Source organism: Pseudomonas sp. EggHat1 (genome assembly GCF_014892995.1).
GTDB classification, from domain to species: domain Bacteria; phylum Pseudomonadota; class Gammaproteobacteria; order Pseudomonadales; family Pseudomonadaceae; genus Aquipseudomonas; species Aquipseudomonas chaetocerotis.
The window spans coordinates 224,003-334,540 of sequence record NZ_JACKQK010000003.1 but is presented as its reverse complement, the minus strand read 5'-3'; the positions used below and the strand labels follow the sequence as shown (position 1 = coordinate 334,540).

112 protein-coding genes and 3 tRNA genes (1 of these 115 running past the window's edge) are annotated in these 110,538 nt (G+C 61.8%); 43 read left to right on the top strand and 72 right to left on the bottom strand.

Going from position 1 to position 110,538, the window contains the following annotated elements:
* Positions 1-654 carry the 3' portion of a PilT/PilU family type 4a pilus ATPase gene (locus tag INS93_RS08005; protein ID WP_192980953.1) on the top strand. The gene continues 567 nt to the left of window position 1, outside the view, so 654 of the gene's 1,221 nt are visible here — the last part of the coding sequence; its start codon lies beyond the left edge, outside the window; it ends in the stop codon at positions 652-654.
* On the opposite strand, the gene INS93_RS08000 is transcribed toward INS93_RS08005, so the two are convergent.
* The 10 genes from INS93_RS08000 to INS93_RS07955 all read right to left on the bottom strand — a co-directional run bounded on the left by INS93_RS08000 (position 651) and on the right by INS93_RS07955 (position 12,899).
* Positions 651-1,400: a substrate-binding periplasmic protein gene (locus INS93_RS08000; protein ID WP_192980952.1), complete on the bottom strand. Its 750-nt coding sequence runs from the start codon at positions 1,398-1,400 to the stop codon at positions 651-653. The genes INS93_RS08005 and INS93_RS08000 overlap by 4 nt on opposite strands.
* Positions 1,401-1,468: 68 nt before the next feature.
* Entirely contained in the window at positions 1,469-2,422 is a 954-nt protein-coding gene (locus INS93_RS07995; protein ID WP_192980951.1) for a sensor domain-containing diguanylate cyclase, read from the bottom strand.
* Positions 2,409-3,236 carry an alpha/beta fold hydrolase gene (locus INS93_RS07990; protein WP_192980950.1) on the bottom strand — a complete coding sequence of 276 codons (828 nt, stop codon included), beginning with the start codon at positions 3,234-3,236 and terminating at the stop codon, positions 2,409-2,411. Before INS93_RS07990 ends, INS93_RS07995 begins: the two co-directional genes overlap by 14 nt.
* A 106-nt stretch (positions 3,237-3,342) precedes the next feature.
* Positions 3,343-5,304: an acetoacetate--CoA ligase gene (locus INS93_RS07985; protein WP_192980949.1), complete on the bottom strand. Its 1,962-nt coding sequence runs from the start codon at positions 5,302-5,304 to the stop codon at positions 3,343-3,345.
* A gap of 289 nt (positions 5,305-5,593) precedes the next feature.
* Positions 5,594-6,493 carry a hydroxymethylglutaryl-CoA lyase gene (locus tag INS93_RS07980; protein ID WP_192980948.1) on the bottom strand — a complete coding sequence of 300 codons (900 nt, stop codon included), beginning with the start codon at positions 6,491-6,493 and terminating at the stop codon, positions 5,594-5,596.
* 212 nt (positions 6,494-6,705) lie between these two features.
* Positions 6,706-8,634 carry an acetyl-CoA carboxylase biotin carboxylase subunit gene (locus INS93_RS07975; protein ID WP_192980947.1) on the bottom strand — a complete coding sequence of 643 codons (1,929 nt, stop codon included), beginning with the start codon at positions 8,632-8,634 and terminating at the stop codon, positions 6,706-6,708.
* Entirely contained in the window at positions 8,631-9,431 is an 801-nt protein-coding gene (locus INS93_RS07970) for a gamma-carboxygeranoyl-CoA hydratase (protein WP_192980946.1), read from the bottom strand. The genes INS93_RS07975 and INS93_RS07970 overlap by 4 nt, the downstream gene beginning before the upstream one ends.
* Positions 9,432-9,524: 93 nt before the next feature.
* Positions 9,525-11,132 (bottom strand): carboxyl transferase domain-containing protein, encoded by a 1,608-nt coding sequence (locus INS93_RS07965; RefSeq protein ID WP_192980945.1) that lies wholly within the window; start codon positions 11,130-11,132, stop codon positions 9,525-9,527.
* Positions 11,133-11,281: 149 nt separating this feature from the next.
* Positions 11,282-12,445, bottom strand: coding sequence for an isovaleryl-CoA dehydrogenase (locus tag INS93_RS07960; protein WP_192980944.1), 1,164 nt, complete (start codon positions 12,443-12,445; stop codon positions 11,282-11,284).
* 73 nt (positions 12,446-12,518) lie between these two features.
* Positions 12,519-12,899, bottom strand: coding sequence for a MerR family transcriptional regulator (locus INS93_RS07955; RefSeq protein ID WP_192980943.1), 381 nt, complete (start codon positions 12,897-12,899; stop codon positions 12,519-12,521).
* 145 nt (positions 12,900-13,044) lie between these two features.
* Between INS93_RS07955 and INS93_RS07950 the strand changes: the two genes are divergently transcribed.
* From INS93_RS07950 to INS93_RS07930, 5 genes are all read left to right on the top strand, one after another.
* Complete coding sequence (locus INS93_RS07950; RefSeq protein ID WP_192980942.1) at positions 13,045-14,073, top strand: AraC family transcriptional regulator; 1,029 nt, start codon at positions 13,045-13,047, stop codon at positions 14,071-14,073.
* Positions 14,074-14,189: 116 nt separating this feature from the next.
* A complete protein-coding gene (locus INS93_RS07945) occupies positions 14,190-15,809 on the top strand; it encodes an acyl-CoA synthetase (protein ID WP_192980941.1) in 1,620 nt (539 codons plus the stop codon).
* 17 nt (positions 15,810-15,826) lie between these two features.
* Positions 15,827-16,594, top strand: coding sequence for a 3-hydroxyacyl-CoA dehydrogenase (locus INS93_RS07940; protein WP_192980940.1), 768 nt, complete (start codon positions 15,827-15,829; stop codon positions 16,592-16,594).
* Positions 16,595-16,676: 82 nt separating this feature from the next.
* Positions 16,677-17,867 (top strand): acetyl-CoA C-acyltransferase, encoded by a 1,191-nt coding sequence (locus tag INS93_RS07935; protein WP_192980939.1) that lies wholly within the window; start codon positions 16,677-16,679, stop codon positions 17,865-17,867.
* 84 nt (positions 17,868-17,951) lie between these two features.
* Positions 17,952-19,079, top strand: coding sequence for an acyl-CoA dehydrogenase family protein (locus INS93_RS07930; RefSeq protein ID WP_192980938.1), 1,128 nt, complete (start codon positions 17,952-17,954; stop codon positions 19,077-19,079).
* A 128-nt stretch (positions 19,080-19,207) separates the two neighbouring features.
* On the opposite strand, the gene blaPRC is transcribed toward INS93_RS07930, so the two are convergent.
* Both blaPRC and INS93_RS07920 read right to left on the bottom strand, forming a co-directional pair.
* The gene (blaPRC, locus tag INS93_RS07925) at positions 19,208-20,347 is read right to left on the bottom strand and encodes a PRC family class C beta-lactamase (RefSeq protein ID WP_192980937.1); all 1,140 of its coding nucleotides are present in this window, start codon (positions 20,345-20,347) and stop codon (positions 19,208-19,210) included.
* Between the two features lie 95 nt (positions 20,348-20,442).
* The gene (locus tag INS93_RS07920) at positions 20,443-22,272 is read right to left on the bottom strand and encodes a sigma-54-dependent Fis family transcriptional regulator (protein ID WP_192980936.1); all 1,830 of its coding nucleotides are present in this window, start codon (positions 22,270-22,272) and stop codon (positions 20,443-20,445) included.
* Between the two features lie 259 nt (positions 22,273-22,531).
* Between INS93_RS07920 and INS93_RS07915 the strand changes: the two genes are divergently transcribed.
* From INS93_RS07915 to INS93_RS07890, 6 genes are read left to right on the top strand one after another with little or no spacing between them, the layout of a single operon-like run.
* Positions 22,532-23,626, top strand: a complete 1,095-nt coding sequence (locus INS93_RS07915) for an ABC transporter ATP-binding protein (RefSeq protein ID WP_192980935.1) — start codon at positions 22,532-22,534, stop codon at positions 23,624-23,626.
* Positions 23,626-24,723: an ABC transporter ATP-binding protein gene (locus INS93_RS07910; protein ID WP_192980934.1), complete on the top strand. Its 1,098-nt coding sequence runs from the start codon at positions 23,626-23,628 to the stop codon at positions 24,721-24,723. Before INS93_RS07915 ends, INS93_RS07910 begins: the two co-directional genes overlap by 1 nt.
* On the top strand, positions 24,720-25,583 hold the full coding sequence (locus INS93_RS07905; protein WP_192980933.1) for a carbohydrate ABC transporter permease: 864 nt from the start codon (positions 24,720-24,722) through the stop codon (positions 25,581-25,583). The genes INS93_RS07910 and INS93_RS07905 overlap by 4 nt, the downstream gene beginning before the upstream one ends.
* An 8-nt stretch (positions 25,584-25,591) precedes the next feature.
* Positions 25,592-26,392 carry a carbohydrate ABC transporter permease gene (locus tag INS93_RS07900; RefSeq protein ID WP_160017905.1) on the top strand — a complete coding sequence of 267 codons (801 nt, stop codon included), beginning with the start codon at positions 25,592-25,594 and terminating at the stop codon, positions 26,390-26,392.
* A gap of 12 nt (positions 26,393-26,404) precedes the next feature.
* Positions 26,405-26,677 (top strand): DUF2160 domain-containing protein, encoded by a 273-nt coding sequence (locus INS93_RS07895; RefSeq protein ID WP_003239937.1) that lies wholly within the window; start codon positions 26,405-26,407, stop codon positions 26,675-26,677.
* A gap of 51 nt (positions 26,678-26,728) precedes the next feature.
* On the top strand, positions 26,729-28,471 hold the full coding sequence (locus INS93_RS07890; RefSeq protein WP_192980932.1) for an ABC transporter substrate-binding protein: 1,743 nt from the start codon (positions 26,729-26,731) through the stop codon (positions 28,469-28,471).
* Between the two features lie 119 nt (positions 28,472-28,590).
* Here the strand turns inward: INS93_RS07890 and folD are convergent, their stop codons facing one another.
* Positions 28,591-29,445, bottom strand: a complete 855-nt coding sequence (gene folD, locus INS93_RS07885; RefSeq protein ID WP_074678090.1) for a bifunctional methylenetetrahydrofolate dehydrogenase/methenyltetrahydrofolate cyclohydrolase FolD — start codon at positions 29,443-29,445, stop codon at positions 28,591-28,593.
* A gap of 269 nt (positions 29,446-29,714) precedes the next feature.
* Between folD and INS93_RS07880 the strand changes: the two genes are divergently transcribed.
* From INS93_RS07880 to INS93_RS07870, 3 genes are all read left to right on the top strand, one after another.
* Positions 29,715-29,791: transfer RNA gene (locus INS93_RS07880), tRNA-Arg, on the top strand.
* Between the two features lie 39 nt (positions 29,792-29,830).
* Positions 29,831-29,906, top strand: a tRNA-His gene (locus INS93_RS07875).
* A 56-nt stretch (positions 29,907-29,962) separates the two neighbouring features.
* Positions 29,963-30,047, top strand: a tRNA-Leu gene (locus INS93_RS07870).
* Positions 30,048-30,181: 134 nt separating this feature from the next.
* Here the strand turns inward: INS93_RS07870 and INS93_RS07865 are convergent.
* Positions 30,182-31,348 carry an Arm DNA-binding domain-containing protein gene (locus INS93_RS07865; RefSeq protein ID WP_192980931.1) on the bottom strand — a complete coding sequence of 389 codons (1,167 nt, stop codon included), beginning with the start codon at positions 31,346-31,348 and terminating at the stop codon, positions 30,182-30,184.
* Between the two features lie 166 nt (positions 31,349-31,514).
* Here INS93_RS07865 and INS93_RS07860 point away from each other — a divergent pair, with 166 nt between their 5' ends.
* Complete coding sequence (locus INS93_RS07860) at positions 31,515-32,141, top strand: hypothetical protein (RefSeq protein ID WP_192980930.1); 627 nt, start codon at positions 31,515-31,517, stop codon at positions 32,139-32,141.
* Between the two features lie 129 nt (positions 32,142-32,270).
* On the opposite strand, the gene INS93_RS07855 is transcribed toward INS93_RS07860, so the two are convergent.
* The 8 genes from INS93_RS07855 to INS93_RS07825 all read right to left on the bottom strand — a co-directional run bounded on the left by INS93_RS07855 (position 32,271) and on the right by INS93_RS07825 (position 37,725).
* Positions 32,271-33,230 (bottom strand): hypothetical protein, encoded by a 960-nt coding sequence (locus INS93_RS07855; RefSeq protein WP_192980929.1) that lies wholly within the window; start codon positions 33,228-33,230, stop codon positions 32,271-32,273.
* A gap of 56 nt (positions 33,231-33,286) precedes the next feature.
* A complete protein-coding gene (locus INS93_RS24790) occupies positions 33,287-33,409 on the bottom strand; it encodes a hypothetical protein (RefSeq protein ID WP_264294419.1) in 123 nt (40 codons plus the stop codon).
* A gap of 47 nt (positions 33,410-33,456) precedes the next feature.
* Positions 33,457-36,168, bottom strand: coding sequence for a toprim domain-containing protein (locus INS93_RS07850; RefSeq protein ID WP_192981002.1), 2,712 nt, complete (start codon positions 36,166-36,168; stop codon positions 33,457-33,459).
* A 5-nt stretch (positions 36,169-36,173) separates the two neighbouring features.
* Positions 36,174-36,407, bottom strand: coding sequence for a hypothetical protein (locus tag INS93_RS07845; RefSeq protein WP_037053039.1), 234 nt, complete (start codon positions 36,405-36,407; stop codon positions 36,174-36,176).
* A gap of 67 nt (positions 36,408-36,474) precedes the next feature.
* Positions 36,475-36,714, bottom strand: a complete 240-nt coding sequence (locus INS93_RS07840; protein ID WP_192980928.1) for a hypothetical protein — start codon at positions 36,712-36,714, stop codon at positions 36,475-36,477.
* A complete protein-coding gene (locus INS93_RS07835; RefSeq protein ID WP_192980927.1) occupies positions 36,711-37,016 on the bottom strand; it encodes an ogr/Delta-like zinc finger family protein in 306 nt (101 codons plus the stop codon). Before INS93_RS07835 ends, INS93_RS07840 begins: the two co-directional genes overlap by 4 nt.
* Positions 37,013-37,483 (bottom strand): YmfL family putative regulatory protein, encoded by a 471-nt coding sequence (locus INS93_RS07830; protein WP_192980926.1) that lies wholly within the window; start codon positions 37,481-37,483, stop codon positions 37,013-37,015. The genes INS93_RS07835 and INS93_RS07830 overlap by 4 nt, the downstream gene beginning before the upstream one ends.
* Positions 37,484-37,512: 29 nt before the next feature.
* Positions 37,513-37,725 (bottom strand): DNA-binding protein, encoded by a 213-nt coding sequence (locus INS93_RS07825; protein ID WP_192980925.1) that lies wholly within the window; start codon positions 37,723-37,725, stop codon positions 37,513-37,515.
* Between the two features lie 85 nt (positions 37,726-37,810).
* Here INS93_RS07825 and INS93_RS07820 point away from each other — a divergent pair, with 85 nt between their 5' ends.
* The 3 genes from INS93_RS07820 (at position 37,811) to INS93_RS07810 (ending at position 41,700) form a co-directional block, all read left to right on the top strand.
* A complete protein-coding gene (locus INS93_RS07820) occupies positions 37,811-38,146 on the top strand; it encodes a helix-turn-helix domain-containing protein (RefSeq protein WP_192980924.1) in 336 nt (111 codons plus the stop codon).
* Positions 38,147-38,230: 84 nt separating this feature from the next.
* On the top strand, positions 38,231-40,345 hold the full coding sequence (locus INS93_RS07815) for an ATP-binding protein (RefSeq protein ID WP_192980923.1): 2,115 nt from the start codon (positions 38,231-38,233) through the stop codon (positions 40,343-40,345).
* The gene (locus INS93_RS07810; RefSeq protein ID WP_192980922.1) at positions 40,342-41,700 is read left to right on the top strand and encodes a hypothetical protein; all 1,359 of its coding nucleotides are present in this window, start codon (positions 40,342-40,344) and stop codon (positions 41,698-41,700) included. The genes INS93_RS07815 and INS93_RS07810 overlap by 4 nt, the downstream gene beginning before the upstream one ends.
* Here the strand turns inward: INS93_RS07810 and INS93_RS07805 are convergent.
* Complete coding sequence (locus tag INS93_RS07805; RefSeq protein WP_192980921.1) at positions 41,603-42,652, bottom strand: DNA cytosine methyltransferase; 1,050 nt, start codon at positions 42,650-42,652, stop codon at positions 41,603-41,605. The genes INS93_RS07810 and INS93_RS07805 overlap by 98 nt on opposite strands.
* Before the next feature lie 141 nt (positions 42,653-42,793).
* Here INS93_RS07805 and INS93_RS07800 point away from each other — a divergent pair, with 141 nt between their 5' ends.
* The gene (locus INS93_RS07800; protein WP_226945377.1) at positions 42,794-43,285 is read left to right on the top strand and encodes a hypothetical protein; all 492 of its coding nucleotides are present in this window, start codon (positions 42,794-42,796) and stop codon (positions 43,283-43,285) included.
* Here INS93_RS07800 and INS93_RS07795 read toward each other — a convergent pair.
* Positions 43,282-43,914 (bottom strand): hypothetical protein, encoded by a 633-nt coding sequence (locus INS93_RS07795; protein WP_192980920.1) that lies wholly within the window; start codon positions 43,912-43,914, stop codon positions 43,282-43,284. The two genes, INS93_RS07800 and INS93_RS07795, sit on opposite strands and share 4 nt — an antisense overlap.
* Positions 43,915-44,044: 130 nt before the next feature.
* Here INS93_RS07795 and INS93_RS07790 point away from each other — a divergent pair, with 130 nt between their 5' ends.
* Positions 44,045-44,230, top strand: a complete 186-nt coding sequence (locus INS93_RS07790) for a hypothetical protein (RefSeq protein WP_192980919.1) — start codon at positions 44,045-44,047, stop codon at positions 44,228-44,230.
* Positions 44,231-44,244: 14 nt separating this feature from the next.
* On the opposite strand, the gene INS93_RS07785 is transcribed toward INS93_RS07790, so the two are convergent.
* The 28 genes from INS93_RS07785 to INS93_RS07655 form a co-directional block, all read right to left on the bottom strand.
* Entirely contained in the window at positions 44,245-45,369 is a 1,125-nt protein-coding gene (locus INS93_RS07785) for a hypothetical protein (RefSeq protein WP_192980918.1), read from the bottom strand.
* Between the two features lie 68 nt (positions 45,370-45,437).
* Complete coding sequence (locus INS93_RS07780) at positions 45,438-46,703, bottom strand: phage late control D family protein (protein WP_192980917.1); 1,266 nt, start codon at positions 46,701-46,703, stop codon at positions 45,438-45,440.
* Positions 46,700-47,152: a phage tail protein gene (locus INS93_RS07775; protein ID WP_037053021.1), complete on the bottom strand. Its 453-nt coding sequence runs from the start codon at positions 47,150-47,152 to the stop codon at positions 46,700-46,702. The genes INS93_RS07780 and INS93_RS07775 overlap by 4 nt, the downstream gene beginning before the upstream one ends.
* Positions 47,153-47,157: 5 nt before the next feature.
* Positions 47,158-49,692 (bottom strand): phage tail tape measure protein, encoded by a 2,535-nt coding sequence (locus INS93_RS07770; RefSeq protein ID WP_192980916.1) that lies wholly within the window; start codon positions 49,690-49,692, stop codon positions 47,158-47,160.
* Positions 49,682-49,804: a GpE family phage tail protein gene (locus tag INS93_RS07765; RefSeq protein ID WP_037053016.1), complete on the bottom strand. Its 123-nt coding sequence runs from the start codon at positions 49,802-49,804 to the stop codon at positions 49,682-49,684. Before INS93_RS07765 ends, INS93_RS07770 begins: the two co-directional genes overlap by 11 nt.
* Before the next feature lie 8 nt (positions 49,805-49,812).
* On the bottom strand, positions 49,813-50,163 hold the full coding sequence (locus INS93_RS07760) for a phage tail assembly protein (protein WP_192980915.1): 351 nt from the start codon (positions 50,161-50,163) through the stop codon (positions 49,813-49,815).
* 78 nt (positions 50,164-50,241) lie between these two features.
* Entirely contained in the window at positions 50,242-50,757 is a 516-nt protein-coding gene (locus INS93_RS07755; RefSeq protein WP_192980914.1) for a phage major tail tube protein, read from the bottom strand.
* 45 nt (positions 50,758-50,802) lie between these two features.
* Complete coding sequence (locus INS93_RS07750; RefSeq protein WP_192980913.1) at positions 50,803-51,996, bottom strand: phage tail sheath protein; 1,194 nt, start codon at positions 51,994-51,996, stop codon at positions 50,803-50,805.
* 160 nt (positions 51,997-52,156) lie between these two features.
* Entirely contained in the window at positions 52,157-52,732 is a 576-nt protein-coding gene (locus INS93_RS07745; RefSeq protein WP_192980912.1) for a phage tail protein, read from the bottom strand.
* A 7-nt stretch (positions 52,733-52,739) separates the two neighbouring features.
* The gene (locus INS93_RS07740) at positions 52,740-54,284 is read right to left on the bottom strand and encodes a phage tail protein (protein WP_192980911.1); all 1,545 of its coding nucleotides are present in this window, start codon (positions 54,282-54,284) and stop codon (positions 52,740-52,742) included.
* Positions 54,281-54,898 carry a phage tail protein I gene (locus tag INS93_RS07735; RefSeq protein ID WP_192980910.1) on the bottom strand — a complete coding sequence of 206 codons (618 nt, stop codon included), beginning with the start codon at positions 54,896-54,898 and terminating at the stop codon, positions 54,281-54,283. Before INS93_RS07735 ends, INS93_RS07740 begins: the two co-directional genes overlap by 4 nt.
* Positions 54,898-55,809: a baseplate J/gp47 family protein gene (locus tag INS93_RS07730; protein ID WP_192980909.1), complete on the bottom strand. Its 912-nt coding sequence runs from the start codon at positions 55,807-55,809 to the stop codon at positions 54,898-54,900. Before INS93_RS07730 ends, INS93_RS07735 begins: the two co-directional genes overlap by 1 nt.
* Positions 55,806-56,159 carry a GPW/gp25 family protein gene (locus tag INS93_RS07725; protein ID WP_179527776.1) on the bottom strand — a complete coding sequence of 118 codons (354 nt, stop codon included), beginning with the start codon at positions 56,157-56,159 and terminating at the stop codon, positions 55,806-55,808. Before INS93_RS07725 ends, INS93_RS07730 begins: the two co-directional genes overlap by 4 nt.
* Positions 56,160-56,161: 2 nt before the next feature.
* Positions 56,162-56,455 (bottom strand): PAAR domain-containing protein, encoded by a 294-nt coding sequence (locus INS93_RS07720; protein WP_192980908.1) that lies wholly within the window; start codon positions 56,453-56,455, stop codon positions 56,162-56,164.
* Positions 56,455-56,931: a phage baseplate assembly protein V gene (locus INS93_RS07715; RefSeq protein WP_192981000.1), complete on the bottom strand. Its 477-nt coding sequence runs from the start codon at positions 56,929-56,931 to the stop codon at positions 56,455-56,457. Before INS93_RS07715 ends, INS93_RS07720 begins: the two co-directional genes overlap by 1 nt.
* A gap of 74 nt (positions 56,932-57,005) precedes the next feature.
* Positions 57,006-57,458, bottom strand: coding sequence for a phage virion morphogenesis protein (locus INS93_RS07710; RefSeq protein ID WP_192980907.1), 453 nt, complete (start codon positions 57,456-57,458; stop codon positions 57,006-57,008).
* A complete protein-coding gene (locus tag INS93_RS07705) occupies positions 57,455-57,865 on the bottom strand; it encodes a phage tail protein (RefSeq protein WP_192980906.1) in 411 nt (136 codons plus the stop codon). Before INS93_RS07705 ends, INS93_RS07710 begins: the two co-directional genes overlap by 4 nt.
* The gene (gene lysC, locus INS93_RS24670; protein ID WP_420707283.1) at positions 57,862-58,068 is read right to left on the bottom strand and encodes an Rz1-like lysis system protein LysC; all 207 of its coding nucleotides are present in this window, start codon (positions 58,066-58,068) and stop codon (positions 57,862-57,864) included. Before lysC ends, INS93_RS07705 begins: the two co-directional genes overlap by 4 nt.
* Positions 57,974-58,417, bottom strand: a complete 444-nt coding sequence (locus INS93_RS25040) for a DUF2570 domain-containing protein (RefSeq protein ID WP_192980905.1) — start codon at positions 58,415-58,417, stop codon at positions 57,974-57,976. Before INS93_RS25040 ends, lysC begins: the two co-directional genes overlap by 95 nt.
* Complete coding sequence (locus tag INS93_RS07695; protein WP_192980904.1) at positions 58,414-58,623, bottom strand: hypothetical protein; 210 nt, start codon at positions 58,621-58,623, stop codon at positions 58,414-58,416. Before INS93_RS07695 ends, INS93_RS25040 begins: the two co-directional genes overlap by 4 nt.
* Positions 58,620-59,471 (bottom strand): N-acetylmuramidase family protein, encoded by an 852-nt coding sequence (locus INS93_RS07690; RefSeq protein WP_192980903.1) that lies wholly within the window; start codon positions 59,469-59,471, stop codon positions 58,620-58,622. The genes INS93_RS07695 and INS93_RS07690 overlap by 4 nt, the downstream gene beginning before the upstream one ends.
* Entirely contained in the window at positions 59,468-59,782 is a 315-nt protein-coding gene (locus INS93_RS07685) for a phage holin, lambda family (protein WP_420707282.1), read from the bottom strand. The genes INS93_RS07690 and INS93_RS07685 overlap by 4 nt, the downstream gene beginning before the upstream one ends.
* Positions 59,775-60,272 carry a hypothetical protein gene (locus tag INS93_RS07680; protein ID WP_192980901.1) on the bottom strand — a complete coding sequence of 166 codons (498 nt, stop codon included), beginning with the start codon at positions 60,270-60,272 and terminating at the stop codon, positions 59,775-59,777. Before INS93_RS07680 ends, INS93_RS07685 begins: the two co-directional genes overlap by 8 nt.
* Complete coding sequence (locus INS93_RS07675; RefSeq protein ID WP_179527767.1) at positions 60,263-60,472, bottom strand: tail protein X; 210 nt, start codon at positions 60,470-60,472, stop codon at positions 60,263-60,265. The genes INS93_RS07680 and INS93_RS07675 overlap by 10 nt, the downstream gene beginning before the upstream one ends.
* Complete coding sequence (locus INS93_RS07670) at positions 60,472-60,936, bottom strand: head completion/stabilization protein (RefSeq protein ID WP_192980900.1); 465 nt, start codon at positions 60,934-60,936, stop codon at positions 60,472-60,474. Before INS93_RS07670 ends, INS93_RS07675 begins: the two co-directional genes overlap by 1 nt.
* A 103-nt stretch (positions 60,937-61,039) precedes the next feature.
* Positions 61,040-61,741, bottom strand: a complete 702-nt coding sequence (gene gpM, locus INS93_RS07665; protein ID WP_192980899.1) for a phage terminase small subunit — start codon at positions 61,739-61,741, stop codon at positions 61,040-61,042.
* Between the two features lie 3 nt (positions 61,742-61,744).
* Entirely contained in the window at positions 61,745-62,764 is a 1,020-nt protein-coding gene (locus tag INS93_RS07660; protein WP_192980898.1) for a phage major capsid protein, P2 family, read from the bottom strand.
* Positions 62,765-62,803: 39 nt separating this feature from the next.
* Positions 62,804-63,646 carry a GPO family capsid scaffolding protein gene (locus tag INS93_RS07655; protein ID WP_192980897.1) on the bottom strand — a complete coding sequence of 281 codons (843 nt, stop codon included), beginning with the start codon at positions 63,644-63,646 and terminating at the stop codon, positions 62,804-62,806.
* A gap of 143 nt (positions 63,647-63,789) precedes the next feature.
* Between INS93_RS07655 and INS93_RS07650 the strand changes: the two genes are divergently transcribed.
* Together INS93_RS07650 and INS93_RS07645 are read left to right on the top strand one after the other, a co-directional pair.
* Positions 63,790-65,544: a terminase ATPase subunit family protein gene (locus INS93_RS07650; RefSeq protein WP_192980896.1), complete on the top strand. Its 1,755-nt coding sequence runs from the start codon at positions 63,790-63,792 to the stop codon at positions 65,542-65,544.
* Positions 65,544-66,548, top strand: coding sequence for a phage portal protein (locus tag INS93_RS07645; RefSeq protein ID WP_192980895.1), 1,005 nt, complete (start codon positions 65,544-65,546; stop codon positions 66,546-66,548). The genes INS93_RS07650 and INS93_RS07645 overlap by 1 nt, the downstream gene beginning before the upstream one ends.
* Here INS93_RS07645 and INS93_RS07640 read toward each other — a convergent pair.
* Positions 66,526-67,224, bottom strand: coding sequence for a hypothetical protein (locus INS93_RS07640; protein ID WP_192980894.1), 699 nt, complete (start codon positions 67,222-67,224; stop codon positions 66,526-66,528). The genes INS93_RS07645 and INS93_RS07640 overlap by 23 nt on opposite strands.
* 862 nt (positions 67,225-68,086) lie before the next feature.
* Between INS93_RS07640 and tig the strand changes: the two genes are divergently transcribed.
* The 6 genes from tig to INS93_RS07610 all read left to right on the top strand — a co-directional run bounded on the left by tig (position 68,087) and on the right by INS93_RS07610 (position 76,518).
* Positions 68,087-69,397, top strand: a complete 1,311-nt coding sequence (tig, locus tag INS93_RS07635) for a trigger factor (protein WP_169968105.1) — start codon at positions 68,087-68,089, stop codon at positions 69,395-69,397.
* Between the two features lie 94 nt (positions 69,398-69,491).
* Complete coding sequence (clpP, locus tag INS93_RS07630) at positions 69,492-70,133, top strand: ATP-dependent Clp endopeptidase proteolytic subunit ClpP (RefSeq protein ID WP_004424103.1); 642 nt, start codon at positions 69,492-69,494, stop codon at positions 70,131-70,133.
* Between the two features lie 107 nt (positions 70,134-70,240).
* Positions 70,241-71,521, top strand: a complete 1,281-nt coding sequence (gene clpX, locus INS93_RS07625; RefSeq protein WP_160017910.1) for an ATP-dependent Clp protease ATP-binding subunit ClpX — start codon at positions 70,241-70,243, stop codon at positions 71,519-71,521.
* Positions 71,522-71,670: 149 nt separating this feature from the next.
* Entirely contained in the window at positions 71,671-74,067 is a 2,397-nt protein-coding gene (lon, locus tag INS93_RS07620; RefSeq protein WP_160017911.1) for an endopeptidase La, read from the top strand.
* A gap of 135 nt (positions 74,068-74,202) precedes the next feature.
* Positions 74,203-74,475, top strand: coding sequence for a nucleoid-associated protein HU-beta (gene hupB / locus INS93_RS07615; protein ID WP_003239952.1), 273 nt, complete (start codon positions 74,203-74,205; stop codon positions 74,473-74,475).
* 195 nt (positions 74,476-74,670) lie between these two features.
* Positions 74,671-76,518 (top strand): SurA N-terminal domain-containing protein, encoded by a 1,848-nt coding sequence (locus tag INS93_RS07610; protein ID WP_192980893.1) that lies wholly within the window; start codon positions 74,671-74,673, stop codon positions 76,516-76,518.
* A 140-nt stretch (positions 76,519-76,658) separates the two neighbouring features.
* Here INS93_RS07610 and fabI read toward each other — a convergent pair whose 3' ends face one another.
* From fabI to INS93_RS07580, 6 genes are read right to left on the bottom strand one after another with little or no spacing between them, the layout of a single operon-like run.
* Positions 76,659-77,453, bottom strand: a complete 795-nt coding sequence (gene fabI / locus INS93_RS07605) for an enoyl-ACP reductase FabI (protein ID WP_074678102.1) — start codon at positions 77,451-77,453, stop codon at positions 76,659-76,661.
* A 28-nt stretch (positions 77,454-77,481) separates the two neighbouring features.
* Positions 77,482-79,095, bottom strand: coding sequence for an ABC transporter ATP-binding protein (locus INS93_RS07600; protein ID WP_192980892.1), 1,614 nt, complete (start codon positions 79,093-79,095; stop codon positions 77,482-77,484).
* 1 nt (position 79,096) lies between these two features.
* Positions 79,097-80,116, bottom strand: coding sequence for an ABC transporter permease (locus INS93_RS07595; RefSeq protein WP_192980891.1), 1,020 nt, complete (start codon positions 80,114-80,116; stop codon positions 79,097-79,099).
* A gap of 2 nt (positions 80,117-80,118) precedes the next feature.
* The gene (locus INS93_RS07590; RefSeq protein ID WP_192980890.1) at positions 80,119-81,204 is read right to left on the bottom strand and encodes a microcin C ABC transporter permease YejB; all 1,086 of its coding nucleotides are present in this window, start codon (positions 81,202-81,204) and stop codon (positions 80,119-80,121) included.
* A gap of 1 nt (position 81,205) precedes the next feature.
* Entirely contained in the window at positions 81,206-83,053 is a 1,848-nt protein-coding gene (locus INS93_RS07585) for an extracellular solute-binding protein (RefSeq protein ID WP_192980889.1), read from the bottom strand.
* On the bottom strand, positions 83,050-84,879 hold the full coding sequence (locus tag INS93_RS07580) for an extracellular solute-binding protein (RefSeq protein ID WP_192980888.1): 1,830 nt from the start codon (positions 84,877-84,879) through the stop codon (positions 83,050-83,052). The genes INS93_RS07585 and INS93_RS07580 overlap by 4 nt, the downstream gene beginning before the upstream one ends.
* 147 nt (positions 84,880-85,026) lie before the next feature.
* On the opposite strand from INS93_RS07580, the gene INS93_RS07575 reads away from it, so the two are divergent.
* Complete coding sequence (locus INS93_RS07575) at positions 85,027-86,469, top strand: HDOD domain-containing protein (RefSeq protein ID WP_192980887.1); 1,443 nt, start codon at positions 85,027-85,029, stop codon at positions 86,467-86,469.
* Here the strand turns inward: INS93_RS07575 and INS93_RS07570 are convergent, their stop codons facing one another.
* Positions 86,470-88,047 (bottom strand): LysM peptidoglycan-binding domain-containing protein, encoded by a 1,578-nt coding sequence (locus INS93_RS07570; RefSeq protein WP_192980886.1) that lies wholly within the window; start codon positions 88,045-88,047, stop codon positions 86,470-86,472.
* A gap of 121 nt (positions 88,048-88,168) precedes the next feature.
* Entirely contained in the window at positions 88,169-88,942 is a 774-nt protein-coding gene (gloB, locus tag INS93_RS07565) for a hydroxyacylglutathione hydrolase (protein ID WP_192980885.1), read from the bottom strand.
* A gap of 72 nt (positions 88,943-89,014) precedes the next feature.
* Here gloB and INS93_RS07560 point away from each other — a divergent pair, with 72 nt between their 5' ends.
* The 7 genes from INS93_RS07560 to nudC all read left to right on the top strand — a co-directional run bounded on the left by INS93_RS07560 (position 89,015) and on the right by nudC (position 97,020).
* The gene (locus INS93_RS07560; RefSeq protein WP_192980884.1) at positions 89,015-89,773 is read left to right on the top strand and encodes a class I SAM-dependent methyltransferase; all 759 of its coding nucleotides are present in this window, start codon (positions 89,015-89,017) and stop codon (positions 89,771-89,773) included.
* 41 nt (positions 89,774-89,814) lie between these two features.
* On the top strand, positions 89,815-90,267 hold the full coding sequence (gene rnhA, locus INS93_RS07555; protein ID WP_021488942.1) for a ribonuclease HI: 453 nt from the start codon (positions 89,815-89,817) through the stop codon (positions 90,265-90,267).
* A gap of 73 nt (positions 90,268-90,340) precedes the next feature.
* Positions 90,341-91,099 carry a DNA polymerase III subunit epsilon gene (gene dnaQ / locus INS93_RS07550; protein ID WP_192980883.1) on the top strand — a complete coding sequence of 253 codons (759 nt, stop codon included), beginning with the start codon at positions 90,341-90,343 and terminating at the stop codon, positions 91,097-91,099.
* Between the two features lie 122 nt (positions 91,100-91,221).
* Entirely contained in the window at positions 91,222-93,465 is a 2,244-nt protein-coding gene (locus tag INS93_RS07545; RefSeq protein WP_192980882.1) for an Orn/Lys/Arg decarboxylase N-terminal domain-containing protein, read from the top strand.
* Between the two features lie 201 nt (positions 93,466-93,666).
* Positions 93,667-94,479: a crotonase/enoyl-CoA hydratase family protein gene (locus tag INS93_RS07540; RefSeq protein WP_192980881.1), complete on the top strand. Its 813-nt coding sequence runs from the start codon at positions 93,667-93,669 to the stop codon at positions 94,477-94,479.
* Between the two features lie 37 nt (positions 94,480-94,516).
* Complete coding sequence (locus INS93_RS07535; protein ID WP_192980880.1) at positions 94,517-96,196, top strand: ferrous iron transporter B; 1,680 nt, start codon at positions 94,517-94,519, stop codon at positions 96,194-96,196.
* Positions 96,196-97,020, top strand: coding sequence for an NAD(+) diphosphatase (nudC, locus tag INS93_RS07530; protein ID WP_192980879.1), 825 nt, complete (start codon positions 96,196-96,198; stop codon positions 97,018-97,020). The genes INS93_RS07535 and nudC overlap by 1 nt, the downstream gene beginning before the upstream one ends.
* 91 nt (positions 97,021-97,111) lie before the next feature.
* Here the strand turns inward: nudC and INS93_RS07525 are convergent, their stop codons facing one another.
* Positions 97,112-97,891, bottom strand: a complete 780-nt coding sequence (locus tag INS93_RS07525) for a TSUP family transporter (RefSeq protein WP_160017926.1) — start codon at positions 97,889-97,891, stop codon at positions 97,112-97,114.
* Between the two features lie 101 nt (positions 97,892-97,992).
* On the opposite strand from INS93_RS07525, the gene INS93_RS07520 reads away from it, so the two are divergent.
* Positions 97,993-98,640: a hypothetical protein gene (locus tag INS93_RS07520; protein ID WP_192980878.1), complete on the top strand. Its 648-nt coding sequence runs from the start codon at positions 97,993-97,995 to the stop codon at positions 98,638-98,640.
* A gap of 160 nt (positions 98,641-98,800) precedes the next feature.
* Here INS93_RS07520 and INS93_RS07515 read toward each other — a convergent pair whose 3' ends face one another.
* The 4 genes from INS93_RS07515 to INS93_RS07500 form a co-directional block, all read right to left on the bottom strand.
* The gene (locus INS93_RS07515) at positions 98,801-99,568 is read right to left on the bottom strand and encodes an SDR family oxidoreductase (RefSeq protein WP_192980877.1); all 768 of its coding nucleotides are present in this window, start codon (positions 99,566-99,568) and stop codon (positions 98,801-98,803) included.
* Between the two features lie 16 nt (positions 99,569-99,584).
* On the bottom strand, positions 99,585-100,652 hold the full coding sequence (locus INS93_RS07510) for a phosphotransferase family protein (protein WP_192980876.1): 1,068 nt from the start codon (positions 100,650-100,652) through the stop codon (positions 99,585-99,587).
* 222 nt (positions 100,653-100,874) lie between these two features.
* Positions 100,875-101,186, bottom strand: a complete 312-nt coding sequence (locus tag INS93_RS07505; RefSeq protein WP_003459932.1) for an SCP2 sterol-binding domain-containing protein — start codon at positions 101,184-101,186, stop codon at positions 100,875-100,877.
* Between the two features lie 56 nt (positions 101,187-101,242).
* Positions 101,243-101,941: a histidine phosphatase family protein gene (locus INS93_RS07500; RefSeq protein ID WP_192980875.1), complete on the bottom strand. Its 699-nt coding sequence runs from the start codon at positions 101,939-101,941 to the stop codon at positions 101,243-101,245.
* A gap of 198 nt (positions 101,942-102,139) precedes the next feature.
* On the opposite strand from INS93_RS07500, the gene sohB reads away from it, so the two are divergent.
* On the top strand, positions 102,140-103,159 hold the full coding sequence (gene sohB, locus INS93_RS07495; protein ID WP_192980874.1) for a protease SohB: 1,020 nt from the start codon (positions 102,140-102,142) through the stop codon (positions 103,157-103,159).
* 72 nt (positions 103,160-103,231) lie between these two features.
* A complete protein-coding gene (locus tag INS93_RS07490) occupies positions 103,232-104,221 on the top strand; it encodes a YhdH/YhfP family quinone oxidoreductase (RefSeq protein WP_192980873.1) in 990 nt (329 codons plus the stop codon).
* A gap of 38 nt (positions 104,222-104,259) precedes the next feature.
* On the opposite strand, the gene INS93_RS07485 is transcribed toward INS93_RS07490, so the two are convergent.
* Positions 104,260-104,697 carry a hotdog fold domain-containing protein gene (locus tag INS93_RS07485; protein ID WP_160017933.1) on the bottom strand — a complete coding sequence of 146 codons (438 nt, stop codon included), beginning with the start codon at positions 104,695-104,697 and terminating at the stop codon, positions 104,260-104,262.
* A 103-nt stretch (positions 104,698-104,800) separates the two neighbouring features.
* Here INS93_RS07485 and INS93_RS07480 point away from each other — a divergent pair, with 103 nt between their 5' ends.
* Positions 104,801-105,385 (top strand): TetR/AcrR family transcriptional regulator, encoded by a 585-nt coding sequence (locus tag INS93_RS07480; RefSeq protein WP_192980872.1) that lies wholly within the window; start codon positions 104,801-104,803, stop codon positions 105,383-105,385.
* Here INS93_RS07480 and INS93_RS07475 read toward each other — a convergent pair.
* Positions 105,382-106,149 (bottom strand): DODA-type extradiol aromatic ring-opening family dioxygenase, encoded by a 768-nt coding sequence (locus INS93_RS07475; protein ID WP_192980999.1) that lies wholly within the window; start codon positions 106,147-106,149, stop codon positions 105,382-105,384. The two genes, INS93_RS07480 and INS93_RS07475, sit on opposite strands and share 4 nt — an antisense overlap.
* A 105-nt stretch (positions 106,150-106,254) precedes the next feature.
* Here INS93_RS07475 and INS93_RS07470 point away from each other — a divergent pair, with 105 nt between their 5' ends.
* A complete protein-coding gene (locus INS93_RS07470; protein WP_192980871.1) occupies positions 106,255-106,911 on the top strand; it encodes a thiopurine S-methyltransferase in 657 nt (218 codons plus the stop codon).
* Between the two features lie 60 nt (positions 106,912-106,971).
* On the opposite strand, the gene htpX is transcribed toward INS93_RS07470, so the two are convergent.
* The 3 genes from htpX to INS93_RS07455 form a co-directional block, all read right to left on the bottom strand.
* Complete coding sequence (gene htpX / locus INS93_RS07465; RefSeq protein ID WP_017676754.1) at positions 106,972-107,844, bottom strand: protease HtpX; 873 nt, start codon at positions 107,842-107,844, stop codon at positions 106,972-106,974.
* A 94-nt stretch (positions 107,845-107,938) separates the two neighbouring features.
* Complete coding sequence (locus tag INS93_RS07460) at positions 107,939-108,385, bottom strand: hypothetical protein (RefSeq protein ID WP_160017937.1); 447 nt, start codon at positions 108,383-108,385, stop codon at positions 107,939-107,941.
* Positions 108,386-108,391: 6 nt separating this feature from the next.
* On the bottom strand, positions 108,392-109,603 hold the full coding sequence (locus INS93_RS07455; RefSeq protein WP_160017938.1) for a pyridoxal phosphate-dependent aminotransferase: 1,212 nt from the start codon (positions 109,601-109,603) through the stop codon (positions 108,392-108,394).
* Positions 109,604-109,874: 271 nt separating this feature from the next.
* On the opposite strand from INS93_RS07455, the gene msrB reads away from it, so the two are divergent.
* Positions 109,875-110,270: a peptide-methionine (R)-S-oxide reductase MsrB gene (msrB, locus tag INS93_RS07450; protein WP_160017939.1), complete on the top strand. Its 396-nt coding sequence runs from the start codon at positions 109,875-109,877 to the stop codon at positions 110,268-110,270.
* Between the two features lie 41 nt (positions 110,271-110,311).
* Here msrB and INS93_RS07445 read toward each other — a convergent pair whose 3' ends face one another.
* Positions 110,312-110,488 carry a PA1571 family protein gene (locus INS93_RS07445; protein WP_178094632.1) on the bottom strand — a complete coding sequence of 59 codons (177 nt, stop codon included), beginning with the start codon at positions 110,486-110,488 and terminating at the stop codon, positions 110,312-110,314.
* Between the last annotated feature and the right edge of the window lie 50 nt (positions 110,489-110,538).

Here is a 110,538-nt window from a genome sequence, read left to right as displayed (position 1 = left end):
AAGAACACCCTGCGCCAGGCGCCGGACGTGATCCTGATCGGCGAGATCCGCGACCGCGAAACCATGGAGCATGCCTTGGCCTTCGCCGATACCGGGCACCTGGCGATCTCCACGCTGCACGCCAACAATGCCAACCAGGCCCTGGATCGCATCATCAACTTCTTCCCCGAGGATCGTCGCCCGCAGTTGCTCAACGACCTTGGCAACAACCTCAAGGCATTCGTCTCGCAGCGCCTGGTCAAGACCGTGGATGGCAAGCGCCGCGCGGCGGTTGAGGTGATGCTGGGTACGCCGACGGTGCGTGACCTGATCAAGCGCAACGAGTTTTCCGAGCTCAAGGAGATCATGGAGAAATCCAGGAACCTCGGTATGCAGACCTTCGATCAGGCCTTGATCGATCTGGTGCATGAAGGGGCAATCGACGAGGAAGAGGCGGTGAAGAACGCCGACTCGGCGAACAACGTACGCCTGAAGCTCAAGCTCCATCGTGACAACCCGGCCAATGCCAGGCCTGTACCCGCCGCCGCAGCGCCGCTGGTAACGCAGGCACCTGCACCGAAGGCCGCTGCTGCAGGCGACTGGGGGCTGGAGCTGAAGCTTGAGGACATCGAAGAGGAGCTGCCGCCAGAGGATCCGGGGCGGCAGGGGATTTAAGGGTCGGGTTGCAGTGGCAGATAGGCCTGACGCAAGCGCTGGCTGACACCGTCCTGTTCCAGCTCACTGATGGCGGTGCGCAGTTGTTCGACCAATTGCGCATCGCAGTCCTTCGAGCAGCCCAGGTACAGGCCAGTACTGGCCAGGGTCGGGCTTCTGCGCAGATTCTGCTCGCGATAGGCTGAGCTTTCCCAGATGTACAGCGCCTCCGGCACCCCGGTGAACCAGGCGTCGATACGTCCAAGGCTGAGCAGATGGGCCGGATTTTCGCCCAGTTTGAGTTGCACGATCTGCTCGTCGCTGAAACCTTGGCGCTGCAGGATGCCCACCTGCGCCGTGCCCATGCCGACACCTATGCGGCGATAACGCTCTCGGGCCTGGGCGAAGTTCTCGACGGGTTCGTCCAGGCTGAAGAAGGCGCGCTCAAGCTCCATGATCGAGGCAATCCAGGTATACAGCTCCTCGCGCTCGGGCGTTCGCGACAGGGGAATGATCAGCATGTTCTTGCCCCTGGACACGTTGATCTGGGCGCGTGGCCAGGGCTCGGCGACGATGTGGGTGAGTTTGCCGATCCTTGCCAATGCAGCCAGCACCACGTCACCCGCCATGCCATGGCCGCTTTCATAGTCATGCAGCGTCAGCGGCGGCGCGTCTGGCATGTACAGCTTGATGGGTTCGTGGGCGGATGCGGTTCCAGCTAGCATCAACGCCAGCAGTAGGCAGAAAAACGTATGCACGACGAACATCCTGTTGTCATTGTTGCTTCAGTATAGGAGGCGTTTGCGGCCAGCTGCAGCGGCCGATCCTGAGCCGGCTACTCGTGCCGAATGCTGCGATTCCTACCCTGGGCTTTGGCTGTGTAAAGGGCTTTGTCCGCTACCGCCAGCAGACGCTCCAGGTAGCGTTCGCATGGTTTAAGGCTGGCGATGCCGATGCTCACCGTGACAGCCTGGTGGGCGATTTCCAGGGCCTTGACCTGATCATGCACGCGCTCGGCGATATCGCCGGCCTCATCGAGATCGGCGTTGGGCAGCCATATCGCGAACTCTTCGCCGCCGTAGCGCACCACACTGTCGCCACTGCGCACGCTGGCCAGAAGACGCTGCGCCATATCCACCAGAACTCTATCGCCCTCGGCGTGGCCGAAGCGATCATTGATCTGTTTGAAGTGGTCGATATCGATCAACAAAAGGCTACCGCAGGCCAGGTCGCTGACGCTGCCGAGCCACTGCTCGACGTGCACTGACAGCGCCCTGCGATTGCTCAGCGCAGTCAGTGGGTCGGTATGGCTCAGTTGTGCAAGTTGCTCGGCTTCGCTCTGAATTTCCACGGCGTAGTTGGCCAACTGGGCGTAGGCGCTCTGCAGCGCCAGGTTGGCCTTGGCCAGTTGGGCTGCGCTTTCCTGCGCCTGTTCGCGAGCCTTGAGCAGCTCTGCTTCGAAACGTTGGCGGTCCTTGGCGACGAAGAACAGCCAGATGACCTCCGGCGCGCCATCGACTTCGCTGATGCGCGCGTTGGCCATGACGGGTATTGCCTGGCCGCCTTCTGATTGCAGTTGCAGGTAAAGCTCACTGAACTCACCGTTGCGCAGCAGCAAGGGCCAGGCGTGGGTTTGCAGGAAGATGCGGCTGGCTGGCGGAAAGAACTGATCCATGCCTTCGGCCGCGCCTGCACCTGCCAGGCGCTTGAAATCGCAATTGCAATGCTTGATTCGGCCGTTGCAGTCAGTGACCAGTACCGGGCCGGGTAGGCGATCAAGATAGAACACGTGCTTGTGCTCCCATCAGGTAGCGAAACATGGCGGCGCTCACCAGCTCAGGATGGCTCATGTGCGCGCAATGGCCACTGACGTCCAGCGTTTCCAGAGTGCTGCCCGTGAGTGCGGCATGCAGATAGTCGGCAACTGGCGTGGGAACCAGTGCATCACGCTGGTGGTGCAGGATCAGGCAGGGCGACAGGCACACCTGCAGGGCCGGGCGGATATCGGAGAAGAAGGTGGCCTGAGCGAAGGCATGAGCCATGACTGGGTCGGTCGAGCAGAAGCTGTCGGAGAGCTGCCGGGTGACTGCGGGAGCCTCGTCGGCCGATACCAGGGGGGCGAACTGTTGGGCCCAGCCCAGATAGTTGTGGGCCATCAGTTCCAGGAGCCCCTCCAGGTCACTGCGTTCGAAGCCTCCGTGATAGTCGGGCGGATCGTTGAGAAAGCAGGGGGACGGACCGAGAAGAATCAGCCGGGAGAACAGCTCGGGGCGCCTGATGGCAGCGAGAATGCCGACGCTGCAACTGATCGAGTGGCCAACGAAGGTCAGATCACCCGAGAGCTCGAGGGCGTCGCACACTTCCAGAAGGTCCTCTACGTAACCCTCCAGTTGGGCATAGCGGGTAGGGTGGAAGGCGTTGGCATCGGAGCGGCCGCTGCCGACATAGTCAAACAGCACCTGGTGCCAGTGCTGGCTGAAGGCTGGCGTGACCTTGCTCCACATATCCTGATTGCAACCGAAGCCGTGGCCGTAGATGAGCGTTGGGGCATTGGCCGTTTCCGCTTTCAAGCGTTGAACGTTGTTGCGCTGGGTGATGTTCATGCCGCCACCTTGCCATGTGCCGAGTCGACCTTGGCCAGGACTCAGCTGCTGTGAAGACGAAAAAATGGCGCCAGTATAGTGATTTTTTCTGGCTGGTGGCTTTTTGCTACAGATCGTCCGTCAGCCCTGGCAAGTTGCGGTAAAGCTCAAGCGCCTGCGGGTTGGCCAGGGCCTCGGTGTTCTTCACCGGGCGCCCGTGGACGACGTTGCGTACCGCGAGTTCGACGATCTTGCCGCTGAGGGTACGTGGAATATCGGCGACCTGGAGGATCTTCGCCGGCACGTGGCGTGGCGTGGTATTGGCGCGAATCACTCGGCGAATCTCTTCGCGCAGGGTGTCGTCCAGCGTCACGCCATCACGCAGGCGTACGAACAGCACTACGCGCACGTCGCCCTGCCAGTCCTGGCCAATGACGATGGACTCCAGCACCTGTGACACCTTTTCTACCTGGCGATAGATCTCTGCGGTGCCAATGCGAACGCCGCCCGGGTTGAGCACGGCATCGGAGCGGCCATGAATGACCAGGCCACCATGGGTGGTTTGCTCGGCATAGTCGCCGTGTGCCCAGACGCCGGGGAAGGTAGAGAAATAGGCAGCGCGAAATTTCTCGCCATCCGCGTCGTTCCAGAAACCTACAGGCATCGAGGGAAAGTGTCGGGTGCAGACCAGCTCGCCTTTTTCTCCGGTCACCGCTTGGCCACTGTCGTTCCACACCTGCACGTCCATCCCCAGGCCCTTGCACTGTAGTTCGCCGCGCCAGACTGGCAGGGTCGGGTTGCCCAGGGCGAAGCAGGAGACGATGTCGGTACCGCCGGAGATCGATGACAGGCACAGGTCACGTTTCACGTCGCGGTAGACGTATTCGAAGCTTTCGTGAACCAGCGGCGAGCCGGTGGAGAGGATCGCCTTGAGGTGCGTCAGCTTGTGGCTTTCACGAGGTTTGACGCCGGCTTTCTCCAGTGCGGCGATGAACTTGGCGCTGGTGCCGAAGATGGAGATGTCCTCCGTGTCGATCAGATCAATCAGGCGTGTGGGTTCGGGGTGAAAGGGCGAGCCGTCGTAGAGCACCAGGGTGGCGCCCAGGGCCAGGCCGGAAACCAGCCAGTTCCACATCATCCAGCCGCAGGTGGTGTAGTAGAACAGACAGTCATCGGCTGTCAGGTCGGTGTGCAGGCCCAGCTCCTTGAGGTGTTGCAGCAGGGTGCCGCCGACGCCGTGGACGATGCACTTGGGCACGCCGGTGGTGCCGCTGGAGTAGAGGATGTACAGCGGCTGGTCGAAGCGCACTGGCGTGAACTGCGGCGCGCCGCCGGGCTGGTAGAAATCCTGCCACAGGCTGATCGCTGCGACGGATTTGCAATCCGTGGCACGAGCGTCGAGCCTGGCGTAGGGCACCAGCACCAGATGCTGCAGGGAAGGCAGCTGTTCGAGAACTTCATTGAGCTTGTCGGTCAGGTCCAGATTCTTCCCTGCATAGCGATAACCGGCGGCGGCGATCAGCACCTTGGGTTCGATCTGGCCGAAGCGGTCGATCACCCCCTGGGTGCCAAAATCCGGCGAGCAGCTCGACCAGGTGGCGCCGAGGCTGGCGGTGGCGAGCATGCCCACCACGGTCTGCCAGGTGTTGGGCATGACGGCCGCCACGCGATCACCGATGCCCACGCCCGCGTTTTGCAGGGCGCGTTGCAGCCCGGCGACATGGGCAGCCAGTTGCGCATGGCTGAGCTGTTCGCGGCTGCCATCCTCGGCGATGGCCACCAGCGCCGGATGACCGTCACGGCGGCGCAGCAGGTGTTCGGCGAAATTCAGGGTGGCGCCGGGAAACCACTGCGCATCCGGCATTGCCGGGCCTTCGCGCAGCACGCATTCGGCGGGGCTGTGCAAGCGAATGTCGAAGAAGTCGGCGATAGCCTGCCAGAAGGCTTCGCGCTGCTCGATGCTCCAGGCATGCAGGGCAGGGTAGTCGGCCAGGTGCAGGGCATGGCGGTCGTTGACGAAACGGCGGAAGGCATCCAGGCGGGTGCCAGCGATGCGGTCGGCGGAGGGCGTCCAGAGAGGCTGCTGCATGGCCAGTCCTCGTCGTTGCTTGTTCGTAAGCTTCAGGTTAGTACGCATGGGCAATCAGGCCTTTAACCTGAGCGACCTTCGCGGCTATCGCACCGACCTTTTCATATGTTCGGAGGCAAACAACAGGTCGATACGGTACACCTGCCTGTAGGAGCGGCTTTAGCCGCGATAATCGCGGATGAATCCGCTCCTGCGCATATGCGGGCTGTTGTTCAGTGCGTAGGGTGGATCACGCTTCACCGATCCACCACAACGGTGGAAGAGAAAAGCATCATCCACCCTATCGGATCTAGCGGCTCAGAAATGCCCGCGCCACCCGCGAGCCGTTGGTCTTGCCCAGTATTTCGCAGATGCGGTTCCCCACGGCGATCAGTTTGTCCATGTCCACACCTGTCCCGATACCCAGGCCCTGCATCAGGTAGAGCACGTCCTCGGTGGCGACGTTGCCGGTCGCGCCCTCGGCATAGGGGCAGCCGCCCAGGCCGGCTACCGAACTGTCGAACACACTGATGCCTTCGAGCAGGCTGGCATAGATGTTGGCCAGGGCCTGGCCATAGGTGTCGTGGAAATGCCCGGCGAGCCTGTCGCGCGGGATGTCGCGGCCAACCACCTCGATCAGCGCGCGCGTCTTACCGGCGGTGCCGGTGCCGATGGTATCGCCCAGCGACACTTCGTAGCAGCCCATGGCGTAAAGCTCGCGGGCGACGCTGGCGACCTGCTCGGGCGCGACTTCGCCATCGTAAGGGCAGCCGAGTACGCAGGAAACGTAGCCGCGTACACGCACGTTCGCCGCCTTGGCCGTTGCCATCAGTGGTACGAAGCGCTGCAGGCTGTCGGCGATGGAGCAGTTGATGTTCTTCTGTGAGAAGGCCTCGCTGGCGGCGGCGAACACCGCCACTTCCTCGACTTTGGCTTCGAGTGCGGCTTCGAGACCTTTCAGGTTTGGCGTGAGCGCTGCATAGGTGACGCCGGGCTTACGCTGGATGCCGGCGAATACCTCGGCGGAGCCGGCCATCTGCGGCACCCATTTGGGCGAGACGAAGCTACCTACCTCGATATAGCTCAGGCCGGCGGCTGTCAGATCGTCCACCAGGCGCACCTTGTCGGCGACGCTGATCGGCTGTTTCTCGTTCTGCAGGCCATCGCGCGGGCCGACTTCGACCAGACGCACGGATTCAGGCAGGTTCATAGGCTGTCCTCGTTTTCATCGTAGGGTGCGCCGTGCGCACCACTCGCGGCAAGATGGTCGAACTGCTGCGTAGGGCGGACATCGCTTTTCATGTCCGCCGTGATCCGGTGAGTCGTAAGGCGGGTGCAACCTGCCAACACGATCTGGCGGGTTGCACCCGCCCTGCACAGAGCAGAATCGCTGGGCTGAAACGGATTGGCGCCCGGCCTACCCTAGGGTTCGAGCTCCACCAACACCGCACCTTCGCTGACCATTTCGCCTTCACGGCAGTACAGCGCCTTGACCGTCCCGGCTTCGGGCGCGCGGATGCTGTGCTCCATCTTCATCGCCTCCAACACCACCAGCGCTGTGCCAGTCTCGACCGCTTGACCGGGTTCGACCAGTACGCGGACGATGCTGCCGTTCATGGGCGCACTGAGGCCACCATGCTGAGCATGACTGGCCTCGGCGGCGGCGATGGGGTCGAAGCGGCTGATGGCATGCAGCTCGCCGTGCCATTGCAAATAGAGGGTTTCGCCACGGCGAATGGCACGCAGACGCTGGCGTATGCCGTCGATGTCCGCCAGCAGTTCTTCGCCCTGCAAGCGGGCCTGGTTACTCGAGCGCACCTTGTGGCTCTCACCCTGACAGTTCAGGTGCAACTCGATTTCCGCTGCACCACCGGCGCGCCAACCACTACGGGCGGCCCAGGGCGAATGGCTGTCGTCCGCGCGCTGCACGGGGCTTTCGCTCTGTACCCAGGCATCGGCAGCGAGTTGCCAGAAGGCGTCCGGCAACTCGCTTGGCGCAGGCAGCAACTGCTGCTGGTGGCGTGGGATAAAGCCTGTATCCAGCTCGCACGCGGCGAAGGCTGGATGAGCAAGGATGCGGCGCAGGAACGCCAGGTTGGTTTTCACGCCACCGACCAGGGTGCCTTCGAGCATGGTCAGCAGACGCAGGCGCGCCTGCTCGCGGTTTTCGCCCCAGGCGATCAGCTTGCCCAGCATTGGGTCATAGAAGGGGGAGACGCTGTCGCCCTCGGCCACGCCGCTGTCGACGCGACGCCCGCCACCGTTGCCGGCTTCGCGGTACAGCGCCAGGGTGCCGGTGGCGGGGAGGAAATCGTGATCCGGGTCTTCGGCGTACAGCCGCACCTCGATGGCGTGACCGTTCAATGGCACCTGCTGCTGGGTGATCGGCAGCGGCTCGCCACGGGCGACGCGAATCTGCCAGGCCACCAGGTCGAGGCCGGTGATGGCCTCGGTGACCGGATGCTCGACCTGCAGGCGGGTGTTCATCTCCATGAAGAAGAAGTCGCCACGCTCGTCGAGCAGGAACTCCACCGTGCCGGCGCCGACATAGCCGATGGCCTGCGCCGCCTTGACCGCCGCTTCGCCCATGGCGCGGCGCAGCTCGGGGCTCAGGCCCGGTGCTGGCGCTTCCTCGACCACCTTCTGATGGCGCCGCTGGATCGAGCAGTCGCGCTCGTTGAGGTACAGGCAGTTGCCGTGCTGGTCGGCGAATACCTGGATCTCCACGTGGCGAGGCTTGAGCACGTATTTTTCCACCAGCATGCGCGAGTCGCCGAAGGCCGACTGCGCTTCACGCTGCGCCGATTCCAGCGTCTCGGCGAGCTGCGCTTCTGATTCAGCCACCTTCATGCCCTTGCCGCCGCCACCAGCGGCTGCCTTGAGCAGCACTGGGTAGCCGATGCGTTTGGCGGCCTCGCGGAAGGTATCAAGATCCTGCTTTTCACCGTGGTAGCCGGGCACCAGCGGCACGCCGGCAGCCTCCATCAGCGACTTGGCCGCTGACTTGCTGCCCATGGCGTCGATGGCCGAGGCGGGCGGGCCAAGAAAGATCAATCCGGCCTGTTCGATGGCGCGGGCGAAGCCGGCGTTCTCCGAGAGAAAGCCGTAGCCGGGGTGGATGGCCTGCGCGCCGCTGGCCTTGGCGGCGGCGATGATCTTGTCGATCAGCAGATAGCTTTCGCCAGGCTTGGCGCCGCCGAGATTCACCGCGACGTCAGCTTCACGCACATGCCGTGCATGGGCATCGATGGCGCTGTGCACAGCTACAGTGCGGATGCCCATGGCCTTGGCCGTGCGCATCACGCGGCAGGCGATCTCGCCACGGTTGGCGACCAGCAGGGTATCGATCATGCGAGTGGCTCCTGCCAGGTGGGTTGGCGTTTTTCCAGGAATGCACGCAGGCCTTCCTGACCCTCGGCGCTGACGCGAAGACGGGCGATGGCGTTCTCGGTGTAGCGGCGCAGGGCCGGGGTCAGTTCGCCGCTGCCGACTTCACGCAGCAGATCCTTGCTGGCGCGCATGGCTTGCGGGCTGTTGTGCAGCAGGTTGGCGACCCAGGCTTCGACCTGGGCGTCCAGTTCGTCGACCGGGTAGCACTCGGCGAGCAGGCCAAGTTCGCGGGCGCGTTTGCCGTCGAAGCGTTCGGCGGTGAGTGCGTAGCGCTTGGCCGCACGCTCGCCAATGGCCTGTACGACGAAGGGGCTGATCACTGCCGGAGCGAGGCCGATGCGTACCTCGGACAGCGAGAACAGGGCGTCCTCGGTACCGATGGCCATGTCGCAGCAACTGGCCAGCCCCACCGCGCCGCCAAAGGCTGCGCCTTGCACCACGGCCAGGGTCGGGATCTTCAAACCATGCAGGTTGTACATCAGCTCGGCCAGTTCGCGGGCATCATTCAGGTTGGCGTTGTAGTCCAGAGTGGCGGCCTGCTGCATCCAGGCCAGGTCGGCGCCGGCCGAGAAGTGTTTGCTACGGCCGCGCAGCAGGAGAAAGCGCAGGCTCTTGTCTTCACCGACGGCGTCGAGGGCGAGGATCAGCTCGCGGATCATCTCGGCGTTGAAGGCGTTGTTCTTCTCCGGGCGGTTCAGCCAGAGGGTGGCGAAGCCGCGTGGGTCTTTCTCAAGCTGTACGGTGGTGAAGTCGGTCATGGTAATGGGCTCGAAATATGCGCTGGCTCTGGTGGGAGGGGCTTTAGCCGCGAGCTTTGCTGTGGCTGTCGCGGCTAAAGCCCCTCCCACGGATTACATACGGAACACCCCGAAATGGGTTGGCTCGATCGGTGCGTTGAGACTGGCGGACAGGGCCAGGGCCAGTACGTCACGGGTCTGCGCCGGGTCGATCACGCCGTCGTCCCACAGGCGGGCGCTGGAGTAGTAGGCATGCGCCTGCTTCTCGTACTGCTCGACGATGGGTTGCTTCAGGCGCTGTTCGTCTTCATCGGAGTACGGCTGGCCGGTGCGTTGCGCCTGTTCGCGTTTGACCTGCACCAGTACGCCGGCAGCCTGCTGGGCACCCATCACGCCGATACGCGCGTTGGGCCACATCCACAGGAATCGTGGATCGTAGGCCCGGCCACACATGCCGTAGTTGCCGGCGCCGAAGCTGCCACCGATGATCACGGTGAATTTCGGCACCTGGGCGCAGGCCACGGCGGTGACCAGCTTGGCGCCGTGCTTGGCGATGCCGCCTTCCTCGTACTTCTTGCCGACCATGAAGCCGGTGATGTTCTGCAGGAACAGCAGGGGGATGCCGCGCTGGCAGGCCAGTTCGACGAAGTGCGCGCCTTTCTGCGCCGATTCGGCGAAGAGGATGCCGTTGTTGGCAAGAATCGCCACAGGGTAGCCGTTGATGCGGGCGAAGCCGCACACCAGCGTAGTGCCGAACAGCGCCTTGAATTCATCCAGCTGCGAGTCGTCGACGATGCGCGCGATCACCTCGCGCACATCGAAGGGCTGCTTGGCGTCGGCCGGGATTACCCCGTACAGCTCTTCTGCGGCATAGCGCGGGGCGATGGGGGCGCGAGCGTCGAGCTGGCCGAGCTTGCGCCAGTTGAGGTTGGCAATGCTGCGCCGGGCCAGGGCCAGGGCGTGTTCGTCATCCTCGGCATAGTGGTCGGCCACGCCGCTGGTCTTGCAGTGCACGTCGGCGCCGCCCAGTTCCTCGGCACTGACTACTTCGCCAGTGGCGGCCTTCACCAGGGGCGGGCCGGCGAGAAAGATGGTCGCCTGCTCACGCACCATGATGGTTTCGTCGCTCATCGCCGGCACGTAGGCGCCGCCGGCAGTGCAGGAGCCCATCACCACGGCGATCTGCGCAATGCCCAGCGCGCTCATGTTGGCCTGGTTGAAGAAGATCCGGCCAAAGTGCTCGCGATCCGGGAACACTTCGTCCTGGCGCGGCAGATTGGCACCGCCGGAGTCCACCAGGTAGATGCACGGCAGACGGTTCTCACGCGCAATGGCCTGCGCGCGCAGGTGCTTCTTCACCGTCAGCGGATAGTAGGAGCCGCCTTTTACCGTGGCGTCGTTGGCCACGATCATGCATTCGACCCCTTCAACGCGGCCGATACCGGCGATCACCCCGGCGGCGGGTACGTCTTCGCCGTAGACCTCATGGGCGGCGAGCTGGCCGATCTCGAGGAAAGGCGAGCCGGCATCCAGCAAGCGGTTGATCCGTTCGCGCGGCAGCAACTTGCCGCGCGAGGTGTGGCGCTCCTGCGCCTTGGCGCCGCCGCCTTCGTGGATGCGCGCGAGCAGGGCGCGCAGCTCGTCCACCTGGGTGAGCATAGCCGCCTGATTGGCGGCGAACTCCGGCGAACGGGTGTTGATCTGGGTGTGCAGGATGGCCATCTGGGGCGCTCCGATTTTGATTTGATCGCTCCCACGCTCTGCGTGGGAGTTTCGCCAGGGACGCTCTGCGTCCCCAGAACGGACGCTGAGCGTCCGGTTTCAGGTTCCCACGCAGAGCGTGGGAACCATCACACGGGGCTTTCCGCCGATCACTTGGTCTCGTTGAACAGCTCGCGGCCGATCAGCATGCGGCGAATCTCGCTGGTGCCGGCGCCGATCTCGTAGAGCTTGGCGTCGCGCAGCAGGCGGCCGGCCGGGTATTCGTTGGTGTAGCCGTTGCCGCCGAGCAACTGAATGGTGTCCAGGGCCATTTTCGTGGCCATCTCGGCGGTGTAGAGAATCACCGCGGCGGCGTCCTTGCGCGACTCCTCGCCGCGATCGCAGGCCTTGGCGACGTTGTACAGGTAGGACCTGGAGGCATTCATGCCGGCGTACATGTCAGCCAGCTTGCCCTGTACCAACTGGAATTCACCGATGGATTGCTTGAACTGCTGGCGCTCGTGCACGTAGGGCAGCACCACGTCCATGCAGGCCAGCATGATCCCGGTCGGGCCGCCGGAGAGCACGGTGCGCTCGTAGTCCAGGCCGCTCATCAGCACGCGCACGCCACCCCCTTCGACGCCGAGGATGTTCTCCTCCGGTACTTCGCAGTCCTCGAACACCAGCTCGCAGGTGTTGGAGCCGCGCATGCCCAGCTTATCCAGCTTCTGGTGACGGGAGAAACCCTTGAAGTCGCGCTCGACGATGAAGGCGGTCATGCCGCGCGAGCCGGCGTTGATGTCGGTCTTGGCGTAGATCACGTAGGTGTGGGCATCCGGGCCGTTGGTGATCCACATCTTGTTGCCGTTGAGGATGTAGCGGTCGCCGCGCTTTTCCGCGCGCAGCTTCATCGAGACCACGTCGGAGCCGGCATTGGGTTCGCTCATGGCCAGGGCGCCGATGTGCTCGCCGGAGCAGAGCTTGGGCAAGTATTTGTGCTTCTGCGCCTCGCTGCCGTTCTTGTGGATCTGGTTGACGCAGAGGTTGGAGTGCGCGCCGTAAGAGAGGCCCACCGAGGCCGAAGCGCGGCTGATCTCTTCCATGGCCAGTACATGCGCCAGGTAGCCCATGTCGGTGCCACCGTACTCTTCCTTGACCGTCATGCCGAGCAGGCCCATGTCGCCGAACTTGCGCCACATGTCCATGGGGAATTCGTTATCGCGATCGATCTGCGCGGCACGCGGCGCCAGCTCGGCCTGAGCGAACTGGTGTACCGAGTCGCGCAGCATGTCGAGGGTTTCGCCGAGGCCGAAGTTGAGAGTGGGGTAGCTCATGATTCACCTATTGTTGTTGTCGTAGGGTGCGCCTTGCACACCGGGTCGGATTCTGTGGCGCGCGCAGCGCACCCTAGGCTTGAGTCTCGGCCAAGGCGGCCAGGCAGCGCTCCTCGGCGGTATCCAGTTCCAGCTGCATCTGCTGGATATCCAGCAATTGTTGTTCAAGCTGCAGGCGGCGCTCGGCGATCTTGGTCAGGAAGGTATTGAGCTGTCGGTGGTTGCCGCTGCTGGGGTCGTAGAGGTCGATCAATTCCTTGCATTCGGCCAGGGAGAAACCGATGCGCTTGCCACGCAGGATGAGTTTCAGGGTCACCAGATCCTTGGGGTGGTAGATGCGCTCCTGGCCACGTCGCTCGGGGGCGAGCATGCCTTGTTCCTCGTAGAAACGGATCGCGCGAGTCGTGACATCCAGTTCGCGTGCCAGGTCGGAGATGCTGTAGGTCGTGAGCATTAGAGCAGTCTTTTCGTTTACCTTTACGTAAACGTTAAGATGACCTTTGCAGGCTGTCAACTTCCAGGGGCAGGGCGTGAGTCTCTTTGGCAATCGCCGCCTGTTAGAATGCCGATCTCGTCGGCAGCCAGGATCAGGGAAATTCATGGCAAGCGCGTCCGCTGAAAAAGGCACGATTTCCATTCGTCTGGTGCGCGAAGCTCTACAAGAGTGGCGTCAGCGAGGCTGTGATGAGGCGTCGCTGCTACAGGGGGCAGGGATAGACGGCGAGCTACTGGCGGAGCCTGATGGCAGGGTATCGTCCGAGGCTTACGGCCAGCTCTGGCTAGGCATTGCCCAGCAGATGGACGATGAATTCTTCGGCATGAACCCGCGCCGGATGAAGACCGGCAGCTTTGCCTATATGGCCCGTGCCGCCGTGAAGGAGCCGACTCTGGGCTCCGCCTTGCAGGGCGCGTTGCGCTTGCTGCACCTGATCTTCGATGGTTTCAGCCCGCGGCTGGAGGTACGCGATGGCCTGGCTGCGATCGTCATCGATGAGCCGCCCGAACGCTGTTGCCGGGCTTTCGGTTATTTCACCTTGTGGCTGATGATCCATGGCCTGACCTGCTGGCTGGCGGGACGCCGCATCGATGTACTCGGTATCCACCTGCGTTGCGCGCAGCCCGATTACATCGAGGATTACCAGGTGATGTTCACCCGCAACCTGCATTTCGGCCGGCCGCAGAGCCGCCTGCTGTTCAATGCCGAAAGCCTGCAGACGCCGATTCGGCGCAGCCCGCGTGACCTCAAGCGTTTTCTGGCTGGCGCGCCTGCCAACATTCTGGTGCGCTACCGCGACCCGCAAAGCCTGGGCGCACGCATCAAGGCGCACCTGCGCAGCCTGCCACCCGCGCACTGGCCGGATGTGGAAGCGCTGGCCGGGCATTTCCATATGGCGCCTTCGACCCTGCGGCGCAAGCTGTCGCTGCAAGGGCAGTCCTATCAGGGGCTCAAGGATCAGGTGCGGCGTGACCTGGCCATCGCCTGCCTGGACGGCGAGCCGGGCAGTTTCAGTGACCTGGCCTTCGAGCTGGGTTTTGCCGACACCAGCGCTTTCTACAAGGCTTTCAAGAAGTGGACGGGCTCGACGCCGGGCCAGTACCGCGCGTTGGTCCACGCCGCGAACGCCTGAACGAGGATAACTTGTCATTTTCGCTCAGGCAGGTTGAGACCTTTCGACATTGCTGGCCGGTACGGCTGGAGTGACCATCGCGGCATTCAATAAGAACAATCCGGGAGATCACCCTGATGCGCGATTACTTCACTGCTGCCCGCGAGTTCGACTATGAAGCGGCCGTTGCCAATACGCTGGCCGGTCGGCTCGATGCCATCAACGCCTGCGTGGAGTGCTGCGACCGGCATGTCGGTGGCGGCAGGACGGCGCTGATCTGGGAGGGCCGCAATGGCGAGCGGGCCACCTGGACCTTCGAGCAGCTACAGGAAGCCTCGGCACGCTTCGCCAACCTCCTTACCAGCCGTGGCATCGGCGCCGGTGATTGCGTATCGGGCATCCTGCCGCGCACTCCGGAACTGCTGATCACCATTCTCGGCACCTGGCGCGCCGGTGCCATCTACCAGCCGCTGTTCACCGCCTTCGGCCCCAAGGCTATCGAGCACCGGGTTCACTCCGCTGGCTCGAAGCTGGTGGTCACCGACACGCTCAACCGGGCCAAGCTCGATGAGGTGGAGCAGGCGCCGCCGGCGCTGGTGGTGGGTGGTGATTTTTGGGCCGAGCTGGAGCGTCAGCCGGACCGCTTCGAGCCGGTCCTGCGTCAGGCTGACGATCCCTTCCTGCTGATGTTCACTTCGGGCACCACCGGCCTGGCCAAGCCGTTGCAGGTGCCACTCAAGGCCATCGTCGCCTTCGTCAGCTACATGCGCGAGGCAGTGAATCTGCGCCCGGAAGACCGCTTCTGGAACCTGGCCGACCCAGGCTGGGCATATGGCTTGTATTACGCCGTGACCGGCCCCCTGGCGATGGGGCATGCCACCACCTTCTACGAGGGCGCTTTCAGCGTCGAGAGCACCTGCCGGGTGATTCGTGAGTACGGCATCACCAACCTGGCCGGATCTCCCACGGTCTATCGTCTGCTGTTGGCCGCGCGTGAGGAGGTGGAGGCTGCCCTCAAGGGCCAGCTACGCGCCGTGAGCAGCGCCGGCGAACCCTTGACGCCCGAGGTGATCCGCTGGTTCGCCGAGGGGCTGGGCTGCACCATCCACGATCATTACGGGCAGACCGAACTGGGCATGGTGTTGTGCAACCACCATGCCTTGCAGCACCCGGTGCGCCTGGGCGCTGCCGGCTTCGCCATGCCGGGGCATCGCGTGGTGGTGCTGGACGAGCAGCATCGTGAGTTGCCGGCTGGCCAGCCCGGCACACTGGCGCTGGACCGGTCGCGTTCGCCGCTGTTCTGGTTTCCTGGTTATCGGGCGATGGATACCCGCGCCTTTGTCGGCGACTACTACCTCAGTGGCGATACGGTCGAACTCAACGATGACGGCAGCATCAGCTTCGTCGGGCGTGCAGACGATGTGATCACCACATCCGGCTATCGGGTTGGCCCCTTCGATGTGGAGAGTGCGCTGATCGAGCATCCCGCTGTGATCGAGGCTGCGGTGATCGGCAAGCCCGACCCGGAGCGCACCGAGCGGATCAAGGCCTTCGTGGTGCTGCACGCCGGATATGTCGCAGACGAGACCTTGGCCGAGGCGCTGCAGCAGTACGTACGCAAGCGCCTATCGGCCCATGCCTACCCACGCGAGATCGAGTTCGTCAGTGAGCTACCCAAGACCCCGAGCGGCAAGATCCAGCGTTTCCTCCTGCGTAATCAGGAAATCGCCAAGGCCCAGGCGGCCGCCAGTCACTGATTCGAGGAACCCTCATCATGCATATCGAACACTCCGTATTCCTGATCAGTGGCGGCGCCTCCGGCCTTGGTCTGGCCACCGCCCGGGAACTGGTCGGGCAGGGCGGCAAGGTGGTGTTGCTGGATATCAACGCAGAAGCGGGCCAGCGGGCGCTCGCCGAGCTGGGCGCCAACGCTCGCTTCGTGCGTGCCGACATCACCAGCGAAGAGGACGGCCACGCAGCGGTGGCGCAGGCGCTGGCGGCATTCGGTGCGCTGCACGGACTGGTCAACTGCGCCGGCGTCGCACCGGCCGAGAAGGTGCTGGGGCGCAATGGAGCGCATGGCCTGGAAAGCTTCCGGCGTACCGTCGAGATCAATCTGATCGGCAGCTTCAACCTGTTGCGCCTGGCTGCCGAGGCCATGGCGCAGAACACGCCGAACGCCGAGGGCGAGCGTGGGGTCATCATCAATACCGCCTCGGTGGCGGCGTTCGACGGACAGATGGGGCAGGTTGCCTATGCTGCTTCCAAGGGCGGCGTCGCCGCGTTGACGCTGCCGGCGGCGCGCGATCTGGCGCGCTCGGGCATCCGCGTGATGTGCATCGCCCCTGGCGTGTTCGAGACGCCAATGATGGCCGGCATGCCGCAGGCGGTGCGTGATTCGCTGGCGGCCAACGTGCCGTTCCCGCCGCGCCTCGGGCGACCCGACGAGTACGCCGCCTTGGTGCGGCATATTGTCGAGAACCCGATGCTCAATGGCGAGGTAATCCGCCTCGATGGCGCGCTGCGCATGGCGGCGAAGTAACGGTAGCCCGGATGTAATCCGGGAGGGACTCACGCAGATTTCCCGGATTGCATCCGGGCTACGCGATTCGAAGGTGAAACTCATGAAACAGCAACTCGATCCCGTTGTAATCGTCAGCGCCGTACGCACGCCCATGGGCGGCTTTCTCGGTGATCTGGCTGGCCTGACGGCGGCTGAACTGGGCGCCGCAGCCATCCGCTCGACCCTGGAGCGTGCCGGGCTCGCGGCCGAGGCAGTGGACACGGTACTGATGGGCTGCGTGCTGCAGGCCGGCCAGGGTCAGGCCCCGGCGCGCCAGGCCGCATTGGGCGCCGGGCTGAGCCAGGCGGTGCAATGCACCACGCTGAACAAGATGTGTGGCTCCGGTATGCAAGCGCTGATGCTCGGCCACGACCAGTTGGTCGCCGGCAGCGCCGAGGTGCTGGTGGCCGGTGGCATGGAAAGCATGTCAAACGCCCCGTACCTGCTGGCGCGTGCACGCAGCGGCTATCGCATGGGCCATGGCCAGGTGCTCGACCACATGTTCCTCGACGGTCTGGAGGACGCCTACGAGCGCGGTCGGCTGATGGGCACCTTTGCCGAGGATTGCGCGCAGCAGTATCGCTTCAGTCGCGAGGAGCAGGACGCCTATGCCCTGGAGTCGCTGCGTCGCGCCCAGCAGGCGATAACCGACGGCAGTTTCGCCAGTGAGATCGTCGCCGTGGAGGCACCACAGGGGCGTGAACGGCGCCAGATCAGCAGCGATGAGCAGCCGCCCAAGGCCCGCCCAGACAAGATACCCACCCTGAAGCCGGCGTTTCGCGAAGGCGGAACGGTGACGGCGGCCAATGCCAGCTCCATTTCCGATGGCGCCGCCGCGCTACTGCTGATGCGCCTGTCCGAGGCTCAGGAACGCGGCCTGGCGCCGCTGGCGCGTATCGTCGGTCATGCTGGTCACGCCCAGGCGCCGAATTTGTTCACCACCGCTCCGGTTTCGGCGATCCAGCGCTTGCTGGCGCGTATCGAGTGGTCACTGGAGACGGTCGACTTGTTCGAGATCAACGAGGCGTTCGCCGTGGTGCCGATGGTGGCCATGCGTGAATTGGGCATCGACCACGGCAAACTCAACGTAAACGGCGGCGCCTGCGCCCTGGGCCATCCCATCGGCGCGTCCGGTGCTCGCATTCTGGTGACGCTGCTGGCGGCGCTTAAGCAGCGCGGGCTCAAGCGTGGCGTGGCCTCCGTGTGCATCGGTGGCGGTGAAGCCACCGCCGTGGCTGTCGAGTTGTATTGACTCGACCCGTAGGGTGCGCTGTGCGCACCGAGAGTTYCCGCCAACCAGCGGTGCGCACGGCGCACCCTACGTATGGAGCCAGCCATGCTGCCCACCGAAGAAGAAATCCTCATCCGTGACATGGCCCGCCAGTTTGCCCAGGAAAGGCTGAAACCCTTCGCTGCCGACTGGGATCGCGAGCATCGCTTCCCTGCCGAGGCCATCGCCGAGATGGGGCAACTGGGCTTCATGGGCATGCTGGTGCCGCAGCAGTGGGGCGGCGCCGAGACCGGCCATCTGGCCTACGCCATGGCGCTGGAGGAGGTGGCGGCTGGCGATGGCGCCTGCTCAACCATCATGAGCGTGCATAACTCGGTGGGCTGCATGCCGATTCTCAAATACGGCAGCGAAGAGCAGAAGCAGCGCTTTCTCCGTCCGCTGGCCGAGGGCAAGATGCTCGGTGCCTTCGCCCTGACCGAACCGCAGGCCGGCTCCGACGCTAGCGACCTGCGCACCCGCGCCCGGCGTGACGGCGAGCACTATGTGTTGAGCGGCGCCAAGCAGTTCATCACCTCCGGCAGTCATGCCGGCATGGTCATCGTGTTCGCCGTCACTGATCCGCAAGCTGGCAAGAAGGGCATCAGCGCCTTTATCGTACCGACCGACACGCCGGGATTCTCGGTGGTGCGGGTCGAAGACAAGCTCGGTCAGCATGCCTCCGACACCTGTCAGCTCCAGCTCGACGAGGTGCGCATCCCGGCCAGCCTGCGCCTGGGCGAGGAGGGCGAGGGCTATCGCATCGCCCTGGCCAACCTGGAAGGCGGACGTATCGGTATCGCCGCGCAAGCGGTGGGCATGGCGCGGGCGGCATTCGAGGCTGCGCGTGATTATGCCCATGAGCGGGTGACCTTCGGCAAACCGATCATCGAGCACCAGGCCGTAGCCTTTCGCCTGGCCGATATGGCCACGCAGATCGCTGTGGCGCGGCAGATGGTGCACCACGCCGCCAGTCTGCGCGAAGCGGGCCAGGCGTGCCTGACCGAGGCCTCGATGGCCAAGCTGTTCGCCTCGGAGATGGCCGAGCGGGTGTGCTCGGCGGCGATCCAGACGTTAGGTGGATACGGCTACCTCAAGGATTTCCCGGTCGAGCGCATCTACCGCGATGTGCGCGTCTGCCAGATCTACGAAGGCACCAGCGACGTGCAGCGGATGGTGATCGCGCGCGGCTTGTAGGTGCCGGCATACGTAGGGTGCGTCGTGCGCCCCAGAGGCTGCGCCGGCCGGTGAGCCTTCCCCACGAATGACCTGTACGGTTGCAGCGAGTGGTAAGGCGCACCAATACCGCCTGGTAGCGCATGGCGCTAGTGATCGATGGCCTCGAGCAACTGCAACGCCAGGCGCACGCGCTCGGCATTCGGGTAGTTGCGGTTGGCGAGTATCACCAGGCCGGTATCGCTCGCCGGCAGCAGCAGGATGTAGGCGCCGAAACCATTGGTCGAGCCGGTCTTGTTCAGCAGCAGGTCACCTTCGGCCGGTTCGGGAGCACTGAAGCGTTTCACCGGCTGGGGCTGGAGCGCCATCTCGGCGGAGTTGCCAGCCTGCAGTTTCTCCAGGCTGATGGGGCGGGCGTAACGCTCCCAGCCCAGGGCCTGGGTCATGTCACCGACCTGGTAGTAGCCGCGATGAGTGGAACTGATGGCTTGGCGCAGCGGTGCGGGCAGCTTGTCCGGGTGCAGGTTGGCGTCGATGAAGCGCAGCATGTCGGCCGCAGTGGATTTCAAACCGTAGGCTTCGGCATCCAGCGCGCCGGGGCTCACGCGCACGGCCTTGTCGTCGCGGTAGCCCCAGGCATAGCGCCTCATCTGCTCGGTCGGTATCCGTACGTAGCTTTCCTGCATGCCCAGTTGTGGCAGCAGGTCCTTCTCCATCAACTGCTGAAACGGCTTGGCCAGGCTGGCGGCTGCCAGGTGGCCGAACAGGCCGATGCTGGGGTTGGAATACAGCCGCTGCATACCCGGCGGATAGACCGCCTGCCAGTTGCGGTAATAGTCGAGCACCTGTCGTTCGCTGCTGACCTCATCCGGAAACTGCAGCGGCAGGCCGCCTGCGGTGTAGGTGGCCAGATCCAGCAGGCTGATGTGATCGAAGGCGGTGCCGCGCAGGGCCGGCAGATACTGGCTGGCGTTGTCGCTGAGGTTCAGCGTACCGCTGGCCTCGGCGTAGGCGCCAAGGGTGGCGGTGAACAGTTTGCTGATCGAGCCCAGTTCGAACAGCGTGTGGCGATCCACGGCCTGGCCGCTCTCACGTGAGGCGACGCCGTATTCGAAGAAATGTTGCTGCCCCTTGTGACTGATGGCGATCGCCATGCCGGGGATGGCGTAGCTCTGCATCATCGGCTTCACGGCGGTGCCGACCTGTTTGTCCAGTGAGGGCGAGGCCGACGCCTGGCTGGCGGCCAGCAGCGTCAGGGCAGCGAACAGGGGGCGGTACAGGTGACGCATGGTGAGTTCCTTTCGTGGCGGGACGATGTCTGTCCTGCTCGGCGAGCGAGTGCGGTGGCAAATCTATGGCTTGGGCCGACTTTTCGAACAAAGGTTCAGGGCCTGACACCCTGTTCGCGCAGGCGCTTGTACAGGGTATTACGGCTCAGACCAAGGTGACGGGCCAGGTAGGAGATATTACCGCCGCACGCCTGGTACTGGCTGGCCAGATCGTCGGGCTCGGGGTGTGCTTGCAGGGTCGTATCTGTTGGCAGGTCAAGAAAGAAGTCGTCCGGCAGGTGTTCGGCGCGGATGGGCTGGTCGTCGGCCATGGCCAGCGCCACGCGCAGCACGCTGCTGAGTTGGCGCAGGTTGCCTGGCCAGGGGTGATGCTGAAACAGCTCCAGTACCTCGCGGCTGATACCCGCGCGCTGGTGGGGTTCGCGGTGCTGCTCCCACAGTTTATGGAACAGCGCCTGCTTGTCGCTGCGTTCGCGCAGTGGCGGCAGCTCCAGGTTCAGGCCGCTGATGCGGTAGTACAGGTCGGCGCGAAATTGCCCGCTGTCGACGTCCTGGCGCAGCGGACGGTTGGTGGCAGAGACCAGACGCACGTCGACCGGATGCAGTTCACTGCTGCCCAGCGGCTGCACGCAGCGCTCCTGCAGCACGCGCAGCAGGCGCGCCTGCACACGCAGCGGCATGTCGCCAATCTCGTCGAGAAACAGCGTGCCCTTGTGCGCCTTGCGGATCAGCCCGATGTGGCCCTTCTGGCTGGCGCCGGTAAAGGCGCCTTTCTCGTAGCCGAACAGCTCCGACTCCACCAGTTCCGCTGGAATGGCGGCGCAGTTGACTGCGATGAACGGCTGACTGGCACGCGAACTGGCTTGGTGCAGCGCCTTGACGAAAACCTCCTTGCCGGCACCGGTTTCGCCCTGAATCAGGATCGGAATGTCCTTTTCCAGCAGGCGTTCGGCCTGGCGCACGGCCTTGTCCATCCGCGCATCGCCCGCGCTCAGCGCATGCAGTTGGGGCTCTTGCGGCGTGCTCTGCGCCGCCTGCGGGCGGAAGTCGCGAGGCTGAATGGGCGCCGGTCGGGCAGGGCGACGTACCCGAGCATGAAAGCGAAAATGGCCGCTGGTGCGCAGGCTGAAGGGCTGGCCGTCCGGTTGATTGAGCAACTGTTGCAGCGGCACGTCGAACAGCTGCTCGATGGCGCCGTAGGTCAGGGGTTGGCCAAGCAGGTTGTCGGCGCGGCGATTGGCGGACACCACGTGGCCCTGTTCGTCGAACACCACCAGGCCGGCCCAGGGGCTGTCGAGGTTGTCCAGGCTGGTGTTGAAGCTGAGCAGGTAGTACTGGTCGGCGAACAGCTTGAGGATCAGGCGGTTCTCCACCGACTGACTCATCATCTTGACCATGCCCAGGGTGTGCGCCGGCGGCAGGTAGCTGTCACTGGACACGTCGAGCACGGCGATCATGCGCCGTTGCTCGTCGAAAATCGGCGAGGCCGAGCCGGTCATGAAACGGTTGGCCTTGAGGAAGTGTTCGTCGTGCTGGATGTGCACCGCCTGGCCGCAACTGAGCGCGGTGCCGATGGCGTTGGTGCCGGTGTAGCGCTCCAGCCAACTGGCGCCGGCGACGAAGCCGGCGGCCTGGCGCGGTTCGATGAAACGTTGGTCGCCCCAGGAATGCAGCAGCCGGCCCTGGTCGTCGGCGAGCATGATCAGGCAGTTGGAGTTGGAAAGGATGGTGCCGTAGTAGGGCAGCACTTCCTGGTGGGTGGTCTGCACCAGAGCTCGGCGGCTTTCCAGCAGGGCCGAAAGTTCGCCGGCAGGTGGTGGATCGAAGCGCGGCGGGCTCTGATGGGTCAGGCCATAGTCACGACAGCGCGACCAGGACTCCTGGATGAGGGTGTCGTGCGCCGGCGCGCGGGCAGCTTCAGTCATACATGATCTCTTCTTGTTGGTTCGCGATCTGCGCCGCGATCAATCCAGTTTCGTTCAAGCCTGTTCAAAGTCAACGAACGAATTGTTCAGTTGTTCACATTCGACTGTTCAAAAGTGTTCAGTGGAAAACTGGCGCGCCAATCGGCGCGAAGGGTTTTTTTGATTTTTATCAAATAGATATGTCTGATTTTTGGGTGCTGGCACGCTTGTCGCTATCGATGTTCGCAATCGAATGGCACGACAAGAAAAAGGACAGGCCATGTCGCTCAAGCTCGAACACGTCACCCGTATCGTCGACGGCCAGGTGCACATCGACGATGCCTGCCTCAGTTTCGAACCCGGCTCCTTCAACGTCCTGCTCGGCCGCACCCTGGCCGGCAAGACCAGCCTGATGCGGTTGATGGCCGGTCTGGATCGGCCCAGCAGCGGCCGTGTGCTGATGAACGGTGCCGATGTCACTGGCGTGCCGGTGCGCCAGCGCAACGTGTCGATGGTCTATCAGCAGTTCATCAACTACCCGACCCTGACGGTGTTCGAGAACATCGCCTCGCCGCTGCGTCAGGCTGGTGTGGGCAAGGAGCAGATCGTCGAGAAGGTCGAGGCCACCGCGCGCATGCTGCGTATCGACAAACTGTTGTCGCGCTATCCGCTGGAGCTGTCCGGCGGCCAGCAGCAGCGCACGGCCATGGCCCGGGCGTTGGTCAAGGATGCGTCGCTGATCCTCTTCGACGAACCGCTGGTCAACCTCGACTACAAACTGCGCGAGGAGCTGCGCCAGGAAATGCGCGAGCTGTTTCAGGCTCGCCACACCATCGCCATCTACGCCACTACCGAGCCCAATGAGGCGCTGGCCCTGGGCGGAACCACCACCATCCTGCACGAGGGCCGGGTGGTGCAGAGTGGCAAGACCGCCGAGGTCTATCACCGTCCGCAGCAGGTACTGGCCGCCGAGCTGTTCTCGGAACCTGCGATCAACCTCATGCCCGGACGCATCAGCGGCTCCGAGGTGAGTTTCGCTGATTGCGTGCACTTTCCGCTCAATCCCGATCTGCGCGGCATCGCCGAGGGCGAGTACCGTTTCGGCGTGCGCCCCAGTCATATCGGCCTGGTGCCTTCCAACGACGATGACCTGGAGCTGGCGGTGACCGTGGAGCTGGCCGAGATCAGCGGCTCGGAAACCTTCCTTCACGTGCGCAACGAGCAGTTCGTGCTGGTGCTGCACCTTCCGGGCGTGCACGAGTATGCGGTGGATACGCCGATCCTGATCTACATCCCCACCCACAAACTCTTCGTCTTCGCCGCCGATGGGCAACTGGTGCAGGCGCCCAGTCGCCGTCAGGGGAGGGCCGCCTGATGGCCGAGATTCGCTTGCACAACCTCGCACACAGCTACAGCGGTGTGCCAAAGGCGCCGGAAGACTACGCGATTCGCGAGATGAACCATGTCTGGCAGCAGGGTGGCGCCTACGCGCTGCTGGGGCCGTCAGGTTGCGGCAAGTCCACATTGCTCAACATCATCTCCGGTCTGCTCAGCCCGTCCCAGGGTGAAGTGCAGTTCGACGGCAAGGCGGTCAACACGCTGTCGCCGCAGGAGCGCAACATCGCCCAGGTTTTCCAGTTTCCGGTGGTCTACGACACCATGACGGTGTTCGACAACCTGGCCTTCCCGCTGCGCAACCAGGGTATGGACGAGGCGCGGGTGATGAGCAAGGTGCACGAGATCGCCGAGGTGCTGGAGCTGCATCCACTGCTGCACAAGAAGGCGCGCAACCTTACCGCCGACGAGAAGCAGAAGGTCTCCATGGGCCGCGGGTTGGTGCGCGACGATGTGTCGGCGATTCTCTTCGATGAGCCGCTGACAGTGATCGACCCGCACCTGAAGTGGAAGCTGCGGCGCAAGCTCAAGCAGATTCACGAGCAGTTCAACATCACCATGGTCTACGTCACTCACGATCAGTTGGAGGCCTCTACCTTCGCCGACAAGATCGCGGTGATGTATGGCGGGCAGATCGTCCAGTTCGGCACGCCGCGCGAGCTGTTCGAGCGCCCCGGACACACCTTCGTCGGCTATTTCATCGGCAGCCCGGGCATGAATCTGATCGACGTGCAGCGCTGTGAGGGCGGGGTGCGTTTTGCCGGAACGGTCTTGCCCCTCTCCGACGCGCTCAACCAGCGCCTCACCGACCTGCAGGGCAAACGTCTGCAGGTTGGTATCCGTCCCGAGTTCGTGCACATCTGGGACGGCGCCTACGAGGACGCGCTGTGTGGCCAGGTGCTGCACGTCGAGGACCTCGGCACCTACAAGATTCTCACCTTCGATCTCGATGGCCAGGTGCTCAAGGTGCGCCTGCAGGAAGACCAGCCGGTGCCGCGCGAGCAGGTGTACCTGAGCTTCCCGGCGCAGTGGCTGATGCTTTACGCCGACGACTACCTGGTGGAGGTGTCGCCATGAAGGTGCAGAACAACAAGGCTTGGTGGCTGGTATTGCCGGTGTTCCTGCTGGTGGCGTTCAGCGCCATCGTGCCGATGATGACGGTGGTCAACTATTCGGTGCAGGACATCTTCGATCCGTCCACGCGCTATTTCGTCGGCGTCGACTGGTATCGCCAGGTGCTGCAGGACCCGCGCCTGCACGACTCGCTGCTGCGTCAGTTCATCTTCTCCGCCTGCGTGCTGCTGATCCAGATTCCGCTGGGCATCGCCATTGCCCTGTGCATGCCGACGCGCGGGCGCTGGGCGTCGCTGTGCCTGATCCTGATGGCCATTCCACTGCTGATACCGTGGAACGTGGTGGGCACCATCTGGCAGATCTTCGGCCGCGCCGACATCGGGCTGATGGGCTGGGCGCTGAATGCGCTGGGCATCAGCTACAACTATGCATCCAACACTATGGACGCCTGGGTGACGGTGCTGATCATGGATGTCTGGCATTGGACGTCGCTGGTGGCACTGCTGTGTTACTCGGGGCTGCGCGCCATTCCCGACGTCTACTACCAGGCCGCGCGCATCGACCGCGCGTCGAACTGGGCGGTGTTCTGCCATATCCAGCTACCCAAGCTGAAAAGCGTGCTGCTGATCGCGGTGATGCTGCGCTTCATGGATAGCTTCATGATCTACACCGAGCCCTTCGTACTCACCGGCGGCGGGCCGGGCAACGCCACCACCTTCCTCAGCCAGACCCTGACGCAAATGGCCATCGGCCAGTTCGACCTGGGCCCGGCGGCGGCGTTCTCGCTGGTGTACTTCCTGATCATCCTGCTGGTGTCCTGGCTGTTCTACACCGCCATGACTCACGACGACAAAAACCGCTGAGGCCGACCATGACGCTGCGCAAACGCCTGGTACTGCTGATCTATTTCCTGTTCCTGCTGGTGCCGATCTACTGGCTGCTGAACATGTCCTTCAAGAGCAACACCGAGATTCTCGGTGGGCTCAGCCTGTGGCCGCAGAGTTTCACCCTGGACAATTACCGGGTGATCTTCACTGACCGCAGCTGGTACGAGGGTTACCTCAACTCGCTGTATTACGTCAGCCTCAACACCCTGATCTCGCTCAGCGTGGCGCTGCCGGCCGCCTATGCCTTCTCGCGTTACCGCTTTCTCGGCGACAAGCACCTGTTCTTCTGGCTGCTGACCAACCGGATGGCGCCGCCGGCGGTGTTCCTGCTGCCGTTCTTCCAGCTCTATTCGTCCATCGGCCTGTTCGACACCCATATCGCCGTGGCGCTGGCGCACTGCCTGTTCAACGTGCCGCTCGCGGTGTGGATTCTCGAAGGCTTCATGTCCAGCGTGCCCAAGGAAATCGACGAGACGGCCTATATCGACGGCTACAGTTTCCCGACATTCTTCGTGAAGATCTTCATTCCGCTGATCCGCTCCGGCATCGGTGTCACCGCCTTCTTCTGCTTCATGTTCTCCTGGGTCGAGTTGCTGCTGGCGCGCACTCTGACCTCAGTGGACGCCAAGCCCATCGCGGCGGTGATGACACGTACCGTGTCCGCCTCGGGCATCGACTGGGGCGTGCTGGCTGCTGCCGGGGTACTGACCATCCTTCCGGGGATGCTGGTGATCTGGTTCGTTCGCAACCATGTGGCCAAGGGCTTCGCCCTCGGTCGCGTGTAAGGGAGGTTCGTCATGAGTTGGATGGCCTGGACTCTACCGACCGCGCTGTTCTTCGGCGGCATTGCCGTACTGCTGGCCGGCATGACGCTGGTCGAGCTGCGCTGGCCGTGCGTCGAGCGCAAGGGGTTTCTGCCGATCACCACCACCCGGGGTGATCGGTTGTTCATCGGTCTGCTCGGTAGCGCCTACCTGCATCTGCTGGTAATCGGCGTGACCGACTGGAGCGTGTGGATAGCGTCGCTGCTATCACTGTTGTGGTTGTGCGCAGTCATGCGCTGGGGCTGAGCCGGGCTGCCGCCGGTATGCCTCTCCCCAAATCCTGAGATGGAGGTCTCTATGTTCGACAATAACAACAAGACCCGACATAGCATGGCGTTGGCCGCCCTGCTGGCGTTGTCCGGTTTGAGCGGTGCGGCCTGGGCGGATGCCTATGAAGAGGCCGCGAAGAAATGGATCAATGATGAGTTCAACCCCTCGACCCTGACGCCCGAACAGCAACTCGAAGAGCTGAAATGGTTCATCAAGGCCGCCGAGCCATTTCGCGGCATGGACATCAGCGTGGTTTCGGAAACCATCACCACCCACGAATACGAGTCCAAGGTGCTGGCCAAGGCGTTCAGCGAGATCACCGGGATCAAGCTGCGCCACGATCTGCTGCAGGAAGGCGACGTTGTCGAGAAACTGCAGACGCAGATGCAGTCAGACAAGAACATCTACGACGGCTGGGTCAACGACTCCGACCTGATCGGCACTCATGCGCGTTACGGCAAGGCCGTGGCGATCAGTGACATGATCGAGGGCGAGGCCAGGGACTTCACCTCGCCGACCCTGGATCTCGAAGACTTCATCGGCATTTCCTTCACCACCGGGCCGGACAAGAAAATCTACCAACTGCCCGACCAGCAATTCGCCAACCTCTACTGGTTCCGTGCCGACTGGTTCGAGCGCCCGGAGCTCAAGGCCAGGTTCAAGGAAATCTACGGCTACGAGCTGGGCGTACCGGTCAACTGGTCGGCCTATGAGGACATCGCCGAGTTCTTCTCGGTGCACGTCAAGGAAATCGACGGTCAGCGCGTCTACGGCCACATGGACTACGGCAAGAAAGACCCGTCGCTGGGCTGGCGCTTCACCGATGCCTGGTTCTCCATGGCTGGCGGTGGCGACAAGGGCCTGCCCAACGGCCTGCCGGTGGACGAGTGGGGCATTCGTGTCGACGGTTGCCGTCCGGTGGGTTCCAGCGTTGCCCGTGGCGGCGACACCAATGGCCCGGCGGCGGTATTCGCCACGCAGAAATACGTCGACTGGATGCGCCAGTATGCGCCGCCGGAAGCGCAGGGCATGACCTTCTCCGAAGCCGGGCCGGTACCGGCGCAGGGCGCGATCGCCCAGCAGATCTTCTGGTACACCGCCTTCACCGCCGACATGACCAAGCCCGGCCTGCCGGTGGTCAACGCAGACGGTACGCCGAAGTGGCGCATGGCGCCGTCGCCCAAGGGACCGTACTGGGAGGAGGGCATGAAGCTGGGCTACCAGGACACCGGCTCCTGGACCTTCCTCAAGTCCACCCCGGAGAAACAGCGCCTGGCCGCCTGGCTCTACGCGCAGTTCGTCACCTCCAAGACCGTGTCGCTGAAGAAGACCCTGGTCGGCCTGACGCCGATTCGTGAGTCGGACATCAACTCGCAGGCCATGACCGACGTGGCGCCCAAACTCGGTGGCCTGGTGGAGTTCTACCGCAGCCCGGCGCGCGTGCAGTGGACGCCGACCGGCACCAACGTGCCGGATTATCCGCGTCTGGCTCAGCTCTGGTGGCAATTCATTGCCGAAGCGGCCAGCGGTGACAAGACGCCGCAACAGGCGCTCGATGGCCTGGCAGCTGCGCAAGACACCATGCTTGGTCGTCTGGAGCGTTCAGGTGTACTGGGCGAGTGCGGGCCGAAGCTGAACGAGCCGCGCGATCCGCAGTACTGGTTCGACCAGCCCGGTGCGCCGAAGCCCAAGCTGGCCAACGAGAAACCCAAAGGCGAAACCATCGCCTATGACGAGTTGCTCAAGTCCTGGGAACAGTCGCGCAACTGAATCTCAGGGGCGCAGTGGCTGAAGCCCTTCGGCGAGGGGGCTTCCTTCCCTGTGGGAGCGGCTTCAGCCGCGATAAAAAACGGCACCCTGGGGTGCCGTTTTTCATTCAGCCGTACCGCTTATTTATGCAGATGCTCGGCCGCGTGCAGGGTGTTTTCCAGGAGGCCGGCGCGGGTCATCGGGCCAACGCCGCCTGGAACCGGGGTGATCCAGCCGGCGCGGGGCAGGGCGGCATCAAAGGTCACGTCGCCGACCAGCTTGCCGTCTTCCTGGCGGTTGATGCCGACGTCGATGACGATGGCGCCTGGCTTGATCCACTCACCTTTTACCAGCCCAGGCTTGCCGGCTGCGACCACGACGATATCGGCCTGGCCGACGTGGCCAGCCAGATCCTTGGTGAAACGGTGGGTGACGGTCACGGTGCAACCGGCCAGCAGCAACTCCATGGCCATTGGTCGGCCGACGATATTGGAGGCGCCCACTACCACCGCATGCATGCCGTACAGATCGGCACCGGTGCTTTCCAGCAGGGTCATGATGCCCTTCGGTGTGCACGGGCGCAGCAGCGGCATGCGCTGGGCCAGGCGACCTATGTTGTAGGGATGGAAGCCGTCCACATCTTTATCTGGGCGAATGCGTTCGAGCAGCAGGGACGAGTCGAGATTCTCTGGCAGCGGCAGCTGTACCAGGATGCCGTCGATGGCCGGATCTTCGTTGAGTTCGTCGATCAGCGCGAGCAAGTCGGCCTGGCTGGTCTCTGCCGGCAGATCATAGGCGCGGGAAACAAAGCCGACCTCTTCGCAATCCTTGCGTTTATGTGACACATAGACCTGGGAGGCGGGATCGGTGCCGACCAGGATCACGGCCAGGCCTGGCGCACGAAGGCCTTGCTGGCGGCGTTCGGCGACACGTTGGGCAATCTGCTGGCGGAGGCTGGCGGCGATCGCCTTGCCGTCGATCAGTTGTGCGGTCATTGCGCTGGTTAACCATTAATAAGGATGAAAAAAGGACGCGCATTCTCGCATGGGCGCTCACTTGGGCAAAGGCGCCTGCCGTCGTTTTCGCGTAACTCCTTTAAATCGCTGAATTTTTTTGAAAATTTCTGTTGACGAGGTTGGGAGCCGTCTATAACATTCGCCCCGCTTCTCAGGAACAGCCACTCGCTGGGTGAGGCGGCAAGAGCCAAGCCCTGGTGGTGAGGTTGGAGCCAAAAGCTTGTAAGTCTGCGCTAGCGGATGGATAAGTGCCCGTAGCTCAGCTGGATAGAGCATCCGCCTTCTAAGCGGATGGTCGCAGGTTCGAGTCCTGCCGGGTGCGCCATTTGGCGGTCAGGCAAATCGAGTAAGCAAATGCAATATGGTGGGCGTAGCTCAGTTGGTAGAGCACAGGATTGTGGCTCCTGGTGTCGTGGGTTCGATTCCCATCGTCCACCCCATATTCCAAAGCGCCAGGCCAAAAGCCTGGCGTTTTTGTTTTAAGCTGCAAAGCCACGCGGACGTGGTGGAATTGGTAGACACACCAGATTTAGGTTCTGGCGCCGCAAGGTGTGAGAGTTCGAGTCTCTCCGTCCGCACCATGTACAAGCCAGTATTTCCGGGGGTTCTAGCCGGATCGCTTCTCAGATGGGAGCGTTTTGGGAACACTTTGGGAATGGTGGAACGAAAAAGGCAGCCTGCGAGGGCTGCCTTTTGTCGTTTCTGGGCCCTGGATTCAGAGCTTTAGTGCGTGCTCCAGGAGCGGGATCATGTCCGGACCGTCCTTGCTGATGTACTTGCCGTAATGGCGTTCAAGCATGGCAATGGTCGTGTGCCCCATCTGATCCTTGAGCCACTGCAGTGTCACCGCGCCGGTGGTGAGCAACTGGCTGGCGTAGGTGTGGCGGCAGTTGTTCGGCCCCCGGTACCGCACGTCGGCCGCTGCCAGGTGCGGGCGCCAGAATCCCTTGAGCAACGCGTCCGAACTGCTGTGCGCAGCGCCAGTGCTGCTGCAATTGAACACGAAGCGCAACGTCTGCCGCTTCCTGGTCTTGTTATCTCGATCCAGGATCTCGACTTCCACTGGTTTCGACTTCTGGGTGTGGATGGCCTGGGCCATCAGCGCCTGAAGCGCGGGCTTGAGTAGGCGCACCTCGCGGTTGGATCGCCTGTTTTTCGTCACCTTGTACACGCCGCGCACTTGGCCACGGCGGAATCTCACCGTCCCGGCCTTGAGGTCGACGTCCTCCCAGGCCAGCGCGATGGCCTCCGACACCCTCGGCCCCGTCCATATCATGAACTGCGCAAGGTGCAGCTCCTGAATCTTGTCCGTGGGCGTGCTGAGGATGGCGTCGATTTCCTCACGGTCGAATGGGTCGACCTCGTCCGGGTCGGGCTGGCGGATTGTGATGCCTTCGGTCGGGTCGTGCGCTGAGCGATTACGCGCCCGGTACAGGGTGAAGATCTGCTTAACCAGGCTGACGACCTCGCGCACCGTGCGGTTATGCAGGGATGGCATCAGCGTTTTATGTACCCACTCCTGCAGGTGCAGGTGGTCGATTGCGTCGGCCTGTTCATCGCCCCACCGTGGTCGGATGTGCGTCTCTACCTTGCTTTTGTAAGTGCGGAACCCGGACGGTGCCATTTCGTTGCGTTTGATATCGAGCCAAAGATCGATGTAGTGGCCAAGGGTGTTGGTTTTCACCTTCGGCGAGTTCGGGAAGTGGCGGGCGTAGTTGAAGGTACCGGCCTTGATTTCGTACTCAATTACGCCGACCAAGCGCTCTGCCTGTGCAACATTCGCGGGCGTAGCGGCTCCATTGAACGGCTCGCGGCACAGTTCGCCCTGATAACGGAAATACACACGCACGCGATTGCCGCGTACCTCTACACCATTCGCCATTGTGTCCCCATGCGAAACAACGAAAGGCCCAGTGTATGAGCCAGAGAGAAGCTCGGCCCACTGAGGGGCCGAGAAGTTGAAGCGGCTGATTCTTGTCGGGCTACTGGACGTATTGCGCACGGCTAGGCAATCTCGCAGGAAATAGGGTGGCAAGGAGCCAATGCACGTGAAGCAGTTTGAATTTTCCAGAAGCATGAAAGCAGCAGGGATTTGGGTTGGTGGTGGACTTGTTGGGATCGTAGTTCTGGCAGCGGCGTTGTTTAATCTGCTTAAGTATTTCGATGCTCAACAGGATATTGCTGCTTGGGTGCAGGCAATTGGTTCTGTTGCTGCTGTATTGGTCGCTGCGTGGGTTGCTAGCAATCAAAGTGCAATGGCCCTTCAGCTGCGGCGGGATATGGATTCTGAGGCACTCAAGAAAATTGTTGCGATAGCAAAGTATGCCGGCAAAGTGTCGGAAAATTTGCAGATATACGTTTCTCTCGGTGACTCTGAAAGACCTCATCTTGAGAGATTCTTTACTAGTCTTCAGGACTGTGTCTTCTTGCTTCGAAGTGTTGACTACATGCAGATCCCTATTGCGGAAGCTGCACTTGGGTGGATTGAGCTTAGGCACGCGCTGCAAGATGAGGTCGCGTGGTTGGAGAAATGGCTTGCCTCCCCTGAGTTTCAGGGCAATGAGGATGATGAACCCCTTGGTGAGGCCAACATTCGTGCTGCGAGAGCTGTCGTTAGGGTATTGAACTCTGCTTCTGGCCTCATGCCCGAGTTGTTGGCAACTGAGGAGCCGTAAGCTCTTTGTTGTCGTGGCTCTAGGAGTGATAGCCTTACTCCCGCTGACTTCTTTGGGTTCTGCTTGCATGGTGGTTCTCCTTCGGGGTTGGTCAGGCCCTGGTGAGTTGCCGCTCACCGGGGCCTTTCTTTATGCCGCCACGTAGCCGGCGGCTGTCTTGCTCAGCAGGCCCGCTTCTGTGGCTTGCTGCATCAGTCGGGTGGTTCTCTCGCTGCCCATCCTCAATTCCCGCGCTACCTGTCGGACGGCCAGCTTGGCGCCGCTTTCGGTGCGGGCGATCAGTTGCAGCAGCTCGGCCGGTAGGTCTGTGCCTGTTGGCGTTTCCGGCTCGGTTTTCGGGTGTTCCTGGGGGCGTTCCTCGGCGCGTTTCTGGCGTACCGGCGCAGTAGCGCGGGCGGTTTCGGTAACAGGTACGGGGCGCAGGGCGCTGAGGATCAGGGCCGGGACCACTTCCAGCGCCAGGGCGAAGCCAATGCACAGCAGGGTGGCCAGGGCCTGGGGCAGGCCTGCGGCCTTGGCCGGTTTGCTGCGCAGGGCGGTGAGTTCCTGCGATGCGCTGTCGCGGCGTTGCTGGGCGGCGGCGCGCAGGGTGTCGATACGGGCGAGGGCGGCGGCCTCCAGCTCCAGGGCACGGGTGACCATGCCGCGCTCGCGCAGGGCGTTGGCCTGGTGATGGACGGCGGCCGCTTCGGCGTCGAGCTGCTCGATGCGGGTGGCGTCGGCCTGGCGCAGCTCCAGCAGGTCGGTCTGGCGTTGTTCGTGTTGCGCCTGGTGCTCGGCCTGGCTGGTGATGATCGAGGTCATAAGGCGGTCGTAGGTCGCCCAGCCGGAAACGGCGCCCAGGGCCAGGGCGCTGGTCATCATCAGCAGGGCGGCCAGGGTGCGGCGCGCTGCCAGCAGCATCAGGGCCAGCGGCCACGCCACGTACTTGAACAGGTCCAGCACCACGGCGGCGCCCGCGAATAGTGCGGCGAGCACTGGCGCGTCGATCAGCGCGGCGATGGCCATGGCCACAGAGGTGGCGGTTACGCCAGCCAGCGCGGCGACCATGGCCAGCAGCGGCCAGCGGTGGTGGAGTTGTAGGTGCATGGTGGTTCTCCTTCGGGCAGCCCTGCCGAGTTGCCGCTCGGCAGGGCTGGGGTGGGTCAGTGAGTGATAGCCAGCAGTGCCTCCGGCACAACGCTGCAGAGGGTGAACAGGGCGGCTAGGGCCACGGCGCTGCCGAGCAGCGTGAGGGCTTTGTCGATGGCGCTTTCGTTGTCATGCATGGTGGTTCTCCTTTGGGGGTTGGCCGGCGTTGCCGCGCCGGGTGGGGTTACGCCTTGAACATCCAGCACTTCACCGTGGGGCAGCGTGGCGTCAGAGGGTTGCGGGCGTTGTAGGCCGTGCGCACGGCGCTATCCACGGCACGGTTGATGTCGATGCAGGGGCGCGAGCGGCTGTTCTTCAGCAGGCTGCGCAGGGTCGCTACGTCCGCCAGCTTCTGCTTGTGCTCGGCGGCGCGTTCGGCGAACTCGTTGAGGTTGATGGCGATCAGGTCTGGCTTCTTGCTGTGGTTGACCACCGCGCCGTCGCCCAGGGATTCCAGGTAGTCGTACACATCCCAGAAGGTGCGCACTTCCTCGGGGTCTGAGTTAACGGCGCCCTGGCGCTCCACGGCCATGGCGATCAACTCTTGCTGCGTGGCGCGGTGCTGTTCGTCGGTAATAGGCAGAATCAGTCGCAGGGCATCGAGCAGGGCGAGCAGCTGCGCGTGGTTTTTGATGATCCGCTCGATGCGAATCTCACGAATCGCGCGCAGGGTGATTTCGTGCTCCTTCACCTTCTTGCGGAACACCTCCAGCACCTGCTGTTCAGCTTTGGTAGCCAGCAGCAGGAAGTGGCTTACGTCCGTGGCCTGCAGGTGGTTGAGGTTGTCCGCCGCTGCGCGGCTGGCGCTGGTGACGTTCGGCCGCACGAAGTGCAGCTTGATGATGCGTGTAAGGATGGCCTCAGACGCCGCCACGGTGGCGTTCTGGCTGAACACCAGGGCCGCGCGGAAGGGCGGCGCGTTGGTGTCGTTGCCGCCGTTCTTCACGCCCGTCAGGCCCAGGCCGCGGCCGTTGTACAGCGGCTTGAACTGGTCGAAGTCGAAGGCCTTCACTAACCCGCCTTCCTCGCCGCTGCGGTCGGCCTCCAGCACCACCACCGGCATGCCGGCTGTCTGGCTCAGCCAGCGGCGCAGGCCGGCCTTGGTCATCTTGAGCGGGTCGTCGCCTTCCTCATCCTGGCGGCCGAGCAGCTTCCACAGGAACATCAGCAGCGTGGACTTGCCCGCGCCGGCCTCGCCGGTCACCTCCAGGAAGGGGAAACTCTGAAACTCGGCCCGGATCTGCTCGGCGAATAGCGAGCCAAACCAGTACACCAGGGCAATCAGACCCTGGGCGCCGAAGCAAAGCCACAGCCAGTCGAGCCAGTCCGTGCGGTAGTCGTGCCCCTCGGCGTTGATCTCCATGCGGATGGACTTCTGCAGCGTCTTCAAACGCAGCTTCTTGAACTCGAAGTAGTCCTCGGCGTTGACCTTCTCCACCACGCCGCCGCGCACGGCCAGGTCACCGAACACCCAGCAGCCGTGCTCCTTGCTGTAGCCGACGTAATCCAGCGTCTGCACGGTTTTCAGGCCGAACAGCTGCTCGCGCATGATCTTGTCCAGCTGCGCGCCGCTGCCGGTGAACACCGCGCCGGCGGCCATGCCCAACAGGCGCTTCTTGAACTCGCTGGCTGCTGCCACCTGGGCGCCGGTGAAAGTGTTGCGCACGGTGGGTTCGTCGTGCGGGAAGTCCACACGGAAGTAGTACCAGCTTTCGTCCGTTAGCTCGTTGCGCTGGAAGTAAAGCGCGCGCGGGTAGCAGTTGGCGATTTCCGTCACCGCGCCGCATTGGCGCAAGGCCTTGTCGCGGCGCTGCTTGTCGGTGAGCTGGCGGTCTTCGATGCGCTCGGATTCCTCCAGGTGCTGCATCGCCTTGTTGAATTTCTCCAGGTCCATCTTGAACCAGTACAGGCGGTTCTCGAAGGCGAAGTGGAACTCGTGGCGCTCGCGCCATTCGTACATCAGCGCGCCTTTCTCGGCGGCGCTCTCGGCCAGCAGCAGGGCGCCGTGGTAGCGCGCGGCCTTGAGGTCGCGCTCACGTTGCTCGATGCGTTGCTCGGCGTTGTCGATGAACTGCCAACGCTGGTGCAGGTCGTTCCAATCCACCTTGCGGTCATACTGGGGTATCTGCGCGGCGCTGCTCTCGTAGCCCAGGGCTGTGGCCATGGTGACGTGCTTGCGGGTATAGCGGTGCGCGCCTGGCTCGTTGTCCAACGCCCACACCAAGCGCGGCAGCTTGCCGCCACGCTGGTGGGCCAGCGCCTTGAGTGATTCAGCCGGGAAGGCACCCGAGCTCATGGCAGATACCGCCACAATGCCGTGGTGGAGCAGGGCGATGGCATCGAAGATGCCCTCGACGACCCACAGCTCTTTCACCTCCAGCAGATCCACACCCGGCGGGCACCACCAATAGCCCTTGGGTGACTTACCCGTGGCGAAGCGCGCCTTCTTCTTGCCGAAGCGGTGCGGCCGGTCGATCAACCGCTCCCAGTAGCCGCCGTGTTCCAGGGCGAAGCGCACCGTGGCCGAGCCTATGCCCAGGTCGCGGTCCCAGTAGTTTTCCTGGGTGTAGGTGCCCTTGATCAGGCTCAGGTCGAAGCCACGGGCAAAGCTCAGGTAGTCGTCCGCTGTACGGTTGGGCTCGGCCTCGGTGGCGGGCGAGCGCTTGCTCCAGTCGTCGAACAGATCCTCGAACAGCTCTTTGACGTGCCACTGCTCGCCGCACTTGCTCTCGCGGCCGCACTTGATGAACCAGGGCTCGTCGCTGCGCGAATACAGCTCCTTCTTGCCGCAAGCAGGGCACGTGCCCTTGCGCATGTAGGGCGTGCCCTTCATCTGCTGCAGGCCGTAGTTGCGCTCCAGGCGGCTCAGCACCTCCAGGCGCACGGCGTTATCCATGGCTTTCACGCCTGCGCCTCCTGCAGCTGCTTGCGCAGCGCGCGGATGGTGCGATGCAAGCCGGCAATGTGCGGATAATCCTGCAGCACGCGCGGGCCACGCATGCCCTCGGGCACGGTGCGGTATTTGTCGGAGTGCCAGACCTCGGCCATGAGAACCTCGTATTGGGTGAGCTGGTAACGAAGGAAGGCCCGCGCCTGGTGCGTGCTGAGCGTCATTTCGATGGTCACATCGGCCATGCTGGGCCTCCTTTGGGGTGCAACTTCCCCTTACCCACGCGAAGCGGGCAGGGGCTTGGTGGTGCGTTTACAGGTGGTGAAGGGCTGCTGGCGGGGCAGTGCTGGGCAGCTCACTGATGGCCAGGGCCACTAGGCGCGGGGCCATGAACAGGGGGACGCCGTGCTGGTGCACCAGGTGGCAGGTGGTGCGCTCTGCCAATTGCTCCGGGTCACCCAGGTGTTCGGCCTGATGGTCGATCACATAGGCCAGCGCCAGGCGCTGCATCTGGCTGCGGTAGTCATGCGGCAGGTGCGGGTTGGCGTTCATGCGGTGGCCCCCATGGCATCGAGCAGATCGAGCTGGTCGGTTTTCGGCTGGCTGTCGCGCAGCGCCTGCATGCGTTGCACCGAGGGCGCGATGGGCAGGCTGATGCGCGGCTTGTCCAGCCCGCTGGGGCTGAGCGCGTAGTCCCAGGTGAGTGAGCCGGTGTAGGTGGCGCCGCAAGCCAGGTTGCAGCACTGCGCGTACATGGTCTTGAAGGTGGGCGTTTGCGTCTCGCTGTTGCGGATGCGCATACGGCTGCCGCAGGCCGGGCAGAGGCATTTGTAACCGCCGCTGTTGGTGGTCATGGCTGTGGCTTCCTGTGCAGGGCGAGAATGGCGCCCACTTCGGCGTGGCGCGCGGCGATGTGCTGGCGGTGGGCGGTGATGATGCTGGCCAGCTCGGCTTCGTCGATCTGCCCGTCCTCCAGGGCCTTGAGGATCATCGCGTCGACCTTGCCGCGCTTGACCGCCGTGCCCATGGCGCGGGCCAGCAGGTCGATGTTGTCCGTGTCGGCTGGCTCGGGCATGGCGACAAACACGCCGTTGTAGAGGCCGCTGATGTAGTCGGGCAGGTAGCTGGTGCCGGCGACCTTCTCCAGTTGCAGCACTTGTTCGTCCGTCAGTGGGCGGTGACCGGGGTTCTCATACAGCTTGTTGTCGAACTGTTTGAGGTCCAGCCCCAGGCAGGTGGCGGCGCACTCGCGGCCCCCTGGGAAGGCGGCAACCACAGCCAGCACGGCGCGGCGGCGGCTATCAAGAATCGGGCGCTTCATCTTCTCGTTTCCCCCATTGGCCGGGCGCACTACTGTGCGACCGTGCCTTCCTTGATGCCGAGCAGAACGGCGGCGCGGTGGGCTTCGCCGCGCAGGCATTTCTTCTGCCCGTTGAGCACGGCGTAGACGGTGGATTCGTGAATTTCGTGCTGAGCAGCGAACGCACGGACGGTAATGCCCTTTCTTTCAAGTCGCTCGCGGGCGTCCTTGCAGGCTTGCTCAGGGGCGTAGGTGTCAGCCATAGTTCAAATTCGTGTGATTTTGGGTGATTGCGCAGTGATATTGGTTCATGAAATTGAACCTGTCAATGCATGAGGTTCAATTTTTATGACCATCGGCGAAAGGCTGAAGGAAGAACGCTTGCGCCTTGGGCTCAGTCAGACCGAGCTTGGCGCCGCTGGCGGCAAGGGCAAAACGACGCAGATTAACTACGAGAAGGGTGCAGGCAGCCCCGATGCGGAGTTCCTGGCTGCGGCTGCCGAAAAGGGTGTTGACGTGCTTTATGTCGTGACTGGCCGTCGAACGCCTGAAGCATCCAGCAGCTTCAACGGTGACGAAATCGCCCTGGTCGAGCACTACCGCCAGTTGCCTGAGGGTGACCGGCAACATACGCATAAGATGGTCACTGCACTGGCCGCGATGGTTGAAAAAACCAAGTCTTAAATTCGAAAAGGATTTCGGGGCTTCCCGATTCTTCCTACAGCTTTATTCATGCCTGCTTGTCAGCGTATGTAAAGGAGAAGCAGATTGGCTGATCTAAAAATGCGGGTACAGTCCCATGTGCTCAAACTCTTAGGTGATCAACTAATTGGCCACGATAGATTGGCCGTTTTTGAATTGGTAAAAAATTCATACGACGCAGACGCTGAGCGAGTTGATGTCACTCTAGATCTCGGATGCGATGAGCCTTTTATCTCTATCAAAGATAATGGCTGTGGCATGAGTATGGACGATATCGAGTCTAAATGGCTGGAGGTCGGAACAGACTCTAAGCGGGGCTTAAAGGGAAAGATTCCTTCGAAAAAGTTCAAGCGTCTACCTTTGGGTGAGAAGGGGGTAGGTCGTCTTGCGATACAAAAGCTAGGCGGTTCTGTTCAGCTTGTAACTCGAATAGCTAAAGCGGCAGAGCTAGAGTTTAAAATTGTCTGGGATGACTTGATTGGTGGGGGTAAGTATCTCGATCAAGGTCTGTCTATCTCGGTAAAGAGAAATATAATCCCAAAGGTTTTCAAGGAGGGGGGCGGCACTCTTCTGAAAATTACCGATCTCTCTAGGCCTGAGTGGAGTAAGAGAGAGGTGCGAGATCTTTATCGTCTTATTACTTCGTTAAGCAATCCAATTAACAAGATCGGATCTTTTGATGTTGAGTTGCATTTGCCAGGAAGGGAGGAGGATATTGAAGATTTGCCTTCTGCTCAAGACATGCTTAATGCGGCTATCTGGAGTTTTGATTTCACAGTCTCTGAGGCAGGGAATTTTTCATGGGAGTATAAATTCAAACCCCCAGCCTATAAGGGCCTGAAGCATGATGAAGCCGCTAATACAGCTGACAAGCTGGAGTTGGTGAGGGTGTCCGATGAGGACGATGATGGCAAGCCTCCTGCTATCTTTCTTGATCCTGCCATGTTGGCTGGCATTGGGCCGATCAAAGGAAAAATCTACGCCTACCATCGCAGAACTGAAATTCTCAAGGAGAGTGGGTCAGCCAAGCTGATTACTGACTGGATTCGATCTCAGTCAGGTGTGCGAGTATATCGCGATCAAGTACGTGTTTTTAACTATGGTGAGCCTGGTGACGACTGGCTCGGGCTTAACGTTCGAAGAATTAACAGGCCGGCAGGAAAGTTAGGTACTGATAGCTTGTTAGGCTACATCGACCTTGATCTCGCGAAAAGCTCTGGCCTAAAAGAGAAAACAAACCGCGAAGGGTTTGATGAGAGTGACGTATATCGGAATTTGCAGAGAGTCGTCCTCAGTGTTTTTGATAAGTTTGAGCGTTTGCATGGGCCTCACAGAAAGCAAATAGATAAGGCAATCAAGGGTGAGTCAAAAATCATCCCTGTAGAAGAGGCTTTTGATGCGCTTAACGAGATTGCAAAGAAAAATAACTTAGAAACCGAAATTAAACCGGTTGTTGAGTCCTTGCAATCTCAGTTGAACGGCTACCGTACGGTTATGCTGAACTCAGGCATGGCCGGCCTTAACCTGTCTTTGGCTTTCCATGAGATGGTTCATGGTGTAGATACTCTGACTAGGCAGCTTGAGGGAAATACCAGCAAAGCAACTCTTCAGCAGACAATTGTACATTTGAGAAAGCTGCTGGATACATTTAAGCCTCTTCTAAACAAAGAGCGTGCGCGCAAGACGACTATTAGAGAGCTTGTTGCAAGAGCTCTAGATATGAACTCTGGGCGATTCAAGCGCCATGATCTTGTCCTGTCTAATCACCTGTCTGATGGCGGTGTCTCATTTCCTGTTAGTGGGCCTCTCAACCTGTTGATGGGTGCAATAAACAATATCATTGATAATGCTATTTATTGGTCGCGTTATCAGGCGCAAAAGGAGGGCAAACAGGGTGCTGTCCTTATTATGACGCAGTGGGACAGCGATAAGCGCAGTGGCTCTCTTGCGGTTATTGACAATGGTCCCGGTTTTGAATTGCCGTTAGATCAATTAGGCACTCCCTTTGTATCAAATAGGGCAGAGGGCATGGGCCTGGGTCTTTATTATTCTCGGATGGTAATGGAGTCAATCGATGGCAGTTTGGTTTTGTGCTCGGCTGATGAGATTAGAGATGACTTCCAGGTTCCTGAAGCATACGACGGCGCTGCAATTATATTTCAATTCAAGGAAGAAAAATGATCCCTCAGTTTGTACGTGTTGCTGCTATTGATAATGAACAAGAGCATCTAGATAAAATATATTCGGCCTTGGTTTCTGCTGGGTATTGGGTTATGCCTTTTCTGTATGACCTGGGAGCGATAAGGCCTATGCCTCCACAGCCTTTTAATGGTGTCAGGGTGATTTTCTCTGACATACATTTGGTTGACGGCGGCATGAATAATATGGCTCAACAAACTTTAGCAATTATGTCGAGCCTGAAGAGCATTGTTTGCGATGGTCCGTATGCCATAATTTTTTGGACGAAATATCCAGAGGATGCTGAGAAGGTTTACGGCGAAATTGTTGCGCGGGCAGAGGCTTTTGGTCTTACGCTGCCAGTTGGGTACGGATGTATTGATAAGACCTTGGTGCTTGCTCTTGAAGATGCACCAGAACGACTCCCTGAATTAGTTAAAGAAATAAATACAGCGATTCTAAGCTGTGGAGCTCTTTTGCTTTCAATTTCTTGGGAAGAGCGAGTTTTCCAAGCAGCGGTGCGATCTACTCACAGGCTATTCGAGCTTGCGAGGCTTCCTGAAAACGGCGAATCTTTAGGCCGTTGGCATAGGCTATTGGCTTACTTGTCTACTGAGGCTGTAGGGCTTGCTCAGGCACAAGCTGCTCCTGTTGCAGCTATGGACGCCGCATTGTTGCCAGTTTTAGAAGATAGGCTCGATGTGTCCGCTGAATATGTCGCAGGGTTGAATGCTTTACTTGCTGAGCAGTTCGGAAATGTGCCGAACGGAATTTCGAAGTCTAGTTTAAATACCCATTATCTTGTATCTGTATTGAGCAATCCCGCGGTATTTTTACCGTCAACTCGGGGTATGGTTTCAATAGTTGAGAGGGCGGGTTGGGATGAGGCATGCCCTGATCTGTGGGGGGCTAGTTGTAATGAGGTGTTAGGTCGTGAGTTCCTAATGTCCGTGGACTTTGCGAAAGATGGCGGGGTTCTCAACTCCTTAACTCCGTGTGTTGTGACGCTTACTCCCGAATGTGACGATGTTCAGGGCAAAGTTTATAGCTACAGATATTTGTTAGGCGTTTTTATTCCTGTCGCCGATGTGGACAGGGCTCGTTATTTTTCGAAAAAACAAGCGAAGTATTCCAATCTATCAATTTTTGATGTGGGAGTGCTTTCACTAGATCTTGGAAATGGTGTCAAGGATTACCGTCTGCTGGTTTCGTGCAACAGGTTTTTTGCAAAGCCTGTTAAAGACCTGTTGCACGTTCAGCCTAAGCTAAGACTGCGGCGGGCAACTCTTGAGGAGTTGAGTCATCACTACACGACTCATGCGCGGCGTCCTGGTGTAATGAGGTTTTTTCCTGAATAGGATTGGTAGTCAAACCTCTGACAATGGCTGCCATCACTGGTGAGCAAACCGCATTGCCAAGTAAACGAATGCGGTTTCTCTTATTGACCTCGGGGAACACATAATTTTCAGGAAAGCCCATCGCTCGGCGGAGCTCAATCGGTTGTAGCATCCGCATCATATGACCGGTTTCGGTCGGTACAACGAGTGCAAATCGATCTACTGTAGTGATAGTTCTCAGGGGCACGTCTAGCGATTGATAGCCGCCTGCACCGTCATTTCCGTAGTACACCAATAGGAAAGCTTCGTTCTCGCCGAACGCGGCTATTCCGCGATCTGCACGTGCTAATGTCTCTTGAGCTCGGCCGGGCTTACGGAGGGGAGTCATGGGCCACGTTCCGTCAGGGTCGAGTATCTCCCTAGCTGTGATCTCCCTCTCTCCGCTACCCACAATAGCTGTGGGCTTGGCGAGCATGTCTGCAATCAAGAATAACCGCTTGCGACGCTGCGGAACTCCAAACTCAGCAGAGTCCAAAATCTGCTCATGCAAGTGATACCCAAGAGCTTCGAGCTCTGCTTTCAGCTCGGGGTAGCGTTCCCAGGGTTTCATATGGGTGACGTTTTCAAGCACAACCCAGCGAGGCTTCATCACCTTTGCATAGCGTATAACCTGTAGAGCTGTTTCTTTGCTTTCCTCAGAGCGCGGCTTGCTCCCTCTGGCACAGGTGTGATGTGTGCACTCGGGGGAGGACAGTAAAAGATCGATAGGGCCTGTTTGCTTTACGACATCGGACGGCTCGATCAGCCTTAAATCTCCAGTAAACACCTTTGCGCGAGGGAAGTTGAGACCAAAGGCCTTGGTGGCTATGGGCCACATGTCGACACCGCCAACCACCTCAGCGCCCGCTAACCGTGCGCCCAGACTGCTGCCGCCGCCCCCGCAAAACATGTCGAAAACCTTGATGCGTTCCATAGCTGAACTGCTCTCTATTGACTGGCCGCCACGTTACCAGGTCAACCGAGGAATGCCAAATTTAGCACTGTCTGCCCCTCGCTTTGGGTTGGTGCTAGGATGCAGTGAAAGGACATATCCCATAGCGAAAGGAACTCGGCTATGCATGCTTCTCTGCGCTACCTATTTATTGCCCTCGCTTCTGCCCTGGTGGCCGCTTATGCAGCCATCTGGCTTGCCAGTCCTGCACCGCTTGAACGCACCACCGCCACCATCCCGCCGCTGCGCGTTGCCCAGGGTGACAACCTGATCATCTGGGGCGGCTGGCACACCGTTGAAGGCTATGACCACGGCACCACCACCGGGGTGGAGATCATCTGTAACCGTGAGCGGCAGACCTGCCTGGAGGCCTACGCCTCGTTGCTGTACCACGACACGGGTGAGGACCTGTCCGCGCAGGCGTTCGACTACGAGGTGACCACCTGGGATGACCAGCGCGTGGTGGCCATCGACAAGGACGGCATGGGCGAGTGCCTGGACCGCATCCTGAACGTGGACCTAGTGGGCGAGGGCGCCACGCTGGAATGGCGCCCCGGTGAGGGGGAATGCGAGGGCGATACAGGCAAGGCTGTGCTGATCGGCGACCCGCTTTAACTGGCGGCTGCTCTACGCTTGAGGCCTGCTTGTGCTCGGCTGGCCAGTTTGTAGCTGATGTACTCGTTCAGGATGAACCGCGCGAAAGCCACGAAGCCCACGAATACGATTGCTCCGATCAGGAAGGGGAGGATCTCATTCGTCGAGGCCAGCAGGATGAAGAAAACGGCCCCCATCAGTGCAATAACCCCACCAAAGACAGCGCTCCAGACCGCGAATACCCTTTCGCTGGTACTGATGATTATCGCAGGTTCGTCTGAGCCCTCTGGAAATCCTACATGCTGGGCAACGCTGCGCAGCTGAGGCTTAGACCAGGTGCCGTCCTTATTCAAGGCCAGCAAAAATTCCATTTTGGCGCGGCTGGTGGTAATACCCGAGGCGATTCGAAACGCTTCCAGCTCGATGGAGGTTTCCAGGTACTCAGCCAACCCCGAATGCTTGGAAGCGCTGGAGCGCAAGGCCTTCAAGCGCTCCAGTGGCTTGCGCACGAAGTGCTTGTCATGAGCCTCGAAGGCGCTGAGCAATGGCGCTATGAGCTTGGGCATGAGAGAGGCAAGCGTTACTAAGGCAGTGACAATAGGAACGTACTTGACATCGAGTAGTGCGATTAGCTGTTGCGGGATTTCCATGTCTAGGCTGCTTCCTTGAGAAAGGTGGCAGTTTGCCCGCTGAGAGGCGGACTGCCAAGGCGCTGACGGGCTTGCATATTTCAGGGTGGCGGTAAGGTCTGCGGACAACTGCCAATGACGGAGTATGCAGATGCGTAGTGATGTTCGAGAGGCTGCGGCCGGTCAACCCGTGGATCAGGGTGTGCAGCCCTTGCAGGAGTGGGTAACGCCAGAGGAAAGGCTGTTGCTGCGGTTCTACCGCCAGCTCGACCAGGGCGAACAGGCGTTTATGCGCCGCGCGATCGAGGCACTGGCGACACGAGATTCGCCCAGGTGAAAGAAAAAGCCCCGCTATTGCGGGGCTTTGACTACGAACTTGATAACTCTGGTGGCTTCGTCTTTACCTACGTCAGTTAAATACACGGTGACGGGGGTGGATTTTGAATCTACTTCGCCTGTTACTTCTAGGAAATAGCTCCCGCTATCCGTTCTGATTGCTGTGGATATATAGTTTTTTCCGGCGCTGTCCTTCTGGTTTGAGCTGGCGCTTAAATTGCCGCTGCTGTTGGCTATTTTGTATGAATATGTTTTGCCTGCCTCTATCTCGGTTGTAGTTGTGAGGTCGAGACCATATAGAGTTGGTGGTGAATTTGTACTTCTACACTCTGCGAGATTGTCTGGGTTAAAGTCTGATGCGGCTTTATTGACATCGTCAATCCATTCGCTGAGGTTGGCGATTAGGGTCAACAGCTCAGCCTTGACGCTCTGGTTAATCACGAATGCACCTACGTTATCTTTCTCACCTGTTTGCGCTGCAAGATTAACTGTGGTCTGTAAGGCTTGAGCATCAGGCATAATTGCTGGTGAACTCGAGTTTATACTTGATGCAATAAGTGCATAGGATTGGGCGGGGCTGAGTTGCAGGTTGGCTCTTTTTTTATTAGCAGTATGCACGACTCTGTTGATGTTGGCTTTGTATTGCTTCTCGCTTGCGAGTATTTTGTCTACTGCGGTTATATATGGTGCCTCTAAAGAGTCCCATACCTTTTCTGATATTTTTATAATTTTTTCTTTGATTATAGTGCCGCGCTCGGTGCTTGGCATGGTATAGATGGAGTCAATACAGGAGAGGTTGCTAGCAGCGTCAAGTAAAATACCTGCAACTGTTTCATTGTATAAAGCCTGTTGGTATCCGTATATTACGCCGCTTCCTGTTGCTAGGGCCGCTATCTGATGTTCACCTCCCCCGGTGAGAACTTTATATGCTCCAAATCCTAATGTGCCTGCAAGTAGGGAGGTTGCATAAAGGTTTGCATTGCTTAGGGCGTTTGCCTCTTCGACAAGTTTTTTCTGTTGATTTGCCGAATGAGTTTTTGCAGAGACACCATCGGAACCCGCCGTTGGGTCTATGTAGGGGGAGTGGTAGGCGCAGCCGGTTAGTGAAAAAGTAAGCAGTAGTAGAAGCGAGCGAGACATCCGTGAACTCTCCATGTGGGGATGACTGAAAAGTAGCTTGCCCATTGCGCCTTGCAAGCGAATGGCCATCATTTTCCTGCGTTGATATTTATCCTCTCCCACTCTCGCTTCACCGCCCTTTGCGCGCAGGCCTTGCTGTCGTAGAGGTGGGTGAGGCGGCGCGGGTTGGTCTGGTCGCCTTCGGTGAGCTGGTGTTGCTGGCCGGTGCTGGCGTCGCGGTACCAGGCCAGCACGCCGGTATAGCCGTCCCCCTGGTCGGCGATATCGTCGCCGTCCGGCAATTGCGATTCCAGCTCCAGGGAGGTGGTGAAGGCGTCGGGGGTGAAGCTATGGCGGATGTTGCCGCCGAGCCAGACGATGGCGGCAATCTCGGCCTTGATGCCGGTGAGGCTGTAGGTCTGGTCGGGCGTTAGCTCGGGGCGGCCCTTGGCCAGGGTGTAGCTGAGCGTGGCGGTGCCGCGCTGTAGGCGCTTCCACTCGGCGCGGGCGGCCTGCAGGGCGCTGGCCTGGTCGGTGTAGCTGTGGCGCAGTTCCTTGAGGTTGTCGCCGGCACCGGCGATGGCCTCTTTTTTGTCCGCGCTGTTGACGTCGTAGTAGTAGGCCTTGACGCCGGTGTAGGCGTCGCGGTCGGCCTGCAGAAAGCGGTGTTGGTCGCCGTCCGCCCTGGTGAGGGTGACGTGGGGCAGGGCCAGGCCGCTGGCGGTGGTGGCCTTGCCGGTGGGCAGGAACAGCAGCCGGCCGGCCTTGATGGTGGCGATGGCGTCGTGCTCGCGGCCGAGGCGGCTGAGCAGGTTGGCGTCTGACTCGTTGGCCTGGTCGAGGTGGGCGATGTTGATGGCGGCCAGACCGGCGCCGACCAGCGGGGTTAGACCATAGGCGGTAGCGATGGCGCTGATGATGAAGGCCAGGGGTGTGGCGTCCCATGATCGTTCCCGGCGCACCTTGAGGCCGCCGCGCAAGTCGGCGCTGCGGGCGCGAATGCTGAGGGTGTCCGGCGCGCCGCTGTGCTCGGTTTCGTCAACGGTGTAGGTGCCCTTGTCGATCAGCCCGGTATCACTCCAGCCCAGCCACAGGCGCAGGGTGGCGCCGCGCGGCGGGATGGCGAGCAGGCCGTCGTGGTCGCTGAGGGTGATGTCGAGTTGGTCGGCCTCCAGGCCGCGATTGTCGGTCAGCTCGATGCTGACAAGGCGCGGCTCCTGGCCGCCGAGGATAAGGTCGGTGATGTCGGTGCCGTTGACCACCACGCGGCAGATGGGGCGGGCGTAGCTGGTTAGGTCGCGGTAGCCGCTGGCAGCGCGCTCGAGCAGCTGGCCGGCTTGGCTCAGGATGCTCACAGCAGGCCCCCGAGCGCGCCACGCAGGGCGCCGCCGATGATGCCGGTGAGGCTGCCGAGCATGTCGGTACGGCCGTCGTCGATGCGTTTGAGGTTGATGGTGAACTCGTAGCGGCGGGGCGTGCCGTCTTCGAAGAAGATTTGTTGCGTTTCGCTGATGCTGGTGATGACCCAGGCGCCGAAGATTTTGCCGGTACCGCCGACCAGGGGCCAAGCCTTGCCGGTGTCTGCCATCAGCCGCAGGGTGTCGAGGCTGAGCGGCGAGCCGACCAGGCCGGGCAGCAGGGTGCCGGGGAGGGTGATGGTGTCTTCACCACGGCCCAGGAACTGGCTGGCTGGGTTGGTGCCAATGCGGCTGGTAGAGCCGTGGCGCCATTCTGTGGTGCGCTGTAGCTCCTGGTAGGCGAGGGTTGGCAGGCCGAAGGTGAACATGCCGAGGGCCATCATCATAACGGTTACTCCTGGTCTGACAGTGCGCTGCGGCTGCGGGCTTGCTGGGCGCGCTGGATCTTGGCCACTTCGATGGCCACCAGGCGGGCGAGCTGCTGCTCATCCATGCCCGGCGCTGGGTGCACGTTGATGTGGATGGGTGGCAGCGGCTGTACCTGGGCGGCCTTAGGCGCGCTCTGGCTGCCTAGGGGCGGGCGGTTGTCCATGGCGATGGCGCTACCGGCCGCGCCAAAGCTGATGGCGCCGGCTGCGGCCAGTTGCTTGCCCAGGCCGAGCACGGCGCCGAGCGGGCCGCTCTGGCCACTCAGCAGGCCTTTTTCCAGCCCTTGCATGGTGAAGCCGCCCAGTTCGGCGAATACGCGCGAGGGCGAGTGAATGCCGAGCTTCTGCTTGAACCAATCGATAGTCGCGCCGCCGGCGCCGGTGATGGCGTCTTTCACACGGACAAGGCTGGAGGTGATGCCATTGACCAGGCCGTCGATAAGCATGCCGCCGAAGTCGGTAAAGCGCGCCGGGATGTCTACGCCGAAGTAGCTGAGCACGCCGGCCATGGCGCGGTGGAACAGACCCAGCGGCGAGAAGTTGAGGATGGTGGCGGCGATACCGCCCAGGCCGCCGGAGAAGCCCGCCTGCAGCTCTGCCCACAGGCCGAGCAGGTAGGCCTTTACGGCGTCCCAGTTCTTGTAGATGAGCACGGCGCCGACCACCAGGGCGGTGATGAGCAGACCGATAGGGTTGGCCATGGCCAGGCGGCCGATCCACAGCAGCACGCTGCCGACCGACTTGAGTGCGGTGACGGCGCCGAGGCTCTTGATGCCGAGCAGCATCATGCCGTAGCGGACCATGGCGAACGGGCCGAGGATCGAGGCGAGCATCAGGGTCAGGCCGCCCATGGTGGCCATGATCAGTCCCAGGCCAGCGGCCGTTTTGACCAGTTGGCTCGCTAGGGCGGGGTTTTGTTCCACCCAGGTTTTGACGCCGCCGATGACGCGGGTGATGCCCTGGGTGATACCGCGCAGCGGGCCGTCCTGTTGTTCCTGCAGCTGGATGCCGAGGTCTTCCCAGGCGCTAGTGAGTGCATCCAGGTCGCCGCGCATGTTGTCGGCCATGACCTTGGCGGTTTGCTCGGCCTCGCCTCGAGCTTCGCGCAGGGTGCCGATGAATTTTTGCAGCTCGCCATTGCCAGCCTGTTGCACCAGGACCTGCAGACCGCTGAATGCTTCCTCGCCGGCGATGCCCTTGAGGAAGCCCGCGCGCTCGGCGTCGCCCATGGCCTTGGTTTTCTCGTAGATCTCCTGCAGCACGGTGGGCATGTCGCGCATGTTGCCCTGGGCGTCTTTCGCGCTGATGCCGAGGGAGTCCAGCGCTTCGGCTGCCATCTTCGGTGGCGCGGCTAGGCGGCTGATGATGGCGCGCAGGGCGGTACCGCCCATGCTGCCCTGAATGCCGGCGTCGCCCAGCTTGCCGGCCATGGCGGCCATGGTTTCGATGTCTTGCCCAACGCCTGCGGCGACCGGAGCAACGTACTTCATGGTTTCACCGAGCATCTGCAGGTTGGTGTTGGAGCGGGTGAAGGCGCCGACCAGCACGTCGCCAACGCGGCCCATATGCGCCGCTTGCAGGTTGAAGCCGGTCAGGATGTTGGAGGCGATATCGGCAGTTTCGGCGAGCTCGCTGTCGCCCGCCTTGGCGAGCGATAGCATGCCCGGCATCGCGGCGCGGATGGCCTGCGGGTTGAAGCCGGCCATTGCCAGGAAGCCCTGGGCGTCGGCGGACTGGCCGGCGGTGAACTGGGTACTGGCGCCCAGTTGGCGGGCCTGTTCGCGCAGAGCGGCCAGTTCGGGGCTGTTCTTGTCCAGACGGGTGAGCGATTGCACCTTGGACATGCTGGCGTCGAAGTCGAGCCCCGGCGCGAGCAGGCGGGCGCCGGCGTAGAGAATGCCGCTACCGGACGCCAAGCCAGCAGCACCAGAGCCGGCCATGCTGCCGGCGAGCTGCTGGGTTTTGTCGTACTGGGCGCGTGCCTGGGCGAGCCGCTTGGTCTGTTGGCTGAGCGCCTGCATGCGCCGGCCCTGGTCGGCGATGCTCTTATTGGTGTGCTCGATGCGGTTGCGGAGCTCGCGCTCGTGCGTGCTCAGGTTGCGGGTGCTGATGCCGGCGGCATTGAGCTTGGTGCGCAGCCCCTGGAGCTGGGTTTGTTGCTCCTGGTGTTCGCGCTTGAGATTGGTGGCGGCACGGATGGCGCCCTGCAGGTCGCGTTGCATCTGCCGCGTGGGCACGCCGTTGGCGGCCATCTGGCGGCCGAGTTCCTTGACGCGGTCGCGGGCTTGCTGGAGCGATTGCTCGGTTTGGCCGGCAGCGGTGCGCAGGGTTCGCCAGCTGCTGATATCGCGCTGCTGGGCCTGCATGGCCTTGAGCTGGTCGCGCGAATCCTTCAGGGCGCGGCCGAGGCCTACGCTGCCTTGCGTGATGGCGCGAATGGGGCGGGTGGCACGGTCAATCGCCTGGAGGATGACCTCCATTTTCAAATTATTGGCCATGCTGCCGCTCCCAACGCTTCCTGGCCTCTTCGCGCCAGTCGATCAGTTCTGCCAGGCCGAGCGGGTCCATATCCGCCGGCCCCCAATGAAAGACCATGGCGATGTCCGCCATGGCGTCGTCTACGCGTCGAGGACAGCTTCCCTCGCCGACTTCTTCAGCAAAAAAGCCGCCACCTTGCCCGCGCAGTCGACCAGGTCGGCTGGGTCCATGTTGCCGATCTCGTGATCGGTCAGGCTGGGGGTGGTGATGCGCGGCAGCACCTTGCGCAGGGCCAGCACGTCCATTTGCAGCAGGTCGACCAGGGCGACGCCGCGCAGCTCGCCGCTTTTCGGTTTGCGCAGGACGATTTCGGTGATCTCCTGGCTGCCGCGCACGATGGGGGTGTCGAGGGTGACGGTGGCCTCGTTGGGGTTCTTGGCTGGTGCGGCTTCGGCGACTTCTGCCGGCTGCGCGGTTTTGTTCTCGGTCATGGGTGGGCTCCTTCGGGTGTAAGGGCCGGCGCACGCTGCAGGGGCAGCGCTGCCGGCATCGGGGGTGGGTTATGCGGGTTACAGGCCGATGTTGCGGCGGTGCTGCTCCAGCAGGTCGGTGCCGTCGACGATGAAGACGAAGTTGAGCAGGTCGATTTCGATGATCACTTCGCCGTCTACGGTGAGCTTGTAGTAGGTACAGGTGACGGTGATCTCGTGCTCGGTGTCTTCGCCGGGGGTGGCGTCGCCGAAGCTGATTTCTTCATGCCGGCCGCGCACCACCACTTCGACGGCGCTGGTATCGCCGGTGTCGTCGCGTTGAACTGAGCCCATGAAGCGGAGCATGACGCCATCGGCGCGCACGGCACCGTATTGGCGCAGGGTGATCAGCGACCAGCCGCCCAGGGTGTAGCTGAGCTGAATACCGTCGTCACCGAGGCCGAGGTCGACCTTTGCCGGGCCGTCCATACCACCGGCGCGGAAGGCCTCCATCTTGCGGGTGAGGTTGGGCAGGGTGACGGTCTTGGCCTCGCCTTGGTGGCTGTTACCGTCATTGAAGATGTTCATGTGCTTGAGCTTTTTGGGCAGCGCCATGGTGTTGCTCTCCTACGGCGCGGCGGGGCCGCGCAGGTGAATGGGTCAGGCCGCGTTGACGCTTTCGGCGAAGGTCATGAGGTAGCGGTCGGTGATGCGCTGGCGGAGGGTGAGGTCTTCAAGCGGCGGTACGGGCGTGTAGTCGTAGTCGATGAAGCACTTGCCGGCCTTGAGGGTGTCTTTGTCGTTGGCGTCGGGGTCGAACCAGCACTGGCCGTCGATGATGTAGCCGCCCGTTTTCAGCTCGCGGAACTTGGCGTTGATGCCGTCGATGATGTCTTTCACCAGGCTGCCGGACATGGGCTTGTCGATTGCCCAGAAGTGGGCCTCGGCCATGGTGTCAGCCAGCACCTGGGCGGTGCGGGTGTAGTTCTCGAAGGCGAACAGCGGGTCGGCGCTGGTTGTGCGGTTGCCCCAGAAGCGGAAGCCGTCGCGGCGAATCAGGGTAGTGACTTCGTTGGCGTTGAGCAGGCCGGCATCGGTGGCGGGATTCTGTAGATCCCAGTAGATGTCGCGCGACAGGCCGGTGACGCCGTTGACGGCGACGTTGGACAGGGTTTTGTGCCAGCCGACCTGCTGGTCGATCTTGGCGCGCAGGCCGAGGGCGCGGGCGACGGCTGCGGCCGGGGCGTTGCTGCTGGTGGCGGTGTCCCAGTTGATGAAGTCGGGCCAGATGAGCATGAGCTCGCGCGAGCCGAAGCCCTCACGGTAGGCGATGGCCTCGGATACGTTGTCGGCGCCCCAGGCGCTGGCGTAGGCGAAGGCGCGCATTTGCTCGGCGATGGCGGCCAGCTCGGTGGTGACCGGCAGGTTGTCAAGCCCCGGCACGCCGAGGATGCGCGGACGCACGCCGAGCTGCGCCTCGGCCGCCATGAGGGCCTTGAGGCCGGTGTATTGGCCGCCAGCGGTGACACCACCAATGATCTTGGTGGTTTGGTCGGCTTGCTTGGCGGCGTCGTCGGCGCCGACGCCATCCTCCACGCGCACCACGACGGTGACGGGCTTGGTCTGGTCGGCGATGGCATCCAGGCTGCGGGCCAGGGTGCCGAGCTCGCCTGCCTGGCCGGAGGCGGTCAGGACGTTGGTGAGCAGTACCGGTTTGTTGAGCGGGAAGACCTCGGGGTCGGCATCGCTGGCAGTGCAGACCATGCCCACCACGGCGGTGGAGATCGTGCGGATGGGGCGCGTGCCTTCGTTGAGTTCGAGGACGCGCACGCCATGGTGAAATTCGGTGGACATGGGCTAGCTCCTGGTGGCGTGGTGCCGTTGCAGTGAGCCTTGAGGGTGACGCGCGCGCGCAAGCGGCGCGAGCGGCGGGGGCTGTAGCGGGGCGCGGTACAGGGCCGAGACAAAAAAGCCCCGCACTGGGCGGGGCAAGCGGTGCAGCAGGCGTAGGGGCCTAAGCGTTGTTGCCGATGCCGGCGACGGCGGCCTCGATCAAGGCGATGGTTTGGTCTGCGAGCTGTTGGGCCTGGTCGACCTGGTTGGCGGCCATCAGTGCGCGCACCTGCTCCTTGGCGGCAAGGCGGGTGGTGCGCAGCAGCTCCAGGGCGTTGGTGTAGGCCGCTGCCTCGGCGAGGATGCTGTCGGCCGCTTGCTGCGGTGTGCGGCCGTTGATGGCCCAGGCGGCGACCATGGCAGGCACTTCGCCCTGGTAGTCGGCGGCGGCGAACTGTTCTGCAGCCAGGCGGGCGCGGTCGTACTCCACGGCGCGCAGGGGGTCGCCGGCTACGGCGCGGCGGGCGGCGTCGGCGGCGGTGTCGATGCGTTGGCAGAGTTCGTCGGCGGTCGGTACATGCGCAGCAGGTTCGGTGATGGTTGGGGCGCCGTTGCCGTCAGGATTCAGCTGTTTGCCTGCTGCCAGGGCGTCGAGCAGTTCGATATGGCGGGCGGATTCGATAGCAACGCCGCCGTTGTTGTCAGTGGAGAAGGCAAATCGCCCGTCTGCCTCGATCCATTTTGCGTAGATGGTCATTGTGGCCTCACTTGCCAAACGTAAAGAAGTCGATGGTGCCGGCCAGGTTGCTGCCGTTACCCGCCCACTGGTTGTCCAGCGCGAAGCCGTTGAGCGTCTTGTCGCGCGGCTGGGCATAGTTGGAGTTTTCGACGCGGGCGCCTGTGTAGCAAAAGGTGGCAAGCGCCGAGTAGCTCGTTGTGTAAGCGAGCGGCAGCGTCACAGATACGCTACTGCCTGCGGTGGCCTCCCCATTAATGGATACCGACCCGCGCTGCAGGATGTAACCGCCCAGCCAGCTGGGCAGTTTGAGGGCCATGTAGGTGCTGGTGACGATTAGGGCGCCGTTGAACAGCTTTTTGGGGGTGACCGCAACGTCATCCAGCGCGCCGGCGTCAACTTCTACCTGCGTAGCCACACGCAGAACGCCGCGCAGCGCTTCGTTGGCGTTGGCAGCTGCTGCGCGCAGAAGCTGCATGCCGCGCAATGGGCTGAGCCAGCGGTTGCCCTGCAGGGCGCCGGCCTCAGCTTCATCTTTTGTCGCTTCCTTGAGGTTCTCCGAGTGCCAGAGTGAGCGCCAGGATGTCCAGATGCCGCCACCCAACAGGCGAAATTTAATAGTTGCAACGCTCGCATCACCTGCCGAGGCATAGGGCATTGCCAGGTGGAGCCTGTTGGTGGAGTGCTTTGCGACCATGTTCCAGTAGTAGTTGACGACACCATTGCCAGTTGCCGGTGCTACTTGTCCATCGGGGTGGTTGGCATTTCTCGCACCGGCTGCGGCCCCCAGCAAACTGGGGTGCCAGCCAGGCTCCAAGATGGCATCGAAGTCGGTTGCGGCATCTGTCGCCACGGATACGGGCAAGGCGATGCCGCCATCGCTGTCGCCGATTGCCCTGCGCACGAACTCAGTCGTTGCCACCTTCGTGGTTTTGTCGGTAGCCGCCGGCGTAGGTGCTGTCGGTGTCCCGGTGAAGCCGGGGGAGGCGAGTGGTGCGCGAGTCGTATCAGTTGGGTGGCGATGATCAGACCTTGCCGCCTTGGCAGCTGCGCCTGGCGATGCAGCGCCCGCCATGACTGGGTTGGTGTCTCCCAGCAGTGCAGTGACGGTGGTGACTACGTATTCACGGGTGGCCAGCACCACAGACGGGTCGATCTTGAGTTGTACGGCGGCGGTGCTGGAGACGATGAGCACCATGCGCAGCACCTGGGTGCGGCCGGAACCTTCGGCCATTTCCGGCTTGTAACTGGGCGGGCAGTTGGCCACGGCAATCAGGTCGCCGGCGGCGTCCTTCAGGCCCATTTCGCGCAGCCAGTAGCCGCCTTCGGTTTCGGGGATAACAAGCTCGGCAATGATCTGGCTGGCGTTGGCCGGGTCAATCTTGAGCTCATTGATGGGGGCCTCGTAAACCTGGCGTACAAGGGCCGTCTGCAGGCGGTTGGGCACGGGCAGATTGCCGTTGCCGTCGCCTGCGGCCATCACGCTGAGTTGCAGCGGTACGCCCAGGGCGGCGGCGTTGGCGAGCTTGGCCTCGCCGACGGCGGTGAGAATGGCGAAATAGGTCTGGCTCATGGGTAGACGCTCATGGTGTCGATGGTGTGGGCGGCGCCGCTTAGCAGCACGGCGGGGCTGCTGACTTCAATGGGGCCGGGGGCGTAGGGGTAGACGGTGAGGGTTTCGCCATCGATGGCGGCGGCGCCGATGTAGGTGCGCCCGCGTGTTTCCAGGCCGATGGCGAGGCCGATCAGGTGGCGGCTCAGGGGCTTGGCGTCGTCGATCAGGAATGACAGTTCCTGGTACATGGCTTCGTCGATGCCGGTGTCCAGTACGCCGATCAGCAGGCGGAAGGTGCCGGGCACGCCGGCCGGCACTTCCTCCCACCATTCGCGGACCTCGATCAGGTAGCCAAGCGGCTCGACCACACGGCGCAGGGCACCGATGGTGCCTTTGCGCGAGTGGATGAAGTAGGCGCTGCGGATGGCGGCGCGCTTGGCGCTCTCGGGCCAGGCCGGCGACCAGCGATCAACTGAGAACGCCCAGGCCAGGTACGGCAGCAGCTCGACGGGGCAGGTGTCCGGGTTCCAGAGGTCGCGCAGCGGAATCGGCACGCGCTCGATCTGCGCCAGGGCTTCGGCGGCTTGGCGCTCCAGCTCGTGGGCGTTGCCGGGCAGCAGGCGGGCGGCCATTACTCGGCCACCGTGACGTTGAAGGCGGTGCAGTAGGGCGCCTGGGTGAGGGTGGCGACCACGTCTACCCAATCGAGTAGATCCACACGCTTGACGCCTTCGATGTGCAGGGCAGCGTCCAGCGCGGAGCGGTTCACTTCCATACCCAGGCGGCGACGGCGGTTGACCAGGGCGAGGCCACGGGCCAACGCGGCGGCGCGGATCGGCTCGGCCTCGGGGCCGGCGCTGGTGAGGTGCAGCACAGCGTTGACCTGGTAGGCCAGCACCTCGGCGCTCTGCACGGTGAGCCGGTCGGCAACTGGGCGGCGGTCTTCGTCGGACAAGTAGGCGTCGACGATGGCCAGCACTTCGGCTGAGGTGGTGCCGTTGCCCAAGTTGCTTTGCACGGTGACCAGGACCTCGGCCGGCGCCGGGCTGATGGCGGTGGCGTCGGCTACGTGGCCGTCCGCGCTGCGGGCGTGGAAGATGTAGGCGTTACGCGGGCCGGCGGTGCTCAGGCCTTCCATCGCCATCTGGATGCGCTCGCGCATGCTCTCGTAATCCTCGAGAACGGCAGGCACTGGTGGCACGGCGGATGGATCAGCCGGGACGATGACCAGGCGCTCGACGTTGAAGCGCGCGCCGATCTGTTCCAGGTCGGCACCCTTGGCGAACGGAAGCAGCACGGCGAGTGCGGCCTCGTTGACGCGCTGGCGTAGGAGGGTTTCGCGGTAAGCGTTTTCCTGCAGCAGCTTGGTGAGCGGCTCGGATTCCAGGGCCAGGGTGGCGGCGACTTCGGCTTGCTTGTCGGCTGGCCAGAGGCTGATGGCGTAGGCCTTGCGCTCGGCGAGGATGGCCTCGAAGTCGATGGGCTCGACGACATTCGGCGCCGGCAGTTGGCTGAGGTCGATGGGGGTAAAGGTGATTGTCATGCGGCAGCCCCCAGGTTGATAGGCACGCGCAGGCTCAAGGGCTCGTTGGTGTCGGTGACGGTGCCTTCTACGTCCAGGAACGCTTGGCCGGCCACGGTGCTGGGGGTGAGCAGCACGCGGCTGAGGCGGATGCGCGGCTCCCAGCGCATGAGCGCGGTGGCGACGGCGGCATAGGCCTGCAGGCGGGTGGCGGCGTTGAGCGGCCAGTCGACGAGGTTGGCCAGGTGGCAGCCGTACTCGCGGCGCATAACGCGGCTACCCACCGGGGTGGTGGTGATGTCTTCGATGGACTGGGCCAGGTGCTGCTGGCTGGTAATGGTGCGGCCGGTGCGGGCGTTCATGCCGATCATGCTCAGCCCCCTGCGAATACGTTGGGCGAGCCGGCGGCGACGTTGCTGCCACAGGCGACGGGGTCGCCGATGCGGCCAATCGGCTTGCTGTTGACGAATACGGTGCCGCTGCCTGCGGCGAGCACGCTGGCGTGCGTCTCGGGAATGGTTGGGCAGGTGTGCGCGGCCCAAGCGTCGCCCTGGCGGTGCACGGCGATGCCGTTGACGAATACGTCGGGGCTCGCGCCGGTGCTGGGGCGCGGCGGCCAGCAGCCGTGGCCGGTGCAGTTGTCGCCCTTGCGGGTTACGGCCGGCATCAGTTGAGGTCCACGCGGGCGCCGGTGATGGCGACGTTGCCAGCGGCGGCGATCTGGATATCGCCGCCGCTGTTGAGGGTGATGTTGCCGGCGGCGATCAGCTCGGCGCTGCCGGGCAGGGTGGCGCGCAGGTGGTGGGCAAGGCTGTCGTACTCGATCACGGCGCCGTCGCGGTAGGTGCGGCGGTGCAGGCCTTCACGGTCGCCGTTGGCCGGGTGCTGGTCGCTGCTGAGGCCGGTGAGGGCGACGCCCTGGGCGAGGTTGCCGGAGGGGCTGAAGAGGATGACTTGCTCGCCGACTGTGGGCGGGTCCCACTCGCGGTCTTCGCCAGCGCGCAGGTTGAGCCAGGGGCGCCAGGCGGTGGTGATGTTGCCGGTTTTTACGCGCACGCGGGGCGGATCGACCTGGACGGCTTCGACGGTGCCGAAGCGGATCAGGTTTTCGATGAGGCGGGCGAGTTCGGCGAGGTTGTTCATGCCGGTGATGTTGCGGCTCACGCGCGCGGGGCGCACGCGCTGGCCCCTGTAGCGGGGCGCGTTACAGGGCGCGGTTAGCGGGTGAGGTGGTCGAGCAACTGGTCGCGGATCATTTCGATGGCGGCGTTGTTGAAGCCGAGCAGCTCGCGTTTGGCGTATTGCACTTCGGCTTGGCCACGGGCTGGGCGGTCGCGTAGGCCGCGCTGGTGAACCTTGGCTATACGGGCAATGCGACCAGTGAAGGCGATGCCGATGGAATCGGCAGTGCTCTGCAGGCGCAGGTGTTTGGCCTGGCGCAGGCGGGTGAACATCTGGCGCTTGATGCGGCCCTGCTTGCTGCGCAATGCCTTGGCCTTGCGCGGGGCGTAGGGGGTGCCGTCCGAGTTGCGCTGGGTGGCGATGCGCTGCTGTTGGTTGCGGCGCAGGTCGCGGCCGATGCGGGTGGTGAGCTTGCGCCGCTCGGCGGGGCTGAGCTTGGCCAGCAGGGCGCCGGCCCAGTCTTCCAGGGCTGCGAGGTTGTCGGTCATAGCCCGAAGTCCTGCTCGGGCGGGTGGGTGATTTCGAGGCTTTCGTCCGGCAGGCGTTTGACGATGACGCGCTCGGTGAGCGGCAGGGTGATGGACAGGTCGACCTTGTCGTTGCCGAGGATGTCGGCCTCGAAGCCGATGGCGTCTTTGCCCTTTTCGATGTTTGTGAGCAGGTCGGGCTGGTTGCGGCGCAGCCAGTCCAGCAGGGGGATGGCGATGTTGTCGGGGTGGCCGGCGTAGTCGGTGATCATGATGTTGAGGGTGAACAGCCATTCAAACGAAAGCCCCGGCGCTGCTGTTGAGCGGATGTTGCCCTCGTCGATGAAGACGAGCAGCCGCTCGGGGTTCTGCGCGAGGGTTGTGTCTGCGGCGAGCAAGTGGTCGCGCAGGCTGTTGGGTTTGTTCACGGATCGGCCCTCGGCTGTTGTTGCTGGTGTTCGTAAACCGCGTCGACCTGTGCGGCGCATTCGGCCCAGGCAGCGGCCAGGTAGTCGTTGTCGTCGCTCAGGCCTTCGTTATTCTGCGGCGCCGCTGGCAGCAGGCTGCAGCGCGTTACGACGGGACAGCCAAGCACGGTAAGCGTCTGCTCCGGTGAGGGCGGGGCGCTCATGCAGCCGGCGAGCAGCATCAGGCAGAGGCTGCCGCCCCCAATCACTAAAACGCGGGTCATTGCGGCTTATCTCCTGTTTCTGGATCTGGCTGGCGGCGTGCTGTTGGCGCACGTCGGCCTGTGCCGTTTGCATGCCCTGCTGGGCGACGCGCCAGGCGGCCAGCTCGCCGCCGAGGCGGACGATGCTGGCAGCCTGGCGGGCGCTGCGCTGCTTGAGTTGGTCGATGAGCTGGGCGTCACGCTCGGCGCGTGCCGATGCGGCCTGGCTCTGCTGGTAGGTGCCCCACAGCAGCAAGCCAATGGCGCCGAGCAGGGCCGCGCCATAGAGGGCCTGGCGCAGGGTGGTCATTTGCGGTACCAGCCGGCGGCGTTCATGGCGGCTTCGTCGAGTGCCTGCAGGTCGCCCAGGACGAACATCAGGCGCTTGCCCGGATGCAGCTCGCGGACCGTCTTCGAAAACTGCTGGATGTGCTCTTCCAGCGTATCCGCTGGCAGGCAGATGACGTCGCCGTCGTGGAGCTCCAGCTTGCGGAGCTGGTCATGCAGGCCTGTCACGCCGCCACCTTCTGCCCACAGCCGCAGTCAGCGTGCCGCTGGTAGGCGCGTTCGAGCTTCACGTCGTACAAATTGCGGGCATAGGCCGGGCCGTTGTAGCCCTCGGCGAATGCCGCCCACTTTTTGGCCTTGAGGGCCTTGAGCAACGCCGGGTCTTTCTCGATGAAACGCACGAAGGCTTCGAACTGCTGGTTTTCATCCTGGTGCATCAGGAGCACGAACTCGGCGACGCTGGCATAGCCGAGGCGCGGCGCGTGGTAGCCCATGACCTGGAACGCGCCCCAGCTGGCGGACTCGTCGGCGCAGAGAGCGTCGAGCATGCGGGCCTGGGCGATGCGCTGGTGTTCGGCAGTGCCGCCGGCGTAGCCGCCCGGTTTGCGGCTGACCAGGTTGGGGTAGGTGAGGGCCAGTTGATCGGCATGGGCGACCAGGGCGGCAGCGTCGTCGCCTTTGTTGCGCACCAGGGACAGGCGGGCGTGCATGACGTGGCGCTCAAACAGGGCCTTGGGCTTGCCGTTGGCCAGGAAGCCAGCGCCGACGCTCTCGACTTCGTTGACGGCGTAGACGGTGGCCAGCTCCAAGCCCAGGCGCGCGGCTGCGGCCACCAAGGTGGCGTTGCTGAGTAGCTTGCTGCAATCGGCGCCGGCCAGGGCGGCGAGGGTCTTCTCGCCGGCGCGGCCGTCGACTACCAGGCCTTTCTTGAGCTGGTAGGCGCGGACTGCTTTTTCGGTTTCGTCGCCGAAGTCGCCGTCGACGAACAGGTCGGCACCGTTGGCGTTGAGGGCCTTTTGCAGGGCAATGACGGCCTGGCCTTTGGAGCCATGTTCGAGGATGGTGGGCTTGTTCATAGGGTGTCTACCTTGCGGGCTGCGAGTCGGTTGAGGCCGGCGCGCACGCCGTCGGCGCCGATGAGGCCGACCATGCCGCCGAAGAAGGGCGCAACTTCAACGGGCATGCCGAACAGCGGCAGGCCGTTGCTGAGTGCCAGGGTGATCAGGCCGCAGATGAAGCCCTCACCCAGGGCGCGGCGGATGCTGCCGCCGTTGTAGATGAGGCGAGCGGCGGCCAGGGTGGCGGACAGGATCGCGGCATACACCAGCGGGTGGTGATGCTCCAGCCAGGCGAGCACCATGGCCCAGGTTTCAGGACGATCAGGCATGTTTGGCATCCGGGTGGCCCTCGGCTAGCGAGTGGGCAAGCTGCACGAACGGCAGCCGGTTGATGCGATGCACGGTTTCACCGAGCAGCACGGGGCTGTAGCGCTGGCCGATGCCGGTAAAGCCCAGGGCGACGGCGCAGAACTCGCTACAGAACATGCGGCGTTCGCTGTGCAGGCCGCTGCCCAGGAGCTGGCTCAGGAAGATGCCGGCCCAGTCGTAGCCTTTGCCCTGGTGGCGCTCGAACACTTCGTCGATCCAGCTGGCGTTGGCCCAGGGCACCTGGATCAGCTCCCAGTGTTCGGGGTTGGGGTCGATGTATTTGGCGCGAACGCCGCCGTCCATGGCCGAGGCAGATAGCCAGCGACCATCAGGCATGACCAGTTCGCAGTGGCTGTAGATGGAGCCCGTCCAGGCGCGGATAAGTGCGTTGAACAGTTGGCCCTTGCCCTTGTACAGGGCGAGGGTGACGACGCCGGGTTTCAGTTCCATAGGTTCACCACTTGCGGTTGTTCGGCTTGCGGGGCGGCGTCCGGCAGGGTCACGGCGGTGCCATGGGGGATGATCGGGCCGAGGTCGGCCAGGCCTGGGTTGGCGTCGAGCACAGCCTCGGTAACGCCGGCAGTGCGGCCGTAGTAGTCCCAGCAGATGCTGTCGACGGTGTCGCCCTGGGCGGCGATGACGGTGGGCATCAGAGAACCTCCACGGTGCTCTGGCTCTCGCCGAGGATGTTGCGCAGCGCCCAGCGGGCGTCGCGCCGGAGCTGGTCGGGGCTGGTTTCTTCCTCGGTGACTTTCTGCGCGCCGCTGTTGGTGGCGTCGTAGTTGCGATAGCGCTCGATCAGCTCGGCCAGGGCGCGGCAGTAGACGATGCGGCGATAGAGGTGCAGCAGCTGGCTTTCGCCCTTGATCTTCTCGGCCGGTACGGCGCCCAGGGTGGCGTGGCCTTCTGCCTGGCGGGCGGTGCGGTAGTCGGCCAGCTCGCGGTTGGCCTCGATCATGGCGTTGACGGTGGCGACTTCTAGGCGGTCGTCGGTGACGCTGGAGTCGATACGCATGGCGGCGCGCAGCTTCTGGCCGTCGATCTCGGGCCAGAAGTCGGCGTTGCTGATGGGGTACGGGGCGTTTGGGGTGCCGCCCGCTACGAACGCGCTCATGCGGTGCCTCGGAATTAGTCGGCGGTGGTCGGGGCGTCACAGCTAGGCGAAGGAGAGTTACCTGCTGATCGGCCCCGAGCCGCCGGGTGCGTGGGACGCTCGGTTAGCCGTTGGTGTCGGCGTGTTTTTTGAGGAGGCGGTCGACGCGCTCCAGATCCTTTTTGGCGCCGCAGGCGCTGTACAGGCTGATGGCCTTGGTCAGGTATTCCTTGGCGTTGACGAGGTTGCCCAGGTCTTCGCCGCTGGCATCGTCCTTGACCTTGAGCGCGTACAGGCGACCAATGGCCAGCATGAGCTTGGCGCGGGCGGCGTCTGGCATGTCGTGGCTCGCGGTGAGCTCGTTGGCCTGCAGGGTGACTTCGAGGTCGAAGTCGCTGCCGGCCTTGAGGGCGCGGAGGGCCGCCTCGGCGATCTCTTCGGCGACCACGCAGCCGGTGGTGCGGTTGAAGCGCTCGGGCATTTTCAGATCGTGCTGGAGCACGTAGGCCGCAGCCTGCAGGCCGCCGGCGAAGTCGCCCGCGTCGAAGCGCCAGAGCATGACGGTGACGAACACGTCGTCTTGCGCGCCCTTGCCGCCGGCCAGTACGCCGGCAACGTAGTCGGCGTATTCGGGCAGCAGCTCAGCCTTGAGCAGGGCTTTGTTCTGGTTGGACTGCACCTGTTTCAGGCGCAGTTGATCCTGTTGGAGCTTGGCGAGCATGAGCTCGTAGGTGGTGAGCCCGTCCATGAGCGCCGGTGGTGCGGTGCGTGCCGATTCCGCTTCGGCACGCTTGCGCAGCTGGGTGCGTTGGGCAAGGGATGCCATGGCTTAGACCTTCTCGATGTTCTCGACCAGGGCGATGGCGCCGAAGTCTTCGATGACATAGGCCTCGTTAGAGGACTGGTAGTCGGCGACCTGGTCGAAGTCCGGCTCGTCGCGGATGTGGCGACGACGCTTGCCGCTCTGGACGTAGATCGACAGGTTGCTGAGCGGGGTGATGAGTACGCCGCCGTCGATGAAGAAGGGGGCGTCGTGCTCGATGGGCAGGCCGCCCAGGCGACCCTTGGTGACCACTTCGTCGGCTGCGTTTTCTTCGACGTTGGACTCGGCACCTTTCTCGACTGCCTTGAGCTGCTTTTCGTGCAGCAGTTGCGGGTCAACGATGACCACCAGGTCTTTGCGCTTGCGGTGCCACGGGGCCAGCAGCTGGATGGCATCGAACACCAGGCCGTCGAGGGTTTTGTAATCGCCAGTCGCGCCTACGGTGACCTTGCCGGCGACTGCCTCGCCTTCGCTGATAACCTGGTCCGGCGCGCCTACGCGGACTTTCTGCAGCCAGCCGATGTTGACGTCTTCCAACATCGGGTTGGCGGCGAGGTCGGTGTCATCCTGGGCGCTGGTACCGTTGAAGCCGATCATGATGCGGTCCAGGCCCTGCTGTACGGCGATGGAGCCGGACAGCATGGTCTGGAACTCGGGGAACTTGGCCCAGGCGTCGAGCTTTGCGTAGGGGAAGGCGGTGTCGAAGTTGGTTTTCTTGCAGGCGTAGGTGTCTTTGCTCAGGGCGCTGACATCGCGCGGCTTGCGCTTTTTGCCGGTAGCCGCGTCGGTCTTGGTGCGGCTGGCGGTCGGGCCGTTGACGCCGAGCAGGATGGCTTCGCCTTCGGGCTCGTCGACCGGGATGATGTTGATCTTGGTCAGGAAGCTATTCGATTCCTGGATCGCTTTTTCCAGCCTCTGCGCCGGGGTCGGGGCGACGTTAAAGGTCACCGCGGCCGATTCGACCTCGTTGATTTTCGCCTGGTTGGCCATGTAGCCGTTGAAGGCGATGCGGGTGTGCTTCTGCATGGTGTTACTCCGAACTGGTGGCGTGGTAGCGGCTTGGGGTCAGAACTCGGCGACGACTTGGCCGTTGCCGCCGGGGTTGGCCGGCCGCAGGGGCTGCTGGCTGTGGTCTTCGGTTTCGCCGAGGCGCTTGACCAGGTCGGCGAACTCGGTGGCCAGCTTGTCGTGGGCTGCCTGGAGCTTGATGTGGGCGGTCTGGACGCTGGCGAAGGCGTCGGCCTGCTTGGCGCCGTGCTCGGCCAAGCTTTCGATCATTTCGCCCAGTTCGGCGAAGTGAGCAGCGTCCTTGCCTTCCTTGTCCTTGCTCAGTTTCAGCAGCTCGCCGAGGCGGGTTTTAAGGCCGGCGAACATGCTGGGGGTGTCGTCGACTTCCTCGAAATCAAGCGCCGTTTCTTCGGCGGCGGTGAATAGGTTGTCTTTGTCTTGCTTGCGGTTGGCCAGGGTGCCGTTCTTGGCGCTGAACTGGAGCATTTCAGTGCCGAGGCTGGCCGGGCTGTCGGTGATGGCCAGGCCGACCAGGTAGGCCTTGCCGGTGTCGGCGAACTTGGGGTTGACCTCAATGGAGGTGTAAACCTTCTGCCCCTTCTTGTTCAGCTCGATGAGGGTGTCGGTGGGCACCATCTGGGCGAACAGGGCCAGTTTCTTCTTGCCGTCGATGTCGACCTCTTCGGCCTTGAGGGCGACAACGTCGCCGTATGCGCCGAAGTCGCTACCCGGCCAGACGCCGCGCAGGTGCTCACAGTTCAGGCGAGCGCCGTAGGTGTTGGGGCTGTACTGCTGGGCCATCTCCTGAATCCATCGGCGCTCGATGTTGCGGCCATCGGTGGTGGCGCCTTCGACGGCAATGCGGGTCCATTTGGAGACGGTTTTCTTGGTGGCGGCCATGCGGGGTGATCCTCGGTGCGGGTTTCGCGTTGAGGGCATGGTCGGCAGGCTGGGCAGAGGCGGCAACGCGCTGAGCCTGTAGCGGGGCGCGGTACAGGGCGCGGCGGTAGGGGCTCGCGCGCGCGAACGGCAGCATCGGCGCCATGAATGCCATCGTCGATTTGCCCACCGATCACCGCCGCCACGCCAAGCACTTGTACTGGCAGGGCTATCGCGTGTGCGAAATCGCCGAGTTGATCGGCGAGAAAGAAAAAACGCTGCACAGCTGGAAGGCCCGCGACGAGTGGGACCGCGCCACGCCGCTGGAGCGTATCCAGGCCGCGACCGAGGCGCGGCTTGTTCAGCTGATTCTGAAAGACCCGAAGTCGGGCGCCGATTACAAAGAGATTGACCTACTTCACCGCCAGCTGGAGCGGCAGGCGCGGATTGATCGCTTCCAGAAGGGCGGCACCGAGGCCGAGCTAAACCCGGAGCTGGACAAGCGCAATGCCGGGCCGAAGCGTAAGCCCAAGCGCAACGACATTACCGAGGAACAGACCGAGAAGCTGGTCGAAGCCTTCCTCGAAGGGTGCTTCGACTATCAGCTCGACTGGCACCGGGCGGGCGAACAGCGCACGCGCGTCATCCTGAAAAGCCGGCAGATCGGCGCCACGTTCTACTTTGCCCGCGAGGCGCTGATCGATGCGCTGATCACTGGGCGAAACCAGATTTTCCTGTCTGCGTCGAAGGCGCAGGCGCATATCTTCAAGGCGTATATCCAGGCCTTCGCGCGGGATGTGGTCGGGGTGGACCTGGCCGGCGACCCAATCATCTTGCCGAACGGCGCCGAGCTGCACTTCCTGGGTACCAATGCGCGCACCGCGCAGGGCTATCACGGCAACTTCTACTTCGACGAGTTCTTCTGGACCTACAAATTCCAGGAGCTGAACAAGGTCGCCAGCGGCATGGCGATGCAGAAGCGCTACCGCCGGACGTACTTCTCGACGCCGAGCAGCATGGCGCATGAGGCGTACACGTTCTGGACGGGCGAGCGGTTCAACAAGGGCAAGCCGTCTGCTGAGCATATCAACCTGGATGTAAGCCACGCCGAGCTGCAGCAGGGCCGGCTGTGCGAGGACTCGATCTGGCGCCAGATCGTGACGATTCTGGACGCGGCCGACCGGGGCTGCGACCTGTTCGATATCGACGAGCTGCGGCGCGAGTACGACGCGGCGGCGTTCCAGAATCTGTTGATGTGCCAGTTCGTCGACGACGGGGCATCGATCTTCCCGCTGAGCATGCTGCAGAGCGGCATGGTGGATAGCTGGGTTGATTGGGATGACTTCAAACCGCTGGAAATGCGCCCGTTTGGCTCGCGCCAAGTCTGGGTTGGCTATGACCCTGCGGAGAGCGGCGACTCGGCCGGCCTGGTGGTGGTGGCGCCGCCGGCGGTACCGGGCGGGAAGTTCCGCATTCTGGAGCGCCACCAGTTCAAGGGCATGGACTTCGACAGCCAGGCCAGGACGATTCAGAAGGTAACCCAGCGCTATTGGGTCACCTATATCGGCATCGATACCACCGGCATCGGCAGCGCCGTGGCGCAGCTGGTGCGCCAGTTCTTCCCAGGCCTGACGACGTTCAGTTACAGCCCCGAGGTGAAAACGCGCCTGGTGATGAAGGCGTGGGATGTGGTCAGCAAGGGCCGCCTTGAGTTCGACGCCGGCTGGACGGACATGGCGCAGTCGCTGATGGCGATTCGCAAGACGGTCACGCCGGGCGGTCGGCAGTTCACCTACACCGCCGGCCGCAACGACAACACGGGCCACGCCGACCTGGCGTGGGCGCTGTTCCACGCTTTGCACAACGAGCCCCTGGAAGGCCAGACGGCCGCCAATACGGGCATGATGGAGTTCTATTGATGAGCAATGAGACTATCACTGAGCAGCCGGCCGCCAGCGTGCCCGGCGGCATGGCCTTTACCTTCGGTGAGCCTACGGCGGTGCTCGATGGGCGTGACTTTCTGGATTACCTGGAGTGCTACGCCAATGGGCGCTGGTACGAGCCCCCCGTCTCGCTGGACAACCTGGCGAAGGCCTCGAAAGCGGGCGTCTATCTGCCGTCTGCCCTGGTGTTCAAGCGCAACGCGCTGTCGCGCACCTTCATTCCGCACAAGCTGTTGAGCCGGGCTGCCTTCGAGCAGATCGTCACGGACTGGGGGTGGTCGGGCAACCTGTATCTCGAGAAGCGCAACAATATGCTCCGGCAGGCCCTGGGGCTGTTGCCGTGCCTGGCCAAGTACATGCGGCGCGGGGTGGATCTCGATACGTACTACCAGGTGCGCGGCTGGAAAGACGAACACGAGTTCAAGCGCGGTAGCGTTTGCCATCTGCGCGAGGCCGATATCAATCAGGAGATTTACGGGCTGCCGGAGTGGCTGCCAGGCCTGCAGAGCGCGCTGTTGAATGAGGCGGCCACGCTGTTCAGGCGTAAGTACTTCGCCAACGGTAGCCATGCCGGCTTCATCCTGTACATGACCGACGCAGCCTTCGACGAGAATTACGTCAAGGACCTGCGCAAGGCGATGCGCGACAGCAAGGGGCCGGGCAACTTCCGTAACCTGTTCATGTACGCGCCGAACGGCAAGAAGGACGGCATTCAGCTCATTCCAATATCAGAGGTCGCTGCCAAGGATGACTTTGGCGCCATCAAGAACATCAGCCGCGATGACCAGCTCGCCATGCTGCGCATTCCGCCGCAGCTGATGGGCGTGGTACCTCAGAACGCCGGCGGCTTCGGCTCGATCCGTGAGGCCGCGCAGGTGTGGGCTGTCAACGAGCTGGAGCCGGTGCAAGCCCGGCTCATGCAGATCAACGATTGGCTGGGGGAGGAAGTGGTGAGTTTCAGTCCCTACGATGTCCAGTAGCTTTGACGCGTTCTTCGAGAATCAGCACAACCCCTGGGTAGTGACGGTTCCTGAAATCGAAGCTGTTGTCAGCAATCGACGGGAAGATATACGCAAAAAATGGGGGTTTACCTCCTTTGCGGGTGATATCCCCCATCTCTTTAAGCCACTCATTGAGCTGTTTCATCAACAGCTCTTGGCAGTTTTCGCCCTCGATATCTCCACGAGCCAGTGAAGGTGCAACGAATGTTGCTGCGAAGCGACGATGAGAGTGGCTGCATATCAGGCTATTACTGTCTTCCCAAGCGGCCTTCATCCCCTTTTCGACGTACCTCAAACGGTTTGCTCTAGGGCCAATCCGTTGCCATGCGTGCTTCGCTTCGAAAGTCATCGAGGTGCCTTTCGGGCTCATTACAAACAGATCTACTCGGCCAAGCCGCGTGTCGCCATGTTCGACGCCATCCGCTGGCGCATTTTGCCGTTTCACGCTGCTGTACTCCTCCAAAGCGCTCCAGCCACTCGACCAAGCAGCACCTGCAAGGGTGCTGAGCGAAGCGCGCTCGTTGTACCACCAAGGATTGTCTAGGTTTTCGTGCTGAGTGCAGTAGCGCTCGACCATTTCTACCCATGATTTGAGTAGTGCACGGACTTCACGTTCGGACGACGGACATTTGACTGCAGAAAGGGTGGTTCCCATAGGACTTCCTTGTTGGCTGGATGGCCTATTGATACCACCGCGAACACCCAAATTCTAGGTCGGCGCGCGCCCTCGTCCCCACGCCACGCCCCCGGTCTAAATAGGGTGCTTTTTCTTCACACCTGCGGACTACTCAATGCGGCCCAGGCAGTGCCCTACATGCAGCGTACAGGCGGCGGAAATACCCTGCGAATCCCTGCAGCAAGCGCCTCATGCTGGGGCGGTGAGATCGCTTCCTGTCTAGGTCTGCTGATGAGATATCTGGAATGGGTAATTTTCCTAATTGGATGATCTGGCAGCTCTACAGGCCCTGGATTTACTGGGCTTGCCTGATTACCTTGGCTGGTAATTCTGGGTAAGGGTGAAGGTAATATTTATGCAAGTAACTGATTTTAAACGATTTTAGTTTTCGCTCCTCTGGCCGGTCGTCTGGGTAATCTCCTAACCTTCTGATTACTGATTTATTACCTTTACTGGCTACAGGTAAGCCTTTGAAAATAAAGGGCTTCAGAGGCTTGAAGCTCTCACGATTACCAAAATTACCTTTTTGCTTTGCCTCAAAATAAATCCGTGTAGAATGCCGCCGCCTGCGGTGCTGAGCACCCTTGCTCGTTCTTACTGGGAACAAGCTGGGAACAGATTTACGCTCACGCACACGCGCCCACTCACACAAATCAAGGCCTCCAGGCCTGGCAGTCGGGGTGTGGTGAGTTCGAGTCTCTCCGTCCGCACCATCTTTATATAGCCCCTCCCGACTGCCGCCTGCTTCTAGGGTGACTTCTGCACATTGACCCTCTAGAATGCTTGGCCTTGATTCGGGGCCGGTTCGAGCCGGCTTATGTCTGTGCAACGAGGAATATCCATGCAAGTTTCTGTTGAAAGCACTTCTGCTCTTGAGCGCCGCATGACTGTCGGCGTACCCGTCGAGCGCATCGAGACCGAAGTCAACAAGCGTCTGCAGCAGACTGCCCGTCGTGCCAAGGTTCCTGGCTTCCGTCCTGGCAAGGTGCCGATGAGCGTGATCCGTCAGCGCTACGAAGATACCGCTCGTCAGGAAGCACTGGGCGATCTGATCCAGGCTACCTTCTATGAAGCCGTGGTCGAGCAGAAGCTGAACCCGGCCGGTGCTCCGGCTGTAGAGCCCAAGTCCTTCGAGAAGGGCAAGGATCTGGAATACGTCGCTACCTTCGAAGTATTCCCCGAGTTTCAGGTTTCCGGTTTCGAGTCCATCGCCATCGAGCGCCTGGAAGCCGATGTGGCTGACAGCGACGTCGACAACATGCTCGACATCCTGCGCAAGCAGAACACTCGTTTCGAAGCTGTTGAGCGCGCTGCCGAGAATGGCGACCAGCTGAACATCGATTTCGTCGGCAAGATCGACGGCGAAGCCTTCGCTGGCGGTAGCGCCAAGGGCACCCAGCTGGTGCTGGGCTCCGGCCGCATGATCCCGGGCTTCGAAGATGCCCTGGTTGGTGCCAAGGCCGGTGAAGAGCGCGTGATCAATCCGACCTTCCCCGAGGATTACCAGAACCTCGATCTGGCCGGCAAGACCGCCGAGTTCACCGTTACCGTGAACAGCGTTTCCGCCCCGCAACTGCCTGAGCTGAATGACGAGTTCTTCGCCCTGTTCGGTATCAAGGAAGGTGGTCTGGAAGGTTTCCGCGCCGAAGTTCGCAAGAACATGGAGCGCGAACTGCGTCAGGCCATCAAGTCCAAGGTCAAGAACCAGGTAATGGACGGTCTGTTGGCTGCCAACCCGGTCGAAGTGCCGAAGGCGCTGATCGGCAACGAAGTGAACCGTCTGCGCGTGCAGGCCGTTCAGCAGTTTGGTGGCAACATCAAGCCAGACCAGCTGCCGGCCGAGCTGTTCGAAGAGCAAGCCAAGCGCCGTGTGGTGCTGGGCCTGATCGTTGCCGAAGTGGTCAAGCAGTTCGATCTCAAGCCTGACGAAGCCCGCGTACGTGAGCTGATCGAAGAGATGGCCTCGGCTTACCAGGAGCCTGAGCAGGTCGTTGCCTGGTACTACAAGAACGACCAGCAGATGAACGAAGTGCGTTCGGTTGTACTGGAAGAGCAAGTTGTAGATACTGTTCTGCAGAAGGCCAACGTGACCGATAAAGCGGTTTCCTACGAAGACGCAGTCAAGCCGGCGGAAGCTCCTAAAGCCGACTGATCTGGTAACCTCGTTCGAGTACACCACCATAAGCCAGCCTCCGTGCTGGCTTATGTGTATTTGAGACATGACTATTAGGGAGTGAGCGCAAGACATGTCCCGCAATCCTTTTATGCAAAACATGCCTGAAATCCAGGCCGCTGGCGGCCTGGTGCCGATGGTCATCGAGCAATCCGCTCGTGGCGAGCGTGCCTATGACATCTATTCGCGTCTGCTCAAGGAGCGCGTGATCTTTCTGGTTGGCCCGGTCGAGGACTACATGGCCAACCTGATCTGCGCCCAGCTGCTGTTTCTGGAAGCAGAGAATCCGGACAAGGACATTCACCTGTACATCAACTCGCCGGGTGGCTCGGTGACTGCCGGCATGGCGATCTACGACACCATGCAGTTCATCAAGGCGGATGTGTCCACCACCTGCATCGGTCAGGCCTGCAGCATGGGTGCTTTCCTGCTGGCAGGCGGCGCCAAGGGCAAGCGTTTCTGCCTGCCGAACTCGCGTGTGATGATTCACCAGCCGCTGGGCGGCTTCCAGGGGCAGGCCTCGGACATCGAGATCCACGCCAAGGAAATCCTCTTTATCCGTGAGCGCTTGAACGAGCTGCTGGCTCAGCACACCGGTCAGAGCCTGGAAACCATCGAGCGTGATACCAACCGCGACAACTTCATGAGCGCTTCGCGCGCCGTGGAATATGGTCTCGTCGATGCCGTGCACGAAAAGCGTCAAATGCCGGTCTAGATAAGGCGCTAGTTGCGGGCATCCTTCACTGACGCGAGCTGCGCCCTTGAAAATGCCCGCATTTGCCTTCATCTTGTGTTTCAAGCCTACCGTATTGGATTGATCGAATGACTGATACCCGTAACGGTGAGGACAACGGCAAACTGCTTTATTGCTCCTTCTGCGGCAAAAGCCAGCATGAAGTGCGCAAGTTGATCGCCGGTCCTTCCGTCTTCATCTGCGACGAATGCGTCGACCTGTGCAATGACATCATCCGCGAGGAGGTGCAGGAAGCACAGGCTGAGAGCAGCGCGCACAAACTTCCGGCACCCAAGGAAATCAGCGGCATCCTCGATCAGTACGTGATCGGTCAGGAGCGCGCGAAGAAAGTGCTGTCGGTAGCTGTATACAACCACTACAAGCGTCTTAATCAGCGTGACAAGAAAGATGATGTCGAGCTGGGCAAGAGCAACATTCTACTGATCGGTCCGACCGGTTCGGGTAAGACGCTGCTGGCCGAAACGCTTGCACGCCTGCTCAACGTACCGTTCACCATCGCTGACGCCACCACCCTGACCGAAGCTGGTTATGTTGGTGAGGACGTCGAGAACATCATTCAGAAGCTGCTGCAGAAGTGCGATTACGATGTCGAGAAGGCCCAGATGGGCATCGTCTACATCGACGAAATCGACAAGATTTCGCGCAAGTCCGACAACCCGTCGATCACTCGTGATGTGTCGGGCGAGGGCGTGCAGCAGGCGCTGCTCAAGCTGATCGAGGGCACCGTTGCTTCGGTTCCGCCGCAAGGCGGGCGCAAGCATCCGCAGCAGGAATTTCTGCAGGTTGATACGCGTAACATCCTGTTCATCTGTGGCGGTGCGTTCGCCGGCCTGGAGAAAGTCATTCAGGCTCGCTCCACCCGAGGCGGTATCGGTTTCGGTGCAGAAGTGCGCAGCAAGCAGGAAGGCAAGAAAATCGGCGAATCTCTGCGTGAGGTCGAGCCGGACGATCTGGTCAAATTCGGTCTGATTCCCGAGTTCGTCGGCCGTCTGCCGGTGATCGCGACACTGGAGGAGCTGGACGAGGTTGCTCTGGTGCAGATTCTCACCGAGCCGAAGAACGCGCTGACCAAGCAATATGCCAAGCTGTTCGAGATGGAAGGCGTGGACCTGGAATTCCGTTCCGATGCGCTGAAATCCGTAGCGCAGAAGGCGCTGGAGCGCAAGACCGGTGCTCGTGGCCTGCGTTCGATTCTCGAGGGTATTCTGCTCGACACCATGTACGAGATCCCGTCCCAGCAGGACGTGAGCAAGGTGGTGATCGATGAGAGCGTCATCGAGGGTTCGTCAAAGCCACTGCTGATCTACGAGAACAGCGAACCGCCGGCGAAGGCCGCGCCAGACGCCTGACAGCTGTTACACGATGCAAAGAAGGGGCCCCTCGGGCCCCTTCGCTTTTGTGGACATTGCGCTTGTTTTTTACGGGAGCTACCCCCATCTTAAAAGCCAAGGGTAATCCCGCCTGTTTACGGCCTCATGGCCGCCGCTGAGCCGAAATCATGAAGACAACCATCGAATTGCCTCTCCTGCCATTGCGCGATGTAGTGGTCTATCCGCACATGGTCATCCCGCTTTTCGTCGGGCGTGAGAAATCCATCGAGGCCCTCGAGGCCGCGATGACGGGCGACAAGCAGATCCTGCTGGTGGCCCAGAAGAACCCGGCCGTCGATGATCCGGATGATCAGGATCTGTATCGCGTTGGCACCGTTGCCACCGTCCTGCAGTTGCTCAAGCTGCCCGACGGCACCGTCAAGGTGCTGGTCGAAGGTGAGCAGCGCGGCTCGATCGAGCGTTTCATCGAGCTCGACGATCATTGCCGTGCCGAAGTGCAGCTGATCGAGGAGGGCGAAACGGCCGAGCGCGAATCGGAAGTCTTCACCCGCAGCTTGCTCAGCCAGTTCGAACAGTACGTGCAGCTGGGCAAGAAGGTCCCGGCCGAAGTCCTGTCTTCGCTAAACAGCATCGATGAGCCCAGCCGCCTGGTCGACACCATGGCCGCTCATATGGCGCTGAAGATCGAGCAGAAGCAGGAAATCCTCGAAATCACCTCGCTGTCCGCTCGGGTCGAACACGTACTGGCCCTGCTGGATGCCGAGATCGACCTGCTGCAGGTCGAGAAACGTATTCGTGGTCGCGTGAAGAAGCAAATGGAGCGCAGCCAGCGTGAGTACTACCTGAATGAGCAGATGAAGGCCATTCAGAAAGAGCTGGGCGATATCGATGAAGGCCATAGTGAGCTCGACGAACTGCGCAAACGCATCGATAACGCGGGTCTGACCAAGGAAGCCTTGACCAAGGCCAATGCCGAGCTGAACAAGCTCAAGCAGATGTCGCCGATGTCCGCTGAAGCCACGGTGGTTCGCTCCTACATCGATTGGCTGGTGAATGTGCCGTGGAAGGCCGAGAGCAAGGTTCGTCTGGATCTGGCGCGTGCCGAGACCATTCTCGATGCTGATCACTACGGTCTGGAGGAGGTCAAGGAACGCATCCTCGAGTATCTCGCCGTGCAGAAGCGGGTGAAGAAACTCAAGGGGCCGGTGCTGTGCCTGGTCGGCCCGCCTGGCGTGGGCAAGACCTCGCTGGCCGAGTCCATCGCCACTGCCACCAATCGCAAGTTCGTGCGCATGGCGCTCGGTGGCGTGCGTGACGAGGCCGAGATTCGTGGTCACCGCCGCACCTATATCGGCTCGATGCCGGGTCGTCTGATTCAGAAGATGACCAAGGTCGGCGTGCGCAACCCGCTGTTCCTGCTCGACGAGATCGACAAGATGGGTCAGGACATGCGCGGTGATCCTGCCTCGGCGCTGCTCGAAGTGCTCGACCCTGAGCAGAACCACAATTTCAACGATCACTATCTGGAGGTCGACTATGACCTGTCGGATGTGATGTTCCTCTGCACCGCCAACTCGATGAACATCCCCGGCCCGCTGCTGGATCGGATGGAGGTCATTCGCCTGCCGGGTTACACCGAGGACGAGAAGGTCAACATCGCCATCAAGTACCTGGCGCCCAAGCAGATACAGGCCAATGGTCTGAAGAAGGGTGAACTGGAACTGGATGAGTCGGCGATTCGCGACATCATTCGTTACTACACGCGTGAAGCTGGCGTGCGCAGTCTGGAACGGCAAATCGCCAAGGTCTGCCGCAAAGTGGTCAAGGAACATGTGCGCGAGAAGCGTTTCCAGGTCACCGTCAGTGCCGATTCCCTGGAGCACTTCCTGGGGGTGCGCAAGCATCGCTATGGTCTCGCCGAACAGCAGGATCAGATCGGTCAGGTGACCGGTCTGGCCTGGACACAGGTAGGCGGTGAGCTGCTCACCATCGAGACGGCTGTGGTGCCTGGCAAGGGCAATCTGATCAAGACCGGTTCGCTGGGTGATGTCATGGCAGAGTCCATGACGGCGGCCATGACGGTGGTTCGCAGTCGCGCGAAAAGCCTGGGGATCCCGGCTGATTTCAACGAGAAGCGCGACGTTCACATCCATATGCCGGAAGGTGCCACGCCCAAGGACGGCCCGAGCGCGGGCATTGGGTTGTGCACGGCGCTGGTATCGGCATTGACCCAGATTCCTGTGCGGGCGGACGTGGCCATGACCGGAGAAATCACCCTGCGTGGCCAGGTACTGGCCATTGGTGGTCTCAAGGAAAAACTTCTGGCAGCTCATCGGGGTGGGATCAAGACGGTGATCATTCCCGAGGAAAATGTGCGTGATCTGAAGGAAATTCCGGAAAATATTAAGCAAGACCTGCAGATTAAACCGGTTAAATGGATTGACGAGGTCCTGCAAATTGCGCTGCAATACGCCCCGGAGCCCTTGCCCGATGCGGCTCCGGAGATGGTTGCAACGGATGACAAGCGCGAGTCTGATTCCAAGGAGCGAATTAGCACGCATTAGCCGGAGGGCTTCCTTGACACAATTTTTGAGCCCTTGTTATAAAGCGGCTTTTATTGTGTCGGCAGGCCATCCAGCACCCGCTTTGCTTACACTAAAAATCAAGAAACAAACTCAACAGAAATAAGGGGACTTAGAGTGAACAAGTCGGAACTGATCGATGCCATCGCTGCATCTGCTGATATCCCGAAAGCTGTTGCTGGCCGCGCGCTGGATGCAGTGATTGAATCCGTCACTGGCGCTCTGAAGGCTGGTGACTCCGTTGTGCTGGTTGGCTTCGGCACCTTCGCTGTCAAAGAGCGTGCTGCTCGCACTGGTCGCAACCCGCAGACCGGCAAGCCGATCAGCATCGCTGCTGCCAAGATCCCAGGCTTCAAGGCTGGCAAGGCTCTGAAAGACGCCGTCAACTAAGCGTCTTCTGGGTTTGCCTCGCCGTCCAGGCTCAGCCTGGCGGCTGTCAAGGGGCAGCGCAGGTAGTCCTAGACTCTTCTGCTCTGATCGCTTGACGCGTTACGAGAAGGCGCATCCAAGGATGCGCCTTTCTTCTATCTGGACATTACCCACACTGCGCGGCTGGTGACTCTGTACAGTCGTTCTGGGGGAAGCATGCTGCAAAACATCAGGGACAATTCACGCGGTTGGATTGCCAAAATCATCATCGGCCTCATTGTGATGCTGATGGCGTTTACCGGTTTCGAAGCCATCGTCACAGGGACCAGCAATCGCAACAATGCGGCCGACGTGAACGGTGACACCATTACCCTCAACGAGCTCAATCAGGCCGTTGAAATGCAGCGTCGTCAACTGCTGCAGCAACTGGGCCGCGATTTTGATGCCTCGTTGCTCGATGACAACCTGCTGCGTGAGGCTTCGCTCAAGGGCTTGATCGAGCGCAAGCTGCTGCTGCAAGCAGCCGATGACGCTCATTTCGCCTTCTCGCAGGGATCGCTGGACCAGGTGATTCTGCAAACTCCCGAATTTCAGGTAGATGGCCGCTTCGATGCTGCGCGCTTCGATCAGGTCATTCGCCAGATGGGTTACACCCGTCTGCAGTTCCGCCAGATGCTGGAAGAGGAAATGCTGATCGGGCAACTGCGTGCCGGTCTCGGTGCCAGTAGCTTCGTCACCGAGCAGGAGGCGCGTGCCTTCGCCAATCTCGAGCGCCAGACCCGCGACTTCGCCAGCCTCACCATCAAGGCCGATAGTGCAGCGATCGAGTTGAGCGATAGCGACGTCAACGCCTATTACGACGAGCACGCCAGCGAGTTCATGAGCCCTGAGCAGGTTGTGCTGGAGTACGTCGAGCTGCAGAAGGACAGCTTTTTCGATCAGGTCGAAGTCAGCGATGACGACCTGCAGCCGCTGTATGAGAGCGAGATCGCCAACCTGGCTGAGCAGCGTCAGGCTGCGCACATCCTTATCGAGGGCGATGACCAGGCCGCGCGTACCAAGATCGAAGAGATCAAGGCGCGTGTGGACGCTGGCGAAGACTTTGCTGCCCTGGCCAAGGAGTTCTCGCAGGACCCGGGTTCGGCTGCTGATGGTGGTGATCTGGGTTACGCCGGCCCTGGCGTTTACGATCCGGCCTTCGAGGAGGCGCTCTATGCCCTGCAGCAGGGGCAGGTTTCCGAACCGGTACAGAGCGAATTCGGCTGGCATCTGATCAAGCTGCTGGGTGTCCAGGCTCCAGAAGTGCCAAGCTTCGACAGTCTCAAGGACAAGCTGGCGCGTGACTTCAAGGCGCAGCAGGTCGAGCAGCGCTTCGTCGAGGTGACCAAGCAGCTGGAGGACGCTGCATTCGAAGCATCGGATCTGGCTCAGCCGGCCCAGGAGCTGGGGCTTGAGGTCAAGACCAGCGAAGCCTTCGGTCGTGAAGGTGGTGCGACTGGCATTACTGCCAACCGTCAGGTGCTGCAGGCTGCATTCAGTCCTGAAGTTCTGGAAGATGGCACTAACAGCTCGACCATCGAGCTGGACCCGAGCACCGTTGTCGTCGTGCGCGTCAAGGAACACAAAAAGCCCGAGCAGCTGCCCCTGGAGCAGGTCGCTGAAAGCATTCGTGCCCATTTGCAGCAGGAGCGTGCCAGTGCCGCGGCCAAGGCCGAGGGTGAGAAGCTACTGGCTGCTGCCCAGACTGGTGAGCAGGTTGCTGCTGATTGGCAGGTCCAGGAGGCGGCCACTCGCAGCCAGGATGGCGTCGAGCCTAAAGTGCTTCAGACGTTGTTCCGCATGCCCAAGCCAGCCAAGGCGGGTGAGCCGACCTTCGCCGGTGTGACGTTGAGCAATGGCGACTACGTCGTGCTGCGCCTCGATGGTGTGAATGTGCCGGAAGAAGCGCTGGCTGACGAAGAAATCGCCATGTACCGCAACTTCCTGGCGTCGCGAGCTGGTCAGCAGGACTTCGCCGCACTGCGCAAGCAGCTGGAAGCCCAGGCTGATGTCGAGCGCTTCTAAGTAAAGTCGCTCAGGTGCCTCCGGCGAGGCGCTTGAGCAGACAATAAAAAACCCGCACGACGTGCGGGTTTTTTATTGCCTGACAAGATGCCGCTGGCGGCCTCGAGTCGCGCCCGGCGCCGGGGCCGGGCGCTAACCTGTCAGTCTTCCATGGCGCCCATGGCGGTGGTGTTGAAGCCGCCGTCGACGTACATGATCTCGCCGCTGATGCCCGAAGCCAGGTCGGAGCAGAGGAAAGCGCCGGCATTGCCGACTTCCTCGATGGTGACGTTGCGGCGCAGCGGAGTCTGCTTCTCGTTGGCGGCCAGCATCTTGCGGAAGCTGGCGATGCCGCTGGCAGCCAGGGTGCGGATCGGACCAGCGGAGATAGCGTTGACGCGGGTGCCTTCCGGACCGAGGCTGCCGGCCAGGTAGCGTACGCCGGCCTCCAGGCTGGCCTTGGCCATGCCCATGACGTTGTAGTTGGGCATGGTGCGCTCGGCGCCCAGGTAGGAGAGGGTGAGGAGGCTGCCGTTGCGGCCTTTCATCATCTCGCGACCCGCCTTGGCCAGGGCAACGAAGCTGTAGGCGCTGATGTCGTGGGCAATCTTGAAGCCTTCGCGGGTGGTGACGTCGGTGAAGTCGCCGTTGAGCTGATCGCCGGGAGCGAAGCCGACCGAGTGGACGATGCAGTCCAGGCCATCCCATTTCTTGCTCAGCGCTTCGAACACCGAAGCGATTTCCTCGTCGCTGGCTACATCGCAAGGGAAGCACAGGTCGGCGCTGGAGCCCCAGCCGGCAGCGAAGTCTTCTACGCGGCCCTTGAGCTTCTCGTTCTGGTAGGTGAAGGCCAGCTCGGCACCTTCGCGGTGCATGGCGGCGGCGATGCCCGAGGCGATGGACAGTTTGCTGGCAACGCCAACGATGAGTACGCGCTTACCGGTTAGAAAACCCATTGTGCTATTCCTCTTCCTGTTTCAAGGATCAGTGAGCCGTTGCCGGGGCCAGAAAAGCGGCTTCCAGCAATTGCTGCGTATAAGGGTGTTGCGGTGCACTGAAGATCGACTCGGCAGACCCTTGTTCGACCACCTGGCCCTGCTTGACCACCATCAACTGGTGGCTCAGCGCTCTGACTACCGCCAGGTCATGGCTGATAAACAGATAGGTCAGGTTGTACTTGGCCTGCAAGCCGCGCAACAACTCCACCACCTGACGCTGCACCGTGCGGTCGAGCGCTGAAGTGGGCTCGTCGAGCAGGATTAGCGCCGGTTTCAACACCAGTGCCCGGGCAATGGCAATCCGCTGCCGTTGCCCGCCAGAAAACTCGTGGGGGTAGCGATGCCGCGTCTGCGGGTCCAGCCCTACCTCCAAAAGCGCGTCGATGATGGCTTGTTCCTGCTCCGCCTCGTTGCCCATACCGTGAATGCGCAGACCCTCACCGACGATCTGGCTCACCGACATGCGTGGGCTCAGGCTGCCGAAGGGGTCCTGAAACACCACCTGCATCTGCCTGCGCAGCGGGCGTACTTCCTGTTGGCTCAGGCCCTGCAACTGCTGACCCTGGAAGCGGATGTCACCGCGACTGGCGAGCAGCCGCAGAATCGCCATGCCCAGTGTGGATTTGCCGGAACCACTTTCACCGACGATGCCCAGGGTCTGGCCCTGGGGCAGGCTGAAGTTGATGCCGTCCACCGCTTTGACATGATCCACCGTCCGGCGCAGCAGGCCCTTTTTGATCGGGAACCACACACGCAGGTCGTCCACTTCAAGCAACGGCTGGCCCACGGGGGTGGCCGCAGGGTCGCCGCTGGGCTCGGCGCCGAGCAGTTCCTGAGTGTAGGGATGCTGCGGAGCCTGGAACAATTCTTCACACGACGCCTGTTCGACGATGCAACCGCGCTGCATGACACATACGCGGTGGGCAATTCTGCGAACCAGGTTGAGGTCGTGGCTGATCAGCAGCAGCGACATGCCCAGGCGCGCCTGCAGATCCTTGAGCAACTCGAGGATCTTCAACTGTACGGTGACATCCAGGGCGGTGGTCGGCTCGTCGGCGATCAGCAGTTGGGGTTCATTGGCCAGGGCCATGGCGATCATCACGCGCTGCCGTTGGCCGCCAGAGAGTTCGTGCGGGTAGGCCTTCAGGCGCTTCTTCGGTTCCGGGATGCCGACCAGCTCCAGCAGTTCCAGGGTGCGCGCGCTGGCGGCCTTGCCGCGCAGGCCCTTGTGCAGGGCAAGCACCTCGTTGATCTGCTTTTCGATGCAGTGCAGCGGGTTGAGCGAGGTCATCGGCTCCTGAAAGACCATGGCGATGCGGTTGCCGCGAATGCCGCGCAGGCGGCCTTCGCTGAGCTTGAGCAGGTCTTCACCGGCGTACTCGATGCTGCCGTGTGGATGGCGCGCGAGCGGGTAGGGCAGCAGGCGAAGGATCGAGTGCGCGGTGACCGACTTGCCCGAGCCACTTTCACCGACCAGGGCCAGGGTCTCGCCTTTATGAATGTCGAAGCTGACGTTCTCGACCACACGCTGGCAATGCTCGCCCGTGACGAACTCGACGGCCAGGTCGCGTACTTGCAGCAGGGTTTCGTTCTGGCTCATGTCATTTCCTCGGGTCGAAGGCATCGCGGGCGGCTTCACCGATGAATACCAGCAGGCTCAGCATGATCGCCAATACGGCGAAGGCGCTGATACCCAGCCAGGGTGCCTGCAGGTTGCTCTTGCCCTGAGCGACCAGTTCACCCAGCGATGGCGCGCCAGGGGGCAGGCCGAAGCCGAGGAAGTCCAGAGCCGTCAGGGTGCCAATCGCGCCAGTGAGGATGAAGGGCATGAACGTCATGGTCGAGACCATGGCGTTGGGCAGGATATGGCGGAACATGATGGCGCCGTTCTCCATGCCCAGCGCCCGCGCCGCGCGCACGTACTCGAGATTGCGCCCGCGTAGGAACTCGGCGCGCACCACGTCGACCAGGCTCATCCAGGAGAACAGCAGCATGATGCCCAGCAACCACCAGAAATTGGGCTGCACGAAGCTGGCCAGGATGATCAGCAGATAGAGCACCGGCAGACCTGACCAGATTTCCAGAAAGCGTTGACCGATCAGGTCGACCCAGCCGCCATAGAAGCCCTGCAGCGCGCCGGCGATCACACCGATCACCGAGCTGGCCAGGGTCAGGATCAGGGCGAACAGCACCGAGATGCGAAAGCCGTAGATCACTCGTGCCAGTACGTCACGGCCCTGATCGTCGGTGCCCAGCCAATTCTGCGCCGAGGGTGGTGCAGGTGCCGGTACTTCCAGGTCGTAGTTGATGCTCGAATAGCTGAATGGGATGGGCGGCCAGATCATCCAGCCGTCCTTTTCCGCTATCAGGTCCTGAATGTAGGGGCTCTTGTAGTTGGCCTGCAGCGGGAATTCGCCGCCGAACACGGTTTCCGGGTAGCGCTTGAGCACCGGGAAATACCACTCCCCGTCGTAGCGCACGGCCAGCGGCTTGTCGTTGGCGATCAGTTCAGCGCCGAGGCTCAGGCCAAACAGGATGAGAAACAGCCACAGCGACCACCAGCCACGCTTGTGCGCCTTGAAACGGTCGAAGCGGCGTCGATTGAGAGGGGAAAGTTTCATGCTCAACCCTCCCGGCTTTCGAAGTCGATACGCGGATCGACCAGGGTGTAGGTGATGTCACCGATCAGTTTCACGATCAGCCCCAGCAAGGTGAAGATGAACAGGGTGCCGAACACCACCGGATAGTCGCGGTTGATCGCCGCTTCGAAGCTCATCAGGCCCAGGCCGTCGAGGGAGAAGATCACCTCGATCAGCAGGGAACCGGTGAAGAAGATGCCGATGAAGGCGGCGGGGAAGCCGGCGATGATCAGCAGCATGGCGTTGCGAAATACGTGGCCGTAGAGCACGCGATGGTTGGTCAGGCCTTTGGCGCGGGCGGTCACCACGTACTGTTTGTTGATCTCGTCGAGAAAGCTGTTCTTGGTCAGTAGGGTCAGGGTGGCGAAGTTACCGATGACCAGTGCCGTAACCGGCAGCACCAGGTGCCAGAGGTAGTCGAGAATCTTGCCGCCGAGGCTCAGTTGCTCGAAGTTGTTCGACGTCAGGCCGCGTAGTGGAAACCAGTCCCAGTAGCTGCCGCCGGCAAACAGCACGATCAGCAGGATGGCAAAGAGGAAAGCCGGAATGGCGTAGCCGACGATGATCGCCGAACTGGTCCAGACATCGAAGGCGCTGCCGTGGCGGGTGGCCTTGGCGATCCCCAGTGGGATGGAGACCAGATACATGATCAGGGTGCTCCATAGCCCGAGCGAGATCGACACCGGCATCTTCTCGATGATCAGGTCGATGACCTGGGCGTCGCGAAAGAAGCTGGAGCCGAAATCCAGCTGGGCGTAATTCTTCAGCATGATCCAGAAACGTTCTGGCGCCGGCTTGTCGAAGCCGTACATCTTTTCGATCTCGGCGATCAACTGCGGATCGAGGCCTTGGGCGCCGCGATAGTTGGAGCCGGCCACCGACACTTCGGCGCCGCCACCGCCGATGCGCCCGGTGGCGCCGCCAGCGGCCGCATCGAAACCCTCCAGCTTGGCGATCATCTGTTCGACCGGGCCGCCGGGCGCGGCCTGGATGATGATGAAGTTGATGACCAGAATGCCGAACAGGGTCGGGATAATCAGCAGCAGACGGCGAAAGATATAGGCCAGCATGTTATTGCTCCGCCTGTTCTGCGGCTTGCTGCGGGGCCTCGCTCGGCTGCTCCAGGTCCGGGCGGACCCACCAGGTGTGCAGACCGATGTCGTAGAGCGGCGTCACCTTCGGATGCTCGAAGCGGTTCCAGTAGGCGACGCGCCAGGTCTTGATGTGCCAGTTGGGGATCACGTAATAACCCCACAGCAGCACGCGATCGAGGGCGCGGGTGTGGGCGATCAGATTCTGCCGGGAGTCGGCGTTGATCAGCCCCTCGACGATCTGGTCGATGGCCGGGTCCTTGAGGCCGATGAAGTTGCGGCTGCCGGGATTGTCGGCGCTGGAGGAGTGCCAGTATTCACGTTGCTCGTTGCCCGGCGAGTTGGACTGGCCGAAGCCGCTGACGATCATGTCGAAATCACGTGAGCGCAGGCGGTTGACGTACTGCGAAACGTCGACGCGGCGAATCACCAGATCCATGCCGAGATCGGCCAGGTTGCGCTTGAATGGCAGCAGCACGCGCTCGAACTCGGTTTGCGCGAGGAGGAACTCGAAGCTGACCGGCTGACCATTGGCATCGAGCATGCGATCACCTTCGATACGCCAGCCGGCCTGCTGCAGCAACTGGTAGGCGCGGCGCTGTTGCTCGCGAATGATGCCGCTGCCGTCGGTGACCGGTACGCGGAACTCTTCGCTGAATACCTCGGCCGGAATTTTGCCGCGTAGCGGCTCGAGAATCTCCAGCTCGTCTTCGCCAGGCAGGCCCTGTGAGCCCAGTTCGGAATTGTCGAAGTAGCTGCGGGTGCGGAAATAGGCGCCGTTGAACAGGCGCTTGTTGGCCCATTCGAAGTCGTACAGCAGGCCCAGAGCCTCACGCACGCGGCGATCCTGGAACTGCGGGCGACGAGTGTTGAAGATGAAGCCCTGCATCCCGGTAGGGTTGCGGTTCTGGATTTCTTCCTTGATCAGTTGGCCATTAGCAACCGCCGGAGTGTTATAGGCCGTGGCCCAGTTCTTCGCGCTGGTTTCCAGCCAGTAGTCGAACTGGCCGGCCTTGAGCGCCTCCAGGGCCACGGTGTTGTCGCGGTAGTAGTCGATCTGGATGGCGTCGAAGTTGTAGAAGCCGCGACTGACGGGCAGATCCTTAGCCCACCAGTCGTCGACCCGCTCGTAGCGGATGCTGCGGCCGGGCTGGACGCGGCCGACCTTGTACGGGCCGCTGCCCAGCGGTACGTCAAGGTTGCCCTTGCTGAAGTCGCGCTCGGTCCACCAGTGCTTGGGTAGCACCGGCAGTTGGCCGACGATCAGCGGCAGCTCGCGGTTGCCGGCGTGCTTGAACACGAAGCGCACGCTGTGCGGTGATTCCACTTCCACCTGCTCGACATCTGCGTAATAGCCGCGGTACATCGGGGCGCCTTTTTCCATCAGCGTATCGAAGGTGAACTTGACGTCCTCGGCGGTGATCGGCGTGCCGTCGTGGAAGCGGGCTTCCTTGCGCAGGAGAAAGCGCACCCAGGCGTTGTCAGGTGCCTTCTCGATCTTTTCCGCCACCAGTCCGTAGGCGGTGAAGGGCTCGTCCATGCTCTGCACGGTAAGAGTGTCATAGATCAGGCTGATCTCGTCGGCAGCCACGCCCTTGCTGATAAAGGGGTTGAGGCTGTCAAAGCCGCCGAAACCCGCTTCGCGAAAAGTGCCGCCTTTGGGCGCTTCGGGGTTGGTGTATTCGAAATGCGTGAAGTCGGCGGGGTATTTGGGCGGCTCGTCATAGAGGGTGACGGCGTGTTTGGGGGCGGCGAAGGCAAGGCCGGCCAGGCCGAGCAGAATGAGGCTGCTACCTTGGAGCAGGAAACTGCGCAGCGGGTGGGTCATCGAGCGTTCTCCGTGGGCTTCAGCCACCAGGTGCGCAGACCTAGCGTGTAGGGCGGCGTGGTGACGAAGGCGAACCGGTTGCGGTACGCCAGGCGGTGATAATTGATGTACCAGTTGGGAATGCTGTAGTGCTGCCAGAGCAGGACCCGATCCAGGGCCCGCGTGGCTGCTATCTGTTCGTCTCGAGTCTGCGCCGAAAGCAGCTTGTCGATCATCGCGTCGACCACCGGATCGTTGACGCCTGCATAATTCTTGCCGCCCTTGATGTTCACCTGGCTGGAATGGAAGTACAGCGATTGTTCCAGGCCTGGGCTGAGGGTTTGCGGCAGGGTCAGCAGAATCATGTCGTAGTCGAACTGGTCAAGGCGTTGCTTGTACTGGGCGCGGTCAACGGTACGTATGTTGGCGCGTATGCCGATACTGGCGAGGTTGGCAGTGTAGGGCTGGAGAATGCGTTCGAGGCTGGGGTTAACCAGCATGATCTCGAACTCGAGGCGTTGACCGCGTGCATTACGCAGCTCCTGTCCGGCAGGCTTCCAGCCGGCATCGGCCAATAGACCGAGGGCGCGGCGCAAGGTTTCCCGGGGGATGCCACGGCCGTCGGTTACCGGTTGTGTCGGGGCTTTGGTGAACAGGTGTGCGGGCAGCTTGTCGCGATGCGGTGAAAGCAACAGCCACTCCGCGCCCTCGGGTTTGCCGGTGGCCGAGAATTCGCTGTTGGGGTAGTAACTGGCAGCGCGTACGTAGGCATTGTTGAACAGCGCGCGATTGGTCCACTCGAAATCGAACATCAGCCCCAGTGCCTCGCGCACCCGGCGGTCGCTGAACAGGTCGCGGCGCGTGTTCATGAACAGCGCCTGGGTCTGGGTCGGGATCTGGTGTGGTATCTCGGCGCGAATCACATCGCCACGGGTCACGGCCGGAAAGCGATAACCGTTGCCCCAGTTCTTGGCCTGGTTCTCGATGTAGAAGTCGAATTCACCGGCCTTGAAGGCTTCGAAGGCGACATGGTTATCGCGGTAGAACTCCACTTCGATGCGGTTGAAGTTGTACTTGCCGCGATTGACCGGCAGATCCTTGCCCCACCAGTCCTTCACCCGTTCGAAAACCAGACGGCGGCCAGGCACGACCTGAACGATGCGGTATGGCCCGCTGCCCAGTGGCGCATCGAAGGTGGTGCTCTTGAAGTCGCGGTCTTTCCAGTAGTGCTGCGGCAGCACAGGCAGTTCACCCAGGCGCAGGATCAGCAGCGGGTTGCCGGCGCGCTTGAAGACGAAGCGGATGCGGTGGCGGCCCAGAATGTCGACGCGTTTCACTTCCTGCAGGTTGGTACGGTACTGCGGGTGACCGTCATTGCGCAGCAGGCGATAGGAGAAAGCTACGTCGTAGGCGGTGATCGGCTTGCTGTCGTGAAAGCGCGCCTCTGGCCGCAGGTTGAACACCACCCAGCTGCGGTCCTCGCTGTACTCGACGCTTTTCGCGATCAAACCATAACTGGAGGCAGGCTCATCCCCCGAGGGGTCGTAAGCGCCAGTGCCAACCATCAATGGTTCGTTCAGCTCGTTGGCGCCGTACTGCAGGAAATGCGCAGTGCTGATCGGGCTGCTGCCCTTGAAGGTATAAGGGTTTAGCGTATCGAATGTGCCGGACGCCATGATGCGCAACGTGCCACCTTTGGGCGCATCGGGGTTGACCCAGTCAAAATGACTGAAGCTGGCAGGATACTTGAGTGTCCCGAACTGGGCGTAGCCGTGGCTCTCGCTGATAGTCGCAGAGGCGGGAAAGCTCAAGGCCAGGCTGAGGAACAGCAGTAGGAGGGGACGCATCGGGCGTGAGATCCGATCCATGGCGGCGTTTGGGCTTCTGGGTCGGTACAGTAACAGCTTGTATGGACAGGAAAAAGAGTGCGGCGGTGGGCAGGCGGTTACGACGCGATGACATACACTTCAGGGACACACCATGAGGGTACGAATTTGTCGGAACGAAGCCATGGTTTGCAGTCATGGATCGATCGCCTGAACCAAGCCGAACTGCCCGCGCTGGCTACAGTGGTGCAGGATCTGCAACGCCTTGCGCAGCAGGATTCTGCGTCGGTACAGCAACTGGCAGATGTGTTGTTGCGTGATGCGGCGCTGACCAGCAAGGTGTTGCGGGTCGGCAACAGCGTCTACTACAACCCTTCCCAGGAAACCATAAAGACCATCTCGCGAGCCATCGTACTGATCGGCTTCGACAATGTGCGCCTGATCAGCCTTTCTGTGAGCCTGGTAGACGGGCTGCTTACCCGCGCTCCGCGTGAGCAGTTGCAGACGTTGCTCGCGCGTTCGTTCCACGCGGCGGTGCAGGCGCGCAACCTGGCCGGGTATGTCATTTCCGGGCACACCGAAGAGGTGTTCATCGCTGCGCTGCTCCATCATCTGGGCGAGTTGGCGTTCTGGGGCTGTGGTGGGACACAGGCTGACGAGTTGGCCGACGCCCTTGAACGCCCGGGTGTCGATGTCGRTGAGGCGGTGCGCGAGGTGCTTGGTGCCAGCTTTCGTCAACTTACCCAGGCGTTGCTGAAAAGCTGGAACCTGGGCGAAACCGCCATCCTCGCCCAGGCGGGCGCCAGTCAGCATGATCCGGCCGCCTATGCCGTGCAGTTGGGCGTGCGTATCAGCGAGGCGGCGCTGGATGGCTGGGATTGTGCAGAAATGGAGGGCGTGCTGGGAAAGGTAGCGGCATTTATCGAACTGACTCCGGAGGAAACCCTTCAGCAGGTGCTTGCCAGTGCTGATGAAGCGGTCAAGGTCGCCTCGACCTTCGGTGCCAGCAAGTTGTGCCGGTTGATTCCCAATACCGATCCCGAGCAGATTCGCCAGCAACAGGAAGACCGTCGTGCGCGTTTGCTGCAGCCGGATCTGCTGGTGATGCAGCAGGCATTGCAGGATCTCGGCCTGATGGTCAATGCCAGGGCCGATGTCGGGCTGGTGCTCGACACCTTGCTCAAGGGCCTGCATCGAGGCGCTGGTCTGGAGCGGGTGATGCTCATGGTTCTGGCCGACGGGCAAAGCCGCTTTCGCGCCAAACGGGTGATCGGTGAAAAGGCTCAGCAATGGCTGGAAGACTTCGTGTTGCCGGCCGAGCAGGCGGAGCAGCCGCATATTTTCAGTTATGCGTTGCGCCATCGTGAGGCGATCTGGATGGGCGTGCCCGCCAGCTACAACCTGGCCGAGTTGGTGACCCAGCCTATTCGGCGCAGCCTTGGCGCTGGCATGTTTTTCATCGCGCCGATAATCGCCGGTACGCGGGAGATCGGCGTGTTATATGCCGACAGCAGACTGTCCGGCAGGGCATTGCGACATGAGCAGTTCGTGGCGTTTCAGCGCTTCACTCAACTGGCGGGGCGTTGCCTGGAGGCGATCAGCAAGCGCTGATCACGGCAGATAGAGGGTCAGCATTTGCCCGGGGCGCAACGTGCTGCTACGCGGGTTCCAGGCTTGCAGGTGCTTGAGGTCGATCTTGAAGCGCTTGGCGATCACGTACAGCGAGTCGCCATGCTGGACGCGGTAGTAAGTGGCCTTGTCCCGTGAACTGGAGCTGTTGCGCGTCGTGCTGGCAACCTGTGGTGCGCTGTCAGCGGCAGCCAGGTTGAGCACCTGGCCGACTTTCAGCTGATTGCCTTGCAGCTTGTTCCAGTGCTTCAGATCATGCACGGCAACCTGATTGGCGCGAGCGATCTGCCACAGGTTGTCACCATTCTTCACCTGATAGGTTCGGCCGGCCGGGCTCTGCGCGGTGTTGCGCTGTTGATACAGCGGCGCGCTTGGTTGCGCGCCAGGTTTGCCGGGAATGGTCAGCACCTGGCCGATGCTCAGGTTGTTACTGCTCAGGCGGTTGACGTCCTTGAGCATGCTCACTGACAGATGATGACGGTTGGCGATGGCGTGCAGGCTATCGCCAGAACGCACGGTGTAGCGCTGCCAGTCGACCATTTCCTGCGGTTTCATCAAGGCCAGGTTGGCGCTGAGCATCTCTGCTTTCTCGGTCGGTACCAGCAGATGTTGCGGGCCGTCGAGGGTAATGCCGTGCTTGTAGGCGGGGTTGAGCTGCAACAACTCCTGTTCATCGAGGTCGGCCAGTTTGGCGACGCGGGCCAGATCCATGTGCTGCTTGATTGCGATCTGTTCGAAGTAGGGTTCGTTGGCGATTGGTGAAAGGGTAACGCTGTAGGCTTCCGGCGTCAGGATCACCTGTGACAGCGCCAGTAGCTTGGGCACGTAGTCCTCGGTTTCCTTGGGCAGCGGCAGGTTCCAGTAGTCGCTGGGCAGGCCGAGTTTTTCGTTGCGCTCGATGGCACGACTGATGCGACCTTCGCCAGCGTTGTAGGCCGCCAGGGCGAGCAACCAGTCGCCGTTGAACATTTCGTGCAGGCGGCTCAGGTAGTTGAGCGCGGCTTCGGTCGAAGCGGTGACGTCGCGGCGGCCGTCGTACCAGTTGGTCTGGCGCAGGTTGTAGTAGCGGCCGGTCGAAGGAATGAATTGCCAGAGACCGACCGCGTGCGCCGAGGAGTAGGCCTGTGGGTCGTAAGCACTTTCGATCACCGGCAGCAGCGCCAGCTCCATCGGCATGTCACGTTCTGCCAGGCGCTCGACGATATAGTGGATATAAGGCGCGCTGCGCTCGCTGACGGTATTGACGTGTTTCGGGTTGCTGGCGTACCACAGACGCACACGTTCGATACGCGGGTTGATGCCGATTTCATCCTGCAGCTTGAAACCGTCGCGCACGCGCTCCCAGATGTCGGTGTATTCGCGAGGTTTGACTTCGTTGCTACTCAGCCACTCGGCCTCACGCTCCAGACCAATGGCACGAGAAGTATCGGTAGAGTGATCTGGGGTGTCACTGGGCAGGCTCTGACAGCCGGCCAGAATCATGCTGCACATCACCGCGAGCGCTCGGGAGCTTCGCGCCAATGCCTTTATATTCAATGGCTTGCGTGATGTTAAAGGCATTGGGTGAGGTGTATGTCCCGGCGGAAAGATCGGGCGATTCTAGGAATCGGGCCGGGGGTGGTCAAGTTTTCGCCAGTCTTGATCTGGTCTTTTGCGGGCCTGTCGACCTTTTTATCGGTGACTAAAACCTGTCTTTCCAGGCACGCAGGCTAGCGAATACGGCGCTTGGCTCGCTCGGCTGCCGGTCGTCGCGTCCTTTGGTCGCAGCGATGATCGAAGGCTCGCCAACACGCAGGAAAGGATTGGTGGCCAGTTCCAGTTCGATGTTCGACGGCAGGCTGATACGGCCCTCGTCGCGCCAGCGGGCCACTTCGGCCAGGCGCTCGTTCAAACGTGCGTTGTCCGGTTCGACAGCGTGGGCGAAGCGCAGATTGCTCAGGGTGTATTCGTGGGTGCAGTACACCAGCGTGCTGGCGGGCAGTGCCGCCAAGCGGCTCAGGGATTGGTGCATCTGTTGCGGTGTACCTTCGAACAGGCGCCCGCAGCCGCCCGCGAACAGAGTGTCGCCACAGAACAGCAGGTTCTGTTCGGCGTGGTAGTAGGCGATATGACCGAGGGTATGGCCGGGTACGGACATGACCTCGAAGTGCAAGCCGAGCACCTCGATCTCGTCGTTGTCGTTCAGGTCGATGTCACGGGCCGGGATCTTTTCCGCCGCCGGGCCGGCGACACGGGCATCGGTAGCCGTCTTCAGTTGCTCGACACCGCCAACATGATCGAAGTGATGATGGGTAATCAGGATGTCGCTGAGCGTCCAGTCAGGATGGGCCTGAAGCCAGGCCATGACGGGGGCCGCATCACCGGGGTCGACCACGGCGCAGCGTTTGCTGCTGGCGTCCTGCAGCAGCCAGATATAGTTGTCATTGAAGGCGGGCAGCGCGTCGATCTGGATCATTGCGGGTCGCTAAGCGAGTGATAAAGGTGCATCTTAGACACGACATGCAGAACCTGTCATGTGGAGGCAGCGATGACTGATCAGGCATTCGCCCAGGCCGACCCTGAGTGGCTAAAACTCATCGGCGAGGCGCGCGACTGGCTTGCCGGGCCGCTCGGCCAGCTGTTGCTGGAAGAAGAGCGGCGCTTGCTGGAAGAAGAGCTGGCGCGCTTTTTCGGGGGCTATCTGGTGAGCTACGGCCCCGGTGCCGAAGGCCCGCCCAGCGCGGGGCAGATCCAGCACAACGTGCGTCTTGGCGCGCCGATGCCAGGCGTGCAGATCGTCTGTGAGGAGCAAGCCTGGCCCTTGGGTGAGCACGCCGCCGATGTGGTGGTGCTGCAGCATGGCCTGGATTTCAGCCTGTCGCCTCACGGCCTGCTGCGTGAGGCGGCTCGCAGCGTCAGGCCTGGCGGGCATCTGTTGATCCTGGGTATTCACCCCTGGAGCGCCTGGGGCGTGCGTCGGTTGTTTGCCCGGGACGGTTTGGCCAAGGCGCGTTGCATCGCTCCGAGCCGTGTCGGTGACTGGCTGAGTTTGCTGGGCTTTGCGTTGGAGAAACGGCGGTTCGGGTGCTATCGTCCGCCGCTCGCTTCGCTGGCCTGGCAAATGCGCCTGCGGCGAATGGAAAGCTGGGGCGATGCCTGGCAGTTACCGGGCGCCGGTTTCTATCTGTTGGTGGCGCGCAAGCTTGTGGTTGGCCTGCGTCCTTTGCGGCAGTCGCGTCGGGAGCCGATGGGCAAGTTGCTGCCAATGCCGGTGGCCAAGGTCAGTCGGCGCGATCTCGACAACTGAATGCCAGGCTGCGGCCAAACAATTCTGTACAGAGTTTATGAATGTCTGAAACCCATGATGTGGTGATTTACACCGACGGTGCCTGCAAGGGCAATCCCGGCCCCGGAGGTTGGGGCGCACTGCTGGTGTACAAAGGCGTGGAGAAGGAGCTTTGGGGCGGCGACCCCAATACCACCAACAATCGCATGGAGCTGATGGCGGCGATTGCCGGCCTGATCGCGCTGACCCGGCCCTGCTCGGTCAAGCTGGTGACCGACTCGCAGTATGTGATGAAAGGTATCCAGGAATGGCTACCGAACTGGAAGAAACGCGGCTGGAAGACCGCCTCGAAAGAGCCGGTGAAGAACGCCGACCTCTGGCAGAAGCTGGATGAGGAAGTGAATCGTCATCAGGTGAGCTGGCAGTGGGTGCGTGGGCATACTGGCCATCCTGGCAACGAGCGTGCCGACCAGTTGGCCAATCGCGGTGTCGACGATGTGCGTGCGGCGCGCTGAGCGGTGACATGGCACCTGAGTTAAGATGCTGCGCTGAATGTGCGGCAACCCGAATAGATGAGAGAGGCAAGGCGTGACAACCGAGAACACCGTCAAGCGCTACGTAGTGCTGGATACCGAAACCACGGGTATGCCGGTCACTGACGGGCACCGCATCATCGAGATCGGTTGTGTCGAATTGCTGGGCCGCCGCCTGACCGGGCGTCATTTCCACGTCTACCTCAACCCCGATCGTGAAATCGATGAAGGTGCCATTGCGGTTCACGGCATTACCAACGAGTACGTCGCCGACAAGCCGCGCTTCAAGGAGGTCGCCGATGAATTCTACGAGTTCATCAAGGGCGCCCAGCTGATCATCCACAACGCGGCGTTCGACGTTGGCTTCATCAACAACGAGTTCGCCCTGCTGGGGCAGAGCGAGCGTGCCGACGTCAGCGATTACTGCTCGGTACTCGATACCCTGATGATGGCGCGCGAGCGCCATCCGGGGCAGCGCAACAGCCTGGATGCGCTGTGCAAGCGTTACGGCGTCGACAACTCCAATCGCGAACTGCACGGCGCCTTGCTCGACTCGGAGATTCTCGCCGACGTCTACCTGGCGATGACCGGCGGCCAGACCAATCTGTCCCTGGCCGGTGAAGGCTCCGATGGCGATGGCAGCGGGCGCCAGCAGGCCACGCCGATCCGCCGTCTGGACGCCTCTCGTCCGCACACTCGTGTCATTCGCGCCAGCGAAGAGGAGCTTGCGGAGCATCTGGCGCGCCTGGCCGTGATCGAGAAATCCGCTGGCGGTCCGTCGCTTTGGGCGCAGCTGGAAAAAGCGCCGGAATAACCGAACAGCGCAATTGCGACCTTTTCTTATAGCGTGATGCTCAGGGGGGTTCCGCCGATCAGGGGGAGCCTCTAACCTGAGGCGATGGGCAGGCCGAGCCTGCCAGCCTTCAGGACGTCACAATGTATAAAGATCTAAAATTCCCCGTCCTTATCGTGCACCGCGACATCAAGGCCGACACCGTGGCCGGTGACCGTGTGCGCGCCATCGCTCAGGAACTCACCCAGGACGGTTTCAGCATTCTGCCCACGGCCAGCGCCGCCGAGGGGCGTATCGTTGCGTCCACCCACCATGGCCTGGCCTGCATCCTGGTGGCGGCAGAGGGAGCAGGGGAGAACAGTCGCCTGCTGCAGGACATGGTCGAGCTGATCCGCGTGGCGCGAGTGCGTGCGCCGCAGTTGCCGATCTTCGCCCTGGGCGAGCAGGTCACCATCGAGAACGCGCCAGCCGAGGCCATGGCTGATCTCAACCACCTGCGCGGCATCCTCTATCTCTACGAAGACACCGTGTCCTTCCTGGCGCGGCAGGTGGCGCGTGCGGCGCACAACTACCTCGACGGCCTTCTGCCGCCGTTCTTCAAGGCGTTGGTGCTGCACACCGCGCAATCCAACTATTCGTGGCACACGCCGGGGCATGGCGGTGGCGTGGCCTACCGTAAAAGCCCGGTGGGTCAGGCCTTCCACCAGTTCTTCGGTGAGAACACGCTGCGTTCGGACCTGTCCGTATCGGTGCCGGAGCTAGGGTCATTGCTCGATCACACCGGCCCACTGGCCGAGGCCGAGGCGCGCGCAGCGCGCAACTTCGGCGCCGACCATACCTTCTTCGTGATCAACGGCACCTCGACGGCGAACAAGATCGTCTGGCATTCGATGGTCGGTCGCGACGACCTGGTGCTGGTGGACCGCAACTGCCACAAGTCGATCCTGCACTCGATCATCATGACCGGCGCGATTCCGCTTTACCTGTGCCCGGAACGTAACGAGCTGGGGATCATCGGGCCGATTCCGTTGAGTGAGTTCAGCAAAGAGTCGATCCAGGCCAAGATCGACGCCAGCCCGCTGGCGCGTGGTCGTGCGCCCAAGGTCAAGCTGGCGGTGGTGACCAACTCCACCTATGACGGGCTCTGTTACAACGCCGAGATGGTCAAGCAGGCGCTGGGGGATTCGGTCGAAGTACTGCACTTCGACGAGGCTTGGTACGCCTACGCCGCCTTTCACGAGTTCTATGCTGGCCGCTATGGCATGGGCACCCAGTACGACGAGCGCTCGCCGCTGGTGTTCACCACCCATTCAACGCACAAGCTGCTGGCAGCCTTCAGTCAGGCCTCGATGATTCACGTGCAGGACGGTGGGCAGCGGCAGCTGGATCGTGACCGTTTCAACGAAGCCTTCATGATGCACATTTCCACGTCGCCGCAATACGGCATCATTGCCTCGCTGGATGTGGCTTCGGCGATGATGGAAGGACCGGCCGGCCGTTCGCTGATCCAGGAAACCTTCGACGAGGCGCTGAGCTTCCGCCGGGCACTGGCCAATGTACGGCGCAACCTGAGCGCCGAAGATTGGTGGTTCAGCATCTGGCAGCCAGGTAAGGCCGATGGTGCTGACAGCCTGACGACTTCCGACTGGGTGTTGCAGCCGGACGCTGATTGGCATGGCTTCGGTGAAGTGGCCGATGACTATGTGCTGCTCGATCCGATCAAGGTCACGTTGGTGATGCCCGGCCTCAATGCGGCCGGCAAACTGGAGCAGCAGGGGATTCCCGCAGCGGTGGTCAGCAAGTTTCTCTGGGAGCGCGGCCTGGTTGTGGAGAAAACCGGCCTGTACTCCTTCCTGGTGCTGTTCTCCATGGGCATCACCAAGGGCAAGTGGAGCACGCTGCTGACCGAACTGCTGGAGTTCAAGCGCAGCTACGACGCCAATCTGCCGTTGATCGACGTGCTGCCCTGCATCGCCCACGCGGGCGGTGGACGCTACCAGGGTATGGGCCTGCGAGATCTGTGCGACGCGCTGCATGGCTGCTACCGCGAAAACGCCACGGCCAAGGCGCTGAAAAGTATGTACACGGTGCTGCCCGAGCTGGCGATCAAGCCTGCCGATGCCTATGACCGCCTGGTGCGCGGCGAGGTCGAGGCGGTGCCCATCGACCAGTTGCTGGGACGTATCGCTGCGGTGATGCTGGTACCTTACCCGCCGGGTATTCCGTTGATCATGCCGGGCGAGCGCTTCACTGCCGCCACTCATTCGATTCTCGACTACCTGACCTTCGCGCGGACCTTCGACCAGGCCTTCCCCGGCTTCGATATCGATGTACACGGCTTGCAGACCGAGGCGGGGCACTATTGCGTGGACTGTCTCGTGGAGTGAATTGACGAGGTGACTGCCGAGGGCAAGACTCTCGGTAGATCAAGCCCTTATCCGTGATACTCAAAGCGGTTGTTAACGTCCGGGGCGTGCCCTGCGTCACAGTGGCAAGCATCGACTTTTATGACGCGCTTGTTATAGTTGCTCGGTTATTAATCACAAAATTGTTACTGTGCTGCCGAGCCGCGGCTGAGGATGCCTGCCATGTCCGACTACAAAGCCTTCCGCGTCGAGCTGGCGGACAAGATCGCCCATGTGCAGATCAACCGTCCCGACAAAGTCAACGCAATGAATGCCGACTTCTGGCGCGAGATCATCGAGATCTTCCAGTGGGTCGATGACAACGATGCAGTTCGTGTCGTGGTGCTCTCCGGTGCCGGCAAACACTTCTCTTCGGGTATCGACCTGATGCTGCTGGCCTCGGTCGGTGCCCAACTGGGCAAGGACGTTGGCCGCAATGCCTCGGCGCTGCGTCGCAAGATTCTCGAGCTGCAAGCTTCCTTCAACGCTGTCGACAACTGCCGCAAGCCAGTGCTGGCTGCCATTCAGGGTTACTGCATTGGCGGTGCCATCGACTTGATCAGCGCCTGCGACATGCGTTACTCCAGCGTCGATGCGCAGTTCTCGATCAAGGAAATCGACATGGGCATGGCCGCTGACGTCGGCACCCTGCAGCGCCTGCCACGCATCATCGGCGACGGCATGATGCGCGAGCTGGCCTTCACCGGACGCACCATCGACGGTGACGAGGCTGCGCGCATCGGCCTGGTCAATCGCACCTACGAAAATCACGACGCGCTGCTGGCCGGGGTGATGGAAATCGCTGCACAAATCGCCGCCAAGTCGCCGATTGCCGTGCGTGGAACCAAGGAAATGATTCGCTATATGCGCGATCACCGGGTCGATGATGGCCTTGAATACATCGCTACCTGGAATGCCGCCATGCTGCAGTCGGAAGACCTGCGCCTGGCCATGGCGGCGCACATGACCAAGCAGAAGCCGGAGTTCGCCGACTGATGCCGTATTCGCTGATGTTCGCTGCGAGGCCTAGAGCATGGTAAGTGGAGCCACATCCCTGAATCTGGTGCGCGACGAGCTGTTCGTCACCATGGAAGAGGCCGAGCAGAGCCTGGAGCATTTCATCGCCGAGCGGCACAACGGTAGCCTGTTGCAGCAGGCGGTGGAAAGCCTGCATCAGGTTCGCGGCACGCTCAACCTGATCGAACTGGCCGGTGCCGAGTTGCTGGCCCAGGAAGTGCTTGATCAGGCCACTGATATTCCCGCCGGCGCTGGTGAGGAGCGTGATGCTCAGCTCTCGGCACTGAGCAATGCCCTGCATGTGCTGCGCCGTTATCTGGAAAACGTCGATGCCCATCGCCAGGAAATGCCTGAGCTTTTGCTGCCGGCGATCAACGATTTGCGTCAGGCCGGCGCACAGCAGCCGCTGCCGGAAAGTTTCTTCTTCAGCGTCCGCCTCGATCATGCTCGGCCGCACACGGCTACCCAACCACTCGATGGCGCGGCCAAGCTGACCGAAGGCAAGCGCCTGCGTCACATGTATCAGGTCGGGCTGCTGGGCTTCATCCGTGAGCAGAATCCGCAGGCCAGCCTCAAGCTGATGGTGCGTGCCATGGCGCGCCTGGATAGCCTGTTCGCCAACGAGCCGCGTGGGCGCATGTGCTGGATTGGTGCAGCCGCCATCGAAGCGCAGTGCGATGGTCAACTGCTGCCACGTAAATCGCGCAAGCAGCTGTTCTCGCGGGTCGATCGCGAACTCAAGCTGATGCTCGGTAACCCCCAGTACGAAGCACCGCGCAGTTTGCTGAAAGAGCTGCTGTATCTGGTCGCGCTGGCTGACAGCCACGGCCCGCACGCCAGCGCCATGCGCGGAGTGTTCGGCCTCACGCCGTTGCCGTTCACCGACCACCTGCTGGAAGAGGAATACCGGCGCCTGGCCGGGCCGGGCCAGGCGGTGATGCGTTCGTTGTCCATGGCGATTCGCGAAGAGCTGGCCAGCGTCAAGGACATGCTCGACCTGCTCGAGCGCGGCACCTTGCAAGGCGAAACCTTGGGCACCCTGCATGCATTGCTGGGCAAGTTGGCCAAGACCTTGGGCATGGTCGGTCTGAACTCTGCCGGCAACTCGCTCGGTGCGCAGTTGCCGCTGGTCGCCGCCTGGAGCGAAGACACGCCGCCACAGGCTGAGCAGTTGCACAAGCTGGCCGATGCCGTGCTCTATGTCGAAGGCATGGTGGCCAGCCTGGAGCGTGGCGAAGGTCGCGATATGCGGCCGGCTCCCGTCGAGCCGGGCAATGAGGCCGACTCTTTCGCTACTCATCAGCTCAACGAAGCCCGTATCGTCGTGGTCGACGAGGCCCAGGCCGGTCTGGCTCTGGCCAAGCGCGCGATCACCGCTTACCTGGAGTCGGCTGGCGACAAGATGCACCTGTCCAACGTACCGTTCAGCCTGCAGGCGGTGCGTGGCGGCTTGTGGTTCCTCGAGCAGCGCCGTGCCGCGATGCTGGTCGGTGCCTGTGCCGACTATATCCAGGCGCGTATGCTCGAGTCCGCGCAAATGCCGTCGGAGCAGATGCTGGAAACCCTGGCTGATGCTTTGAGCAGCCTGGAGTACTACCTGGAAGCGGGCGCGGTGATGCGTCCTGAAACGCGTCCCAGCGTGCTCGACCTGGCTGAAGAAAGCGTCAAGGCACTGGGCATGCCGGTGGCGGCCTGATGGTCTGGCGCAATACCTTCCTCGACCCTGCCCAGCCTGGTGGCTGGGCGCTGCTCTACAACCAGCAGCACTTTCTCGCCGACAGCAATGGCGTGCTGTTCCCGCGTGATTGGATCAAGCGCCAGGACCTGTCGATTCTCGGCGAGCAGGGTATCGGTCATTTCGGCGACGATGCCGTTTACCTGCTGCAACTCAAACCCTCGGCGATGTTGGACGGCTGCAGCTGGCAAAGCCTGCGTCAGTTCATGCTGCAGGGCGAAGCAGAAACCTTCCGCATGCTGGCTTACGCCGCGCAGATCGGCACCTGGTACGCCGAACATCGTTATTGCGGCAGTTGCGGTGCGCCGACGCGCCAGCTTCCTGGTGAGCGGGCGATGCGTTGCGACAGCTGCGAATCGCAGCACTATCCGCGCATTTCGCCGAGCATGATCGTGCTGGTCACGCGGGGCGACGAGATACTCCTGGCACGTTCACCGCGTTTCGTCACTGGCGTGTACAGCACCCTGGCCGGGTTCGTCGAGCCGGGCGAATCGGTGGAGCATTGCGTGGCGCGGGAAGTGCGTGAGGAAGTCGGCGTCGAGGTGAAAAACCTGCAGTACATCGGTAGTCAGGGCTGGCCGTTCCCGCATTCGCTGATGCTTGGCTTCCACGCCGAGTACGCCAGTGGCGAGATCGTCATGCAGGAAGACGAGATCGAGGATGCGCGCTGGTTCCGTGTCGATGACTTGCCGCCGTTGCCGGCGTCGCGCTCCATTGCTCGCCATCTGATCGATCTTTACGTGGCGCGCCGGCTGGGATTGCCCGAGCCTGTGCTGCTGGCGTAGAGCACTTCATGCAGGAGCGCTTCAGGCGCGAACCTCTCCGATCATTTCGAGGCTGAAGCCGCTCCTACGTGGTCCCGGATGGCCCGCCGAATCAGCCAAACCAGTGCTGCCAGACCAGGCGTGCGGTCAATGCCAATACCACCGTAATGAATACCGGGCGGATAAACTTCGAACCGCCCTTGATCGCTGTGCGTGCACCGAGAAAGGCGCCGACCATCAACGCGGCGCCCATGGTCAGACCGAGCACCCAGGCGACCTGGCCGAAGGCGATGAACACGGCCAGCGCCGCCGCGTTGCTGACGAAGTTCATGGTGCGCGCCACACCGCTGGCACGCACCAGATCCAGTGGGTACATGAGCAGGCTGCTGACCGTCCAGAACGCGCCGGTGCCAGGGCCCGCCACTCCATCGTAGAGTCCCAGGCCAAGCCCTTGCGGCCATTGCCGGCCGCGCGCGATCGGCAGGTCGTGTTCGGCGGGTGCTTCTGGCATGCGTCCGAACAGCAGGTAAACACCGCAGGCGAAGACAATCACGGGCAGCATCTGGTTGAGCCAGGCGGCCGGCATCCAGTGTGCGATCACGGCGCCGAGCAGGGCGCCGATCAGGGTCGCCAGCAAAGCGTTGCGCCATTGCTTCGGATCGAACAGCTTGCGGCGATAGAACGTCAAAGCCGCAGTGCCGGAGCCGAAGGTGGCGCACAACTTGTTGGTGCCCAGCACCAGATGTGGCGGCAAACCTGCGGTAAGCAGGGCTGGGATGGTCAGCAAGCCGCCGCCACCGGCAATAGCGTCTATGAAGCCGGCGATGAAAGCGACCAGGGCGAGTATGGCTAGCGTACTGGGATCGATGGCGAGCTCGAGAGCGAATGGCATATAAAGTGTCGACTTGTGGGCGAGTGCGCAGCCTGCTGGCTGTTCGTCGTGGGGAGAGCTGCGCATAATGCCGGGATTTCGTCAGAGAAGGAACGCAATCGATGCAATACGACGGGTTGGCCTGGGCCGTGGCGCTGTTGGCCGTATTGGCGCTGCTGGTGGCATTGCGCATTCTGCTCAATACGGGCTGGTTCCTCGGCTGGTTGCGTGGCACTTGTGGTCTGGCATTTCTCGCCCTGGCCGGCTTGGTCGGTCTGGTGGCTTACGATCTGTATGCCTACGAGCCGCTGCAGCCGGGCAAGCCTCTGGTGACGCTGAGCTTCAAGGCTGATGGTCCGCAGCGTTATCAGGTGACGCTGCTTGAAGGGGGGCGCGAGCGCACTGTCACGCTCGAGGGCGACATGTGGCAACTCGACGGCCGACTGATTCGCTGGAAAGGCCTGGCCGAGCTGATAGGACTTGAGCCGGGTTACCGCCTTGAGCGTCTGTCCGGGCGTTTTCTGGCCATCGAGCAGCAGGCATTGGCGCAGCATGGTCGCGTGCAGTTGGCTGAAAGCCCCTACGGGGTGGACCTGTGGCGCTGGTTGCGCCTGAATCAGCGCGATTTGCTGCTGTTCGACCCGCAGGCATTGCGTGTCACCTACCTGCCGATTGCCGCCGATGCTGTTTACAGCGTCAGCCTGACGCCGACCGGCCTGCTGGCCGAACCCATGAACCCCGCCGCCGAAGCTGCGCTGAAAGACTGGTAGCGGAGGGGCAGATGTAGGGTGGGCTTTAGCCCACCGCGATCTTCATTGGTGGGCTAAAGCGGAGCGCCGCCCAGCACACCCTACAATTGCGCTGCGCTAGGCCTATCCTGTTTACGACAAAGGCACCCTGAGGTGCCTTTGTCGTTTATGCCGCCTGGCCTCAGGAGAGGAAGCCGCCGTCCACGTTCAGTGCCACGCCGGTGGTGTAGCTGGACGCTTCGCTGGCCAGGTACAGCACCGCGCCGGCCATCTCGCTCGGGTCGGCCACGCGCTTGAGCGGGATGCGCTGCAGGGCGATGTTGAGGATCGCGTCGTTCTTGGTCAGTGCCGATGCGAACTTGGTGTCGGTCAGGCCCGGTAGCAGAGCGTTGCAGCGAATGCCGAACTGCGCGCACTCCTTGGCGAACACCTTGGTCATGCTGATCACCGCGGCCTTGGTCACCGAGTAGATGCCCTGGAATTCGCCGGGGGATACGCCGTTGATCGAGGCGACGTTGATGATCGAGCCACCACCGCCTGCCTTCATCAATTTGCCGCCTTCAATGGACATGAAATAGTAGCCGCGGATATTGACGTCGACCGTCTTCTGGAAGGCACCCAGATCGGTATCCAGCACGTTGCAGAACTGCGGGTTGGTCGCGGCGTTGTTGACCAGGATGTCGAGGCGACCGAACTGTTCCTTGATCTGCGCGAAGACGTGGGTGATCTGTTCCATCTCACCGATGTGGCAGGCGATGGCGGTGGCCTTGCCGCCATCGGCGGTAATGGCATCGGCCACGGCCTGGCAGCCTTCGATCTTGCGGCTGGAGACGATCACGTGCGCGCCTTGCTGGGCCAGAAGTTTGGCGATGGCCTCGCCGATACCGCGGCTGGCGCCGGAAACGAAGGCGATCTTGCCATCGAGGTCGAACAGTTGGGTCTTGGACATTGTAATTACCCCGGGGTTAGAGAGTGGATTTGCCGATGACTTGCAGGCTCATCTGCTCCAGCAGCTTGTTCATCTGAATGAACTGGGCGAAGCGCTTGTCCTGCGTCTGGCCGTGATAGAAGCGGTAGTAGATCTGCTGCACGATGCCGGCCAGACGGAACAGGCCATAGGTGTAGTAGAAGTCGAAACTCTTGATTTCGATGCCGGCTTTTTCGGCGTAGTAGTCGACGAACTGCTGGCGGGTAAGCATGCCTGGCGCGTTGCTCGGCTGGCGACGCATCAATTGCACCGGAGCCGGGTCACCGGCTTCGATCCAGTAGGCCAGGGTGTTGCCCAGGTCCATCAGCGGGTCGCCGATGGTGGTCATCTCCCAGTCGAGCACGCCGATGATCTGCATCGGGTTGTTCGGGTCGAGGATCACGTTGTCGAAGCGGTAGTCGTTGTGCACGATGCCCGGCTTGTGGTGATCGGCCGGCATCTTGTCATTCAGCCAGGCCTTGACCGGCTCCCAGGTCGGTGCGTCCGGAGTCAGGGCTTTCTCGTAGCGTTCGCTCCAGCCCTTGATCTGACGCCCGACATAGCCCTCGGGTTTGCCCAGGTCACCCAGGCCGCAGGCGTTGTAATCGACGTTATGCAGCTCGACCAGTTTGTCGATGAAGCTCTTGCACAGCGCGCTGGTCTGCTCGGCGCTGAAATTCAGCTCGGCCGGCATTTCCGAGCGCAGGATGATGCCCTTGACCCGCTCCATCACATAGAACTCGGCGCCGATCACCGACTCGTCGGTGCAGTGCACGTAAGCCTTGGGGCAGTAGGGGAAGCCGGCGTTGAGCTGGTTGAGAATGCGGTATTCGCGGCCCATGTCGTGCGCCGACTTGGCCTTGTGGCCGAACGGCGGGCGGCGCAGGACGAATTCCTGCTGCGGGTATTCGATCAGGTAGGTCAGGTTCGAAGCGCCGCCGGGGAACTGGCTGATCTTGGCTGCGCCGCTCAGGCCCGGAATATTGGCTTTCAGATAAGCGTCGATGACGTCGGCGTCGAGTTCTTCGCCGGTACGGATTCGGGTGGATTGGTCGGTGAGCGCCATGCTTATCCCTTCTGCTTATGATGGGTGCCCTAGATAATTGGTTAATCTAATGCTGCACTCAGGCTGTCACAAGCAATACGCGTCGTTATAGGCGGGCGTGTTGCACCTCGATCAAACTGCCTGATCAGTCATTTCGGTTTGTCATCTTGGCCGCAAATCACGGGCAAAAAAAAACCGGAGTGCCAGGACTCCGGTTTTCGTGTTTTGCGCTCAGCTCGCCAATCAGACCGGGAACAGTTCGCCCAGCTTCATCGCCAGCATCATGTCGCCTTCGGCGCGCAGCTTGCCAGCCATGAAGGCCTGCATGCCGTCGGTTTCGCCGCTGACGATGCCCTTGAGGGTTTCGCTGTCCATGATCAGGGTCACGTTGGCGTTCGGATTGTCGCCTTGCTCGAGGGCACAGGTGCCATCCTTGACGATCAGCGCGTAGTTTTCGCCATCTTCGATGTTGAACTGGAATACCAGATCCAGGCCTGCAGCGGCGCTGGCGTTGAACTTGGACTGCATGGTTTGGGCGATGTCAGCAACACTCATGGTCTTATCCTTTTTCGGTTTTTTCGCGCAGCCTCGCGGCCGCAGTGGGCTGGAGCTCATCGGTAGGTGATGAGCTCCGGCGCCTTCAGCAGCTGTAAATGCACATGGCTGTTGAAGGAAGCCAGACTCACCTCGCTGCCGCGGAATTTCAGCTGGCTGAGCGAGGTGTTGACGATTTGCCAATTCAGTTCGAAGGCCTTTGCAGCCGGGACGCCGGTGATCAGACGGAGCAGAGCGGTGATGGTGCCGCCGGAGGTGAACACGGCGATATTCTGTTTGCTGCCTGCCTGCTCAAGGATGCGCCGCAGGCCACCTTCGACCTGTTCGACATAGGCCTGCCAGCTCTGCAGGCCTGGTTTGTCATGTTCGCCGGAAATCCAGCGCTGGATCAGTTTGGCGAACAGGCGCTGGAATTCGGTACGGTTCTGCGCACCGTTACGCAGGATATGCAGGGCTTCGGGCTCTTCCGGCAGCAGATCCGGCAGCAGCGTACGAATAACCGCGTCGGCATCGAATTCGTTGAAGGCTTCGTCGATATCCAGCGCCGGGGCGTTGCTCATGTGCTGCAGGGCTGCGTTGGCGGTGTGCTGTTGGCGGCGCAGGCTGCCACTGACGCAACGATCGAGACTGATGCCGAGTTGCTCCAAGTGCTTGCCCAGCACTTCGGCCTGGCGCACGCCGACGGGAGACAGGACATCGTAGTTGTCTGCACCGAATGAAGCCTGGCCATGTCGAATCAGATAGATGCTGCCCACGTCCGTATTGGTCTCGGCACGTTGAATGTTTGGCGAGGGTATGAGGAAGCTCGGGGGCTGTCAACGAAAAAACATACGCTTGTTTGAATTGCTTTTATGTCCATTGCGCAGTGCTGCCGCGCTTGGCCGGCGAGGCGCTGCGCCGTATGCTTGAGCCTTTGTGCGCTCAGGCGCCGCCGCATTACCCAAGGGGGATCCGTGGAGTTTCTTAGCGAGTACGCCAGCTTTCTGGCGAAAACCCTGACCCTGGTGGTCGCTATCGTCGTGGTGCTGGTAGCGATCGCTGCCACGCGCGGCAAAGGGCGACGCGGCAGTGGTCAGTTGCAGGTTCAGAAGCTCAATGATTTCTACAAGGATCTGCGTGAGCGCCTGGAGCACAGCGTGCTGTCCAAGGATCAGCTCAAGGCCACGCGCAAGGCGCAGGCCAAGGCTGCCAAGCAGGAGAAGAAGGCGCCGCCCAGCAAGCCGCGGGTGTTCGTGCTGGACTTCGATGGCGATATCAAGGCGTCAGCCACCGACAACCTGCGCCACGAAGTGACGGCGCTGTTGTCCATGGCCAAGGCCGAGGACGAAGTGGTGCTGCGTCTGGAAAGCGGCGGCGGTATGGTGCATAGCTATGGTCTGGCGTCGTCGCAACTGGTGCGCATCCGCGATGCCGGCATCCCGCTGACCGTGTGCGTGGACAAGGTGGCGGCCAGCGGCGGTTACATGATGGCCTGCATCGGCCAGAAGATTCTCAGCGCGCCGTTCGCCATCCTTGGCTCCATCGGGGTGGTGGCGCAGTTGCCCAACGTGCATCGCCTGCTGAAGAAGCACGAAATCGATTTTGAAGTGCTGACGGCTGGTGAGTACAAGCGCACGCTGACCGTATTCGGCGAGAACACCGAAAAGGGCCGGGAAAAATTCCAGGAAGACCTGGAGACCACCCACGAACTGTTCAAGGGCTTCGTTGCCCGTTACCGCCCACAGTTGGACATCGATGCCATTGCCACCGGTGAGATCTGGCTGGGCATGGCGGCGCAGGAGCGCCTGTTGGTTGACGAACTCAAGACCAGCGACCAGTACCTGGCCGAGCGCGCCGTCGAGGCTGAACTGTTCCATCTGCATTTCGCTCATAAGAAGAGTCTGCAGGAGCGCGTCGGGCTGGCTGCCAGCATGGCGGCAGATCGCTTCGTCCTGACCTGGTTGAGCAGACTCAATCAGCAACGCTTCTGGTAACGCTTCGTTCATGATGGGCTGCACGAGCGACTTGTGCCGCGCAGCCGCGAGCCACGACAAGAGGAGAGGATGATGACCGAGTTCAAGGCCTTGCTGGTCAGCGAAGGCGCCGATGGCGGTTTCCAGCGTGAAGTGGTCCAGCGTAACGTCGAGCAACTGCCGCAGGGCGAACTGCTGATCCGCGTGCGCTATTCCTCGCTCAACTACAAGGATGCCCTCTCCGCCAGCGGCAACCGTGGCGTGACCAAGGCCTACCCGCACACGCCCGGCATCGACGCGGCGGGGGTGGTCGAAGCCTCCAGCGTTGCCGAGTTCGCCGTGGGCGACGAGGTGATCGTCACGGGCTACGACCTGGGCATGAACACTGCCGGTGGTTTTGGCCAGTACATTCGCGTGCCGGCCGCCTGGGCGATCAAGCGCCCACAGGGCTTGCCGCTGCGCGAGGCGATGATTCTCGGTACCGCCGGCCTGACCGCCGCGCTGTGCGTGGACAAACTGGAGCAGGCTGGCGTTACGCCGGAATCCGGCACAGTGCTGGTCACCGGTGCCACGGGCGGCGTTGGCAGCATTGCCGTGGTGCTGCTCAAGCAGCTGGGTTATCGCGTGGCCGCTGCGACCGGCAAGGCCGAACAGGGCGATTTCCTGCGTGGTCTCGGTGCTGACGAGATTGTCAGCCGCGAAGAGCTGCAGCAAGGGAGTGAGCGTCCGATGCTCAAGGAGCGCTGGGCGGGAGCGGTGGACACAGTGGGTGGCGACATCTTGTTCAATGTGGTCAAGTCGTTACGCCACAGCGGCAGTGTGGCTTGCTGTGGGCTGACCGCCGGTGTCGGTTTCCAGGCCAGCGTCCTGCCGTTCATCCTGCGCGGTGTCAACCTGCTGGGCGTGGATTCGGTGGAGCTGCCACTGGTGGTCAAGGCTTCCATGTGGGACAAGCTGTCGCTGCAGTGGAAGCTCGATCTTTCGCCGCTATGCGAGGAAATAGGCCTGGCCCAGTTGCCTACGGCCATTGAGCGGATACTCTCCGGCGGTATGGTTGGCCGTATCCTGGTGCGACTCGACTGAGTGAGTCAGAGGCCCGTCGATGACGGGCCTCTGCATTTTCAGGCCTGGCTGACGTACATGGTGATCTCGGCGCGGAACACCGGCTTGTCGCCGACGTAGGCCATCACCGGCACCTTGATGTCGCCGGTCTGATCCCAATCCACCGCGCTGCCATCGGCCACCGTGCGGATGTCGCCGTCTGCCTTGGCCAGGTATTCCACCGTCATCCCTTTGGGAATCCAGCGGCAACCGTCAGGAATGGAGGCGTCTGTCATGCTGCCGGCGGCAAGCTCGGCCGCATTGCACAGGGCAATGGCGTGTACTGTCCCGATATGGTTCAGCACTTCGCGGCGTTTGGCGAAGCTGACCTCGGCATAGCCGGGACGCAGCTCGACCATCTGCGGAGCGATAGTGGCGAAGTAAGGGGCGACCTGGCCGATCATCGCGCTGAACTGGGCAGCGCCGGCCTGCTGGAACATCTGCAACATCTGACTCATGACTCTCTCCTGCGTATTGGCGATTGAAGATGAGCGCGCGCCGAGGCAGTATACGAGCATTAGAAAGTTATTCTAGAAAAATATTCTAGTCATAGGAAGCGGCATGGCCCGTCCATCGCGTAAAGACGAGATCCTGCAGGCAGCGTTGGCCTGCTTCACCGAGCACGGCGTCGATGTCACCACCATCGAGATGATCCGTGACCGCTCGGGGGCGAGTATCGGCAGCCTGTATCATCACTTCGGCAACAAGGAGCGGATCATCGCCGCGCTCTATCTGGCCGGCACCGCGCAATACGCCGACATGCTGCAGCGCGGATTTGCCAGCGCAGCCAGCGCTGAGGCCTGCGTCAAGTTGCTGGTGACCAGCTATATCGACTGGGTGGTGGCCAATCCGGATTGGGCGCGTTTCATCCTGCACAGCCGCAGTCGGGTCGAAGCGGGGGAGATGGGCGATGCTCTGCGCGACGCCAATCGTCAGCATTTCGCGCAGATTCTCACGGCGCTCACCGAGTACCGTCTGCAGGGGCTGTTCAAGGCGCTGCCGGACGACTGTTTCGCCTCGGTGGTGATTGGCCCAACGCATGATCTGGCGCGCAACTGGCTGGCTGGCCGCACCCAGAGCAATCTGGGCGAGTGCCGCGAGCTGCTGGCGCAGATCGCCTGGGACAGCGTGAAAAACAGCGGCTAGCCGAAGCGATAGATATCCATCCCCAGTGCACCGTAGGTGAAACCACTGTGCTCAACCTTGAAGGCGCCGCCAGCACCACGTGCGAAGAACAGCGGTAGCAGGTGTTCGTCGCTGGGGTGATTGCGTACGGCACTCGGTGCCAGGTGACGGTAATGGTGCAAGGCCTCTTCGTCGTTCGCTTCGAGCTTTTCCACCACCCAGTCGCGAAAGGCCTTGGCCCAGGGCGTGATGACGTCCGGTCCGGCGCGCCAGTCGAGTTCGCCGAGATTGTGGGTGATGCTGCCAGAGCCGATCAGCAATACGCCTTGCTCGCGCAGATCGGCCAGCGCGCGGCCCACGCGGGTCTGCAGCTCGGGGCCCATGCGGCTTGGTAGCGACAGTTGCAGCACGGGAATATCGGCTTGCGGATACATCAGCGACAGCGGAACCCAGGCGCCATGATCGAAGGGGCGCTGAGCATCGAGCTCAGCCGGCAGGCCGGCCTCGTTCAATTGCCCGGCGATCTTCGCGGCCAGCTCTGGTGCGCCGGGTGCCGGATACTGCACGGTATACAGCGCAGCCGGGAAACCGCCGAAGTCGTGCCAGGTTTTGGGATGCTCGCCTGCCGTCAGCAGCAGGCGCTGGCTTTCCCAGTGGGCCGACACCACCACGATGGCTTTGGGCCTGGGCAGCTCGGCGGCCAGTCTGGCCAGGGCAGGGCCGCTGGCACCTGGATCCAGGGCCAGCATGGGCGAACCATGGGATATGAACAGTGAGGGCAGCATGGCGATCAGCTCCTGAAGTAGGATGTCGTCATCTTCGTTGCTGGACCTATCGATTTCCAGCATAAATAGTTGAGTATTCCTATCGATTTTGTGGAGGTTTCATTCATGCAAGAGGCGTTCTGGCAGGAGCGTTGGGCACGTAGCCAAATTGGCTTTCATCAGGAGAAGGTCAACGGCTATCTGCGCCGGCACTGGGCTCGACTCGGGCTCTCTGAGGATGCGGCAGTACTGGTGCCGCTGTGTGGCAAGAGCCTCGACCTGGCCTGGCTGGCGGAGCAAGGGCATGCCGTGATTGGTGTGGAGTTGGCCGAGCGCGCGGTGCAGGATTTCTTCGCCGAGCGTGATGTGCAGCCGCAGATCGCTCAGCACGGCGCGTTCAAGATTTACCAGGCGGGCAAGCTGCGGATTCTATGCGGCGACTTTTTCGCCCTGAGTCGTGAGGACGTTGCCGAGTGCCAGGCGTTCTATGATCGCGCTGCGCTGATCGCCTTGCCGCCACAAATGCGCCAGCGCTATGTCGCTCATCTGCAGACAATTTTGCCGCAAGCCTGCCAGGGCTTGCTGGTGACCCTGGTGTACGACCAGCAGCGTATGGATGGTCCTCCCTTCTCGGTTGATGACGCCGAAGTCGTTCAGCACTTCAGTGCAGGCTGGGTGCCGCGTGAGGTGGAGCGCAAGGACGTGCTGAGTGGCAACCCGCGCTTTATCGAGAATCAGCTCGAGGCAGTGGAGGAGGTGGTGTTTCACCTGGCACGCTGCTGATACGACAGGCCAATGCAAAAGGCGACCCGAAGGTCGCCTTTTTTGTCTGTGACAGATGGATCAGCCGCGGCGGCGCAGCGCCTCGATGCGATCTTCCAGTGGCGGGTGGCTCATCAGCAGGCCAGCCAGGCCATTCTTCAGGCCACCATTGATACCGAAAGCGGTCAGGCTGTCCGGCATCTGCACCGGTACGCCCTGTTCGGCACGCAGGCGCTGCAGTGCGGCGATCATCGCGCCGGTACCGGCCAGGCGAGCACCGGCTTCGTCGGCCTTGTACTCGCGTTTACGCGAGAACCACATGACGATGATGCTGGCCAGGATGCCCAGCACCAGCTCGGCAAAGATGGTCGCGACGAAGTAGCCGATGCCATGGCCGTCTTCATTCTTCAGGATCGCCTTGTCGACGAAGTTACCGAAGATGCGTGCGAAGAACATCACGAAGGTGTTCACCACGCCCTGGATGAGCGCCAGAGTGACCATGTCGCCATTGGCGACGTGGCCGATCTCGTGTGCCAGCACCGCACGTACTTCATCCGGCGAGAAACGTTCGAGCAGGCCCTGGCTGACGGCGACCAGTGCGTCGTTCTTGTTCCAGCCTGTGGCGAAGGCGTTGGACTCGTAGGCAGGGAAGATGCCGACTTCAGGCATCTTGATCCCGGCTTCGCGCGACAACTCCTCGACAGTCTGCAACAGCCACTGTTCGTGACGCGTGCGCGGCTGGGTGATGATCTGCGTGCCAGTGCTCATCTTCGCCATCCACTTGGAGATGAACAGCGACACCAGCGAGCCGGCGAAACCGAACACGGCGCAGAAAATCAGCAGGCTGCCGTGGTTCTGGCCGGTGAAGCGGTCGACCCCCAGCAGTTTGAGGGTGATGCTGGCGATAACCAGAACCGCCAGGTTGGTGGCCAGGAACAACATAATGCGCATCATGGTGTGAACGGACTCCTCACGGGGAAAGACGTACGAGTAATGCCGGCTATATAAGGGCGCCCCCCTGGGGCTTTCAACCAGCGACTATTTCAAACTATGTCTCTTGACCCTGTAGCGCGCTCTCGAACAGCAGGCGAGTGAGGCGGGCGGTGCGCTCGCCGTGCTGCTGGGCCAGGGCCTCGCGCAGCTGAAATGCCAGTGTGGCGTGCACGCGGCGCACGCTTGGCGGCAGCACTTCACCCTCGCGCAAGGCATGGGGGATGGCGCGTGACAGACGCAGAAAACCTTTCTCGCTGAGCACCGCCTGATCCAGCGCGTCGTAAGCGATGGTCGACTCGAAACGCAGATAGCCTTCCTCGGCCAGCCACAGCAGCGCGCCGAGGCAAGCCTGGTGACGCTTGCTGGGCAGGCCGAACTCGTCCGGTTCCTCGCGCCCGATCAGGTCTTCCACGTACAGCGCCATCTTGCGCGGGAAGGCTTGATAGAGCATGAGCAGGCCGCTGGCGGCGTCCTTGTAGAAATCGTCGATCTGCAGGTCCATGTCGGCTTACTGGCTGTACCCCTTGAGGAAGTTGCCGATACGACCGATGGCCTGCTCCAGGTCGTCGACGCGGGGCAGGGTGACCACACGGAAATGATCCGGCCACGGCCAGTTGAAGGCGGTGCCCTGGACGATCAGCAGTTTTTCTGACAGCAGCAGGTCGAGGACGAACTTCTCATCGTTATGGATCGGGCAGACTTTCGGGTCGATCCTGGGAAAAGCGTAGAGCGCGCCCATGGGTTTGACGCAGCTGACGCCAGGAATGTCGTTGAGCAGCTCCCAGGCACGGTTGCGCTGCTCCAGCAGGCGGCCGTTGGGCAGTACCAGGTCATTGATGCTCTGGTAGCCGCCGAGCGCGGTCTGGATCGCGTGCTGGCTCGGCACGTTGGCGCACAGGCGCATGTTGGCCAGGATATCCAGGCCTTCGATATAGCTCTGTGCCCTGTGCTTGGGCCCGGAGATGGCTACCCAGCCGGAGCGGAAGCCCGCTACGCGGTAGCTCTTGGACAGGCCGTTGAAGGTCAGGCAGAGCACATCCGGTGCCAGCGAGGCGGTGCTGATGTGCACGGCCTCGTCGTAGAGGATCTTGTCGTAGATCTCGTCGGAGAAGATCACCAGGTTGTGCTGACGCGCCAGTTCAACGATGTCCTGCAGCACTTCCTTGGAGTACACCGCGCCGGTCGGGTTGTTCGGGTTGATCAACACCAGCGCCTTGGTGTTCGGTGTGATCTTGGTGCGCATGTCGGCGATGTCGGGGAACCAGCCGGCCTGCTCGTCGCACAGGTAATGCACCGGCTTACCGCCAGACAGAGCCACTGCAGCGGTCCACAGCGGATAGTCAGGCGCCGGAATCAACACCTCGTCACCGTTGTTGAGCAGCGCCTGCATGGCCATGACGATCAGCTCGGACACGCCGTTGCCGAGGTAGATGTCCTCGATGGTGACGCCTTCGACCTGCTTTTGCTGGTAGTACTGCATCACCGCCTTGCGCGCGCTGAACAGACCCTTGGAGTCGCTGTAGCCCTGCGCAGTTGGCAGGTTGCGGATCACATCCTGCAAAATCTCTTCCGGCGCCTCGAAACCGAACGGCGCCGGGTTGCCAATGTTCAGCTTGAGGATGCGATGGCCTTCCTCTTCCAGACGCTTGGCGTGCTTGAGCACCGGCCCGCGGATGTCGTAGCAGACGTTGGCGAGCTTGTTCGATTTGCTGACCTGCATGTAAGGATTCCCGAGCTATGGAGAACCCACTGAAGTACGCTGCAAAATTATCCCGGCGGGGAATCTTGGCAGCCCGTAACGTGGGTGACAGACTGGGGTCGAATCATACGTGGCGACCTGAGCGCGGCAAAGGTACCAGTCCTGCTTTTTTCTGGCCTGCCACGCGGCGCACAGAGGCGCTGCAGTCGCAGAAACCTCACTCGAAGCTGCCAGATGCTGGTGCTGCCCGTACTGCTGCGCATTGTCCAATTACCGAGGAGGAACCCCGTTCGTGGATAAAGTCGATAAACCCCTGGATAGCTGGCGCGAAGAACTGACTGACGAGCAATTTCATGTCTGCCGTCTGGGCGGCACGGAACGGCCGTTCACCGGCGCTTATCACGACAGCAAGACCCCTGGCATTTACCACTGCGCCTGCTGCGGCGAGGCGCTCTTCGACTCGGATGCCAAATACGACTCTGGAAGCGGTTGGCCAAGCTACTTTCAGCCGATCAACGACGAGGTGATCGCCAGCCTCGACGACTACAGCCACGGTATGCATCGGATCGAGGTCAAGTGTGCCAAATGCGACGCGCACCTGGGGCACGTATTCCCCGATGGGCCTCGTCCGACCGGGTTGCGCTACTGCATCAACTCACTGTCGCTGAAGCTGGTGCCGCACGATTGAGGCCGGTACGCCAGGCACATTGCGTGTCTGGCGCAGGAGATTCAAGCCTGCTGGCCGGTGGGCTGACGGTCTTCTTCCAGGGCATCGCAGGCCTGTTTGATCATCTCTTCGGTAATGGGCACTTCGCGGCCCTGACCATCAATGATAAAACCGCCCACCGGCTCCTGTTGTTGCTTGGCTGTGGTGGGGTACTGGGCTGGGTTATCTTGCAAGCTCATGGCCTGTCTCCTCATCAGTGATGCGCGCCACTCTAGAGCTTCCAGATGAA

Coding starts and splice junctions, on each gene's coding strand:
- INS93_RS07730 (WP_192980909.1), bottom strand. CDS start 55,809: ATGACAATCACCTTTACCCCCATCGACCTCAGCCAACTGCCGGCGCCG.
- INS93_RS07940 (WP_192980940.1), top strand. CDS start 15,827: ATGCATATCGAACACTCCGTATTCCTGATCAGTGGCGGCGCCTCCGGC.
- INS93_RS07990 (WP_192980950.1), bottom strand. CDS start 3,236: ATGAACATCACCCAGCGCAACAACGTTCAACGCTTGAAAGCGGAAACG.
- INS93_RS07460 (WP_160017937.1), bottom strand. CDS start 108,385: ATGGACCTGCAGATCGACGATTTCTACAAGGACGCCGCCAGCGGCCTG.
- INS93_RS07740 (WP_192980911.1), bottom strand. CDS start 54,284: ATGAGCCAGACCTATTTCGCCATTCTCACCGCCGTCGGCGAGGCCAAG.
- INS93_RS07805 (WP_192980921.1), bottom strand. CDS start 42,652: ATGGAACGCATCAAGGTTTTCGACATGTTTTGCGGGGGCGGCGGCAGC.
- INS93_RS08000 (WP_192980952.1), bottom strand. CDS start 1,400: ATGTTCGTCGTGCATACGTTTTTCTGCCTACTGCTGGCGTTGATGCTA.
- INS93_RS07845 (WP_037053039.1), bottom strand. CDS start 36,407: ATGGCCGATGTGACCATCGAAATGACGCTCAGCACGCACCAGGCGCGG.
- INS93_RS07470 (WP_192980871.1), top strand. CDS start 106,255: ATGCAAGAGGCGTTCTGGCAGGAGCGTTGGGCACGTAGCCAAATTGGC.
- INS93_RS07865 (WP_192980931.1), bottom strand. CDS start 31,348: ATGGCGAATGGTGTAGAGGTACGCGGCAATCGCGTGCGTGTGTATTTC.
- INS93_RS07610 (WP_192980893.1), top strand. CDS start 74,671: ATGCTGCAAAACATCAGGGACAATTCACGCGGTTGGATTGCCAAAATC.
- INS93_RS07965 (WP_192980945.1), bottom strand. CDS start 11,132: ATGGCCATCCTGCACACCCAGATCAACACCCGTTCGCCGGAGTTCGCC.
- INS93_RS07645 (WP_192980895.1), top strand. CDS start 65,544: ATGAGCAATGAGACTATCACTGAGCAGCCGGCCGCCAGCGTGCCCGGC.
- tig (WP_169968105.1), top strand. CDS start 68,087: ATGCAAGTTTCTGTTGAAAGCACTTCTGCTCTTGAGCGCCGCATGACT.
- INS93_RS07675 (WP_179527767.1), bottom strand. CDS start 60,472: ATGCCCACCGTCATCGCCGCCCAGGGCGACACCGTCGACAGCATCTGC.
- INS93_RS07525 (WP_160017926.1), bottom strand. CDS start 97,891: ATGCCATTCGCTCTCGAGCTCGCCATCGATCCCAGTACGCTAGCCATA.
- INS93_RS07795 (WP_192980920.1), bottom strand. CDS start 43,914: ATGGAAATCCCGCAACAGCTAATCGCACTACTCGATGTCAAGTACGTT.
- INS93_RS07825 (WP_192980925.1), bottom strand. CDS start 37,725: ATGGCTGACACCTACGCCCCTGAGCAAGCCTGCAAGGACGCCCGCGAG.
- INS93_RS07905 (WP_192980933.1), top strand. CDS start 24,720: ATGAAGGTGCAGAACAACAAGGCTTGGTGGCTGGTATTGCCGGTGTTC.
- INS93_RS07670 (WP_192980900.1), bottom strand. CDS start 60,936: ATGAGCGCGTTCGTAGCGGGCGGCACCCCAAACGCCCCGTACCCCATC.
- INS93_RS07595 (WP_192980891.1), bottom strand. CDS start 80,116: ATGAAACTTTCCCCTCTCAATCGACGCCGCTTCGACCGTTTCAAGGCG.
- INS93_RS07545 (WP_192980882.1), top strand. CDS start 91,222: ATGTATAAAGATCTAAAATTCCCCGTCCTTATCGTGCACCGCGACATC.
- lysC (WP_420707283.1), bottom strand. CDS start 58,068: ATGAGCGCCCCGCCCTCACCGGAGCAGACGCTTACCGTGCTTGGCTGT.
- INS93_RS07680 (WP_192980901.1), bottom strand. CDS start 60,272: ATGGAACTGAAACCCGGCGTCGTCACCCTCGCCCTGTACAAGGGCAAG.
- INS93_RS07640 (WP_192980894.1), bottom strand. CDS start 67,224: ATGGGAACCACCCTTTCTGCAGTCAAATGTCCGTCGTCCGAACGTGAA.
- INS93_RS07810 (WP_192980922.1), top strand. CDS start 40,342: ATGATCCCTCAGTTTGTACGTGTTGCTGCTATTGATAATGAACAAGAG.
- INS93_RS07955 (WP_192980943.1), bottom strand. CDS start 12,899: ATGCTCACGACCTACAGCATCTCCGACCTGGCACGCGAACTGGATGTC.
- INS93_RS07720 (WP_192980908.1), bottom strand. CDS start 56,455: ATGCCGGCCGTAACCCGCAAGGGCGACAACTGCACCGGCCACGGCTGC.
- INS93_RS07750 (WP_192980913.1), bottom strand. CDS start 51,996: ATGTCCACCGAATTTCACCATGGCGTGCGCGTCCTCGAACTCAACGAA.
- INS93_RS07760 (WP_192980915.1), bottom strand. CDS start 50,163: ATGACCGAGAACAAAACCGCGCAGCCGGCAGAAGTCGCCGAAGCCGCA.
- INS93_RS07490 (WP_192980873.1), top strand. CDS start 103,232: ATGACCGAGTTCAAGGCCTTGCTGGTCAGCGAAGGCGCCGATGGCGGT.
- INS93_RS07570 (WP_192980886.1), bottom strand. CDS start 88,047: ATGCCTTTAACATCACGCAAGCCATTGAATATAAAGGCATTGGCGCGA.
- INS93_RS07585 (WP_192980889.1), bottom strand. CDS start 83,053: ATGACCCACCCGCTGCGCAGTTTCCTGCTCCAAGGTAGCAGCCTCATT.
- INS93_RS07685 (WP_420707282.1), bottom strand. CDS start 59,782: ATGCCTGATCGTCCTGAAACCTGGGCCATGGTGCTCGCCTGGCTGGAG.
- INS93_RS07820 (WP_192980924.1), top strand. CDS start 37,811: ATGACCATCGGCGAAAGGCTGAAGGAAGAACGCTTGCGCCTTGGGCTC.
- INS93_RS07455 (WP_160017938.1), bottom strand. CDS start 109,603: ATGCAGGTCAGCAAATCGAACAAGCTCGCCAACGTCTGCTACGACATC.
- INS93_RS07710 (WP_192980907.1), bottom strand. CDS start 57,458: ATGACCGACAACCTCGCAGCCCTGGAAGACTGGGCCGGCGCCCTGCTG.
- INS93_RS07755 (WP_192980914.1), bottom strand. CDS start 50,757: ATGGCGCTGCCCAAAAAGCTCAAGCACATGAACATCTTCAATGACGGT.
- INS93_RS07475 (WP_192980999.1), bottom strand. CDS start 106,149: ATGCTGCCCTCACTGTTCATATCCCATGGTTCGCCCATGCTGGCCCTG.
- gloB (WP_192980885.1), bottom strand. CDS start 88,942: ATGATCCAGATCGACGCGCTGCCCGCCTTCAATGACAACTATATCTGG.
- clpX (WP_160017910.1), top strand. CDS start 70,241: ATGACTGATACCCGTAACGGTGAGGACAACGGCAAACTGCTTTATTGC.
- INS93_RS07715 (WP_192981000.1), bottom strand. CDS start 56,931: ATGAACAACCTCGCCGAACTCGCCCGCCTCATCGAAAACCTGATCCGC.
- INS93_RS07600 (WP_192980892.1), bottom strand. CDS start 79,095: ATGAGCCAGAACGAAACCCTGCTGCAAGTACGCGACCTGGCCGTCGAG.
- INS93_RS07580 (WP_192980888.1), bottom strand. CDS start 84,879: ATGCGTCCCCTCCTACTGCTGTTCCTCAGCCTGGCCTTGAGCTTTCCC.
- INS93_RS07510 (WP_192980876.1), bottom strand. CDS start 100,652: ATGGCGCTCACCGACCAATCCACCCGAATCCGTACCGGCGAAGAACTC.
- INS93_RS07655 (WP_192980897.1), bottom strand. CDS start 63,646: ATGGCCGCCACCAAGAAAACCGTCTCCAAATGGACCCGCATTGCCGTC.
- rnhA (WP_021488942.1), top strand. CDS start 89,815: ATGTCTGAAACCCATGATGTGGTGATTTACACCGACGGTGCCTGCAAG.
- INS93_RS07935 (WP_192980939.1), top strand. CDS start 16,677: ATGAAACAGCAACTCGATCCCGTTGTAATCGTCAGCGCCGTACGCACG.
- INS93_RS07895 (WP_003239937.1), top strand. CDS start 26,405: ATGAGTTGGATGGCCTGGACTCTACCGACCGCGCTGTTCTTCGGCGGC.
- INS93_RS07775 (WP_037053021.1), bottom strand. CDS start 47,152: ATGATGATGGCCCTCGGCATGTTCACCTTCGGCCTGCCAACCCTCGCC.
- INS93_RS07840 (WP_192980928.1), bottom strand. CDS start 36,714: ATGAACGCCAACCCGCACCTGCCGCATGACTACCGCAGCCAGATGCAG.
- INS93_RS07690 (WP_192980903.1), bottom strand. CDS start 59,471: ATGAACAAGCCCACCATCCTCGAACATGGCTCCAAAGGCCAGGCCGTC.
- INS93_RS25040 (WP_192980905.1), bottom strand. CDS start 58,417: ATGACCACCCTGCGCCAGGCCCTCTATGGCGCGGCCCTGCTCGGCGCC.
- INS93_RS07855 (WP_192980929.1), bottom strand. CDS start 33,230: ATGCACCTACAACTCCACCACCGCTGGCCGCTGCTGGCCATGGTCGCC.
- INS93_RS07785 (WP_192980918.1), bottom strand. CDS start 45,369: ATGTCTCGCTCGCTTCTACTACTGCTTACTTTTTCACTAACCGGCTGC.
- INS93_RS24790 (WP_264294419.1), bottom strand. CDS start 33,409: ATGCATGACAACGAAAGCGCCATCGACAAAGCCCTCACGCTGCTCGGC.
- INS93_RS07485 (WP_160017933.1), bottom strand. CDS start 104,697: ATGAGTCAGATGTTGCAGATGTTCCAGCAGGCCGGCGCTGCCCAGTTC.
- INS93_RS07970 (WP_192980946.1), bottom strand. CDS start 9,431: ATGACCGACTTCACCACCGTACAGCTTGAGAAAGACCCACGCGGCTTC.
- INS93_RS07975 (WP_192980947.1), bottom strand. CDS start 8,634: ATGATCGATACCCTGCTGGTCGCCAACCGTGGCGAGATCGCCTGCCGC.
- INS93_RS07790 (WP_192980919.1), top strand. CDS start 44,045: ATGCGTAGTGATGTTCGAGAGGCTGCGGCCGGTCAACCCGTGGATCAG.
- INS93_RS07515 (WP_192980877.1), bottom strand. CDS start 99,568: ATGTCCAAGACCCAACTGTTCGACCTCGATGGCAAGATCGCCTTCGTT.
- INS93_RS07770 (WP_192980916.1), bottom strand. CDS start 49,692: ATGGCCAATAATTTGAAAATGGAGGTCATCCTCCAGGCGATTGACCGT.
- INS93_RS07520 (WP_192980878.1), top strand. CDS start 97,993: ATGCAATACGACGGGTTGGCCTGGGCCGTGGCGCTGTTGGCCGTATTG.
- INS93_RS07800 (WP_226945377.1), top strand. CDS start 42,794: ATGCATGCTTCTCTGCGCTACCTATTTATTGCCCTCGCTTCTGCCCTG.
- INS93_RS07745 (WP_192980912.1), bottom strand. CDS start 52,732: ATGACCATCTACGCAAAATGGATCGAGGCAGACGGGCGATTTGCCTTC.
- INS93_RS07660 (WP_192980898.1), bottom strand. CDS start 62,764: ATGCAGAAGCACACCCGCATCGCCTTCAACGGCTACATGGCCAACCAG.
- INS93_RS07590 (WP_192980890.1), bottom strand. CDS start 81,204: ATGCTGGCCTATATCTTTCGCCGTCTGCTGCTGATTATCCCGACCCTG.
- INS93_RS07960 (WP_192980944.1), bottom strand. CDS start 12,445: ATGAGCTACCCCACTCTCAACTTCGGCCTCGGCGAAACCCTCGACATG.
- htpX (WP_017676754.1), bottom strand. CDS start 107,844: ATGATGCGCATTATGTTGTTCCTGGCCACCAACCTGGCGGTTCTGGTT.
- INS93_RS07920 (WP_192980936.1), bottom strand. CDS start 22,272: ATGACTGAAGCTGCCCGCGCGCCGGCGCACGACACCCTCATCCAGGAG.
- folD (WP_074678090.1), bottom strand. CDS start 29,445: ATGACCGCACAACTGATCGACGGCAAGGCGATCGCCGCCAGCCTCCGC.
- INS93_RS07735 (WP_192980910.1), bottom strand. CDS start 54,898: ATGGCCGCCCGCCTGCTGCCCGGCAACGCCCACGAGCTGGAGCGCCAA.
- INS93_RS07850 (WP_192981002.1), bottom strand. CDS start 36,168: ATGGATAACGCCGTGCGCCTGGAGGTGCTGAGCCGCCTGGAGCGCAAC.
- INS93_RS07985 (WP_192980949.1), bottom strand. CDS start 5,304: ATGCAGCAGCCTCTCTGGACGCCCTCCGCCGACCGCATCGCTGGCACC.
- INS93_RS07650 (WP_192980896.1), top strand. CDS start 63,790: ATGAATGCCATCGTCGATTTGCCCACCGATCACCGCCGCCACGCCAAG.
- INS93_RS07505 (WP_003459932.1), bottom strand. CDS start 101,186: ATGAGTGTTGCTGACATCGCCCAAACCATGCAGTCCAAGTTCAACGCC.
- INS93_RS07945 (WP_192980941.1), top strand. CDS start 14,190: ATGCGCGATTACTTCACTGCTGCCCGCGAGTTCGACTATGAAGCGGCC.
- INS93_RS07445 (WP_178094632.1), bottom strand. CDS start 110,488: ATGAGCTTGCAAGATAACCCAGCCCAGTACCCCACCACAGCCAAGCAA.
- gpM (WP_192980899.1), bottom strand. CDS start 61,741: ATGGCATCCCTTGCCCAACGCACCCAGCTGCGCAAGCGTGCCGAAGCG.
- INS93_RS07915 (WP_192980935.1), top strand. CDS start 22,532: ATGTCGCTCAAGCTCGAACACGTCACCCGTATCGTCGACGGCCAGGTG.
- INS93_RS07900 (WP_160017905.1), top strand. CDS start 25,592: ATGACGCTGCGCAAACGCCTGGTACTGCTGATCTATTTCCTGTTCCTG.
- fabI (WP_074678102.1), bottom strand. CDS start 77,453: ATGGGTTTTCTAACCGGTAAGCGCGTACTCATCGTTGGCGTTGCCAGC.
- INS93_RS07930 (WP_192980938.1), top strand. CDS start 17,952: ATGCTGCCCACCGAAGAAGAAATCCTCATCCGTGACATGGCCCGCCAG.
- INS93_RS07950 (WP_192980942.1), top strand. CDS start 13,045: ATGGCAAGCGCGTCCGCTGAAAAAGGCACGATTTCCATTCGTCTGGTG.
- INS93_RS07835 (WP_192980927.1), bottom strand. CDS start 37,016: ATGACCACCAACAGCGGCGGTTACAAATGCCTCTGCCCGGCCTGCGGC.
- INS93_RS07765 (WP_037053016.1), bottom strand. CDS start 49,804: ATGGCGGACATCGCCATGGTCTTTCATTGGGGGCCGGCGGATATGGAC.
- INS93_RS07890 (WP_192980932.1), top strand. CDS start 26,729: ATGTTCGACAATAACAACAAGACCCGACATAGCATGGCGTTGGCCGCC.
- INS93_RS07830 (WP_192980926.1), bottom strand. CDS start 37,483: ATGAAGCGCCCGATTCTTGATAGCCGCCGCCGCGCCGTGCTGGCTGTG.
- clpP (WP_004424103.1), top strand. CDS start 69,492: ATGTCCCGCAATCCTTTTATGCAAAACATGCCTGAAATCCAGGCCGCT.
- blaPRC (WP_192980937.1), bottom strand. CDS start 20,347: ATGCGTCACCTGTACCGCCCCCTGTTCGCTGCCCTGACGCTGCTGGCC.
- INS93_RS07540 (WP_192980881.1), top strand. CDS start 93,667: ATGTCCGACTACAAAGCCTTCCGCGTCGAGCTGGCGGACAAGATCGCC.
- INS93_RS07725 (WP_179527776.1), bottom strand. CDS start 56,159: ATGATCGGCATGAACGCCCGCACCGGCCGCACCATTACCAGCCAGCAG.
- INS93_RS07980 (WP_192980948.1), bottom strand. CDS start 6,493: ATGAACCTGCCTGAATCCGTGCGTCTGGTCGAAGTCGGCCCGCGCGAT.
- lon (WP_160017911.1), top strand. CDS start 71,671: ATGAAGACAACCATCGAATTGCCTCTCCTGCCATTGCGCGATGTAGTG.
- INS93_RS07480 (WP_192980872.1), top strand. CDS start 104,801: ATGGCCCGTCCATCGCGTAAAGACGAGATCCTGCAGGCAGCGTTGGCC.
- INS93_RS07535 (WP_192980880.1), top strand. CDS start 94,517: ATGGTAAGTGGAGCCACATCCCTGAATCTGGTGCGCGACGAGCTGTTC.
- INS93_RS07560 (WP_192980884.1), top strand. CDS start 89,015: ATGACTGATCAGGCATTCGCCCAGGCCGACCCTGAGTGGCTAAAACTC.
- INS93_RS07910 (WP_192980934.1), top strand. CDS start 23,626: ATGGCCGAGATTCGCTTGCACAACCTCGCACACAGCTACAGCGGTGTG.
- nudC (WP_192980879.1), top strand. CDS start 96,196: ATGGTCTGGCGCAATACCTTCCTCGACCCTGCCCAGCCTGGTGGCTGG.